This window comes from Modestobacter sp. VKM Ac-2978 (genome assembly GCF_026968025.1).
Classification (GTDB): Bacteria; Actinomycetota; Actinomycetes; order Mycobacteriales; family Geodermatophilaceae; genus Modestobacter.
This window is the reverse complement of record NZ_JAPVBP010000001.1, coordinates 1-114001: the sequence shown is the minus strand read 5'-3', so window position 1 is coordinate 114001 and position 114001 is coordinate 1. Positions and strand designations below refer to the sequence as shown.

107 protein-coding genes, 1 rRNA gene and 1 riboswitch (1 of these 109 cut by a window edge) are annotated in these 114001 nt (G+C 74.2%); of the genes, 51 read left to right on the top strand and 57 right to left on the bottom strand.

From position 1 onward, the window contains the following. The 6 genes from O2W53_RS00540 to serS form a co-directional block, all read right to left on the bottom strand. Positions 1-1331, bottom strand: the 5' portion of a protein-coding gene (locus tag O2W53_RS00540; RefSeq protein WP_269161092.1) for a methyl-accepting chemotaxis protein. It extends 760 nt beyond the left edge of the window; the window shows 1331 of its 2091 coding nt (coding positions 1-1331); it begins with the start codon at positions 1329-1331; the stop codon falls past the left edge of the window. Positions 1332-1500: 169 nt separating this feature from the next. Further along, positions 1501-3141, bottom strand: a complete 1641-nt coding sequence (locus O2W53_RS00535) for a methyl-accepting chemotaxis protein (protein ID WP_269161091.1) — start codon at positions 3139-3141, stop codon at positions 1501-1503. A gap of 183 nt (positions 3142-3324) precedes the next feature. Continuing rightward, positions 3325-4965, bottom strand: coding sequence for a methyl-accepting chemotaxis protein (locus O2W53_RS00530; RefSeq protein ID WP_269161090.1), 1641 nt, complete (start codon positions 4963-4965; stop codon positions 3325-3327). Between the two features lie 118 nt (positions 4966-5083). Next, a complete protein-coding gene (locus O2W53_RS00525; RefSeq protein WP_269161089.1) occupies positions 5084-5893 on the bottom strand; it encodes an HAD family hydrolase in 810 nt (269 codons plus the stop codon). After that, positions 5886-6839, bottom strand: a complete 954-nt coding sequence (locus O2W53_RS00520; protein ID WP_269161088.1) for an HAD family hydrolase — start codon at positions 6837-6839, stop codon at positions 5886-5888. Before O2W53_RS00520 ends, O2W53_RS00525 begins: the two co-directional genes overlap by 8 nt. Continuing rightward, complete coding sequence (gene serS, locus O2W53_RS00515; RefSeq protein WP_269161087.1) at positions 6836-8140, bottom strand: serine--tRNA ligase; 1305 nt, start codon at positions 8138-8140, stop codon at positions 6836-6838. The genes O2W53_RS00520 and serS overlap by 4 nt, the downstream gene beginning before the upstream one ends. A gap of 58 nt (positions 8141-8198) precedes the next feature. Between serS and O2W53_RS00510 the strand changes: the two genes are divergently transcribed. The 4 genes from O2W53_RS00510 to O2W53_RS00495 all read left to right on the top strand — a co-directional run bounded on the left by O2W53_RS00510 (position 8199) and on the right by O2W53_RS00495 (position 12357). Further along, positions 8199-9632 carry a GuaB1 family IMP dehydrogenase-related protein gene (locus tag O2W53_RS00510; protein ID WP_269161086.1) on the top strand — a complete coding sequence of 478 codons (1434 nt, stop codon included), beginning with the start codon at positions 8199-8201 and terminating at the stop codon, positions 9630-9632. A 10-nt stretch (positions 9633-9642) separates the two neighbouring features. Beyond that, positions 9643-9990, top strand: a complete 348-nt coding sequence (locus O2W53_RS00505) for a metallopeptidase family protein (RefSeq protein ID WP_269161085.1) — start codon at positions 9643-9645, stop codon at positions 9988-9990. A gap of 85 nt (positions 9991-10075) precedes the next feature. Further along, positions 10076-11278, top strand: coding sequence for an AAA family ATPase (locus O2W53_RS00500; protein ID WP_269161084.1), 1203 nt, complete (start codon positions 10076-10078; stop codon positions 11276-11278). Positions 11279-12021: 743 nt separating this feature from the next. Then, entirely contained in the window at positions 12022-12357 is a 336-nt protein-coding gene (locus tag O2W53_RS00495) for a GroES family chaperonin (RefSeq protein WP_269161083.1), read from the top strand. Here O2W53_RS00495 and O2W53_RS00490 read toward each other — a convergent pair. The 4 genes from O2W53_RS00490 to pheA form a co-directional block, all read right to left on the bottom strand. Further along, positions 12348-12878, bottom strand: a complete 531-nt coding sequence (locus O2W53_RS00490) for a MerR family transcriptional regulator (protein WP_269161082.1) — start codon at positions 12876-12878, stop codon at positions 12348-12350. The two genes, O2W53_RS00495 and O2W53_RS00490, sit on opposite strands and share 10 nt — an antisense overlap. A gap of 26 nt (positions 12879-12904) precedes the next feature. Then, entirely contained in the window at positions 12905-13723 is an 819-nt protein-coding gene (locus O2W53_RS00485) for an SDR family NAD(P)-dependent oxidoreductase (protein WP_269161081.1), read from the bottom strand. Next, entirely contained in the window at positions 13720-14748 is a 1029-nt protein-coding gene (locus tag O2W53_RS00480) for an NAD(P)-dependent alcohol dehydrogenase (protein ID WP_269161080.1), read from the bottom strand. The genes O2W53_RS00485 and O2W53_RS00480 overlap by 4 nt, the downstream gene beginning before the upstream one ends. 137 nt (positions 14749-14885) lie before the next feature. Further along, entirely contained in the window at positions 14886-15839 is a 954-nt protein-coding gene (pheA, locus tag O2W53_RS00475) for a prephenate dehydratase (protein ID WP_269161079.1), read from the bottom strand. Between the two features lie 125 nt (positions 15840-15964). Between pheA and O2W53_RS00470 the strand changes: the two genes are divergently transcribed. From O2W53_RS00470 to O2W53_RS00455, 4 genes are all read left to right on the top strand, one after another. Continuing rightward, positions 15965-17734: a GGDEF domain-containing protein gene (locus O2W53_RS00470; RefSeq protein WP_269161078.1), complete on the top strand. Its 1770-nt coding sequence runs from the start codon at positions 15965-15967 to the stop codon at positions 17732-17734. A gap of 101 nt (positions 17735-17835) precedes the next feature. Next, a complete protein-coding gene (locus O2W53_RS00465; protein ID WP_269161077.1) occupies positions 17836-20667 on the top strand; it encodes a diguanylate cyclase domain-containing protein in 2832 nt (943 codons plus the stop codon). A 93-nt stretch (positions 20668-20760) separates the two neighbouring features. Then, complete coding sequence (gene larC / locus O2W53_RS00460) at positions 20761-21963, top strand: nickel pincer cofactor biosynthesis protein LarC (RefSeq protein ID WP_269161076.1); 1203 nt, start codon at positions 20761-20763, stop codon at positions 21961-21963. Between the two features lie 166 nt (positions 21964-22129). Continuing rightward, positions 22130-22729 (top strand): TMEM165/GDT1 family protein, encoded by a 600-nt coding sequence (locus O2W53_RS00455; protein ID WP_269161075.1) that lies wholly within the window; start codon positions 22130-22132, stop codon positions 22727-22729. Positions 22730-22738: 9 nt separating this feature from the next. Here O2W53_RS00455 and O2W53_RS00450 read toward each other — a convergent pair whose 3' ends face one another. Continuing rightward, a complete protein-coding gene (locus tag O2W53_RS00450) occupies positions 22739-22960 on the bottom strand; it encodes a hypothetical protein (protein WP_269161074.1) in 222 nt (73 codons plus the stop codon). Positions 22961-23115: 155 nt separating this feature from the next. On the opposite strand from O2W53_RS00450, the gene O2W53_RS00445 reads away from it, so the two are divergent. Further along, on the top strand, positions 23116-23703 hold the full coding sequence (locus O2W53_RS00445; protein WP_269161073.1) for a GGDEF domain-containing protein: 588 nt from the start codon (positions 23116-23118) through the stop codon (positions 23701-23703). Between the two features lie 12 nt (positions 23704-23715). Here O2W53_RS00445 and O2W53_RS00440 read toward each other — a convergent pair whose 3' ends face one another. Next, on the bottom strand, positions 23716-24615 hold the full coding sequence (locus tag O2W53_RS00440; protein WP_269161072.1) for a haloalkane dehalogenase: 900 nt from the start codon (positions 24613-24615) through the stop codon (positions 23716-23718). Between the two features lie 132 nt (positions 24616-24747). On the opposite strand from O2W53_RS00440, the gene O2W53_RS00435 reads away from it, so the two are divergent. The 4 genes from O2W53_RS00435 (at position 24748) to O2W53_RS00420 (ending at position 28061) form a co-directional block, all read left to right on the top strand. After that, positions 24748-25506, top strand: a complete 759-nt coding sequence (locus tag O2W53_RS00435) for a MerR family transcriptional regulator (protein ID WP_269161071.1) — start codon at positions 24748-24750, stop codon at positions 25504-25506. 118 nt (positions 25507-25624) lie between these two features. Beyond that, positions 25625-26716 (top strand): FUSC family protein, encoded by a 1092-nt coding sequence (locus O2W53_RS00430; RefSeq protein WP_269161070.1) that lies wholly within the window; start codon positions 25625-25627, stop codon positions 26714-26716. A gap of 98 nt (positions 26717-26814) precedes the next feature. After that, on the top strand, positions 26815-27033 hold the full coding sequence (locus O2W53_RS00425) for a hypothetical protein (RefSeq protein WP_269161069.1): 219 nt from the start codon (positions 26815-26817) through the stop codon (positions 27031-27033). Then, entirely contained in the window at positions 26991-28061 is a 1071-nt protein-coding gene (locus O2W53_RS00420) for an MFS transporter (protein ID WP_269161068.1), read from the top strand. Before O2W53_RS00425 ends, O2W53_RS00420 begins: the two co-directional genes overlap by 43 nt. Positions 28062-28074: 13 nt before the next feature. Here the strand turns inward: O2W53_RS00420 and O2W53_RS00415 are convergent, their stop codons facing one another. Both O2W53_RS00415 and O2W53_RS00410 read right to left on the bottom strand, forming a co-directional pair. Next, on the bottom strand, positions 28075-28869 hold the full coding sequence (locus O2W53_RS00415; RefSeq protein WP_269161067.1) for a methyltransferase domain-containing protein: 795 nt from the start codon (positions 28867-28869) through the stop codon (positions 28075-28077). Between the two features lie 60 nt (positions 28870-28929). Further along, positions 28930-30465 (bottom strand): glycerol-3-phosphate dehydrogenase/oxidase, encoded by a 1536-nt coding sequence (locus O2W53_RS00410; RefSeq protein ID WP_269161066.1) that lies wholly within the window; start codon positions 30463-30465, stop codon positions 28930-28932. 108 nt (positions 30466-30573) lie between these two features. On the opposite strand from O2W53_RS00410, the gene O2W53_RS00405 reads away from it, so the two are divergent. Continuing rightward, the gene (locus tag O2W53_RS00405; protein WP_269161065.1) at positions 30574-30942 is read left to right on the top strand and encodes an STAS domain-containing protein; all 369 of its coding nucleotides are present in this window, start codon (positions 30574-30576) and stop codon (positions 30940-30942) included. Between the two features lie 73 nt (positions 30943-31015). Beyond that, the gene (locus tag O2W53_RS00400) at positions 31016-31444 is read left to right on the top strand and encodes a hypothetical protein (RefSeq protein ID WP_269161064.1); all 429 of its coding nucleotides are present in this window, start codon (positions 31016-31018) and stop codon (positions 31442-31444) included. Positions 31445-31475: 31 nt separating this feature from the next. Here O2W53_RS00400 and O2W53_RS00395 read toward each other — a convergent pair whose 3' ends face one another. Next, positions 31476-31766, bottom strand: a complete 291-nt coding sequence (locus O2W53_RS00395) for a DUF1540 domain-containing protein (RefSeq protein ID WP_269161063.1) — start codon at positions 31764-31766, stop codon at positions 31476-31478. Between the two features lie 128 nt (positions 31767-31894). On the opposite strand from O2W53_RS00395, the gene O2W53_RS00390 reads away from it, so the two are divergent. Next, positions 31895-33121, top strand: a complete 1227-nt coding sequence (locus O2W53_RS00390) for an arginine deiminase (RefSeq protein WP_269161062.1) — start codon at positions 31895-31897, stop codon at positions 33119-33121. Positions 33122-33125: 4 nt separating this feature from the next. Here O2W53_RS00390 and O2W53_RS00385 read toward each other — a convergent pair whose 3' ends face one another. Together O2W53_RS00385 and O2W53_RS00380 are read right to left on the bottom strand one after the other, a co-directional pair. Beyond that, the gene (locus tag O2W53_RS00385) at positions 33126-35063 is read right to left on the bottom strand and encodes an alpha/beta hydrolase (protein ID WP_269161061.1); all 1938 of its coding nucleotides are present in this window, start codon (positions 35061-35063) and stop codon (positions 33126-33128) included. A gap of 69 nt (positions 35064-35132) precedes the next feature. Beyond that, the gene (locus O2W53_RS00380) at positions 35133-35903 is read right to left on the bottom strand and encodes a zf-HC2 domain-containing protein (protein WP_269161060.1); all 771 of its coding nucleotides are present in this window, start codon (positions 35901-35903) and stop codon (positions 35133-35135) included. A gap of 47 nt (positions 35904-35950) precedes the next feature. On the opposite strand from O2W53_RS00380, the gene O2W53_RS00375 reads away from it, so the two are divergent. Further along, positions 35951-36505, top strand: coding sequence for a sigma-70 family RNA polymerase sigma factor (locus tag O2W53_RS00375; RefSeq protein WP_269161059.1), 555 nt, complete (start codon positions 35951-35953; stop codon positions 36503-36505). 30 nt (positions 36506-36535) lie between these two features. Here O2W53_RS00375 and O2W53_RS00370 read toward each other — a convergent pair whose 3' ends face one another. The 3 genes from O2W53_RS00370 to O2W53_RS00360 form a co-directional block, all read right to left on the bottom strand. Beyond that, positions 36536-37327: a DUF4184 family protein gene (locus O2W53_RS00370; RefSeq protein ID WP_269161058.1), complete on the bottom strand. Its 792-nt coding sequence runs from the start codon at positions 37325-37327 to the stop codon at positions 36536-36538. A 68-nt stretch (positions 37328-37395) separates the two neighbouring features. After that, positions 37396-38382 (bottom strand): cytochrome c oxidase assembly protein, encoded by a 987-nt coding sequence (locus tag O2W53_RS00365; protein WP_269161057.1) that lies wholly within the window; start codon positions 38380-38382, stop codon positions 37396-37398. A gap of 129 nt (positions 38383-38511) precedes the next feature. Continuing rightward, positions 38512-39450 carry a DUF5926 family protein gene (locus O2W53_RS00360; protein ID WP_269161056.1) on the bottom strand — a complete coding sequence of 313 codons (939 nt, stop codon included), beginning with the start codon at positions 39448-39450 and terminating at the stop codon, positions 38512-38514. A gap of 75 nt (positions 39451-39525) precedes the next feature. Here O2W53_RS00360 and O2W53_RS00355 point away from each other — a divergent pair, with 75 nt between their 5' ends. Continuing rightward, on the top strand, positions 39526-40737 hold the full coding sequence (locus tag O2W53_RS00355; RefSeq protein WP_269161055.1) for a cytochrome P450: 1212 nt from the start codon (positions 39526-39528) through the stop codon (positions 40735-40737). Between the two features lie 227 nt (positions 40738-40964). Then, positions 40965-41063: riboswitch (cyclic di-AMP (ydaO/yuaA leader) on the top strand. 24 nt (positions 41064-41087) lie between these two features. Then, the gene (locus tag O2W53_RS00350; protein ID WP_269161054.1) at positions 41088-41954 is read left to right on the top strand and encodes a LysM peptidoglycan-binding domain-containing protein; all 867 of its coding nucleotides are present in this window, start codon (positions 41088-41090) and stop codon (positions 41952-41954) included. Positions 41955-42087: 133 nt separating this feature from the next. On the opposite strand, the gene araA is transcribed toward O2W53_RS00350, so the two are convergent. The 7 genes from araA to chvE form a co-directional block, all read right to left on the bottom strand. Continuing rightward, complete coding sequence (araA, locus tag O2W53_RS00345) at positions 42088-43611, bottom strand: L-arabinose isomerase (protein WP_269161053.1); 1524 nt, start codon at positions 43609-43611, stop codon at positions 42088-42090. Then, positions 43608-44291 (bottom strand): L-ribulose-5-phosphate 4-epimerase, encoded by a 684-nt coding sequence (locus O2W53_RS00340; RefSeq protein ID WP_269161052.1) that lies wholly within the window; start codon positions 44289-44291, stop codon positions 43608-43610. Before O2W53_RS00340 ends, araA begins: the two co-directional genes overlap by 4 nt. Further along, positions 44288-45952: a xylulokinase gene (locus tag O2W53_RS00335; RefSeq protein WP_269161051.1), complete on the bottom strand. Its 1665-nt coding sequence runs from the start codon at positions 45950-45952 to the stop codon at positions 44288-44290. Before O2W53_RS00335 ends, O2W53_RS00340 begins: the two co-directional genes overlap by 4 nt. A 103-nt stretch (positions 45953-46055) precedes the next feature. Further along, entirely contained in the window at positions 46056-47063 is a 1008-nt protein-coding gene (locus tag O2W53_RS00330; RefSeq protein WP_269161050.1) for a LacI family DNA-binding transcriptional regulator, read from the bottom strand. A 121-nt stretch (positions 47064-47184) separates the two neighbouring features. Continuing rightward, the gene (gene mmsB / locus O2W53_RS00325) at positions 47185-48438 is read right to left on the bottom strand and encodes a multiple monosaccharide ABC transporter permease (protein WP_269161049.1); all 1254 of its coding nucleotides are present in this window, start codon (positions 48436-48438) and stop codon (positions 47185-47187) included. Then, a complete protein-coding gene (gene mmsA / locus O2W53_RS00320; RefSeq protein ID WP_269161048.1) occupies positions 48435-49973 on the bottom strand; it encodes a multiple monosaccharide ABC transporter ATP-binding protein in 1539 nt (512 codons plus the stop codon). Before mmsA ends, mmsB begins: the two co-directional genes overlap by 4 nt. Positions 49974-50143: 170 nt before the next feature. Further along, positions 50144-51295, bottom strand: a complete 1152-nt coding sequence (chvE, locus tag O2W53_RS00315) for a multiple monosaccharide ABC transporter substrate-binding protein (RefSeq protein ID WP_269161047.1) — start codon at positions 51293-51295, stop codon at positions 50144-50146. Between the two features lie 265 nt (positions 51296-51560). On the opposite strand from chvE, the gene O2W53_RS00310 reads away from it, so the two are divergent. Then, positions 51561-53177, top strand: a complete 1617-nt coding sequence (locus tag O2W53_RS00310) for a long-chain fatty acid--CoA ligase (protein ID WP_269161046.1) — start codon at positions 51561-51563, stop codon at positions 53175-53177. A gap of 49 nt (positions 53178-53226) precedes the next feature. On the opposite strand, the gene O2W53_RS00305 is transcribed toward O2W53_RS00310, so the two are convergent. Both O2W53_RS00305 and O2W53_RS00300 read right to left on the bottom strand, forming a co-directional pair. Beyond that, on the bottom strand, positions 53227-54393 hold the full coding sequence (locus tag O2W53_RS00305) for a Na/Pi symporter (RefSeq protein ID WP_269161045.1): 1167 nt from the start codon (positions 54391-54393) through the stop codon (positions 53227-53229). A 123-nt stretch (positions 54394-54516) separates the two neighbouring features. Beyond that, a complete protein-coding gene (locus O2W53_RS00300; protein WP_166756047.1) occupies positions 54517-54849 on the bottom strand; it encodes a rhodanese-like domain-containing protein in 333 nt (110 codons plus the stop codon). Between the two features lie 83 nt (positions 54850-54932). Between O2W53_RS00300 and O2W53_RS00295 the strand changes: the two genes are divergently transcribed. Genes O2W53_RS00295 through O2W53_RS00285 form a run of 3 tightly spaced genes read left to right on the top strand, consistent with a single transcriptional unit; the run spans position 54933 to position 57600 of the window. Then, positions 54933-55448, top strand: coding sequence for a PH domain-containing protein (locus O2W53_RS00295; RefSeq protein WP_269161044.1), 516 nt, complete (start codon positions 54933-54935; stop codon positions 55446-55448). Then, positions 55445-56920 (top strand): PH domain-containing protein, encoded by a 1476-nt coding sequence (locus tag O2W53_RS00290; RefSeq protein WP_269161043.1) that lies wholly within the window; start codon positions 55445-55447, stop codon positions 56918-56920. Before O2W53_RS00295 ends, O2W53_RS00290 begins: the two co-directional genes overlap by 4 nt. 38 nt (positions 56921-56958) lie before the next feature. Then, a complete protein-coding gene (locus O2W53_RS00285) occupies positions 56959-57600 on the top strand; it encodes a pentapeptide repeat-containing protein (RefSeq protein WP_269161042.1) in 642 nt (213 codons plus the stop codon). A gap of 12 nt (positions 57601-57612) precedes the next feature. Here O2W53_RS00285 and O2W53_RS00280 read toward each other — a convergent pair whose 3' ends face one another. The 3 genes from O2W53_RS00280 to O2W53_RS00270 form a co-directional block, all read right to left on the bottom strand. Then, positions 57613-58857, bottom strand: a complete 1245-nt coding sequence (locus O2W53_RS00280) for a glutamate mutase L (protein ID WP_269161041.1) — start codon at positions 58855-58857, stop codon at positions 57613-57615. After that, on the bottom strand, positions 58854-59960 hold the full coding sequence (locus O2W53_RS00275; protein ID WP_269161040.1) for a saccharopine dehydrogenase family protein: 1107 nt from the start codon (positions 59958-59960) through the stop codon (positions 58854-58856). The genes O2W53_RS00280 and O2W53_RS00275 overlap by 4 nt, the downstream gene beginning before the upstream one ends. A gap of 132 nt (positions 59961-60092) precedes the next feature. After that, positions 60093-60725, bottom strand: a complete 633-nt coding sequence (locus O2W53_RS00270; protein WP_269161039.1) for a response regulator — start codon at positions 60723-60725, stop codon at positions 60093-60095. 106 nt (positions 60726-60831) lie between these two features. On the opposite strand from O2W53_RS00270, the gene O2W53_RS00265 reads away from it, so the two are divergent. Then, positions 60832-61545, top strand: a complete 714-nt coding sequence (locus O2W53_RS00265) for a sensor histidine kinase (RefSeq protein ID WP_269161038.1) — start codon at positions 60832-60834, stop codon at positions 61543-61545. 67 nt (positions 61546-61612) lie between these two features. Here O2W53_RS00265 and soxR read toward each other — a convergent pair whose 3' ends face one another. Next, positions 61613-62071, bottom strand: a complete 459-nt coding sequence (gene soxR / locus O2W53_RS00260; protein WP_269161037.1) for a redox-sensitive transcriptional activator SoxR — start codon at positions 62069-62071, stop codon at positions 61613-61615. Positions 62072-62241: 170 nt separating this feature from the next. On the opposite strand from soxR, the gene O2W53_RS00255 reads away from it, so the two are divergent. From O2W53_RS00255 to O2W53_RS00245, 3 genes are all read left to right on the top strand, one after another. Next, the gene (locus O2W53_RS00255; RefSeq protein WP_269161036.1) at positions 62242-62907 is read left to right on the top strand and encodes an MBL fold metallo-hydrolase; all 666 of its coding nucleotides are present in this window, start codon (positions 62242-62244) and stop codon (positions 62905-62907) included. Positions 62908-63151: 244 nt separating this feature from the next. Beyond that, positions 63152-64015, top strand: a complete 864-nt coding sequence (locus O2W53_RS00250) for a manganese catalase family protein (protein WP_269161035.1) — start codon at positions 63152-63154, stop codon at positions 64013-64015. A gap of 133 nt (positions 64016-64148) precedes the next feature. Continuing rightward, a complete protein-coding gene (locus O2W53_RS00245) occupies positions 64149-64463 on the top strand; it encodes a hypothetical protein (RefSeq protein WP_269161034.1) in 315 nt (104 codons plus the stop codon). Positions 64464-64593: 130 nt separating this feature from the next. Here the strand turns inward: O2W53_RS00245 and O2W53_RS00240 are convergent, their stop codons facing one another. Both O2W53_RS00240 and O2W53_RS00235 read right to left on the bottom strand, forming a co-directional pair. Beyond that, complete coding sequence (locus O2W53_RS00240) at positions 64594-66207, bottom strand: solute symporter family protein (RefSeq protein ID WP_269161033.1); 1614 nt, start codon at positions 66205-66207, stop codon at positions 64594-64596. Then, on the bottom strand, positions 66200-66574 hold the full coding sequence (locus O2W53_RS00235) for a DUF485 domain-containing protein (protein WP_269161032.1): 375 nt from the start codon (positions 66572-66574) through the stop codon (positions 66200-66202). The genes O2W53_RS00240 and O2W53_RS00235 overlap by 8 nt, the downstream gene beginning before the upstream one ends. Positions 66575-66742: 168 nt before the next feature. Between O2W53_RS00235 and O2W53_RS00230 the strand changes: the two genes are divergently transcribed. Further along, the gene (locus tag O2W53_RS00230) at positions 66743-68056 is read left to right on the top strand and encodes a Rieske 2Fe-2S domain-containing protein (RefSeq protein ID WP_269161031.1); all 1314 of its coding nucleotides are present in this window, start codon (positions 66743-66745) and stop codon (positions 68054-68056) included. A gap of 33 nt (positions 68057-68089) precedes the next feature. Beyond that, positions 68090-68542, top strand: a complete 453-nt coding sequence (locus O2W53_RS00225) for a universal stress protein (protein WP_269161030.1) — start codon at positions 68090-68092, stop codon at positions 68540-68542. A gap of 14 nt (positions 68543-68556) precedes the next feature. On the opposite strand, the gene O2W53_RS00220 is transcribed toward O2W53_RS00225, so the two are convergent. Then, positions 68557-69798: an MFS transporter gene (locus tag O2W53_RS00220; protein WP_269161029.1), complete on the bottom strand. Its 1242-nt coding sequence runs from the start codon at positions 69796-69798 to the stop codon at positions 68557-68559. A gap of 106 nt (positions 69799-69904) precedes the next feature. Here O2W53_RS00220 and O2W53_RS00215 point away from each other — a divergent pair, with 106 nt between their 5' ends. The 4 genes from O2W53_RS00215 to O2W53_RS00200 all read left to right on the top strand — a co-directional run bounded on the left by O2W53_RS00215 (position 69905) and on the right by O2W53_RS00200 (position 75825). Beyond that, positions 69905-71620 (top strand): sensor histidine kinase, encoded by a 1716-nt coding sequence (locus O2W53_RS00215; protein WP_442929264.1) that lies wholly within the window; start codon positions 69905-69907, stop codon positions 71618-71620. After that, on the top strand, positions 71617-72327 hold the full coding sequence (locus O2W53_RS00210; protein WP_269161027.1) for a response regulator transcription factor: 711 nt from the start codon (positions 71617-71619) through the stop codon (positions 72325-72327). The genes O2W53_RS00215 and O2W53_RS00210 overlap by 4 nt, the downstream gene beginning before the upstream one ends. Before the next feature lie 280 nt (positions 72328-72607). Further along, entirely contained in the window at positions 72608-73378 is a 771-nt protein-coding gene (locus O2W53_RS00205) for an ABC transporter ATP-binding protein (protein WP_269161026.1), read from the top strand. 5 nt (positions 73379-73383) lie between these two features. Beyond that, a complete protein-coding gene (locus O2W53_RS00200) occupies positions 73384-75825 on the top strand; it encodes an ABC transporter permease (RefSeq protein WP_269161025.1) in 2442 nt (813 codons plus the stop codon). Positions 75826-75937: 112 nt separating this feature from the next. Here O2W53_RS00200 and O2W53_RS00195 read toward each other — a convergent pair whose 3' ends face one another. The 3 genes from O2W53_RS00195 to O2W53_RS00185 are packed head-to-tail and all read right to left on the bottom strand — an operon-like array spanning position 75938 to position 79001. Next, complete coding sequence (locus tag O2W53_RS00195) at positions 75938-76243, bottom strand: AtuA-related protein (protein WP_269161024.1); 306 nt, start codon at positions 76241-76243, stop codon at positions 75938-75940. Further along, positions 76240-77592, bottom strand: a complete 1353-nt coding sequence (locus tag O2W53_RS00190) for an acyclic terpene utilization AtuA family protein (RefSeq protein WP_269161023.1) — start codon at positions 77590-77592, stop codon at positions 76240-76242. The genes O2W53_RS00195 and O2W53_RS00190 overlap by 4 nt, the downstream gene beginning before the upstream one ends. Further along, the gene (locus tag O2W53_RS00185) at positions 77589-79001 is read right to left on the bottom strand and encodes a CitMHS family transporter (protein ID WP_269161022.1); all 1413 of its coding nucleotides are present in this window, start codon (positions 78999-79001) and stop codon (positions 77589-77591) included. The genes O2W53_RS00190 and O2W53_RS00185 overlap by 4 nt, the downstream gene beginning before the upstream one ends. A gap of 82 nt (positions 79002-79083) precedes the next feature. Here O2W53_RS00185 and O2W53_RS00180 point away from each other — a divergent pair, with 82 nt between their 5' ends. Further along, positions 79084-79977, top strand: coding sequence for a LysR family transcriptional regulator (locus O2W53_RS00180; protein ID WP_269161021.1), 894 nt, complete (start codon positions 79084-79086; stop codon positions 79975-79977). Positions 79978-80027: 50 nt separating this feature from the next. Further along, positions 80028-81230, top strand: coding sequence for an MBL fold metallo-hydrolase (locus tag O2W53_RS00175; RefSeq protein ID WP_269161020.1), 1203 nt, complete (start codon positions 80028-80030; stop codon positions 81228-81230). Between the two features lie 9 nt (positions 81231-81239). Here O2W53_RS00175 and O2W53_RS00170 read toward each other — a convergent pair whose 3' ends face one another. The 8 genes from O2W53_RS00170 to O2W53_RS00135 all read right to left on the bottom strand — a co-directional run bounded on the left by O2W53_RS00170 (position 81240) and on the right by O2W53_RS00135 (position 88136). Beyond that, positions 81240-81746: a hypothetical protein gene (locus O2W53_RS00170; protein WP_269161019.1), complete on the bottom strand. Its 507-nt coding sequence runs from the start codon at positions 81744-81746 to the stop codon at positions 81240-81242. Positions 81747-81891: 145 nt separating this feature from the next. Further along, the gene (locus O2W53_RS00165) at positions 81892-82554 is read right to left on the bottom strand and encodes an HAD family hydrolase (RefSeq protein ID WP_269161018.1); all 663 of its coding nucleotides are present in this window, start codon (positions 82552-82554) and stop codon (positions 81892-81894) included. Positions 82555-82577: 23 nt separating this feature from the next. Further along, positions 82578-83447, bottom strand: coding sequence for an Fpg/Nei family DNA glycosylase (locus tag O2W53_RS00160; protein WP_269161017.1), 870 nt, complete (start codon positions 83445-83447; stop codon positions 82578-82580). A 78-nt stretch (positions 83448-83525) separates the two neighbouring features. Beyond that, a complete protein-coding gene (locus O2W53_RS00155; RefSeq protein WP_269161016.1) occupies positions 83526-84677 on the bottom strand; it encodes a MalY/PatB family protein in 1152 nt (383 codons plus the stop codon). A 4-nt stretch (positions 84678-84681) separates the two neighbouring features. Continuing rightward, on the bottom strand, positions 84682-86151 hold the full coding sequence (locus O2W53_RS00150; RefSeq protein ID WP_269161015.1) for an NAD-dependent malic enzyme: 1470 nt from the start codon (positions 86149-86151) through the stop codon (positions 84682-84684). 95 nt (positions 86152-86246) lie between these two features. Then, complete coding sequence (locus tag O2W53_RS00145) at positions 86247-86687, bottom strand: SRPBCC domain-containing protein (protein ID WP_269161014.1); 441 nt, start codon at positions 86685-86687, stop codon at positions 86247-86249. Continuing rightward, positions 86684-87196 (bottom strand): DUF309 domain-containing protein, encoded by a 513-nt coding sequence (locus tag O2W53_RS00140; protein WP_269161013.1) that lies wholly within the window; start codon positions 87194-87196, stop codon positions 86684-86686. The genes O2W53_RS00145 and O2W53_RS00140 overlap by 4 nt, the downstream gene beginning before the upstream one ends. A 1-nt stretch (position 87197) precedes the next feature. Beyond that, a complete protein-coding gene (locus tag O2W53_RS00135; protein ID WP_269161012.1) occupies positions 87198-88136 on the bottom strand; it encodes an anti-sigma factor RsbA family regulatory protein in 939 nt (312 codons plus the stop codon). A 283-nt stretch (positions 88137-88419) separates the two neighbouring features. On the opposite strand from O2W53_RS00135, the gene egtA reads away from it, so the two are divergent. The 9 genes from egtA (at position 88420) to O2W53_RS00090 (ending at position 96871) form a co-directional block, all read left to right on the top strand. Beyond that, complete coding sequence (gene egtA / locus O2W53_RS00130) at positions 88420-89694, top strand: ergothioneine biosynthesis glutamate--cysteine ligase EgtA (protein WP_269161011.1); 1275 nt, start codon at positions 88420-88422, stop codon at positions 89692-89694. After that, positions 89691-90968 carry an ergothioneine biosynthesis protein EgtB gene (gene egtB / locus O2W53_RS00125; protein WP_269161010.1) on the top strand — a complete coding sequence of 426 codons (1278 nt, stop codon included), beginning with the start codon at positions 89691-89693 and terminating at the stop codon, positions 90966-90968. Before egtA ends, egtB begins: the two co-directional genes overlap by 4 nt. A 13-nt stretch (positions 90969-90981) precedes the next feature. Continuing rightward, positions 90982-91686, top strand: coding sequence for an ergothioneine biosynthesis protein EgtC (gene egtC, locus O2W53_RS00120; RefSeq protein WP_269161009.1), 705 nt, complete (start codon positions 90982-90984; stop codon positions 91684-91686). Then, positions 91683-92669: an L-histidine N(alpha)-methyltransferase gene (gene egtD, locus O2W53_RS00115; protein ID WP_269161008.1), complete on the top strand. Its 987-nt coding sequence runs from the start codon at positions 91683-91685 to the stop codon at positions 92667-92669. Before egtC ends, egtD begins: the two co-directional genes overlap by 4 nt. Continuing rightward, entirely contained in the window at positions 92666-93808 is a 1143-nt protein-coding gene (egtE, locus tag O2W53_RS00110; protein WP_269161007.1) for an ergothioneine biosynthesis PLP-dependent enzyme EgtE, read from the top strand. The genes egtD and egtE overlap by 4 nt, the downstream gene beginning before the upstream one ends. A 92-nt stretch (positions 93809-93900) precedes the next feature. Further along, positions 93901-94719, top strand: a complete 819-nt coding sequence (locus O2W53_RS00105) for a DUF4397 domain-containing protein (protein ID WP_269161006.1) — start codon at positions 93901-93903, stop codon at positions 94717-94719. A gap of 25 nt (positions 94720-94744) precedes the next feature. After that, positions 94745-95443 carry a class F sortase gene (locus O2W53_RS00100; RefSeq protein ID WP_269161005.1) on the top strand — a complete coding sequence of 233 codons (699 nt, stop codon included), beginning with the start codon at positions 94745-94747 and terminating at the stop codon, positions 95441-95443. Positions 95444-95487: 44 nt separating this feature from the next. Further along, positions 95488-96087: an RNA polymerase sigma factor gene (locus O2W53_RS00095; RefSeq protein ID WP_269161004.1), complete on the top strand. Its 600-nt coding sequence runs from the start codon at positions 95488-95490 to the stop codon at positions 96085-96087. Continuing rightward, positions 96068-96871, top strand: coding sequence for an anti-sigma factor (locus tag O2W53_RS00090; RefSeq protein WP_269161003.1), 804 nt, complete (start codon positions 96068-96070; stop codon positions 96869-96871). Before O2W53_RS00095 ends, O2W53_RS00090 begins: the two co-directional genes overlap by 20 nt. Positions 96872-96884: 13 nt before the next feature. On the opposite strand, the gene O2W53_RS00085 is transcribed toward O2W53_RS00090, so the two are convergent. Further along, complete coding sequence (locus O2W53_RS00085) at positions 96885-98258, bottom strand: 8-oxoguanine deaminase (RefSeq protein WP_269161001.1); 1374 nt, start codon at positions 98256-98258, stop codon at positions 96885-96887. Between the two features lie 170 nt (positions 98259-98428). On the opposite strand from O2W53_RS00085, the gene helR reads away from it, so the two are divergent. The 4 genes from helR to pucD all read left to right on the top strand — a co-directional run bounded on the left by helR (position 98429) and on the right by pucD (position 104389). Further along, positions 98429-100576, top strand: a complete 2148-nt coding sequence (gene helR / locus O2W53_RS00080; RefSeq protein ID WP_269161000.1) for an RNA polymerase recycling motor ATPase HelR — start codon at positions 98429-98431, stop codon at positions 100574-100576. A gap of 78 nt (positions 100577-100654) precedes the next feature. Beyond that, on the top strand, positions 100655-101533 hold the full coding sequence (locus O2W53_RS00075) for an FAD binding domain-containing protein (protein WP_269160999.1): 879 nt from the start codon (positions 100655-100657) through the stop codon (positions 101531-101533). Between the two features lies 1 nt (position 101534). Next, entirely contained in the window at positions 101535-102023 is a 489-nt protein-coding gene (locus tag O2W53_RS00070) for a (2Fe-2S)-binding protein (protein ID WP_269160998.1), read from the top strand. Then, entirely contained in the window at positions 102020-104389 is a 2370-nt protein-coding gene (pucD, locus tag O2W53_RS00065) for a xanthine dehydrogenase subunit D (protein ID WP_269160997.1), read from the top strand. The genes O2W53_RS00070 and pucD overlap by 4 nt, the downstream gene beginning before the upstream one ends. Positions 104390-104398: 9 nt before the next feature. Here pucD and alc read toward each other — a convergent pair whose 3' ends face one another. Genes alc through O2W53_RS00025 form a run of 8 tightly spaced genes read right to left on the bottom strand, consistent with a single transcriptional unit; the run spans position 104399 to position 111288 of the window. Beyond that, positions 104399-105529, bottom strand: a complete 1131-nt coding sequence (gene alc, locus O2W53_RS00060) for an allantoicase (protein ID WP_269160996.1) — start codon at positions 105527-105529, stop codon at positions 104399-104401. A gap of 55 nt (positions 105530-105584) precedes the next feature. Further along, positions 105585-106910 (bottom strand): allantoinase AllB, encoded by a 1326-nt coding sequence (gene allB / locus O2W53_RS00055; RefSeq protein WP_269160995.1) that lies wholly within the window; start codon positions 106908-106910, stop codon positions 105585-105587. Next, positions 106907-107629: an urease accessory protein UreD gene (locus O2W53_RS00050; protein ID WP_269160994.1), complete on the bottom strand. Its 723-nt coding sequence runs from the start codon at positions 107627-107629 to the stop codon at positions 106907-106909. The genes allB and O2W53_RS00050 overlap by 4 nt, the downstream gene beginning before the upstream one ends. After that, on the bottom strand, positions 107626-108306 hold the full coding sequence (ureG, locus tag O2W53_RS00045) for an urease accessory protein UreG (protein WP_269160993.1): 681 nt from the start codon (positions 108304-108306) through the stop codon (positions 107626-107628). The genes O2W53_RS00050 and ureG overlap by 4 nt, the downstream gene beginning before the upstream one ends. A gap of 12 nt (positions 108307-108318) precedes the next feature. After that, positions 108319-108966 (bottom strand): urease accessory protein UreF, encoded by a 648-nt coding sequence (locus O2W53_RS00040; protein ID WP_269160992.1) that lies wholly within the window; start codon positions 108964-108966, stop codon positions 108319-108321. Next, complete coding sequence (locus O2W53_RS00035; RefSeq protein WP_269160991.1) at positions 108966-110687, bottom strand: urease subunit alpha; 1722 nt, start codon at positions 110685-110687, stop codon at positions 108966-108968. The genes O2W53_RS00040 and O2W53_RS00035 overlap by 1 nt, the downstream gene beginning before the upstream one ends. Beyond that, positions 110687-110989, bottom strand: a complete 303-nt coding sequence (locus tag O2W53_RS00030) for an urease subunit beta (protein WP_269160990.1) — start codon at positions 110987-110989, stop codon at positions 110687-110689. Before O2W53_RS00030 ends, O2W53_RS00035 begins: the two co-directional genes overlap by 1 nt. Then, positions 110986-111288 carry an urease subunit gamma gene (locus O2W53_RS00025; protein WP_269159297.1) on the bottom strand — a complete coding sequence of 101 codons (303 nt, stop codon included), beginning with the start codon at positions 111286-111288 and terminating at the stop codon, positions 110986-110988. The genes O2W53_RS00030 and O2W53_RS00025 overlap by 4 nt, the downstream gene beginning before the upstream one ends. Positions 111289-111445: 157 nt before the next feature. Between O2W53_RS00025 and O2W53_RS00020 the strand changes: the two genes are divergently transcribed. Genes O2W53_RS00020 through O2W53_RS00010 form a run of 3 tightly spaced genes read left to right on the top strand, consistent with a single transcriptional unit; the run spans position 111446 to position 113423 of the window. Then, a complete protein-coding gene (locus O2W53_RS00020) occupies positions 111446-111808 on the top strand; it encodes a GntR family transcriptional regulator (protein ID WP_036339582.1) in 363 nt (120 codons plus the stop codon). Beyond that, positions 111805-112728, top strand: a complete 924-nt coding sequence (locus O2W53_RS00015) for an ABC transporter ATP-binding protein (protein WP_269160989.1) — start codon at positions 111805-111807, stop codon at positions 112726-112728. Before O2W53_RS00020 ends, O2W53_RS00015 begins: the two co-directional genes overlap by 4 nt. Beyond that, positions 112725-113423, top strand: coding sequence for a hypothetical protein (locus O2W53_RS00010; RefSeq protein WP_269160988.1), 699 nt, complete (start codon positions 112725-112727; stop codon positions 113421-113423). Before O2W53_RS00015 ends, O2W53_RS00010 begins: the two co-directional genes overlap by 4 nt. Before the next feature lie 339 nt (positions 113424-113762). On the opposite strand, the gene rrf is transcribed toward O2W53_RS00010, so the two are convergent. Beyond that, a 5S ribosomal RNA gene (gene rrf / locus O2W53_RS00005) occupies positions 113763-113879 on the bottom strand. Positions 113880-114001 lie beyond the last annotated feature (122 nt).

The following is a 114001-nucleotide window of genomic DNA, read 5'->3' as shown; positions in this document are numbered from 1 at the left end:
TACTCGGGGGAGACGCGGTACTCCTCGTCGCAGAAGAGGCTGTGGTGCTGACCGGTGACCTCGCGGAGCGAGTAGCCCATGGTGCGCAGGAAGTTGTCGTTGGCGGCGAGCACGTTGCCGTCGAGGTCGAACTCGATGACCGCCTGCGCGCGGTCGACGGCGTTGACCCGCGCCTCGATGTCGGCGTTGCGCAGCTTGGCGTCGGTGACGTCGCTGGCGAACTTCACGATCTTGAAGGGGCGGCCGTCGTCGTCCAGGATCGGGTTGTAGGTGGCCTGGATCCAGACCTCACCGCCGTCCTTGCCGACCCGGCGGTACTCGCCGCCGGCGTACTGGCCCCGGCCCAGCAGCTCCCAGAACTGCCGGTACTCGTCGGTGGCGGTGTACTCGGGGTCGCAGAACATGCGGTGGTGCTGGCCGACGACCTCCTCGAGCCGGTACCCCATGACCTCGAGGAAGTTGGGGTTGGCGCCCAGCACCACGCCGTCCAGGCCGAACTCGATCACCGCCTGGGAACGCTCGATGGCGGCGACCTTCCCCCGCGACTCGGCGTTGTGGGCGCGCTGTTCGGTGAGGTCGCTGGCGAACTTGACGACCTTCACCGGACGACCGGCCAGGTCGAGGATCGGGTTGTAGGTGGCCTGCAGCCACACCTCACGGCCGCCCTTGGCCACCCGCTTGTAGAGACCGGAGGTGTAGCGGCCGGTGCCCAGGTCGGCCCAGAACCTCCGGTACTCCTCGGTGGCGGCGTGCTCGGGCTGGCAGAACATGCGGTGGTGCTCGCCGACGACCTCGTCCAGCGCGTAGCCCATCGCGTCCAGGAACAGCTGGTTGGCGGAGAGCACGTGCCCGGCCAGGTCGAACTCGACGACCGCCTGCGAGCGCTCGATGGCCGCGACCTTGCCCGCGGAGTCGGCGGCGGCGAGCTTGACGGCGGTGACGTCGCTGGCGAACTTGACCACCTTCACCGGCGTCCCGGCACTGTCCAGGATGGGGTTGTAGGTGGCCTGCAGCCACACCTCGCGGCCGCCCTTGGCGAGCCGGCGGTACTCCCCGCTGCTGAACGCCCCGGTCGCCAGGGCCGCCCAGAACTGCCGGTACTCCTGGGTGTCGGCGTGGGCGGGGTCGCAGAACATGCGGTGGTGCTCACCGACGACCTCGTCGAGCTCGTACCCCATGACGTCGAGGAAGTTCTGGTTCGCGGTGACCACGTGACCGGTCAGGTCGAACTCGATCACCGCCTGCGCCCGGTCCAGCGCCGCCACCAGGCTCGCGTACTCGTGCAGCTGGGCGGGGATCGGGGTGGATCCCTTGGTGGTGGCTGCGGGCATGGGGGCCTCCGGTTGCTACGTGGCGTCGTCGCCTGCGGCCGGGTGTTGGACCGGTGACGCGGACCTCATCGGCAGGCCGCAGATGCGGCGTGACCGGGTGGGCACCATCCGGTGCCGGACAACGCGAACGGCCCCGACGCACCGCGCCGGGGCCGTTCGTGCCGATCGGTCAGACGGTGAACCGCCGGACGGCGTCCTGCAGCTCGTCGCTCATCCGGGCCAGGTCCGCGGCCGAGCGCTGCGCCTCCGCGACGCCCTCGTTGGTCTGCTGGGTGCCCGCGGCGAGACCGGAGATCGCGGTCGCGATGCTGCGCGAGCTGCCCGCCGCCTCGGCCACGTTCCGGTTCATCTCGTTGGTGGTGGCGGTCTGCTCCTCCACCGCCGCGGCGATCGTGGCCTGGTAGTCGTTGATCTCGCCGATCACCGAGCTGATCTCCCCGATCGCCGAGACCGCCCCGGCGGTGTCGGCCTGGATCGCCTCCACGCGCTGGGAGATGTCCTCGGTCGCCCGGGCGGTCTCCTGCGCCAGCTCCTTCACCTCACTGGCCACCACCGCGAAGCCCTTGCCCGCCTCACCCGCACGGGCGGCCTCGATCGTGGCGTTCAGCGCCAGCAGGTTCGTCTGCTCGGCGATCCCGTTGATCAGCTTCACCACCGTGGCGATCTCCTGCGAGGAGTCACCCAGCTTCCCGACCGTCCGCGTGGTGTTCTCCGCGACCGCGACGGCCTGACCGGCCACCCGGGACGCCTCGCTGGCGTTCCGGCTGATCTCCCGGATCGCGGCCTCCATCTGCTGGGAGCCGGTGGCGACGGTGTCGACGCTGGCGGCGACCTCCCCGGCGGAGCTGACGACGACGTCGGCCTGGCCGGTCGCCGCCCGGGCGCTCTGGGCCATGCCCGCGGCGCCGGCGTTCAGCGCCTGCGACGCCACCGCCAGCCGGCCGGCGGAGTCGTTGACCAACCGGAGCACGCCGCTGAGCGAGTCCAGGGTCGAGTCCAGGGAGCGGGCGACCTCGCCCATCTCGGCACCACCGGTGGCGCCGGCCCGGACGCTCAGGTCACCGTCGGCCACCTGGTCCAGCACCTCACGCACCCGCTGCACGGGGCCCATCACCGACCGGACGACGAGCAGCGCCAGGACGACGGAGACCAGCAGCCCGACCACGATGATCCCCAGCGTGAGGGCACGGGCACTGCTGTAGGCGTCCTCCGCCCCTGCCGCCGTGGCGACCGCGTCGGCGGCTGCCGCGTCGGTGGCAGCCACGATCGCCGCGGAGATGGTCGTCTCGGTCTCGTTCATCTGGGCGATGAGGGCGAGGGTCTCCTGCGGGGCGCGGGTGCCCTGGCCGGCCGACAGCTGCTGGAGCAGGCCGAGGTACTGCTGCGACGCGGCGACGAACTGGTCGTAGCCGGCCCGCGCCTCGGCCGACAGCGGCAGCTCACCGGTGGCTGCGGTCTCCTCCGTCAGTGCCTGGAGGTTCTCCGTCGACGCCTGGGCGAAGGCGGCCCGGGTCTCGGCCGGCAGGGACGCGATGCTGGCCCGGGCGTTGCTGGCGGAGAACTGCCACCACCCGGCCTGCAGCCGGCGGAGCCCGTCCAGCGGGACGGCGCCCTCGGAGTACACCTGCTCGGCCTTGTCGCTGAGCATCGACATCCGCTGGATGCCGACCAGCCCGACGGTCAACGTGGTCAGCGCCACCAGCAGGATCGCCAGGAGGAGGCGGCCACGCAGCCCCACCCGGGCGGACAGCGACGAGCTCCCGGCCCTGCTCGACTCGGGGGTTGCCGGTCCCTGCGCCATGACGTCCATCTGTCCCTCTTCTGCCCACGGCGCGCCCGTGCGGCCCACCGCCTCTGTGATCGGCAGCGGCCGCCCGCTCCTCGACCCGGTGTGTCGCACGCGACCCCGGCGGCGGCCCCCGGCCGGCCCGGGACGACGACGGCGCCGGCCACCGCGAGCTGCGGTGACCGGCGCCGTCGGATCGGCCCTGTGTCAGACGGTGAACCGGCTGACCGCGTCCTGCAGCTCGTCGCTCATCCGGGCCAGCTCGACCGCGGACCGCTGGGCGTCCTCGACCCGCTGGTTGGTCTCCGCCGTACCGGCAGCCAGCCCGGTGATCGCGGTGGCGATGCTGCGCGAGCTGCCCGCCGCCTCGGCCACGTTCCGGTTCATCTCGTTGGTGGTGGCGGTCTGCTCCTCCACCGCCGCGGCGATCGTGGCCTGGAAGTCGTTGATCTGACCGATGACGTTGCTGATCTCCCCGATCGCGTCCACCGCACCGGCGGTGTCGGCCTGGATCGCCTCCACCCGGCGGGAGATGTCCTCCGTGGCCCGGGCGGTCTCCTGCGCCAGCTCCTTCACCTCACTGGCCACCACCGCGAAGCCCTTGCCCGCCTCACCGGCACGCGCGGCCTCGATCGTGGCGTTCAGCGCCAGCAGGTTCGTCTGCTCGGCGATCCCGTTGATCAGCTTCACCACCGTGGCGATCTCCTGCGAGGAGTCACCCAGCTTCCCGACCGTCCGCGTGGTGTTCTCCGCGACGTTCACCGCCTGCCCGGCCACCCGCGACGCCTCGCTGGCGTTCTGCGAGATCTCCCGGATCGCGGCCTCCATCTGCTGCGACCCGGTCGACACCGTGTCCACGCTGGAGGCGACCTCACCGGCCGAGGCCACCACGACGTCGGCCTGACCGGCCGCCGTCCGGGCGTTCTGCGCCATCGACTCGGCACCGGCGTTCAGCTGCAGCGACGCCGTGGCCAGCCGCCCGGCCGAGTCGTTGACCAGGCTCAGCACACCACTGAGCGCGTCCAGCGTCTCGTCCAGCGACTCCGCGACCTGGCCGAGCTCGGCACCGCCGGTGGCGCCGGCGCGCACCCGCAGGTCACCGGCGGTCACCTGGGCGAGCACCTCCCGGATCCGGTCCACCGGCCGGGTCACGCTGCGTGCGACCAGCACGGCGAGGGCGACGGAGATCGCGAAGCCGATCGCCACGCCGAGGAGCGTCAGGGTGCGGGCGGCGGCGTACGCGTCGCGGGCCTCCTGCACGGTGGCCTCGGTGGCGGCGATCTGCGCGTCGCTGGCCGCCGCGAGTGCATCGATGGCGTTGGTCTCGGCCTCGATCAGCGTGGGCAGCACGGACATCGGGTCGCCCCCGGACGCGGCGATCTCGCCCATCTGGGCGCTGGCGTCGTCGTAGAGCGCGATCGCGGTCTGGAAGTCCTGGAACGCGGCCTCGGTGGCGGGCCGGAGGGCCACCTCGTCCAGGCCGGCGCGCAGCCCGTCCAGCGTCTCCCGGATGGCCACCGTCTGCTCCTCCAGGGACTGCACGATCTCCGGCGAGAGGCCCGCACCCGTGGAGCGGGAGACGGTCGCCTGGTACTGCCAGTAGGTGGAACGGAGCAGCAGGATGTCGCGGAGCGGGACGGCGCCCTCCTCGTAGACCACCTCCGCCTGGTGGCTGAGCGCGGACATCCGCGAGATGCCGAGGCCGCCGACGACGAGCGTCATCAGCGCGACGGTCAGGAAGGCCGCGAGCAACCTGCCGCGCAGCCCGATCCGGGCCAGCGGGTTGCCTGCACGCTCGTCCGTCGGGTCGGGGACGTGCGTCGCGGAGTCGTGGGTCGTCGGGTCCATGGCGTGCCTCTCGTCGCGCGGGCGCACGAGCGCGCCCCTCGCCCATGGGATCGGCACCATGGGCGACCGACTCGACCGGAGATCCGATAACGAAACGAATCGGTCGCCCGGTGGACGGTCAGGCGCGCAGGGAGGCCAGCAGCGTCGCGACGCCCTCGGCGTCGTTCGAATCGGTCACGTCGGTGGCCGCCGCGAGCACGTCCGGGTGGGCGTGCGCCATCGCCACGGCGCGGCCGCCACCCTCGCGCACCCAGTCGAAGGCGGCCAGGTCGTTGGGCATGTCGCCGAAGTAGACGACGTCGGCCGGCGTCAGCCCCCGTTCGGCGGCGAGCCGGGCCAGACCGGTGGCCTTCGTGATCCCGACGGCGGAGATCTCGGCCATCGCGTCGGACGAGGAGTACGTGACCGTGGCGGTGTCCCCCACGACCTCGGCGACCAGGGCGACGAACTCCTCGCGGCCCATCCGCTCGTGCCGGGCCAGCAGCTTGGCCACCGGCTGGGCGACCATCTCGGCCAGCGTGGCCACCGCGACGCCGGGGGCGTCCCGGTCCCAGCGCGGCCGGTAGATCGGCTCGTGCCGGAACTGGTCGCCGTACTCCACCGCGAACCAGGTGTCCGGCTGGTGCTCGCGCAGCTTCCCGGTGACCTGCTGGAGCACCTCCGGCTGGACCGGGTGCTCCTCCAGCACCCGGAACTCCCCCAGGTCCAGCAGCACCGCGCCGTTGCAGCAGATCGCGGTGCCGCCGCCCAGGCGGTCCCGCACCCCGAGCATCCAGCGGGGCGGGCGGCCGGTGGCCAGCACCAGCGGGACGCCCTCATCGGCCCAGCGGTGCAGCTCGGCCAGGGTGGCGTCGCTGATCGTCTCGTCGCTGCGCAGCAGCGTGCCGTCCAGGTCGCTGACGATGAGCTTCGGCCGCCAGTCAGACATCGGTGCCCTCCAGGGCGAGCAGGGCCTCGAGGTAGCGGGCGACGCCGTCGGCGTCGTGGCCGCTGGTCCGGTCACCGGCGGCGGCCCGGACGGTCAGGTGGGCGTTGGCCATCGCGACCGCCCGGCCCCCGGCGGCGGTGACCGCCTGGAACATCGGGAGGTCGTTGGGCATGTCGCCGAACACCAGCACGTCACCGAAGCCGATGCCCAGCTCGGCCAGGGCGACGGCCAGCCCGGTGGCCTTGGTGACCCCCGGCGGCAGCACCTCGATGAAGCCCAGCCCGGCGTGGGTCAGCTCGGCGTCGGCCGGGTCGACCACCGAGCGGGCCAGCGCGACCAACTGGTCCTCAGCCAGCCGCGGGGAGCGGAGGAACACCTTGAGCACCGCCCCGACCGGCAGCACCTCGTGCCGGGGCAGCAGGTGGGCCGGCTCCGGGTAGGGCCAGTCGAAGCCGTGCTGCACCCGCAGCGGGCGCAGCGCCTCGGCCTGCTCGGCGGCGTCCTCCACGGCCACGATCAGCTCACCGGCGACGTCCTCGATCGCGGCGATGACCTCGGTGGCGACCTCGCGGGTCATCCCGACGGTGCGCAGCACCTCGTCGGCGGCGCCGTCGGAGCCGAACCGGACGACGTAGCCGCCCTGAGCCAGGACGGCGATCCCCTGGCCGCCCAGCGCGGCGCGGACGCTCTCCAGCAGGCGGGGGCCGCGGCCCGTGGCCCCGACGACCGGGATGCCCGCGGCGCGGCAGGCGGCGACCGCGGCGGCGGTGCGCCCGCTGACCTCGCCGTCCGAGTCGAGCAGGGTGCCGTCCATGTCGCTGACCACCAGCCGCGGCCGCCAGCTGCCCAGCCGTGCCCCGAGGTCGCCGAGGTCGACCAGCTCCTGTGCGCGGCCGGCCGCGGCCGGCGCGGTGAGGCCACCACCGCCGGGCTGGTCCCCGGTCATGCGGGGAGGCCCGGTGCGGCGACCGCGGCCAGCGACATGCCGGGGGTGAGGACGGCGTGCCCGCCCAGCCAGGGGCGAAGTGCGGCGGGCACGTGCACCGAACCGTCGGCCTGCTGGTGCACCTCGAGCAGGCAGGCGATGGTGCGGGCGATCGCGCACAGGGTGCCGTTGAGCGTGGCGGCCGGCTGCGGCTTCCCGTCGGCGTCCCGGTGCCGGATCTGCAGCCGGCGGGACTGGAAGGTGGTGCAGTCCGAGGTGCTGGTCAGCTCGCGGTAGGCGCCCTGGCTGGGGAACCATGCCTCGATGTCGAACTTGCGGGCGGCGCTGGTGCCCAGGTCACCGGCGGCGATGTCGACCACCCGGTAGGGCAGCTCGAGGAGCTGGAGGAACTCCTCCTCCCACTGCAGCAGGCGGCGGTGCTCGGCCTCGGCCTCCTCCGGCGCGCAGAAGCTGAACATCTCGACCTTGTCGAACCAGTGCACGCGGATGATGCCGCGGGTGTCCTTGCCGTAGGAGCCGGCCTCGCGGCGGAAGCAGGACGACCAGCCGGCGTAGCGGCGGGGCCCGGCGGAGAGGTCGAGCACCTCCCTGGCGTGCATCCCGGCGAGCGCCACCTCCGAGGTGCCGACCAGGTAGAGGTCGTCGCGCTCGACCCGGTAGATCTCCTCGTCGTGCTCGCCGGTGAAGCCGGTGCCCTCCATCGCCTCGGGCTTGACCAGGGCCGGGGCGATGACGGGGACGAAGCCCGCGGCGACGGCGCGGGTGATCGCCAGCTGGGCGAGGGCGAACTCCAGCAGCGCGCCCGGGCCGGTCAGGAAGTAGAAGCGGGCGCCGGAGACCTTGGCGCCGCGCTCCATGTCGATGGCGCCGAGGGCCTCACCGATCTGCAGGTGGTCGCGCACCTCGAAGTCGTAGGTGGGCACCTCCCCCACGGTCCGGATCTCGACCGCGTCGTCCTCACCGCCCGGGGGCACGTCGGGGTGGACGACGTTGGGGATCCGCAGGTGCAACGCGTGCAGCGTCGCGTCGGCGGTGCGCTCGGCCTCCTCGGCCTCCTTCACCTGGGCGGCCAGCGCCTTCGCCTTCTCCAGGACGGCGGGACGCTCCTCCGGGCTGGCCTTCTTGACCGCCTGGGACGCCGCCTTCTGCTCCCCGCGCAGGTCGTCGGCGGCCTTGACAGCGGCCCGGCGCTCGGCGTCCGCGGCCAGCAGGGCGTCGACCCGGGACTCGTCGGCACCCCGGGCACGCTGACTGGCGCGGACGAGGTCGGGGTTCTCGCGGACGAGGCGCAGGTCGATCACGCCCTGATCGTAGGTGCCGGGGCCCGCGGCGACGGACCACCCGAGGGACACTGGGGGCATGCGGTTCCTCGGTGACACCCGCCCGGCCCACGACCTGACCTACGCCGACGTCTTCATGGTGCCGGCGCACTCGACGGTCGGTTCCCGGCTGGAGGTCGACCTGACCACCCCGGACCGGGTGGGGACGACGATCCCGATCGTCGTCGCCAACATGACCGCGATCTCCGGACGGCGGATGGCCGAGACCGTGGCCCGGCGCGGTGGCCTCGCCGTCCTGCCGCAGGACATCCCGGTCGACGTCGTCGGCGAGGTCGTGTCCTGGGTGAAGCACCGGCACCCGGTCTACGACACCCCGATCACGCTCTCCCCCACCTCCACCGTGGGCGAGGCGCTGTCGCTGCTGACCAAGCGGGCGCACGGCATCGTCGTCGTCGTCGAGGCCGGTGCCCCGGTCGGGATCGTCACCGACGGCCAGTGCCAGGGCGTCGACCGGTTCACCCAGCTGGCCGAGGTGATGACCCGTGACCCGCTGACCATCCCGGCCGGCACCGACCTGCCCAAGGTCTTCGACGTCCTGTCCGGGGAGCGGGTGAGCGCGGCCCCGGTGGTCGAGGGTGACCGGCTGGTCGGCGTCATCACCCGCAAGGGCGCGCTGCGCTCGGCGATCTACACCCCGGCCACCGGGCCCGACGGCCAGCTGCTCACCTCCGCGGCGGTCGGCATCAACGGCGACGTCGCCGGCAAGGCGAGCGCCCTGCTCGCGGCCGGGGCCGACGTCCTCGTGGTCGACACCGCGCACGGGCACCAGGAGAAGGCCATCGAGGCGGTGGCCGCGGTGCGCTCGGTGGCCGGGTCCGTCCCGGTCGTCGCCGGCAACGTGGTGACCGCGCAGGGCACCCGCGACCTGATCGAGGCCGGGGCGGACGTCGTCAAGGTCGGCGTCGGCCCGGGCGCCATGTGCACCACCCGGATGATGACCGGCGTCGGCCGCCCCCAGTTCTCCGCGGTCGAGGAGTGTGCCGCCGCCGCCCGCGAGCTCGGCAAGCACGTCTGGGCCGACGGCGGCGTGCGGCACCCCCGCGACATCGCCCTCGCGCTGGCCGCCGGCGCGGCGAACGTGATGGTCGGCTCCTGGTTCGCCGGCACCTACGAGAGCGCCGGCGACCTGTACGAGGACGGCACCGGCCGCCGGTACAAGGAGAGCTTCGGGATGGCCTCGGCCCGCGCGGTGAAGGCCCGGACGTCGACGCAGAGCGGCTTCGACCGGGCCCGCGCCGGGCTGTTCGAGGAGGGGATCAGCTCCTCGCGGATGTACCTGGACCCGGCCCGGCCCGGCGTCGAGGACCTCATCGACCAGGTCGTGGCCGGCGTCCGCTCGTCGTGCACCTACGCCGGTGCACGCACGGTCGACGAGCTGCACGAGCGTGCGGTGCTGGGCGTGCAGAGCGCAGCGGGCTACGAGGAGGGCCGCCCGCTGCCGACCAGCTGGTGATCCGGCGCTGATGGACGCGATCCCGCTCCCCCGCTTCGAGGAGCTCGTCGCCGACGCCCTGGACGAGGTGCCCGAGGAGCTGATGGCGCTGCTGGACAACGTCGTCGTGCTGGTCGAGGACCGGAACCCCGAGGAGCCGAGCCTGCTGGGCGTCTACGAGGGGTACGCGCTGACCGAGCGCGGCTGGGACCACTCGGGCGCCCTGCCGGACCGGATCATGATCTACCGCGCGGCGATCTGCGACATCTGCGAGGACGAGGAACAGGTGGCCGAGGAGGTCACGATCACCGTCGTCCACGAGATCGCCCACCACTTCGGCATCGACGAGGAGAAGCTGCACGCGCTCGGCTGGGGCTGAGGACGGGCCGTGGCTTGGGGGCGACTGCAAGAAGCGGGTGGTCTGACCTAGTCTTCACAGTGTTTGCGAGACCTGAGGAGAGCGCGTGCACCCATCGGACTACGACCACGCCCGCGTAACGAAACTTTGGGCGTACAACTATCGCAGCCTGGACGAGGATGTCGAAGTTGAGTTCGGCCCGGTGACTGCGCTGGTCGGACCGAATGGCTCCGGCAAGAGCAATCTGCTGGACGCCTTGCGCTTCGTGCGAGATGCACTGATCGGCGGACTCGAGATTGCGGTCGCTCAAAGGTTAGGCATTGATCGCCTGCGGCGCGCCGCAGCAACACGTCCGCGCGGTATGTCCGTCGCCGTTCTCGTCGAGCATCGAGACTGGAAAGCGATATACGATTTCTCACTGGGCGCAGCTGCGGGCGGGCACTACCGAGTGAACTACGAGCGGGTTACATGGTGGGATTCGAGTGATTCCACCGAGGATCTACTGCTCGTCCGCAATGGAAAGTTGATCAATATACCCGACGGGTTGGCACCGACCGTTGTGGACGACGAACTCACCCTTCCGAGCGTGGCAGCGCATCCCCGCTTTCGCCCACTCGTCGAAGCACTCCGGTCGATGCGCATCTACAGCATTTACCCGCGAGAGCTTTCCGCGCCACAGCCAGTAGGTAAGACCCCACCTCTCGACGATCAAGGCTCAAATTGGGCAGCGGTATTGAGGTCCCTCAGTGCCCAGAAGACGAGTGAACTGGTTGCAGCGGTTGGAAAGGTCCTGCCCGACGTCGTTGGACTAGGCGTGACCACCGCCGGCGGCTACCACACCGTCTACTTCTCTCACCGCTTGCCGACCGGACAGGTGCGCCACTTTGATGCGAGTCAAGAGAGTGACGGCACTCTGCGCATCGCCGCCTTGCTGACCGCCTTGCTTCAAGACGAGCCACCTGCACTTATAGGTATCGAAGAACCCGAGTTGACTGTTAACCCTGGCCTCTTGCCGCTCCTACTGGACTTCATCAGGGAGGCATCCGAGCGCAGTCCAGTGGTGATCACAAGCCATAGTCCCGATCTGCTGGATCTCGTGACCGCAGAAGAAGTGAGAGTCGTTGAGCGGACCGGCGGGATCACGACCGCTGGGCCAATAGAGGTAAAGCAGCGCGAAGTAGTAAAAGCATCCTTAATGGGCCCCGGTGGCCTCATGCGAACTGGTGGCTTGACGCGGGAGGGTGGGATGCGCAACTTGATCGACGAGGTTGAGGACAGCGTCACAGCGATTGGGCGACCAAGAAAGTGAGCACCGACCTCCTCATTACCGGCGAGGGTCACGGAGAAGTTGAGTCATGCGGCAGACTTGTAGCTCGAACCTTAAAAGCGCAGGGTTACATCGGTTCCGTGTTCCATCACGTCGCCCCACCCCGACGATTCAAGATCGATGCACCAGGACAACTTGAGAATGCATGCGAATTTGCTCGCATTCAGCGCCCCGGTGCCCTCCTCCTGACGAGCGATTGGGAGGACGGTTGCCCTGCCACGGACGCTCCGAAACTTGCTGCTCGGGTGCGTCAGTTGGGGTTGCCATTCCCGACAGCAGTCGTACTCTTCTACCGAGAGTATGAAACGCTTGCACTCTCAATAGCCGATAAACTTGCCGGGAAGACGCTTCAGATGGGCAACGGAAACAGCATCCTGCTAGCCGACTCGCCGAAAGTACCGGACGACCCAGAAAAGCCCAGGGGCGCAAAGGCGTGGATTGAGGCCAACTTGTTCGGGGGTCTCTCGTATAAGCCGACGACACATCAATTGCCGCTTACAAGTTTAATGGAGCCAGCTGATCTACGAGCAGCTGACCTGTCATCATTCCGTAGGCTCGAACACGGACTCGATCACCTCGCGCAGTGCGTCCTAAACGGCACTACGGACGTGTACCCCCCTCCGCCATCGTCAACTACGGGGCAGCGATGAGCCCAACAATGAGTCCTAGCTGTCGCCGACGAGGCCATGTCCAGCGAGCGGACTGCGCGCGTAGCGTTTCTCGCCGTGCCTGACGCCGAAGCCACCACGAGTGGGTTGCCGATCAAGATGCTGCACGACCGGCTGCTGGTCTCCCTCCGCAAGGAGGACGGCGACCGCCGGTCCAGCGGCGGCATCCTCATCCCGGCCACGGCCCAGGTCGCCAAGCGGCTGGTCTGGGGCGAGGCGAAGGGCATCGGCCCGAACGTGCGGCAGATCAAGGTCGGCGACCGGGTGCTGTTCTCCCCCGAGGACCAGCACGAGGTCGAGGTGCACGGCGAGGACCTGGTCATCCTGCGCGAGCGCGACGTGCACGCCGTCGCCGCCGAGCGGATCGAGGAGTCGACCGGCCTCTACCTCTGAGGGAGGACGGCCTCGCTCCGCACCCCTCGCTCGCTCGGGGCGGGTCCCTGCGACGGGGCCTCGGGCAGCGTCCCAGCCAGCAGCTCGTCGCTCCGCAGCTGGTCGACCAGGTCCTCGGACAGCTCGTCCTCGCAGTCCAGGCCGCGGGCGATCAGGGCGCGGTAGGTCTCGATCTTGGCCTGGACGACCGCCAGGTCGTCCCGCAGCTCGGCCAGCCGCTCCTCGATCGCCGCGCACTGCCGCTCCAGCAGCGCCATCCGCTCCGGGTGGTGGGCCAGCTCGCCGCCGCCGAGCTCGATGAACCGCCGCACCTCGGCCACCGGCATCCCGGTGCGCCGCAGCGCCTGGACGAGCCGGATGAACCGCAGGGCGCCCGGCGGATAGCGCCGTCGTCCGTCGGCGGTGCGCTCCACGAGCGGGAGCAGCCCCTCGCGCTCGTACCAGCGCAGCGTGTCGATGCTCAGCCCGGTCTCCTCGGAGACCTGCCGGATGCCCAGCGCCGGAGCTGTTCCCACGTCCATGACGTCGAGGTTAGGAGCCAGCACCCTCACCTGTCCGCCGTCTGGACGGCGCCCCGCTGGACGACGCCGGCCATGGCGAGCACCGTCCGCCGCCGGGACAGCAGCCGGATCCCGGTGGCCGCCAACGAGTTGAGCCGGCCGACCGCCACGCTGGGCGGCGGGTTGCGCCGGTCGAGCGCCCGCAGAGCGGTGTCGACCACCTGGCCCGGGGCCTGCCGTCCCCGCCCACCGTCGGCCGCGTCGTCGCCCACGACGTCGAAGAACTCCGTGTCGGTGGCGCCGGGCGACAGCGCCAGCACGCGCAGCCCGCTGGCCAGCGACTCCTGCCACAGCGCCTCGGTGAAGCTGAGCACGAACGCCTTGCTCGCCGCGTAGACCGCCATCTCCGGGCTCGGGGCGTAGGCGGCCATGCTCGCCACGTTGACCAGCACGCCGCTGCCCGCCGCCCGGAGGCGGTCGATGAACGCGCGGCTCACGTCCACCAGCGCGGTCACGTCGACGGCGATCATCTCGGCCAGCCGGTCGGCGTCCTCCTGGACGAAGGGGCCGTACGTGCCGAAGCCTGCGCAGTTGACCACGCTGGTGACCGGCAGCCCGCGGCGGTCGACCTCCGCCGCGAGCGCCCGCCCGGCCGCCGGCCGGGCCAGGTCGAGCGGGACGGCGCTCACCGTCACCCCGTGGGCCGCGGTCAGCTCGGCGGCCAGGCTCTCCAGCCGGTCGGCGCGACGAGCCATCAGCACCAGGTCCGAGCCCCGCGCCGCGAGCCCGCGGGCGAACTCGGCGCCGATGCCCGCGCTGGCGCCGGTGATCAGCGTCGTCTGCCCGCGCCAGTCCACCCCGCTCATGAGGCCACCGCCAGCACGAAGCGGTACCGGACGTCGCCCCGGGCCAGCCGCGTGAACGCCGTGTTCACCTCGTCGAACGGCAGCACCTCGACGTCGGCGGTGAGCCCGTGCTCGCCGCAGAAGTCGAGCATCGCCTGGGTCTCGGCGGTGCCGCCGGAGCCGGAGACGGAGAGGCTGCGGCCGAGCAGGCTCATCGGCGAGACCGTGTAGCTCTCCGGCAGGCCGAGGACGCACAGCGTGCCGTCGAGGCGGAGGGCGCCGAGGTAGGGGCCGAGGTCGTGGGCGCCGGCGGCGGTGTCCAGCACGAAGTCCAGCCGCCCGGCGACCGCGGCCATCGCCGCGGCGTCGGTGGACAGGACGACGTCGTGCGCGCCGAGGGCCCGGGCGTCGTCCGCCTTGGCCGCCGAGGTGGTGAACACGGTGACCCGGGCGCCGAGCGCGACGGCGAACTTGACCGCCAGGTGGCCCAGCCCGCCGAGGCCGACGACGCCGACCTGCGTGCCCGGCCCGACGCCGGCGCGGCTGAGCGGCGACCAGGTGGTGACCCCGGCGCACATCAGCGGCGCGACCGCGGCCGGGTCGAGCCCGGCGGGAAGCGCGTAGACGAAGGCGTCGCGGACGACGTACTCGGTGGAGTACGCGCCCTGGGTGGGAGTGCCGTCACGCAGGTCCCGGCCGCCGTAGGTGGTGGCGGGGAACTGCCGGCAGTAGGGCTCCCGGTGGGCCAGGCAGTTGTCGCACTTCCCACAGGAGTCGACGATGTTGCCCACGGCGACCGCGTCGCCGACCCGGAAGCGGGTGACCTCCGCCCCGACCGCGGTCACCTCGCCGGTGAACTCGTGGCCGGGCACCAGCGGCGGGTCGCCGGCCGACAGCGCCTCGACCGCGTGCAGGTCGCTGTGGCAGACGCCGACGTGGGTGACCCGGACGGCGACGTCGTCGGGCCGCAGGTCGCGGCGGGTGAACTCGATCGGCCGCAGCGGCTCGTGCGGGCCGGAGGCGGCGAACCCGGTGACTGCTCTCATGCCGGGGACGCTAGGAGCTGGAGTGCACTCCAGCGCAAGGCCAGCCCCACCGGTGTGACGGAACGGTTCGGCACCATGGTGGGCATCTGGTACCGGGAGGAGCACACTGTGTGATCATGCGCAGTGCTGCGGGACGGTCAGACCGCCGTCCCGGCGCGCACCCGGGCCACCCACTCCTCCGCTGCGGCGAAGGCCTGGTCGCCCACCCGTTCCTCCACCGGCTTGCCCGGCTGCTCGTCGGCCCGGGCGTAGGAGCCGAGGAAGCGCACCTCCGCACAGCGCCGGTGCAGCGCGGCCAGCGCGTCGCTCACCCGGCGGTCGGACACGTGCCCCTCGACGTCGATGGAGAACGAGTACACGCCGAGCCGCTCGCGGGTGGGCCGGGACTCGATGCGGGCGAGGCTGATGCCCCGCACCGCGAACTCGGCCAGCAGGTCCAGCAGCGCACCGGTGCGGTCGTGCACCACGGCGGTGATCGTCGTCTTGTCCGCCCCGGTCGGGGCCGGCAGACCGCCGGGCGGCTCCACCAGCACGAAGCGGGTCACCGCGCCCGGGTGGTCGGCCAGGTCGGTGACGAGGGCGTCGAGGCCGTAGCGGTCGGCGGCGATCGCCGCGCAGACCGCGGCGTCGAACTCCCCCTCGGCGACCCGGCGGGCGGCGTCGGCCGTGGAGGCGGCCGGGACGACGTCGGCCCCCGGCAGGAACTCGACGATCCGGCCGCGGCACTGGGCCAGCGCGTGCGGGTGGCTGGCCACGGTGCGCACGTCGGCGGCGTCGCTCCCCGGCCGGACGGCGAGCACGAAGGCCACCTCGAGGAAGACCTCGCGGGTGATGACCAGCGGGTCGCCGGTGACCAGCCCGTCCATCGTGGCCGGCACGGAGCCCTCGACGGAGTTCTCCAGCGGCACCAGGGCGGCGGTGCACTCCCCGTTCCGCACGGCCGTCAGTGCGGCCGCCACGCTGGCCTCCGGTCGGGTGCCGACCACTCCCAGCGCCCCGGTGACCGTGCCGAGCGCGGCCTCGGCGAAGGTACCCTCGGGTCCCAGATAGGCGAACTCCGTCGGGGCTGTGCTGCGTGGTGCAGTCGGCATCCGGCGAGGGTAGTGCGGCCGTACCGGACCCCGACTCCCGTCGGGTCCCCGGTACGGGGGGAGCTGCTTCGTCACCGGCCGGACACGCGCATCTCGCGTGCCCCGACAGCTGAGTGGAGGGACGCGTGAACCCAGGGCTCCCCGCCGACGAGCGGCTGCAGACCGCCCGCTGGCGGCTGCTGACCGCCAGCGCCGCCGAGGACGCCCGGGTGTTCGCCGACGAGTTCGCCCGGGCCGCGGACGACCTGGCCACCACCGGCGACCCCTGCTGGGACGCGTGGTCGGCCGCCTTCACCGCCCGCGCAGCGCTCTTCGACGCCGACCTGGACGGCGCGGCGGACGCCGTCGGCGCGGCCCGGGCCGCGCTCGCGGAGTGCCTCCCGTCCGCCGAGCACGCCCTGACGCTGGCCTACCTGGCACACCTGGAGGTGGCCGCCGACCGGTTCGACGCGGCGATGCACCTGGCCGTGGACGCCAGCCTGCTCGCCGACCAGCTGGCCGGGGAAGAGCCCAGCCGGCCCCTGCACCAGGCCCACCACTGGCTGTCCCTGGCGCTGACCCGGCTGGACCTCGAGGAGCTCGCCGTGGCCCAGTCGCTGCGGGGCGCCCGGGTCGCCGCGGCCCTCCCCGACCTCGGTGACCAGTGGCAGCTGCTCCGGCTGTGCGCCCAGCAGCACGCCGAGCTGGCCCAGACGGTCCACCGGCGCGGCCAGCTCGACCGCTCCCAGCAGCTGGCCCAGGCCGCGCTGGAGTGCGCGACCACCGCCCGCGCGCTGCCCTGGGACCCGAGCGACACCGACGCCGACCTGCTCGACGTCGTCCAGGCCTGGGCCCTGACCCTGGCCGGCCGGCTCGACGACGCGCTCCCACCGCTGCGCCGGGTGCGCCGGCACCTGTCGGCCGGGGAGGGCGGGCTGTGGCTGGCCGGGTACACCGACCTCGTGCTGGGCAGGCTGCTGACCCGGCTGTGCGCCCTGGAGCCCGGCGCGCACGGCGAGGAGGCCATCGACCTGCTGGTCACCGCCTCCGGGGCCTTCGCCGCGGTGAACGACCGCCGGCGGTACCGCCAGTGCCTGCTGGAACTGGGGCAGGCCACCGCGGCGCTGGGCTCCACCGCCGAGGCGCTGCACTGGCTGGAGGCCTACCGGGCAGAGACCAGCCGGGCGCACCGGCGCGGGCGCGAGCTCTGGGCGGAGATGTTCGTGCGCCGCAGCCGGTTGCGCGAGGCCGAGCGGCAGAACGCCGTACTGCGCCGGCACGCCCTCGAGGACGCCCTGACCGGCCTGGGCAACCGGCGCAGCGCCGAGCGGCGGCTGACCGCCCTGCGGCTGGACGGCGAGCCGGTGTCGCTGGCCGTCGTGGACGTCGACGGCTTCAAGTCCGTCAACGACCAGAACTCGCACCTGCACGGCGACGCGGTGCTGCGCCGGGTCGCCGAGCTGCTCCGCCAGCACAGCCGCACCGGCGACGAGGTCTTCCGCTGGGCCGGCGACGAGTTCGTGGTCGTGCTGCCGAACACCACCGAGGCGCAGGCCGTGGTCGCGACGGAACGGCTGCGCAGCGCCGTCGCCTGCGCCGAGTGGGCCCACCTGCAGATGCCCGCCCCGGTGACCGTCAGCATCGGCGTCGCCACCACGGGGCCGGCCGGCGCGCCGGGGCCGAGGTCCTGGCGGGAGCTGTTCGACCGGGCCGACCTGAACCTGTTCGGCGCCAAGCGCGGCGGCCGCAACCGGGTGCGGGCCTCCGGCGGGGGGCAGCACGCGCCCGCGCCCGCCGCACGGCCCGGCGGGCTGCCGGCCGACGCCTCGGTCGACGACCTGGTGGCCGAGGTCCTCGGCACGACCCCCCGGCGACCGGGCTGGGCCTTCGACGACGGCACCGAGGTCGCCTCGTGAGGCTGCGCCGCATCCGTGGTCCAGAGGGGCCGATGGGGCAGGAGGGGCCGGCCGACGCGCCGGTGCGTGACACGCCGCCGACGCCGGGGCACAGTGCCCTGGTGCCACCCGGTCTCCTGCACCAGCAGGTGAGCTCAGCTCTGGCGAACTGGCAGCTCGACACGGCCGAGACGCTGCTGGGCGAGATCGACGGCGAGCTGCCCCCCGCCCCGGCCGACGACCGCCCGGCGCCGCCGCTCGCCTCGCTGGCCCGCGCCTGGGCCGACACGCTCCGGGCCGAGCTCCTGGTCCGACGCCTGCGCCGGGCCGGCTACTCCCTGCTGGGCGACCCCCTGGTCGAGGGCGGCCCCGAGCAGGAGGGCCCGCTGGACCTGCACGGCCCGGTCGGCGCCCCGGGCGAGGCCGTGGACCGCGACAGCCGGTCGGAGTCGGCCATGCACGCGGCCCTGGCCATCTCCCTGGTCCGCTCGGCACGCGCGGCCTTCGACGCCCAGGACGACGACCTGCAGCGCGCCGCCGGCCTGGCCCGGCACGCCCGGATCGAGCTGCTGTCCCGCCGGGTCGACGCGGCGATGGACGAGGCGGTCGAGGCAGCCAGCCTGCTGGACCCGGCCCTGCCGCCGAGCCCGCTGCTGGTGCACACGCTGAGCTCCCTGGCCGCCGTGCTGGCCGACCTGGAGCTGATGCCGCTGGCCCTGGACTACCAGCGCCGGGCCGCCGACGTCACCGCCGAGGCGATCGGCGCGGCCGGCACCGACTCCGAGGCGGGCCCCGTCGACGCGCTCGCCGGGGAGGCCGCGACCCGGCTGGCCGCGCTGTGCGCCGAGGTCGGTGAGGGCCTGCTCGACGACGGCGGCGCCGACGCCGCGGCACCGCACTTCGCCGAGGCCCGCGACCTCGCCGTCCGGGCGCTGGGCCAGCTGCCCCCCGGCCTCCCCGGGATGCTGGACGCGCAGGTGGTGCACGGCTGGGCGTTGGTCGGCCTGGGCGAGCACGCCGCCGCCCGGTCCCTGCTGACCAGCGTCGTCAGTGCGGCGGCGAGCGTGGAGGACCGCGCTCTCCTGGCCTCTGCCGAGCTGGGCCTGGGCCGCGCGCTGCGCCGCTCGGGCGACCCCCGGGCCGCCGACGACCACCTGGCCACCGCACTGGCCAACGCGACCGAGCACGGGCTGCCGCGGTTGCGCCGGGCCGCGCTGCGCGAGCTGTGCACGCTGCACGCCGAGCTGGACGACGCCGCCCGGGCCCTGCCCTACCTGCAGGCCTACCTCGCCGACGAGCTGGACCGGGTCGACGAGCGGCGCACCCGCTGGGTCGAGCTGTTCGGCCGGCGCAAGAGCCTGCTGGAGACCGAGCGGGCCGCCGGTCAGCTGCGCCGCCAGGCCTACGAGGACCCGCTCACCCACCTGCCCAACCGCCGGTACGCGGAGGCCCGGCTCGACGGGCTGCTGTCGACCGGGGCGGTGCCCGCACTGGCCGTGGTCGACATCGACCGGTTCAAGGCGATCAACGACGCCGCCGGGCACCCGACCGGCGACGCCGTGCTGCGCGCGGTCGGCCAGCTGCTGGTCGACGGCTGCCGGGACACCGACGAGGTGTGCCGCTGGGCCGGCGACGAGTTCGTCATCCTGCTGCCGGACACGACGTCCGAGCAGGCCGAGCGGGCCATGGAGCGCATCCGCCGGTCGATCGCCGCGCACGACTGGTCGGCCCTCGGGGTGGAGGTGCCGGTGCGGATCAGCGTCGGCATCGCGCAGGCGGCCCGCGGCGACGACCGGCGCACGCTGTTCGCCGCGGCCGACGGGGTGCTCTACGACGCCAAGCGGGCCGGGCGGGACCGGGTCGTCCGGCTGTCCGGGGTCACCCAGACCCGGGCTGCCGACGCGGCCCCGACGACCATCGACGGTCAGGTCGCCGAGGCACCGCCGGCGATCGACCCGTCCCCGGCAGCGGACGACGCGGGCCCGGTCGAGGCCACCGAGCACGTCCCGGCGTCGCCTCCCGTCCGCGACGTCACCGCCTCCCCGCTGCCCGAGGAGCAGGACGAGCAGCCGGAGGACGCCACCGGCGGCTTCGCCCCCCTGCTGATCGAGCCGGCCGCGGAGGAGCTCGCCGTCCACGAGCCCGCCGTCGAGGGGGCCGACGTCGAGCCGTCGGCCGCCGAGCCGCCGGCCCGGACGGGCAGCCCGCTGGACGAGCTCGTCGGGGGTCCGTCGGCCGGGCGACGGCTGGAGTCCGCCGAGCCCACGGCACCGGTGGTCGGCCCGTCGCCGTCCTCCGCTCCGATGATCGACGTGCCGGCCCTGACGACGGGCCCGGACGTCATCTGGGGCACCGGACGGAGCACCGAGCAGGTGCTCGCCCTGGTGCGCGAGGCCCGCCGCGATCACCCCCAGCACCCGGCGGTGGTGGTGCGGGCCAGCGCCGACACCCTGGTCGCGCTGGCCACCGAGCACGACGCGTACACGACGATGGACGCCGCGGCGATGTCCGCCGCCGTCGGCCCGGTGCCCGAGCCGGTCGGCCGGGTGGGCGTGCTCTGCGCCAGCAGCGGCGACACCCCGATCGCCGCCGAAGCGGCCTTCGTGGCCCGGGTCACCGGCACCGAGGTGGTCCGGGTCGACGACGTCGGCGGCAACCGGATCCGCCCGCTGCTCACCGACCGGTCGCTGCTCACCGACGTCGACTGCCTCGTCGTCGTCGCCGGTCTGGACGCCGCGCTGGCCAGCGTGGTCAGCGGGCTGACCGAGGTGCCGGTGGTCGCCGTCCCGACGTCGGCCGGCCAGGGCGCCAGCTCCTTCGGCGGGTTCAGCGCGCTGCTCACCATGCTCAACTCCGCCGCGCCCGGCGTCGTGGTCAGCAACATCGACAACGGCTGGTCCGCCGGCGTCTTCGCCGCCCGCATCGCCCGCCGGACCGCGTCCCTGCCGAGTTGACCATCGGCGGTCCGGTCCGGTCCGGTCCGGTCCGGCCCGGCGTGTCGGGCGGTCGCCTGCCGATGACCGTCCCGGTCAGGACATGATCGCCCCGTGACCATCGGGTGGTTGGACCTCTCGGCGGGGGCGTCCGGGGACATGCTGCTCGGCGCGCTGGTCGACGCCGGGGTGCCGCTGGACGTGCTGGCCGGTGCGGTCGCCGCGCTGCCGGTCGAGCCGGTCACCCTCACCGCCGAGCCGACCACCCGACACGGGCTGGGCGCCACCCGGGTGCACGTCCAAGCCCCGGCCAGCGACGTCCACCGCACCTGGGTCGACGTCCGGACGATCCTGGCCGACGCCGCGCTCGCCCCGGCCGTGCGGGACGGCGCCCTGGCCGTCTTCGAGCGGCTCGCGGTGGCCGAGGGCCGGGTGCACCGGGTGCCCGCCGACGAGGTGCACTTCCACGAGGTCGGGGCCCTGGACGCGCTGGCCGACGTCGTCGGGGTGGTCGCCGGGTTCGCCCACCTGGCGCTGGAGCGGCTCACCGCCTCCCCCGTCGCGCTGGGCAGCGGCTCGGCCCGCGGGGCGCACGGCGTCGTCCCGGTGCCCGGCCCCGCCGTCCTGGAGCTGCTGCGCGGTGTGCCCGTGGTCGCCGGCCCGGTGCCGGCGGAGACGTGCACCCCGACCGGTGCCGCGCTGCTCGCCGCGCACGTGCGGGAGTGGACGACGCTGCCGCCGATGCGGGTGGATCGGGTCGGGTCCGGTGCCGGTGGCCGCGACCCGGAGCAGCTGCCCAACCTCGTGCGCCTGGTGCTCGGCGAGCCGGTGGACGAGCCGGCCACCGGGCTGCTGCTGGAGACCAACGTCGACGACCTGGACCCCCGGCTGTGGCCCGGGGTGCTCACCGACCTGCTGGCCGCCGGGGCGTCGGACGCCTGGCTCACCCCGATCCTGATGAAGAAGGGCCGTCCGGCGCACACGCTGTCGGTGCTCTGCCGGCCGGCGGTGCGCGCGGCGGTGCAGGACGTCGTCGTGGCCGCGACCTCGACCATCGGGTTGCGCGTGCAGCCGGTGCAGAAGGTCGCGCTGCAGCGGGTCGAGGGCAGCGTGGCCGTGTTCGGCAGCCCGGTGGGCGTCAAGGTCGCGGACGTCGACGGCCGGGTGGTGAACGTCAGCGTCGAGTTCGAGGACGTGGCGGCGCTGGCCCGCTCGCTCGGGCTGCCGGCCAAGGAGGTGCTGCGGGCGGCGACCGCGGCGGCGCACCAGGCGTACCCGGGGGCGTCGGCTACGCTCCTGGACCCAGAAGGGGAGTAGCCCCCCGACTGCTGGTCGACATGCTGGCGCGTTCGCGCGCCCGGTCAGCAGGCCCGCGTCGTCGCGGGTGGGCGAGACCTTCCGCCCGCAGTCCACCCATCGGTGCGCTGCCGGACGGAGGCGCCCCGCATGCCCCGGCCGGTCGGCGCGAGCAGAGAGAGAACTCGTGGTCCTGTCCGTCGTCCTGGCCGCCTTCGTGCTGATCCTCCCCGTCGAACTGCCCGACAAGACGCTGTTCGCCACCCTGGTGCTGGCCACCCGGTTCCCGCCGCTGCCGGTGTTCGTCGGCGTGGGCCTGGCCTTCGGCCTGCAGGTGGCGATCGCGGTGACCGCTGGCAGCCTGCTCTCGCTGCTGCCCGAGGCGGTGGTCAGCGCCGTGGTCGCGGTGTTGTTCCTGACCGGCGCCGCGCTGCTGTGGCGGGAGTCCCGCAAGGGCGGCGACGAGGACGAGGCGACCGTCCAGGCCCGGGAGCAGACGTCGTTCGTGCGGGCGGCAGCGATCTCCTTCGGCGTGCTGTTCGCCGCCGAGTGGGGTGACCTCTCCCAGCTGGCCACCGCCGGGCTCGCCGCCCGCTACGAGGAGCCGCTCTCGGTGTTCGTCGGGGCCTGGGCAGCGCTGCTGGTGATCTCCGGGCTGGCCGCGTTCCTGGGCCGCAAGCTCGCCGACCGCCTCCCGGTGACGCTGCTGCACCGGGTCGCGGCCGGGCTCTTCCTGGTCTTCGCCGTCATCGCGGTGGTGGAGACCGTCCGCACCCTGACCGGCTGAGCGCCCCGGTCAGCCGCCGCCGCCACCCCCACCGCCGCCGAGCATCCAGCTGCTCTTGTTGACGGCACCGCGGGCGTCCGGGCCGGCGGGGTCGCCGGGACGCGCCGGGTCGTTGCCGTGCAGGCCGGCCGCGTCCCCGCGGCCAGAGGTGCGCCCCGCGCGGACCCCCAGCCCGACGAGCACGAGCAGCGCGAGCCCGATGACCACCAGCAGCAGCACCTCTCCTCCCATGGCGCCAGCGTAGGGCGGCCGGGCGGACCTGCCCGCCTGCCGGCGACCGCACCCGGAGGGGGCAGGCCGGCGACCGGGGCGCTCAAGCGCCGGCGACGTCCTGCCGACTCCCCCTCCACGGCCGGCATGCGGCCGGACGGGAGCAGGGAGAGGTCATGCAGACGATCAAGCTCGAGGAGTCGCAGGACGTGCTGGTGCAGACGGCGGCGGTCGTCGCCGCCCAGCGCCAGTTCGCGCAGCGGCTGCGGCAGCGGACCGTGGCCGACCCGCTCACCGGGCTGCCGGTGCGCAGCCTGCTCATCGACCGGCTGGAGCTCGCCCTGGCCGCCGCGGGCCCGGCCACCGGCCGGCTCGCCGTCCTCTCCTGCAACCTCGACGGCATCACCGTCCTGGAGGACACCCGCGGCTCCGCCGTCGCCGACGCCGCCCGCGCCGAGGCGGCCGGCCGGCTGGTCGGCGCCGTGCGGCAGGGGGACGTCGTCGCCCGGATCAGCGCCCAGACCTTCGTGCTGCTCTGCCCCGGCATCCAGGTCGCCGAGGACGCGCAGGGCATCGCCCTGCGGATCGCGGCCGCGTTCGACGAGCCGCTGCGGCCGCTGCCGGGCGTGGAGCACCGGGTGCGGCTCAGCGTCGGCGTCGCGCTCTCCGGCCGGGCCTCGACGCCGGAGTCGCTGGTGGCGTCGGCCAACGAGGCGATGACCTCCATCCGGCACGACCGCCAGGGCAGCGGCCGGCACGGCTGACCCGCCGGCCCCTCAGCGCAGCGTCGGGATCCACTCCGCCAGCGCGCGGCCGATCTCGTCGGGCGAGTCCTCGGGCACGAAGTGCCCACCCGGCACCGTGACCTCGGTCAACGCCGGCCACCGCCGGACCCTGTCGCGCTGTCGGCCGACCAGGATCGACCCCGGCTCGACGTTGACGAACAGCTTGGGCACCTCGCTGTGCGCCAGCCACTGGCCGTACCGGGCGACGACGTCGTGCACGCCCGGCGGCACGTGCTCGATCGGGAGCTGCCGCGGCCACTCCAGGGTGGGCCAGCGGTCGGCGCGCTCACCGAACGGCGCCCGGTACCGGTCGTGCGCCTCCGCCGAGAGCCCGCGCCGCACCTCGGCGGGGAGGATCTTCTCGACGAACACGTTCTGGTCGAGCACCTTGCGCTCGCCGTCGGCCCCGCGCATCGCCTGGAAGACCGGTTTGGCCGCGCGCGGCCAGTCCGCCCAGATCATCGGGGTGACGATCGCCTCCATGAAGGCGATGCCGCGCACGGCGTCGGGGTGCTGCGCGGCCCAGTCGAAGCCCAGCCCCGAGCCCCAGTCGTGCAGCACCAGGGTGACCCGCTCCGTGACGCCGACCGTGCTCAAGAACTCGGCGAGGAACTGCGCGTGCCGGTCGAAGGAGTAGCTGCCCGGACCGGGGTCGGCCAGCTTGCTCGACTCGCCCATGCCCACGAGGTCGGGGGCGAGGCAGCGGCCCAGGTGCCGCACGTGCGGGATGACGTTGCGCCACAGGTAGGACGACGTCGGGTTGCCATGCAGGAAGACGATCGGGTCGCCCTCCCCCACGTCGACGAAGGCCATCTCCTGGTCACCGACCTGCACCCGCGAGCGCGGGAACGGGTCGTCGGCGGGCACGGGCGTGCGGACGTCGTCGGCCATGCCCCCGGTGCTCCCCGGTCGGCCGCCGTCCCAACCACCCCCGACAGAAATGGCCATTTCTGTCGGGGGCTTGACCCTGACCCTGCGTCAGGCTGTTGCGTGGGCTCCGTCAACGAGAGGAGAGGAGGGGCGATGAGCTGGACGGTGGGTGAGCTGGCCCGGCTGGCCGGCGTCACGGTGCGCACGCTGCACCACTACGACCGGATCGGGCTGGTGCGGCCCAGCGAGCGCACGTCGGCGGGCTACCGCAGCTACGACGCGCACGACCTGGACCGGCTGCAGCAGGTGCTGCTCTACCGCGAGCTCGGGTTCCCCCTCGACGAGGTCGCGACCCTGCTGGACGACCCCGAGGCCGACCCCGCGGCGCACCTGCGCCGGCAGCACCGGCTGCTGCGGGAACGGCTCGAGCGCACTCAGGCGATGGTCGCGGCCGTGGAGAAGGAGATGGAGGCACGGCAGATGGGGATCTCCCTGACCCCGGAGGAACGGTTCGAGGTGTTCGGCGACTGGCTCCCGGAGGAGTACGCCGCCGAGGCCGAGGAGAGGTGGGGCGACTCGGACGCCTGGGCGCAGTCGCAGCGGCGCACCGCGGCGATGACCAAGGAGGACTGGCTGCGGGTCAAGGCCGAGGGCGACGACGTCGAGCGCCGCTTCGCCGCCGCGATGGCCGGCGGGGTGCCCGCCGACTCGACCGCGGCGCAGGACCTGGCCGAGGAACACCGGCAGCAGATCAGCCGCAACTTCTACGACTGCTCGCCGGAGGTGCACGCCGGGCTGGGCCGGATGTACGTCGAGGACGAGCGGTTCACCGCGTACTACGAGCGGATCGCCCCCGGCCTGGCGCAGTACGTGAGCACCGCCGTCCAGGCCAACGCCGCCCGCCAGAGCTGACCCGCCCGAGGGGCCAAAGTCGCGACTTTGGCCCCTCGGGCGAGGGACGGCCCCTCGGGCGAGCGACGTCACGTCCCCCCTGTGCCGTCGTCGGGGCGGCGGGCCGCATCCTGGTCGGGTGGGTTGGGTGATCGGGCGACTACAGCAGCCCTGGGTGCAGCGGATGGTCCGGGCGGCGCTGGCGGCCGGGCTGTCCTGGCAGGTGGCGTTGCTGCTGCCGCCGATGCTGTCGGACTACGCCTACTACGCGCCGCTGGGTGCGGTCATCGCGGTCAGCCCGACGATCGCCGACTCCGCCTCGGCGGCATGGCGCAGCATCGCCGCCATCCTGGTGGGGTTCGCCCTGGCCGTCGTCGTCTACGAGGTCACCCGGGCGGTGCCGAACGCGCTGACCATCGCGCTGATCGTCGCCCTGGCGATCGTGGTCGAGCAGTGGCGGTCGCTGTTCCGCGAGCAGGCCAGCTGGGTCAGCTTCGCCGCCGTCCTCATGCTGACGGTCGGGACGTCGGACCCGGCCGAGTACGCCGTCCGCTACGCCGGGCTCACCCTGCTGGGCGCCGCGATCGGCGTGCTGGTGACGACGGCGCTGTTCCCACCGCTGCAGCTGACCACCGCCGTCGAACGGATCGCCCGCACCCGGGAGACCCTGGCCGCCCACCTGGAGTCGATGGCCGCCGCGCTGCGCAGTGGGCAGCTCCCGGCGCCGCACGAGTGGGAGGACCGGGGCGAGGCGCTGGACGTCGCCCTCGAGCAGATGCGCCGGGCGGAGACGCAGGTCGAGCGGGCCCGGCGGGCCAACCCGCGCGCCCACCGCTGGCAGGGCACGGCCGGCAGCATCCGGGACCAGTCGCGCGCCCTCGACCGCGTGGCCGTGCTGGTCGACGACCTCACCACGCTGGTCGTGGAGTTCCAGCCGCACCGGCGTGGGCTGGACCGGGTGGACGACGGCACCGGCTGGGTCCTCGCCGATGCGCTGGACGGCCTGGCCGGCGTGGTGCGGCTGCCCTTCCACGACGCCGCGGACCAGCCCGACGACCGGGACGCCGCGATCGCCACCGCGGTGGCCGCGTCGAACCGGCTGACCACGCTGCTGCGCACCTCCGAGATCGCCGACGACGAGGGCTTCTTCGCCCTCGGGGCGGTCACCGTCGGGATGCACCGGTCGCTGCAGACGCTGGAGGCGCACGTCCGCTTCCCCGCCCCCGCCTGACGCCGGCCCGACCGGGCGGTGCTGGTTGCACGTGGAACGTCCGCCGTCAGCGGAATGAGGACGACGCCGTCCCTGAGCACGGCTAAGGTCTCCTCCTCGTGAGCCGCATCGGTGAGGTCCTGGTCCCGGCGCGGCTCGGCACCGGGTTCCGCTGGCTGCTGGCCTCGTCCTGGACGACGAACCTCGGGGACGGGATCGCGCTGGCCGCCGGGCCGCTGCTGGTCGCCTCGCTCACCCGGGACGCGTTCCTGGTCGCCCTCGCCGCGACGGTGCAGTGCTGCCGCCGCTGCTGTTCGGCCTGGTCGCCGGGGCGCTGACCGACCGGCTCGACCGGCGGTTGATCGTGCTGACCGTCGACCTCGCCCGCGCCGCCGTCCTCATCGTGCTCACCCTGGCGGTGGCCATCGACCGGGTGTCCATCGTCGCGGTGCTCGGTGCGCTGTTCCTGCTGGCCACCGCGGAGGTGTTCGCCGACAACAGCTCCCAGACGCTGGTGCCGGTGCTGGTCGCCCGCGATGACCTGGCGGTGGCCAACGGGCGGCTGCAGACCGGGTTCATCACGGTGAACCAGCTCGCCGGGCCGCCGCTGGGTGCGGCGCTGTTCACCGTCGGCGCGGCGTGGGCGCTGGGCGTCCAGGCGGTGCTCGTGGCTCTGGGGGCGGTGCTGATCACCCGGGTGGTCCTGCCCGCCCGGGCGCGCGTCGAGGGCCAGCGGACCGCGATGCGGCACGACATCGCCGAGGGGCTGCGCTGGGTGCGGCACCACGCCGCCGTCCGCACGCTGGTGCTGACCATCACGATCTTCAACGTCACCTTCGGCGCCGCCTGGTCGGTGCTGGTGCTCTACGCCACCGAGCGGATCGGGCTGGGCGAGATCGGGTTCGGGCTGGTGACCACCGTCGGCGCCGTCGGGGGCATCGTCGGCGGCCTGACCTACGGCTGGATCACCCGCCGGGTGAGCCTGGGCGACCTGATGCGGATCGGTCTGGTCGTCGAGACGCTGACGCACCTGGCGCTGGCCCTCACCTCCAGCCCGTGGGTGGCCCTGCCGGTCTTCTTCGTGTTCGGGGCACACGCCTTCATCTGGGGGACGACGTCGGTCGCCGTCCGGCAGCGGGCGGTGCCGGCGGCGCTGCAGGGCCGGGTGGGCAGCGTCAACGTGGTGGGCGTCTACGGCGGCCTGGTGGTCGGCTCGGGCATCGGCGGGGTGCTCGCCCAGCACTGGGGCGTGACCGCGCCGTTCTGGTTCGCCTTCGCCGGGTCGGCCGTCTTCGTGGTGCTCATCTGGCGCTCGCTGCGGCACATCGCCCACGCCGACGAACAACTGGCGCCGGCCCCCGCCTGACGACCCGGGCGTTTCAGACGCGGATGAGCAGCTCGCCGTGCAGCATGCCCAGCCAGCCGTCGTCGGCCTCGGCCCACTCCAGCCACGCGTCGGCGATCGCCTGCAGCTCCTGCTGGGTGGCCAGCCCGTACGTCCGGGCCTGCTCGGCGAACGCCGACGCGGTCGCCCGCCCGGCCCAGGAGCGCCCCCACCAGGAACGCTCGTCGGGGGTCGCGAAGCACCAGGCGGACGTCGTGGCCACCGTGTCCCGCAGCCCGGCGGCGTGCGCCCACGACCGCAGCCGCCGGCCGGCGTCCGGTTCGGCCCCGTTGGCCCGGGCCACCCGCTGGTAGAGGTCCAGCCAGCGGTCCAGCCCGGCCGACGCCGGGAACCAGGTGGTGGCGGCGTAGTCGACGTCGCGGACGGCGATCAGCCCGCCGGGCCGGCAGACCCGGGCCATCTCGCGCAGCGCGGCGACCGGGTCGGTCAGGTGCTGCAGCACCTGGTGGGCGTGCACGACGTCGAAGGAGTCGTCGGCGGCGGCCAGCGCGTAGCCGTCCCCCACCCCGAACTCCACCGCCACCCCGGCCTGCTCGGCCAGCGCACGGGCCTCCGCGAGTGGCGCGGGCGACACGTCGAGCCCGACCACCCGCCCCGGCGCCACCCGGGCGGCGAGGTCGACCGTGATCGTGCCCGGCCCACAGCCCACGTCGAGCAGCTCCAGCCCCGGGCGCAGGTGCGGCACCAGGTGGGCGGCGGAGTTCTCCGCGGTGCGCCAGCGGTGGGACTGCAGGACCGGTTCGGCGTGCCCGTGCGTGTAGGTGTCCACGGCGTCAGCCTGCACCGTCAGCCCACTCAGTGGAACAGTCGTCTCGCACACTGAGACGGGTCAGCTCTCGGCGGCCAGCACCGCCGCGGCCAGTGGCGCGGCCCGTTCCCGGTCGGTGGGCACCAGGCCGATCCGGGTGCGCCGGTCCAGCAGGTCGTCGACCGTCCGCGCCCCCTCGGCCCGGACGGCGAACCGCAGCTCCCCCACCGTCTCCGGGCGGCCGTCGACCACCGGCTCCTCCCCCAGCCCGGCGACCACCGCGGCCTCGGTGCCGTACCGGCGCACCAGCCGGGCGGCGGCGTCCACCCGGGCCAGCGCCCGCCCGGGCGCGGCACCGACCAGCGGCAGCCGGGCCGTCGGTGACCGGACGGCGCCGCGGCCGAGCCGGGTCACGACGGCGTCGACCGCCTGGGCGGCCGTCGACCGGTAGGTGGTCAGCTTCCCGCCGACCACGGTGAGCACCGGACCGTCCCAGGCCAGCAGGGGCCGGCGGGACAGGTCGGCCGGGGCGCCCCCCGGCCCGTCCCCGGCGGAGACCGGCTGCGCCAGCGGACGCAGCCCGGCGTAGGCACCCACCACGTCGGAACGGTCCAGCGGTCGGGCCAGCACCCGGTTCACGGTGTCCAGCAGCTGCGCCACCTCGGCGTCGCTGGGCACCGGGTCGTCCTCGGGCACCGGCCCGGCCACCGGCTCGTCGGTGATCCCCAGGTGCACCAGCCCGCCGGGCTGGGGCAGGGCGACGACGAACCGGGTCCGCGACCCCGGCAGCGGCACGGTCAGCGCGGCCGTCGGCGAGCCGAGCCGGGCCGCCGGGACGACGAGGTGCGATCCGCGGGAGAGCACCAGCCGGACGCCGGGCGCCAGCCGCTGCGCCCACGCCCCGGTGGCGTTGACCACCACCCCGGCCCGCACCGTCGTCGACCCGCCGTCGACGGTCAGCGCGACCGCCCCGCCGTCCACGCCGGTGACCGTCACCCCGGTGAGCACGCCGGCCCCGAAGGCGGCGGCGGTGCGGGCCAGCGAGACGACCAGCCGCGCGTCGTCGACCAGCTGCCCGTCCCAGAAGACGACGCCGCCGCGCCCCGGGCGGACACCGGGCACCAGCCGGGAGACGCCCTCCGGCCCGATCCGGCCGGTGCCGGGCAGGGAGCGGCGCCCGCCGGGCACGGAGAGCCGGACCGCATCGCCCAGCCGCCCGCCGAGCCCGGCCAGCGCGCTGACGTCCCGGCCGGCCACGTCGGGCACCAGGAACGGCAGCCGCCCGACCAGGTGGGGTGCGGTCACGCCCATCAACACGGCCCGCTCCCGGGCGCTGTGCCGGGCCAGTCCGATCTCCCGCTGCGCCAGGTACCGCAGCCCGCCGTGCACCAGCTTGGACGACCAACGACTGGTGCCCGCGGCCAGGTCCACGCGCTCGCACAGCGCGACGCTCAGCCCGCGGGCGGCGGCGTCCAGCGCGACCCCGGCGCCGGTCACCCCACCGCCCACGACCAGGACGTCGACCCCCTCGGTGACGAGCCGGTCGAGGTCGCGGGCCCGGCGGCGCGCGTCGAGCGCTGCGGGCCGGGCGACGTCCCTCAGGTCCGGCTCGGGCACCGGCAGACTGTAGCGGTGCCCGACCGCCCGGGACGGTCGATCCCGGGTGAGGCGCATCGCGCCGCGGGTGATCGCGTTTCGGCAGCTCCGCGCGGGTACCGGTGCTCTGTGTCCAGCGGCCCCGATCCTGTCGCCGGCGAGGTGGTCCGGGCCGAGGACGGGGCCGGTCCGCTGCTCCGGTTCTCCGGCCGCATCGACCGGGAGGCCGTGCGCCGCTTCCGGGTGCTGGTGACGCCGGCGGACTGGCCGGACCGGGCAGACCTCTCCGCGGTCACCGCGATCGACGCCGCGGGCCTGCAGCTGCTGGTGCACCTCAGCCGCAAGCCGCTGCGCCGCGGGCACCACCTGAGGCTGCTGGCCGTGCCCGCCGCGCTGCAGCCGGCGCTGGTGCGGGCCGGGCTGTCCCGGTTGCTCACCGGGGACGGTGCCGCGCCGTCCGGAGCCGCAGCGGACCCGGATCGCACCGCGCCCGGCTGACCCTCCCGGGGGCGACTGGCGCACGGCGCGTCGATCAGGTTAGCCTCGCCTCACTCGACGCGAGGTGGGTGGGATGGGTCTGCGACTGCCGGTCGGCGGTGTCACGGTGCTGCTGGGTCCTGCGGGCGCCCGGGCGGACACCATGGCCGCCCTGGACCCGGGCAGCGCCCGGTGCGCCGGAGGGCACGCCTCCCTCTCCGTGCTGCGGCTGACCGCGGCACCCGGCGACGACGTGCAGCAGCGGCTCGCCGCCGTCGCGCAGGCGGGCACCGGGACGGCGTCCGTCGTCCTGGTCGACCGCCTGACCGACGGCCTGGCCGCGCACGACCGACGCGCGGTGCTCGCCGCGCTGCGGCCGGTCGCGACCGCGGGCCGTGCTGTCCTCGTCGACGACGGCGACCCGATCGCGGCACTGTCGGTGGCCGACACCGTGCTGCGCACCCCGGCGCTGGCCCTGGAGCAGGTGGCCGACGCCGACGAGCTGGAGCAGCTGGTCGGCTGAGCCGGCAGCCCCACCGGGCCGCCGACGGGGTTCAGCGGGCGGTGTAGGTGAGGCAGTCCGCCGCGTCGGCGGCCGAGCCGACCTGCACGGCGGACGCGCGGCACTCCAGCGCCTCGTTGTGCACGCAGTCCGAGCGGTGGCAGGCGCCGACGACGCCGGTGCGCTCGAGCCCGGCGCGGAACGAGATCTCCACGAAGGTCCCGCAGTGGGCGTGGTCGCCGCTGACGGTGATGGCGCCGGCGTGGCAGGCATGGTCGGCGTTGTACGAACAGCTGTCGACCGAGCAGTCCTGCACCTGGGGCATGTCCAGCATCTGGGTCATGACCCGAGGCTGACAGCTCCGCGGGGCGCTCGCCAGCCAGGAGAGGCTGCCCTGGCCAGTGCGGGGGACGGCGCGAACTCACCCCTTCCGGGCTGGCCGACCCGAGCAAGATCCAGCAGGCTCAGGGGATGCGTGCCGCGAACTCCACGACCCCCGGCGTGACCAGTGAGGTCGGCCGGCTCCGCACCGTCCTCCTGCACCGCCCCGGCGCCGAGCTGCGCCGGCTCACCCCGCGCAACAACGACGAGCTGCTCTTCGACGGCGTCCCCTGGGTGGCCCGCGCGCAGGAGGAGCACGACGCGTTCGCCGCCGCCCTCACCGACCGCGGGGTCGAGGTGCTGCACCTGGACCGGTTGCTGGCCGAGGTGATGGCGGTGCCGGCCGCCCGCGCGGAGGTGATCGCCGCCGCGGTCGACGACCCCCGGCTCGGCGCCACCCTGCAGCACGCCACCACCGCCCACCTCGACGGTCTCGCGCCCGAGGACCTGGCCACCGCCCTGATCACCGGGGTGGCGCACGACGAGCTGCGCGGCGGCCGCGGGCTGGCCTACGAGCTGATGGGGCGCGGGGACTTCGTCGTCCCGCCGCTGCCCAACCTGATGTTCACCCGCGACTCCTCGGTGTGGGTCGGCGGGCAGGTCGCCGTCACCTCGCTGGCCATGCCGGCCCGGGACCGGGAGAGCGCGCTGACCGCGGCGCTGTACACCCATCACCCCCGGTTCGCCGGTGTCGAACAGCTCTACGGCCCGCACCTGGAACACCTCGAGGGCGGCGACGTGCTGCTGCTCTCCCCGGGCGTCGTCGCCGTCGGGGTGGGCGAGCGGACCACGCCCGGAGGCGCGGAGCGACTGGCCCGGCGGGTGCTCGACCGGGGGCTGGCGCACACGGTGCTCGTCGTCCCCATCGCCCAGCAGCGGGCGACCATGCACCTGGACACCGTCGCCACCATGGTCGACGTCGACGCGATGGTCATGTACCCGGCGATCGCCGACCACCTGCAGGCCTGGACCGTGACGGCCGGGGACGCCTCCCCCGACACTGACGAGCTGTCGGTCCGCGGCCCGCAGCCGTTCCTGATCGCCGCCGCGCAGGCGATGGGGATCGACCGGCTGCGGGTGATCGACACCGGGCTGGACCCGGTGACCGCCGAGCGCGAGCAGTGGGACGACGGCAACAACACCCTCGCGCTGGCCCCGCGGCTCACGGTCGCCTACGAGCGGAACACCGTCACCAACGCCGCGCTGGAGGCCGCCGGGATCGAGGTCGTCGCGATCGCCGGCTCGGAGCTGGGCAGCGGCCGCGGTGGCCCACGCTGCATGAGCTGCCCGGTGCTGCGCGACGCCGTCCCCGCGTAGTCGGTCAGGGGGCGGGGTCGAACGCCTCCACGGCCGGGTCGAAGACCTGCTCCCGGTGGACGTCCATCCGCTCCGGGCTCGAGGTCAGCTGCACCACGGCCAGGCCCGCCGGGGTGTCGGCCAGGGCCAGGTCGACCCGCTGGCCGAGGTCGTCGAGCCGGTACAGGTCCCAGGTGGCCGACCCCGTCTCGCGCTGACCCACCGGCTCGAGGGGCTCGCCGGTGCCCAGCTGCGCGGCCAGCTGCGGGAGCAGCTGGTCGGCCGTCGCACCGGGCACCACCTGCTGCACCAGCGAGACCAGCGGCGACTCCTGGAACGCACCGGGGACCACCTCCGACCAGCCCTCCGGTCGGACCCCCGCGACGCCCAGCTCCTCGCTCTCCCAGGCCGTCATCTCCACCTGCACCCCCTCCACGGTGAACGCCGGGATCTCGACGTCGTCGACGCAGGAGGCGTCCGGCTCGCTGTCCGGGTCGGCGAGGAAGTCGCGGGTCAGCTGCACCGCGCACTCGTGCGTCGCCACCGAGCCGTGCCCGGTGGCGGGGAACTCGACGAAGACGCTGTTCCCCAGCTGCTCGGCCAGCTGCGCACCCCACCGGGGCGGGGTGATCGGGTCGAGCTCACCGGCCAGCACCAGGGTGGGCAGGTCGCTGCTCAGCGCGTCGTCCTCCCCCGCACCGGGCTCACCGGCGTCCCAGTCGGCGCAGACGTCGAAGACGCCCGGCCCCATCGTGGGGGTGCTGTCGAAGAAGCTCTCGACCAGCGGGTGCTCGGCGGTCGCGTCCGCCACGGCCTCCGGGTCGCTGAAGCTGATCTCCTCCTCGCACTGCACGGCCAGCTGCTGGCCGACGCTGACCAGGTCCAGCTGCTGGGAGAAGGCACTGAGCAGCAGGCCGATCGAGCCGAAGTCGTCGTTCGCCGCGGCCTCGACGATCTCCGGGAGGAACGGGATCAGCTCGGTCGAGTACATGCTCTGGAAGAGGAACCCGACGAGGCCGGCGCCGTCCAGCGGGCTCTCCACCCGCTCGCCGGTCGTCGGGTCGCGGACCGTGACCGAGGCGGGCGCGGCGTCCAGCTCCGCGACCAGGTCGGTGACCGTCTGCTCCAGGTCGGGGTACCGCTCGGCGCACCGGGCGTCGGCGGCGCAGGTGGCGAACAGCGCCTCCAGCGCCCGGGCGGCGTTGCCCGGTGTCTCCTCGTAGAGGTCGGCGTCGATCGGGTACGCGGCGTCGAGCACCACCGACCGGATGCCCTCGGGGTGGTCGCGCATGGCGGTCTGCGCCAGCCGCGTGCCGTAGGAGATCCCGTAGAGGTTCCACTCCTCGTGGCCCAGCGCCCGGCGCAGGTCCTCGAGGTCGGCCGCCGAGGCCGCGCTGTCGTAGTCGGCGAAGTCGACGCCCTCGTCGACCAGCCGCTGCCGGCACTCCTCCAGCGAGGCCGCGGCCTGGGCCGCCAGCTCCTCGACCGGCTCCTCCGACCCCAGCGACTCCCGCACCCAGGAGCTGTACTCCTCGCACGCAAGCGACGGCTCGGTCAGCCCGGTGCCGCGCTGGTCGAGGAGGACCAGGTCCCGGTCCTGGGCGAGCGGCTCGTACAGCTCCCCGAACGCGAGTGGCACGAACTCCAGCGCACCCTGGCCCGGACCGCCGGAGAGGTAGACGAGCGGGTCCTCGGCCGGGTCCTCGGCCGCCGCGGCGACGACGCCGAAGGCCAGGCTGACCGTGCCGGCACCCGGGTCGTCGCGGTCGGCCGGCACCTCCAGCGTGCCGCACTCGATGTCGACCCCGGCCGGGACGTCGAAGTCGCAGGCGCCCCACTCGACCTCACGGGCCGCCGCGGTCGACGCCGTCCCCGCCGCGTCCGCGCCGTCGTCCTCGCCGTCCCCGGTACAGCCGGCCAGGAGCAGGACGGCGAGCGGCACCAGAGCCAGGCGACGGTCCATCGGGTTCCTCCGTGTTCGCTGCCGGTCACACCGGCTGGTCAGCGCGGGCAGTCAACCAGGGGCACGCGGTCAGGCGGCCGCGCGCTCGCCACCGCCTTCGGCCCGGACCGCGGCACGCGCGGCCGGGCCGGCGGCCCGCCAGCCGGGCGCCGCAGGACGCTCGGCCCACCGCCCGGGCTCCGCTCCCCGGGCGACGGCCCACCTCGTCACCGGCCGGGCGACCCGCTCCCCGGTCGGACCGGTGCGGGCACCCCGGTTCCGCAGCGCGAGCCAGCTGACCAGCACGGCCCCGCCGAGCAGCAGCAGGTGCCCGACCGCCCGGCCGGGGTGCACGTGGCCGGTCCCCAGGTCGCCGACGGTGACCCAGGCGAGCACGGCGGTGAAGGGCAGCAGGAAGGGCAGGGCACCGGCCGCCAGCCGCGGCAGCACGGCGACGCCGAGGAAGCAGGCAGCCAGCCCCAGGTTCCAGGCCCCCGTCTCGTGCGCCAGGTGCACCGGGGCGGCCGCCGCACCGCCGGCCCCCAGCAGCGCCGGCAGGCTGACCGCCAGCTGACCGGCGCCGACGGCCAGCAGGGCCAGCCGCAGGGCGCCGTCCAGCCACGCCCGGGAGCGGGCCGCCGGCTGTACCGCCGGCAGCCGGCCCAGGACCGCGGCGGTCACGTCGGGCACCGCCGCGACCGGGGTCAGCCGGGCCCGGCGGGTCACCTCCGCCGCGGCCTCGGCCCACCCGCGGCAGGCCGGGCACCTGCCCAGGTGCTCGTCGACCCAGGTCTGCGGCGCGCCCGGGGACTCGCCGTCCAGGTCGGCGGAGACCGCCTCACGACAGGCTGCACAGCTCACGGTGGCATAGTCGCCGCCGACGACCGCAGAGTTCCCGGAGGGTCCACGTGGGGCAGCTGGAACGTCTCGCTGCCCGCGCAGCCGAGGGCGACAGCCTGGCTCAGGCCGCGCTGATCCGGGAGACGCAGACCGACGTGTGGCGGCTGTGTGCGCACCTGGCCGACCGCCAGGCCGCCGAGGACCTCACCCAGGAGACCTACCTGCGGGCCCTGCCGGCGTTGCGGGGCTTCGAGGGCCGGTCGTCGCTGCGCACCTGGCTGCTGTCCATCGCCCGCCGGGTCTGCGCCGACCACCTGCGGGCCCGGAAGCGCCGCGGCCTGGTGCTGGTCTCCGACGACACCGACCTGGCCGACCTGGTCCGCGACGTGCCGGACGACGAGGTGGGCGGGTCGGTCGCCGCGCAGGACGTGCTGGACCGGCTGGAGCCCGAGCGCCGGGAGGCCTTCGTGCTCACCCAGCTGATCGGGCTGCCCTACGCCGAGGCCGCCGAGGTGGTGGGCTGCCCGATCGGCACGATCCGCTCCCGCGTGGCCCGGGCCCGCGCCGACCTGGTCGAGGCGCTGGTCGCCGCCGACCACCCCCGCACCCGCCGCCCCTCCTAGGGCCAAGAGCGCGATCTCGGCCCCTGACGGTCAGGGCGAGGTGAGCTGCTCCGCGCGGCGGCGGGTGAACGCACGGTGCACGTGCCAGCCGACGGCGTAGACCACCAGTGCCACGATGAACGCGGTACCGCCCTCGACCAGGAACGTCCGCAGCTCCGCCTCGGCCACACCGACCCGGTCGACGACCCCGTCCACCCGGTAGGCCTCGCGGATCTCCGTCAGCCGCCGCACCGCGGCGACCGCTCCCGTCCCCACCGCCACCGCGGCGAGCAGCGCGGCGATGCCGGTACGCAGGCGACGGGGCAACAGGACGCCGGCCGCCACCGGCTGCGGGGGCGTGGCCCGCCACCAGCGCACCAGCCACCCCAGCAGAGCGACCGCTCCCAGCACGCTGAAGGCGACCTCCAGCCGCACCGCCCACGGGGGGCCCGGGGAGCGGGTCAGCTCGTCCCACGCCAGATGGGTCGCCGCGCCGACGACCAGCGAGACGGCGATGAGAGCCAGCGCCGCCGAGCTGCGCCAGCGGAAGCCCAGGGCCGCGGGCGCCGCGCGCCCAGCGGCCGACGGCGGCAACAGCGCGAGCAGCGGGCCCTTGAGCAGGAGCTGGAACGTGGCCAGCAGCACCGACCCGATGATCGGGTCCAGCCAGAGCACGGACGACCACTCGTGCGTCAGCGTGAGGTTGTAGTCACCGCCGATCCACTGCAGCGACACGTAGTAGGGCAGGTCCGGGGCCATCGCGCCGGCCACCAACGCGGAGGGCACCAGGGGAGTCCGCAGCAGCGGCAGCACCACCGCTGGGTGGACGAGGGTGAACGGCACGCGGGGAGGGTAGGGCGCGCCGACCCGGCCGACGGGGACCCGACCGCGCGCGTCCGGTCAGCCCACGGTCAGGGGTGCTGGGCCGCCAGGCGGCGGAGTCGCTCGTTGTAGGCGGTCAGCTCGGGGTCCTCGCCGCTCTCGCCGCGGGCGATCGCCCGGTCGCGCGCCCGGTCGGCAGACCGGTTGGCCCGGTCCTCCGAGCGGGTCCACTGGAAGAACACCACCGCCAGCACCAGCACGGTGGGGAACTCCCCGAACGACCAGGCGATGCCGCCGGCCGCCCCCTGGTCGTACAGCGGGTCGATGCCCCAGGACTCCGGTGGGGTGGTGTAGCTGGTCAGCAGCAGGGTGTTGCTCATCATCACGATCACGCCGAAGAAGGCGTGGAACGGGGCGGGCAGCAGCAGTTCCAGCATCCGCGCGCCGTGCCCGGACCGCCGGGGCCACGGGTCGATGGCCATGATCGGGCCGAAGAACAGCAGCCCGGTGACCAAGAAGTGCAGCAGCATGAACGTGTGCCCGGGCACCGTCGACATGAGCTCGTCGAACAGCGGGGTGAAGTAGACGCCGTAGAGGCTGGCGATGAACAGCGGGATGGTGAACAGCGGGGAGGAGACCAGCTGGCCCAGCCGGCTGTGCAGGGCCCCGAGCAGCGCCCGCCGCGGCATCCCGGCGGGCCCCTGGGCCGCGGGGAGTGCGCGCAGCATCAGGGTGACCGGTGCGCCGAGCAGCAACAGCAGCGGCGTGATCATGCTCAGCACCATGTGCTGCACCATGTGCAGGCTGAACAGCGCCATCCCGTAGCTCTGCAGGCCACTGGCGGTGACGTGGAACAGGGTGGCGCAGCCGAGCAGCCACGCGACCGTCCGGGACGGCGCCCAGCGGACGCCCCGGCGGTGCAGCCGCCACAGCCCGACCAGGTAGCCGGCGGCCATCAGCACGGCGAGCCAGGCCACCGGCGACGCGGCGGCCAGGTCCAGCCCCAGCACCCGACCGAGGGTCGGCGGCAGCTCCGGGACGTGCATCGCACCCATGCCGCCGTGCTCGTGGCCCACGTTCGTCCTCTCTCAGCTCTGCTGTGCGGCCCCCACGGTAGTTGAAGGACTCCGTCCCTCTCCCGCCTCGCAGGCTCGGCGCGAGCCTCCGGACGGGGCCGACGCGCGGTCTGGGCAGAGGGTCCTCGCTCAGCGGAGCGTGACCTGCCGGGACAGCAGCCCCGCGCGGGCCCGTCGCTCGTCCGCGTCCAGCGGCTCGGTGACCGCCAGCGCAGCGTCCAGCCGGGAGTGCAGCTCGGCCGAGGGGCCGGCCCACTCGGCACCGGGCACGGCGCCGGGCACGTCCCACACCGGGACGACGAGCCCGAGGGCGCGGAAGGCGCCGGCGTAGCGGGTGCCCTCCCCCAGGCTCAGCTGCTCGGCCGCGCCGAGCCGGGCCAGGGCGTCCAGCAGCGCCTCCTCCGGCTCGGGGCGCACCCAGCGCACGTGGCCGCGCTCGGTGGTGGGCCGGCACCAGTAGGCGGCCTCCAGCCCGTCCAGCCGCACCGTGGGCATCACCATCTCGTTGGCCTGCTGCAGGCTCGCGCGGGCGGTCGCGTCGACGTCGGCGCCCTCCAGCCAGAACTCGAAGTCGTCGTGCACGGTGACCTCGAACGGAGCCGAGAGGTCCAGCAGCTCCTGCAGCCGCGGCCCGGCCGAGCCGGCGGCACCGATGGGGCCCGGGTCGACGGGGGCGCCGGCCGGCGCCTCGAGCGCGGCGGCGAGCGCGGTGCCGAGGTCGCGGCTGACGTCGTCGGAGGAGGTCTGCAGCTGGACGCCGAGCAGGATCTCGCCGTTGGCCCGCACCAGGGCAGGGGTGCCGCCGGGGAGCACGCTGGCCAGCGTGACCGACCGGCCCTCCGTGGTGGTCAGCTTGGCGGTGGCGGCCGGCACGAGCTCGCGCAGCGCCACCCAGTCGACCTCGCCGGGCAGGCCCTCGAACGGGCGGAGCACCGGCTGGCCGTAGCCGGAGCCGTGGCAGTGCTTGTAGCGGCGACCGGAGCCACAGGGGCAGGGCGCCTTCGGGTTGGTCTCACCGTCGGTCGCGGCAGGGGCGGCGGGGCGGCGGCGGGTCGTGGAGCGGGCCATGCCTGCGAGCGTAGGAGGCGCCGTCGGCGACCGGGGGACGGCGTCCCGTCCGGCTGCCGCCCGTAGGCTCTGCCGGTGACACCGGCTCCCGTCCCGTTCGACCTGACCGACCCCGCGCTGGTCGCCGATCCCTATCCCGCGTTCGCCGTGGCCCGCGCCGCAGCGCCGGTGCAGTGGGACGAGCGGCAAGGCCTGTGGCTGGCCTTCGGCCACGCCGAGGCCAACGCCGTCCTCCGGGATCGGCGGCTGGGCCGGATCTGGTCGGACCGGACCCCCACCGAGCGGTTCGAGAGCTTCAACCTGATCCACCGCAACGCCATCCTGGAGATGGAGCCGCCCACGCACACCCGGCTGCGGCGGCTGATCAGCGCGGCGTTCGCCCGCGGCCACGTCGAGCGGCTGCGACCGTGGGTCCAGGACCTGGCCGACTCGCTCGTCGACTCCCTCGTCGAGCGCTCCGCCGGCGCGACCGGCGTCGACGTGCTGTCCGGCATGGCCGAGGAGCTGCCGGTCGCAGTCATCGCCGAGCTGCTCGGGGTGCCGGCGGTCGACCGGCCGCTGCTGCGCCCGTGGTCGAACGCGATCGTGAAGATGTACGAGTACGGCCGGACGTCGGAGATCGAGGCCGACGCCGAGCGGGCCGCCGCCGAGTTCGTCGCCTACCTGCGCGAGCTGGCCGCCGAGCGGCGGACCGCACCGGGCGAGGACCTGCTCACCCACCTGGTCACGGTGCGCGACGCCGAGGGCGACCGGCTCACCGAGGACGAGCTGGTGACCACCTGCATCCTGCTGCTCAACGCCGGCCACGAGGCGACGGTCAACGTCAGCGGCAACGGCCTGCTGGCGCTGCTGGAGCACCCCGACCAGCTCGCCCGGCTGCGCGCGGACCCGGCCCTGCTGCCGACGGCGATCGAGGAGCTGATGCGCTACGACTCACCGCTGCAGCTGTTCGAGCGCACCGCCACCGAGGACGTCGAGATCGGCGGGGTCACCGTCGCTCGGGGACAGAAGATCGCCGCCCTGCTGGGCAGCGCCAACCGCGACCCGGCCGTCTTCGTCGACCCGGACACCCTCGACGTCGGACGCGCGGACAACCCGCACATCTCCTTCGGGGCCGGGGTGCACTTCTGCATCGGTGCCCCGCTGGCCCGGGTGGAGCTGCAGGCCTCCTTCGGTGCACTGCTGAGCCGGACGTCCCGGCTGGAGCTGGCCCGCCCGGCCCGGCGCCGCCCGGAGTTCGTCATCCGCGGGCTGCAGGACCTGCCGGTCGTGCTCACCGGCCGCTGAGCCGTTGCGCCGGGAGACGACCTCGGGGCACCGGCGCACGCCGCGTCCATGATCCGTCACAGCTCGTGCTGACCGCGTCGGGGAGCCCGGGAAAGCTCGTCGCCGACCGGCTCCCGCGGCCGACGGCCTGCCTACCGTTGTCCCCGTCCGCCGCACGGCGGGCTCCGGACGACGGCACCGCCGAACCTGCCCACCGTCGCCCGGACGTCACGAGACCACGGGCAGGCGCGGGGGACCCACCTCGCAGGACCAGGCCTCCGGGCCTTGGGGTGAAGCCGCAGCACGCGGCCGGGCAGCTCTCGCCCGAACCCGACAGCTAACTCCGCAGGCGGCGAGAGGCACACACACCCATGCTCAATCGCTTCACGGCACGGCGCGACCGCTCCACCGAGCGCTCCGCCTTCGCTTCGGCGGCACGCCCCGCCATGGTCGTCGCGGCAGCCGCGGCGATGTCCTTCGGGGTCATCGCACCGGCCGCGGCCCACACCGGCAGCCACACCGTCAGCCCCGGTGACACGCTCAACGAGCTGGCCGCCAGCCACGGCGCCACCTGGCAGGACATCCACGCCGCCAACCGCGACACCATCGGCAGCAACCCGAACGTGCTGCGCGTCGGCCAGGTGCTGACCATCGGCGGAGGGGCGGCCCCGGCGGCTGCACCGGCAGCCGCACCCGCGGCGGCGACCGGCACCTACGTGGTGCGCTCCGGCGACACCCTCGGCAAGATCGCCGCCCAGCACGGCACCACCTGGCAGGCCCTCTACGCCGCCAACCGCGGCACCATCGGCGGCGACCCGAACGTGCTCCGCGTCGGCCAGACCCTCACCCTCGGCGGCGGGGCGGCCGCACCTGCGGCCCCGGCACCCAGCCGCCCGGTCGAGCAGCCCGCCAGCCGCAGCGCCGACCGGACCGCCAGCGGTGACCCCCGGTCCATCGCCCGGACCATGGTCGCCGAGCGCGGCTGGGGCCCCGGCGAGTTCGACTGCCTGGACGCCCTGTGGGAGAAGGAGAGCAACTGGGAGACCACGGCCGACAACCCGAACTCCAGCGCCTACGGCATCCCGCAGGCGCTGCCCGGTTCGAAGATGGCCTCGGCCGGCCCGGACTGGCGCACCAACCCGGCGACCCAGATCACCTGGGGCCTGGGCTACATCAGCGACCGCTACGGCACCCCGTGTGGCGCGTGGGCGCACTTCCGGGCCAACAACTGGTACTGATCGACCAGCGCGACGGGTCGGTCGGCGCGGTCAGGCGCTGACCGACCCGCACTGGTGGTCCGGGCGACCGGACCACCGGACCACCGGCACGACGACGCCCCGGCCGGGCAACCGGCCGGGGCGTCGTCCGTCCTCAGAGGCGCTGGTTGAGCCGGTGGTAGGCCGCGCTCCAGCGCAGCTCCTTGGCCAGGCTGCGCCGGGTGGTGTCGGCGTCGATGAGCACCAGCTCGGTGTCGAACACCTCCGCCAGGTCGGTCAGCTCATCGGCCCCCAGCTGGGTGGACAGCACCGTGTGGTGCGGCCCGCCGGCGGTCAGCCAGCCCTCGGTCGCCGTCTCGAAGTCCGGCCGGGGCTCCCAGACCGCCCGGGCGACCGGGAGGTTCGGCAGCGGCTCGGACGGCTCGACGACGTCGATCTCGTTGGCCACCCAGCGGAACCGGTCGCCCAGGTCGCACCAACCGACCGTGATGCCGTCGGCGGGGGCGGCGGTGAACACCAGCCGGGCCGGGTCCTCGCGGCCGCCGATGCCCAGCGGGTGCACCTCCAGCCGCGGCTTGTCCCCGGCGATCGTCGGGCACACCTCGAGCATGTGGGCACCGAGGATCTTCGGGGTCTCCGAGGCGAGGTCGTAGGTGTAGTCCTCCATGAAGGACGTGCCGCCGGGCAGCCCCTGGGCGGCGACCTTGAGCACCCGCAGCAGGGCGGAGGTCTTCCAGTCGCCCTCGCCGCCGAAGCCGTAGCCGTCGGCCATCAGCCGCTGCACGGCCAGGCCGGGGAGCTGGCGCAGGCCGCCGAGGTCCTCGAAGTTGGTGGTGAACGCACCGAAGCCGCCCTCGGTGAGGAACTGGCGCAGGGCCACCTCGATCCGGGCCTGGTAGCGGACGCTGTCATGCCGCTCCCCGCCCGGGCGCAGGTCGGCGTCCATCTCGTAGAGGTCGCCGTACTCCGCGACGACCGCGTCCACGGCGGAGTCGGCGACCGCGTCGACCACCTCGACCAGGTCGTTGACGCCCCAGGTGTTCACCGACATGCCGAAGCGGATCTCCGCCTCGACCTTGTCGCCCTCGGTGACCGCGACGTTCCGCATGTTGTCACCGAACCGGGCCAGCTTGAGGCCGCGGGCGGCGGCCGCACCGGCGGCGGCGCGGGCCCAGGAACCCACCCGGGCCTGCACCCGCGGGCTGCCCGCGTGGCCGGAGACGGTGGTGCGCGGCGTGCGCAGCCGGGTGAGCATGAACCCGTACTCCCGGTCGCCGTGGGCGGCCTGGTTCAGGTTCATGAAGTCCATGTCGATCGTCGCCCACGGGAGGGCGGCGTCGGCCTGGGTGTGCAGGTGCAGCAGCGGCTTGCGCAGCGCGTCCAGCCCGGAGATCCACATCTTCGCCGGCGAGAAGGTGTGCATCCAGGTGATGACGCCGAGGCAGTTCGGGTCCTCGTTCGCCGCGCCCATCATCTTCCGGATCGCACCGGCGTCGGTGAGCACCGGCTTCCAGACCACCCGGACCGGGACGGCGTCAGCGCCGTCCAGCGTCGCGGCGACCCGCTGCGACTGCTCGGCGACCTGCTGGAGGGTCTCCTCGCCGTACAGCCCCTGACTGCCGGTGAGGAACCAGATCTCCGAACCCTCGAATGCCACCTGCTGCTCCTTCGTGCTCATCGTTGTCCGTAGACGTTCTGGTAGCGCGCGTACAGCGAGTCGATGTCCGCCTGCGCGATCGGCTTGGGCTCACCCAGCTGGCGGGAGAGGTGCACGGTGCGGGCGACGTCCTCGGTCATGACGGCGGCCTTGACCGCGGCCTTCGCCGAGGGCCCGATGGTGAAGACGCCGTGGTTCTTCATCAGCACCGCCGACGAGCGGTGCCCCTGCAGCGTCTCCACGATGCCCTGGCCGATGGAGTCGTCACCGATCAGCGCGAACGGCCCCACGGGGATGGGCCCGCCGAACTCGTCGGCCATCGCCGTGAGCACGCAGGGGATCTCCTCGTGCCGGGCCGCCCAGGCCGCGGCGTAGGTGCTGTGCGTGTGCACCTGGCCGTTCACCTCGGGCATGTTCCGGTAGACGTAGGCGTGCGCCGCCGTGTCGCTGGAGGGGGCCCGGACGCCGTCGACGGCGTTGCCGTCGAGGTCGCAGACGGTGATGCCCTCCCAGGTCAGCTGGTCGTACTCGACGCCGCTGCCCTTGATGACGAACAGGTCCTCGCCGGGCACCCGCTCGGACACGTTGCCCGAGGTCCAGGTGACCAGCTCGTAGCGGGTCAGGTAGGTGTGCAGGTGGGCGACGTGCTCGCGCTGGGCGCGCAGCGTCCCCTGCTCGGTGCGGGTCGGGGTGGATGTCATGCCGGCTGCTCCTCGGTGGTGGCGGTCGGGGTCTCGTCGGTGTGCGGCTCGGCCGGCCGGTCGCCGATGGCGACGTGCTCCACGGCGGCCCGCTCGACCGGCAGCCCGGCGACGTACCGCTGCATGAAGGCGTCGAAGCCCGCGACGTCGGCGGGGTCGGGCTCCGCGGTGGTCAGGCTCGCGTCACCGAACACCGCGGTGTCCAGGTACTCGGCGAGGCTCTGCCCCGCGGGGCGGCCGGCGGCGAAGGCAGCCAGGACGGCGATCCCCCAGGCGCCGCCTTCGGCGGCGACGTCGCCGACGGCGACCGGGGTGTCGATCGCGGCCGCCAGGAACCGCTGCGCCACGCCCTCGGTCTTGAACAGGCCGCCGTGCGCGAACATCCGGTCCAGGCGCACCCCCTCGGTCTTCTGCAGCACGTCCATGCCGATCCGCAGCGTGGCCAGGGCGGAGAACAGGTGCGTCCGGACGAAGGTGCCCAGGTCCAGCGGGCTGTCCGGGGAGCGCAGGAAGAGCGGCCGCCCCTCCTCGAAGTCGGTGATCGGCTCACCGGAGAGGTAGTTGTACGCGAGCATCCCGCCGCCGTCGCTCGTACCGCCCAGGGCCGCGGTGAAGAGGGTCTGGAAGACCTCCGACGTGCCGGCCGGCGACCCCAGCGCCCGGGCGAACTCGGTGAACAACCCGGCCCAGGCGTCCAGCTCACTGGCCCCGTTGTTGCAGTGCACCATCGCCACCGGGTCACCGGCCGGCGTGGTCACCAGGTCCAGCTCGCGGTGCGCCCGGGAGAGCGCGCCCTCGAGCACGACCATGGCGAAGATCGACGTCCCGGCGGAGACGTTCCCGGTGCGCGGAGCGACCGAGTTGGTCGCCACCATGCCCGTGCCCGCGTCGCCCTCCGGCGGGCACAGCGGGACGCCGGCGCGCAGCCGCCCGGACGGGTCGAGGAGCCTCGCACCCGCCTCGGTGAGCGTGCCGGCGGGCTCGCCGGCGCGGGCGACGGCGGGGAGCAGCCCGGCGAGGGTCAGCTCCACCCCGGCCTCGGCCGCCAGCTCGTCGAACCGGGCCAGCATCATGGCGTCGTACCCGCCACCGGCGTCGACCGGGAACATGCCGCTGGCGTCCCCGATGCCCAGGACCTTCTCGCCGGTCAGCTGCCAGTGCACGTAGCCGGCCAGGGTCGTCAGGTGGTCCAGCCGGGCCAGGTGCTCCTCCCCGTCCAGGATCGCCTGGTAGAGGTGCGCGACGCTCCAGCGGTGCGGGATGTTGACCCCGAACTCCGCGCTGAGCCGCTCGGTCGCCTGCCCCGTGTTGGTGTTCCGCCAGGTGCGGAACGGCGTGAGCAGCTCACCCTCGGCGTCGAACGCGAGGTAGCCGTGCATCATCGCGGAGACGCCGAGCGCGCCGACCCCGGAGAGCTCGACCCCGTGGCGCCGCCGTACGTCCTCGGCCAGGGCTGCGACGCTGCGCTGCACACCCGACCAGACGTCCTCCAGTGCGTACGTCCACCGCCGGTCGACCAGCTGGTTCTCCCAGTCGTGGCTGCCGACGGCGAGGGGGGCGTGGTCCGGCCCGATCAGCACCGCCTTGATCCGGGTCGATCCGAACTCGATCCCCAAGGCCGTGCGCCCCGAGGTGATCGCCGTGCCGGCGTCCATCGTCATGTCAGGAGCCCCTTCCGCCCACCGTGACGGGCCTGGTCCCAGCGAACCGGTTCGCCGCAGGCCGCGGCACCGGATGGATTGTTAGCGTTAACAACGAGCTCCGTCAAACCGTCTGCCGGGCTGGTCCGGTGGACCGCCGCACGACCAGCTGGGGCAGGACCGGCTGGGACTCCAGCGGCTCCCCCCGCAGTCGGGCGAGCACGAGCTCGACCCCGCGGCGGCCCAGCTCGGCGAAGTCCTGCCGCACCGTGGTGAGCGGCGGGGTGAAGTACGCGCACTCGGGGACGTCGTCGAAGCCGACGACGCTGACGTCGCCCGGTACCGACAGCCCCTCGTCGGCCAGGGCGCTGAGCAGGCCGAGCGCCATCTGGTCGTTGGCGACGAAGACGGCGGTGACGTCGTCCTGTCCGGCGCGCACGCGGGCGGCCAGCTCACGGCCGGCCGCGTGCCCCGAGCTGGGCCACCAGTCACCGTGCAGCGGCTCGGGGACCGGTGCGCCGGCGTCCTGCAGTGCGCGGCGCCAGCCGACCATCCGCCCGCGGGCCTCCAGCGAGTCCGGCGGCCCCGTGACGTGGTGCACGGTGCGGTGCCCGAGCTCGAGCAGGTGGCGGGTGGCCAGCTCCGCCCCGACCTCCTGGGCGACCCACACGGTGGGCCGGGACTCGTCCCGGCCCACCTGCACCGCGATCAGCGGCACCGGCGCCTCGAACCGCCGCAGCGCCTCGACCGCCTGGCCGTAGGTGGACAGCGCGACGACCGCGTCGACGGACTGGGCCACGAAGCGGTCGACCGCCTCGCGCATCGCCGCCTCGCTGTCGTCGTCGAGGATGGCGACCCCGAGGGAGTAGCCGGCCGCGCGGGCGGCCTTCTCCAGCCCGAGCAGCGTCTGCGCCGGCCCGTACTGGTTGATGTGCGAGGTCACCAGCCCGAACGAGCGGGTGGACCCGGTGACCAGGGCGCGGGCCGCCGCGTTCGGCCGGTAGCCGAGCTCGGTGATCGCCCGCTGCACGCGCTCCCTGGTCGCCGGCGCCACGTTCGGGTGCCCGTTGACGACCCGGGACACCGTCTGGTGCGAGACGCCGGCGTGCACGGCGACGTCGGAGAGTGCCAACGCGCGCGGCGCTCCATCGGGCAGCACGGTTCCCCCCTTCAGCAGAGGGCGGCGCCGATGCCGTCCTCGAGGTGAGGACGGCGCCGGTGCCGCCCTCGACTTGGTGGCTCCGCGACCTACGTCAGCGGGAGGCTCCGGCGCGCCGCTTGTTGTAGACGTCGAAGGCGACGGCCAGCAGCAGCACGAGGCCCTTGACCACCGACTGGATCGACTGGTCGACGCCCAGGAGCGACATGCCGTTGCTCATGACCGCCATGATCAGACCACCGACCATGGCCCCGACCACGGTGCCGACACCGCCGGTGACCGCCGCACCGCCGATGAAGGCGGCGGCGATGGCGTCCAGCTCGAACATCTCACCGGCGGCCGGCTGGGCCCCGTTGGACCGGGAGGAGTAGATGATCCCGGCCACCGCGGACAGGAAGCCCATGTTGACGAAGATCCAGAAGTTGACGGCCCGCACCTTGACCCCGGACAGCGTCGCCGCCGAGAGGTTGCCGCCGATCGCGTAGACCTGACGCCCGAACACGGTGTTCTTGGTGATCAGGCCGTAGGCGATCGCCAGCACACCCAGGATGATCAGCACGATGGGCAGGCCGCGGGCGTTGGCCAGCTGCCAGGCGAAGGCCATGACGACCACGCCGACGGCGACGACCTTGGCGATGAACAGCGCCAACGACTCGACCGGCTGCCCGTAGCGGGCCCGGGCGGCGCGGGAGCGCCAGCCACTGACCGCGTAGCCCGCCACCGCGACCGCGCCGATCAGCAGGGTGAAGGTGTCGTAGCCGTAGCCACCGAGCAGGCCGTTGAGGAACCCGCTGGCCACGTCGCGGTACTCCGCCGGGAACGGGGACAGCGAGACGTTGTCCAGCACCTGGAGCGTCAGCCCGCGGAACAGCAGCATGCCGGCGAGGGTGACGATGAACGCCGGGATGCCGACGTAGGCGACCCAGAACCCGTGCCAGGCACCGACGGCCAGGCCGACGGCGATCGCGGCCAGGGCACCGCCCCACCACGGCCATCCCTGCTGGATGACCAGCACGGCGGAGACCGCGCCGGTGAGCGCGACCACCGACCCCACGGAGAGGTCGATGTGCCCGGCGATGATCACGATGACCATGCCGATGGCCAGCACCAGGATGTAGGAGTACTGCAGGACCAGGTTGGTGATGTTGCCGGCGCTGAGCAGGGTGCCGTCGGTCAGGAACGCGAAGAGGGCGACGATCGCCACGAAGGCGACGTAGATGCCACTGGTCCGCAGGTTGCTGCGGAGGAGGTCGCGCATGTTGCCCGAACCGCTCTGCCCGCCCGGGGTGGGCTTGAAGTCGGCGTTCGGTGGGGTCTGGCCCGCCTCTGGGGGAACGGTCCTGGTCATGCTGCGAGCTCCCTCTCCTTGGTCATGAGCGCCATCAGGCTCTCCTGGGTGGCCTCACGCACCGGCACCTCACCGGTGATCTGGCCGGCGGACAGCGTGTACACGCGGTCGCAGGTGCCGAGCAGCTCGGGCAGCTCGGACGAGATGACCACGACGGCCTTCCCGGCCGCCACGAGGTCGTTGATGATCGTGTAGATCTCGTACTTGGCGCCCACGTCGATGCCGCGGGTGGGCTCGTCGAGGATGAGCACGTCCGGGTCCGTGTAGAGCCACTTGGACAGGACGACCTTCTGCTGGTTGCCGCCGGAGAGCTTGCCCACGATCGACGAGACGCTGGGCGCCTTGATGTTCATGCTCTTCCGGCTGGCCTCGGCGACCTTGGTCTCCTCGTTGCTGTTCACCCAGCCACGGCGGGAGAGCTTCCCGAGCCCGGCAGCGGAGATGTTGCGCCGGATGTCCTCGATCAGGTTGAGGCCGTACTTCTTGCGGTCCTCGGTCGCGTAGGCGATGCCGTTGTCGATCGCCTCGGTGACCGAGCGCGTCTTCACCTCCTTGCCGTGCATGAAGACCGTGCCGGAGACCAGCCGGCCGTAGGAGCGGCCGAAGATGCTCATCGCGAGCTCGGTGCGCCCGGCGCCCATCAGCCCGGCGATCCCGACGACCTCACCGGCGCGCACCGAGAAGTTGGCGTGGTCGACCACCAGACGCTCCTGGGTCGGGTGCTTGACCGTCCAGTCCTCGACACGGAGGACCTCCTCGCCCGGGTGCGACTCGCGCTCGGGGTAGTAGGACTCCAGGTCGCGGCCGACCATGCCGCGGATGATCCGGTCCTGAGTGACCTCGCCGGCGTGCAGGCTCAGCGTCTCGACGGTCTTCCCGTCCCGGATGATCGTCACGTTGTCGGCGATCGCGGTGATCTCGTTCAGCTTGTGCGAGATGATGATCGAGGTGATCCCGCGCTCCTGGAGCTTGCGGATCAGACCGAGCAGGTGCGCGGAGTCGGTGTCGTTGAGCGCTGCGGTGGGCTCGTCCAGGATCAGCAGCTTCACGTCCTTGGACAGCGCCTTGGCGATCTCGACGAGCTGCTGCTTGCCGACGCCGAGCTGCCCGACGGGGGTGATCGCGTTCTCGTGCAGGCCCACGGACTCGAGCAGCTCGCTTGCCTCGGCGTTGACCTTGTGCCAGTTGATCAGGCCACCGCGGCCGCGGCGCTCGTTGCCCAGGAAGATGTTCTCGGCGATCGAGAGGTAGGGCACCAGCGCGAGCTCCTGGTGGATGATCGCGATCCCCACGTGCTCGCTGTCGCGGATGCCGGAGAACTTGCAGACGTCACCGTCGAAGACGATCTCGCCGTCGTAGCTGCCGGCCGGGTAGACGCCGGAGAGCACCTTCATCAGCGTGGACTTGCCGGCGCCGTTCTCACCGCAGATCGCGTGGACCTCGCCGCGTCGCACGGTCAGCGACACGTCCTCCAGCGCCTTGACGCCGGGGAAGGTCTTGGTGATGGAGCGCATCTCCAGGATGTTGTCGTCCATGGACTCCGTCGTCCTCGTCGTTCACAAGGGATGGGTGGGCCGAGTGTCGACCACTCGGGGTGTGTGCGCCTGCGGACACCCCATCCGGCCGGCGTCCGGCCGGAGGTGGGGTGGAGCCGGCCGGGTCCGGCAGCATGCTGCCGAACCCGGCCGGGACTGGGGGACGGAGGTCAGTCCGTCTGACCGGCGGCGACCTCTTCGGCCGTGTAGTAGCCGGAGTCGATCAGGACGGACTGGATGTCGTCCTGGTAGACCGTCTCGATCGGGAGCAGGTAGGACGGGACGACCTTGACACCGTTGTCGTAGGTCTCGGTGTCGTTGGCCTCCGGCTCCTCGCCCTCGAGGTAGGCCGTGGCGGCGGCGACGGCCTGCTCGGCCAGCAGCCGGGTGTCCTTGAAGACCGTGGAGTCCTGGACGTTGTCGGCGATCAGCTTGACCGAGGCGATCTCGGCGTCCTGACCGGTGATCACCGGCATCGGCTTGGGCTGCGCGTCCTGCGTCGGGCCGTACCCGGCGTTCTGCAGCGCGGTGATGATGCCGCGGGAGATGCCGTCGTAGGGCGACAGGACGCCGTTGACGACCGAGCCGTCGTTGTAGCTGGAGGTGAGCAGGTCCTCCATGCGCCGCTGGGCGGTCTCCTGCGACCAGCGCAGCGTGGCGGCCTGCTCGATGCTGGTCTGGCCGGACTTGACGACGAGCGTGCCGTTGTCGATGTAGGGCTGCAGGACCGACATGGCGCCGTCGAAGAAGAAGCCGGCGTTGTTGTCGTCCAGCGAGCCGGCGAACAGCTCGATGTTGAACGGCCCGGTGGCCCCGGTCGGGTTGCCCTCTTCGTCGGTGATGCCCAGGCCGGTCAGCAGGGCGGTGCCCTGCGCGACGCCGACCTTGAAGTTGTCGAAGCTGACGTAGAAGTCGACGTTCTCGGTCTCCCGGATCAGCCGGTCGTAGCTGATCACCGGGATGTCCTGGTCGGCCGCGTTCTGCAGCTGCGCGCTGAGCGCGGTGCCGTCGATCGCCGCGACGATCAGTGCGTCGACGCCCTGGGCGATCATCTGGTCGATCTGCTGCGACTGGGTCGGGATGTCGTCACCGGCGTACAGGAGCTCGACGTCGTACCCAGCCGACTCGAGCTGGTCCTCGACGTTGGCGCCGTCGGCGATCCAGCGCTCGGAGGTCTCGGTCGGCATCGAGACGCCGATGGTGAGGTCCGACGGGTCGGCGTCCGCGGTGTTGTTGTTGCTGCCGGCACCCTCGCCGCCACATGCGCTGAGGGTGAGCGCCAGCGAGGCGCCCAGGGCGGTCAGTCCAAGCTTCTTGTTCACTGCCACATCTCTCCTTCGAGACATCTGCCCCCTGATGGCGCAGGCCCGCCGCTGCGGGCTGAGACAGTGTGAGCGCTAACAACCCCGGTCCGTCAAGCCCGTCACCCGAACTGGATCGTCACGGTCGCGTAACGGGCCGTTCACCCCGCATCCGCCCCGAGCCGAGGCGATGGCCCACTCCCCCGTCCGGGGGGTGGACCGGGGTGTCGTCGGCGGGCGGCGTCCACGGGTAGAACGTGAGCTCGGTCACTGGCACCATGCGGCCATGCGTGGGCTGATGCAGGACGTCCCCCTGACCATCGACACGATCTTCCGGCACGCCGAGCAGCACCACGGCGACGTCCCGATCGTCACGAACAACCCCAGCGGCAAGGTGCGCACCACCTACGCCGAGTGGGCCGACCGCACCCGGCGGCTGGGCGGGGTCCTGGACACCCTGGGCATCAGCGCCGACGGCCGGGTCGGCACGTTCGCCTGGAACTCGGCCCGCCACCTGGAGCTGTACTTCGCCGCCCCCTGCACCGGGCGGGTGCTGCACACGCTCAACGTGCGCCTGTTCCCCGAGCAGCTGACCTACATCGCCAACCACGCCGAGGACGAGGTCGTCTTCGTCGACCGCACCGTGCTGCCCCTGCTGTGGCCGCTGATCGACACGATGACCACCGTCCGGCACGTGGTGGTGATGGACGACGGCGGCGACAACGAGGTGCCCGACGACCCGCGGGTGCTCGACTACGAGACGCTCCTGGCCGACGCGCAGCCGGTCGAGTTCACCACCACGGACGAGAACGCGGCCGCCTCCATGTGCTACACCAGCGGCACGACGGGCAACCCGAAGGGCGTCGTCTACAGCCACCGGTCGACGGTGCTGCACACGATGGCCGTGGTCTCCCCCAACGGCTTCGGCATCGGCGTCGAGGACGTCGCCATGCCGATCGTGCCGATGTTCCACGCCAACGCCTGGGGCATCGCGCACGCCGCCCCCGCGTCCGGTGCGGCGATGGTCTTCCCCGGCGCGATGATGCAGCCGCAGGCACTGGCCGACCTGATCATCGACGAGGGCGTCACCTTCACCGCAGGGGTGCCGACGATCTTCCAGGGCGCGCTGCCGCACCTGGCCGGCCGCACCCACCGGCTGCGGAAGATCGGCTGCGGCGGCTCGGCCGTGCCGAAGGCGCTGTCGGAGGCCTACCGCGAGCAGGTCGGCCTCCCGCTGTACCAGGCGTGGGGCATGACCGAGACGCACCCGGTCGCCTCCGGCGGCACGCTGTCGGCTCGCTGGGCCGACGCCGACGAGGGCGCCAAGGCGGAGCGGCGGGCCCGGGCCGGCCTGCCGCTGTTCGGCGTGCAGGCCCGGATCGTCGACGCGGACACCCTGGCGGAGCAGCCCTGGGACGACAAGGCCACCGGCGAGCTCCAGGTCCGCGGCCCGTGGTGCGCGAAGGACTACTACCGGCCCGACGCCGGGGTGGAGCTGGCCACCCCGGACGGCTGGATGAAGACCGGCGACGTCGCGGCGATGGACGAGAACGGCAACATCCGGATCGCCGACCGCACGAAGGACCTGATCAAGTCCGGGGGCGAGTGGATCTCCTCGGTCGACCTGGAGAACGCGATCATGAGCCACCCGGCGGTGAAGGAGGCCGCCGTCGTCGGCATCCCGCACCCGAAGTGGGACGAGCGGCCGCTCGCCTGCGTCGTCCTCAGGGAGGGCGAGACCGTGACCGGCCAGGAGATCATCGACCACATCACCCCGCTGGTGGCCAAGTGGTGGCTGCCCGAGGCGGTCGAGTTCATCGACGAGGTGCCCAAGACCAGCGTCGGCAAGTTCTCCAAGAAGGACCTGCGCTCCCGCTTCGCCGACTACCCGACCAGCAGCTGACCCCCGAGCGACGCGGGCGGCCGGCAGGCCGCCCGCGTCGCGCCGGGTGTCAGCCCAGGGCGACGGCGGCCACCGGCAACCCGACGAACACACCACCGGCATAGACCGGCATGGCCCACGGCTGCTTGGCCACGAAGGCACCGAGCGCCTCCGCCATCCGGACCGGGATGTACCGGATCTTCGGCACCGGGTAGATGAGGACGACGGCGAAGACGTTGAACAGCACGTGGACCAGCGCGATGACCAGCCCCTCCGGCTGGCCGGTGGCCAGCGCCGCGAGCAGTGCGGTGGCCGTGGTGCCCAGGTTGGCCCCGATGGTGATCGGATAGGCGTTGCGCACGGTCAGCACCCCGGCGGCCACGAGCGGCAGCAGGGTGACGGTGACGATCGAGGAGCTCACCACCAGGATCGCCGCGACCGTGCCGACGCCGATGCCCACCAGCCCACCGGCCTTGCTCACCGAGCGGTTCGCCTTCTCCTGCAGCGGGCCGGTGACCACCGCCCGCATGTTCTTGCTGATGTAGCGGATCGTCACGTACAGCGCCGCGATCCCGACCACGAGCATGACCGTGCCCAGGAAGGCCCCGGCCGGGACCACCGCACCCAGCACCGACGCCACCGCCGCGTTGGCCGGGTCGGTCGCCAGCGCCAACGGGCTCTGCAACTCCGCTCCGCCGACGCCGGCACCGGCGACGAGGCCGGCGAGCCAGCGGGCCGCCGAGGACAGGAAGCCGGTGAGCAGCTCGAGGGGCAGCAGGATCGCGACCGCGAAGAAGTTGAACAGGTCGTGCATGGTGGCCGCCGCGACGACCTGCTGGAACTCGTCCCGGCGCCGCATGCTCACCATCGTCACCAGCGTGTTGGTCACCGTGGTGCCGATGTTGGCGCCCATGACCATCGGCACGGCGAGCTCCACCGGGATGACGCCGGCCGCCACCATGCCCACGATCGCGGACGTGGACACCGAGGAGGACTGCACCAGGATGGTCGCCAGCACACCGGCGAAGAGCCCGGTCAGCGGGTTGCTCACCCCGGCGAGCACCGCGTCGTTGAACCCCTCGCCCATCTGGGCGATGCCGTCCTCCACCACCCCGACACCCACGAGGAAGAGGTAGAGCAGCGCGAGCGCCAGGACGGCCCGTCCGGCCACCTGCCCTCGGCTCATGCCCTCGGCCGAGTCCGCCTCCGTCGCCGAGTCGTTCGCCTGGTCCGTCATGAGGTCCCCCGCCCACGTGGCTGTCCGTGGGCCCCAGGGTCACCACCCGAGGAGAACACCGGGTGGCCCGCGGCGGAACGGTGACGGGCGGAAGTGGGCGTGCGCCCGGGGAGACCCTCCCGGCTACACGACGTAGGGCGGGCGGCCGGTCTCGCTCACCATGGGCCGGCCGGCCGCGTCCCACTCGCCCATCCCGCCGCCGACGTTCACCGCGTCGTAGCCGTTCTGGTTGAGCCAGGCGGTCACCCGCGCCGAGCGCCCGCCGCTGCGGCAGGTGACGTACAGCGGGTCGCCCTCGGGCACCTCGCCGAGCCGGGCCGGGACGTCGCCCATCGGGATGTGCGTCGCGCCCTGGACGTGCCCGGCGGACCACTCGTCGTCCTCGCGCACGTCCAGCACGACGGCGTCGTCGGGCACCTCGGCGGCAGGGACGGTCGGCACCTGCTGGGGCATCATCACGCGATCCATCGTGGCACGCAGTGCGCCACCCCACCGGCGGTGCACCCCTCGACCGGCCGGGCACTGCGAGGATGGTCCCGATGTCCGCTCCCCCGCCGGCGCCCGTCCGGGAACCCGCCTGGTCGCTGTCCCGCTCCGCGATCGGCCTCTGGGTGACGCAGGCGGTCCTCGGCACGGTCGTGTACGCGGTGATCGTGGCGACCGCGATCGTCCTCGTGCCCGTGGACGCCGGCTGGTGGGTGCCGCTGCTGCGCTGGGGCGGCCCCGCGTTCGTGGTGCTCTACGGCATCGTGACGATCGGGGTGCGCCCGCGGCTGCGCTACCGGGTGCACCGGTGGGAGGTCACCGCCGAGGCGGTCTACACGCTCACCGGCTGGCTGACCCGCACCTGGACCCTGGTCCCGATCTCCCGGATCCAGACCGTCGACGTCAACCGCGGGGTCTTCCAGCAGCTGTTCGGCCTGGCCACCGTCGCGGTGCTGACGGCGTCCTCCCAGGGCACGGTCCGGGTGCCGCACCTGGAGGTGGACGTCGCCCGGCGGGTCGCCGACGACCTGGCGCGGCGGGCGGACCTGGTCCGCGACGAGGCAACGTGACCGGCCCGGAGGTCCTCGGGCGGCGGACGTCGCCGTGGGTGCTGGTGCTGCACACCGTGACCTTCCGGCAGGCACGGGCCCTGGTGCCGGCGGTGCTGGCCCTCGGGGTCACCCGCGGCCTGGGCGACGGCCCGGGCACGATCATCGCGCTGGTCGCCGGGATCACCCTGCTGTCGCTGCTGGGCGCGGCGATCACCTGGTGGCGGTTCAGCTACATCGACGGGGACGCCGCCGTCGTGGTCACCCGCGGGCTGCTCACCCGCTCGGCGCGCACCGTGCCCAACGACCGGATCCGCGGGGTCGAGGTCGAGGCGCCGGCGCTGCACCGGGTGCTGGGCCTCGTCCGGGTGCGGATCGACGCGGCGGCCGGCTCGGTGACCAGCGAGGAGGAGCTGGTGATCGACGGCGTCACCCGCGCCGAGGGCGACCGACTGCGCAACCGGCTGCTCACCCATGCCGCGTCCGCGCAGGACCTGATCGCGGGCCGGCACGCCGCGGCCGAACCGGAGGAGGAACTGCTCCGCTTCGACTACCGGTGGCTGGTCTACGCCCCGCTGGTCGGCAGCTACCTGGCGGTCCCACTGGCCGCCGGGGGCGCGTTGCTCCGGGCCGCCGAGGAGCTGCCCGAGCAGTTCCTGCCGGAGTTCTGGTCGGAGTTCTGGTCGCCGGACGTCTCGGACACCCGGATCGTCGTGCGGCTCGTGGTGAGCGCGCTGCTGCTGCTGATCCTCGGCTCGATCATCGGCAGCGCCCTGGTGAACTGGCGGTTCCGGCTGCTCCGGCGCGGTGGGGCGCTCGTCGCCGTCCGTGGCCTGGTCACCCGCCGGCACACCGAGCTGGACATCGACCGGATCCGGGGCTGCACGATCAGCGAGGGGCTGGGCATGCGGCTGGTCGGCGCGGCCCGGGTCAGCGCCCTGGTCACCGGCCTCGGTGACGCCACGCGACGGGGGCAGGTGCTGCCGCTCGGGCCGGTGGAGCTCGCCCGCGCGCTCTCCACCGAGCTCGTCGACCACCCGGGTCCGCTGCGGCGGCACCCCCCGGCCGCCCGTCGGCGCAGCATCGCGCGGGGCACCACGCCCGGGCTGCTGGTGGCGGCCGCCGGTGGGGCGGTGCTCGCGCTGACGGGCTGGTGGCCGCTGCTGGCCGCCGGGGCCGCCCTCGTGCTGCTCGGCGTGCCCCTCGGCCTGGCCCGCTACAACGCGCTGGGGCACGTCGCCGGCCCCCGGTCGTTCGCGCTGCGCTCGGGGTGGCTGGTGCGCAGCCACACCGTGCTGCAGGACCGCGCCGTCGTGGGGTGGGAGGTGCGGCAGTCGGTGGTCCAGCGCCGGGCCGGGCTGGCGACCGTGCTGGCCTGCGTCGGCGCCGGCAGCGGCGGCTACACCGCGCGGGACATGGCCGCCGACGAGGTGGCCGAGTTCACCCGGGCCGCCTCCGGGGGGTGGGCGGCCACCCTCACGCCGTACGACTGACCCTCCCCCGCACCCTGCCGCGCCGCCAGGATGGTGCCGTGCCGATCGACGCGACCGACCTCGAGGCCCTGCTCCCACCGCTGGCGGACGCACCCGGACCAGAGCTGGCCGGTGCGGGCACGGCCGACGGCCTGAGGTTCGCCGGCCTGGAGCTGACCGGCGACGCGACCGACGCCTCGTTCCTCGAGTGCGTGCTGACCGGGTGCGACCTCGCCGGCGTGCCCTTCGACCGCGCCCGGCTGTCCAGCTGCCTGCTCACCGACCTGCGCGCGGCCGGCTGGTCGCTGGTCGACGCGACGCTGCTGGACGTCGTGGCCGCCGGCGGGCGGTTCGGCGCGGTCACCGCGCACGGCGCCGGGCTCACCCGGGTGGCCCTGCAGGAGGTGAAGGTCGACTTCCTCGACCTGCGGGGCGCCACCCTGGTCGACGTCACGCTCACCGGGTGCACCGTGGGCGAGCTGGACCTCGGCGGCGCCGACCTGCGCGACCTGCGGCTGGTCGACTGCACCGTGGAGTCGCTGGTGCTCAGCGGTGCCCGCAGCCGCTCCGTCGACCTGCGCGGTGCGGAGGTGACCCGGCTCGACGGCGTGGCCGACCTGCGCGGCTGCACGATCAGCACCGCCCAGCTGGCCGGCTGGGCCGCTGGGATGGCGGCCGAGCTCGGCATCCGGGTCGGCTGAGGCGACTCCCGGTCAGTCCGCCAGCAGGCCGGTGAGCAGCCCGGCCGCGGCGGCGGGTGCGTCCCCGGCGAGCAGCCCGGCCGCGGCCAGCACGTACCGGTGGTCGACGACCACCCGCGCGCCGGCCAGCACACGCCCCGCCCCGCCCCGGTCGGCCGCCACCCGCTGCACCACCGCGGCCGTCGCCGCCGGCGCCGCGTGCCGGAAGACCCCACCGGAGAGCACCACCAGCCCCGCGCCGCGCGCGCTCGCCCCGCCCGGACCGTAGGCGGCCTCGGCCCGCAGGTGCCGGCGCAGCGCCACCACCGCCGCGGCCTCGCCGAGGTCCAGCGGGTCGTTCCCGGGGGTGCGGAGCCCCTCGCCCGCGGCCGCCTCCCGCAGCGCGTCGGCGCTGGCGTGCACCCCGAGGTCGCCCTCCACGGTGCGCCGGCGGGCCGGCACCCCGACCGCCGCCCGGTGCAGCGACGCCTGCTCGGCGTCGACGGCGGGCACGCAGTACACGTCGGTCGTGGCCCCGCCGACGTCCAGCACCAGCACGCCCGGGGCGTCGGTGCCGGCCCGCAGCTCGGCCAGCACCGCCACGCCGTCCAGCACCGCGTCCGGCGTCACCGCCCGCACCCACCGGCGCAGCCGCGGGTCCGCCGACAGCCGGGCGCCGCCGATGACGTGGGTCAGGAAGACGTCCCGGATCGCGGCGCGCGCGGACTCCGGGGCCAGCTGCCCGATGTCGGGGAGCACGTTGTCGGCGGCGGTGACCGGGGTGCCGGCCGCGGCGAGGACGGCGCAGACCTCCGCCCGGACGTCGACGTTCCCGGCCACCACGACCGGGACGGACCGATCCGTACCAGCGAGCGCGGCGGCGTTGTGCCGCAGCACGGTGGCGTCCCCGCCGTCCGTCCCGCCCACCAGCAGGACGACGTCCGGGGCGGAGTCGGCCAGCTGCCCGAGCGCGGCGGCGTCCAGCCGGCCCGCGGCCACGTGCACCACCCGGGCGCCCGCCGACAGGGCCGCCCGGTGCCCGGCCTCGGCACTGATCAGCTCCTCGTAGCCGACGACCGCCAGCCGGAGCCCGCCACCGGCGCTGGAGCACGCGCGCACCGGCGCACCCCAGCCCTCCGTCGCGGCCAGCACCCCGGCCACCACGTCCGCCGGGGTCGTCGGCGCCTGCCGCGTCTCGACCAGCCGCCCGGTGTCCAGCTCGACCAGCGCCGCCTTCGTCCAGGTCGAGCCGACGTCGACGCAGGCGAGCAGGGTCACGCCGGCCGCAGTCCGGCGGTGGCCGCCCCCGCGGTGAGCTCGTCGAGCCCGAAGGCCTGCACCGGCCCCAGCGCTCCGGCGCCGGTGACCCCGCCCTCCGCGGCCCGGACCGCTCCCCAGGCCAGCAGGTCCGCGGTCAGCTCGTAGGGGTCCGGGCCGAGCAGCCGGACCCGGGCGACCCGCGCCCCGGACCGGTCGCGCACCTCGGCCACGACGTGCGTGCGGGCCTCCCCCTGGGTCGTCGGCGCCTCGGCGAACCGGCGTCCGACCAGGTCGGCGAGCTGCTCCACCCGCGCCGTGGCCCCGGGCAGCCGGCCGATCCACGGGGCGAGCGGGGCGAGCCGGTGCGCGACCGGCGTCGCCGGGCCGAACCAGTCCAGGTACACGCCGACCTCGCGCAGGGACGGCGACAGCCCGGGCAGCGTCAGGTGCTCCGAGCCGCCCACCGAGAGCCCGCGGCGGGTGCGGCCGGCGACGTCGAACCGCCAGTCCCGCGCCCCGGCCGGCTCCTCGACCAGGCGGCCGTCGCGCCAGGCGTGCCCCTGCTCCAGCAGCACCCCGAAGAGGGAGACCAACGTGCCGCGGGAGAAGCCCTGTCCCCGGACGCCGTCCAGGCTGTAGCCGACGTCGAGCCGGTGTGCCCGGTCGTCCGCCTCGGCCAGCGCCAGCGCGCCGGCCAGGACGCCGGGCACGTAGTCGTGGCCGAAGGCGGTCAGCAGCCGCGCGCCCGACTGCTGCGCCTGCGGCCCGAACTCCTCGAACACCCGGCGGAGGAACGGGGGCTCGCCCGTCGAGTCCAGGTAGACCGCTCCGGCATCGGTGGCCGCGGCGACGGCGGCCTCCCCCAGCCGCTGGAACGGCCCGACCGTGGTGACCAGGACGTCACCGGCGCCGAGCAGGGCGCGCACCGAGCCCGGATCGGTGACGTCGGCGGCCGCGGTCTCCAGTGGTCCGGCGGGCCCGCCGAGCCGGTCGGCCAGGGGGACGAGCCGGGCCGGGTCGCGCCCGGCGAGCACCGGCCGGGCGCCGCGGGCGGTCAGGGCGGCCGCCGTCCGGCCGCCGGTGTGGCCGGTGGCACCGAGCAGGACGATCCGTGCAGGCATGGTCGGACCCTAGCCACGACGCGCCGGAGCAAACCGGAACTGCTTGGTCCGCGGGTGCGCCGCTCCGCGTCGGGTAGCCGGGGCGTGATGCCCGCCCTGTTGTCCCACTCAGTGCGCTGCGACCGCCCGGGTCTACTCCAGCCCGACCCGGCCGGCGAGGGCGGCCGCCTCCACCCTGGTGGAGACCCGCAGCTGGCGGAGCAGGTTGGCCACGAGCCGCTTCACGGTGCGCTCGGAGACGTGCAGCGTCGTGGCGATGTCGACGGTGCTGGTGCCCGCGGCCACCAGCCGCCAGAGCCGCCGGTCGTCGGCGGACAGCTGAGCCGCGATGCCCTGGTCCGCGGTGGGCGCCGCGTCGTGCAGCAGCTGGCGCAGCAGCGACTCGGGGATCACCGACCAGCCGTCGAGGACGGCGAGCAGCGGGCGCACCAGCGCCTCCGGGCTGGTGGTCTTGGGCAGGAAGGCGCTCGCCCCGGCCCGCAGCGCCTCCAGGGCCGCGTCGGCCTCGGCCAGCCCGGACAGCGCCACGATCCGGGTCATCGGCTCGGTGCGCCGGATGGCCGCGATGGCGCGGGTGCCGCCGGGCGGCGGCATGTGCAGGTCGACCACCGCCACGTCGGCGTTGTGCCTGCGCACCAGCGCGGCCCCCGCCGAGGCGTCATCCGTCGTTCCCACGACACGCACCCGCCCGTTGCTCTCCGGGGGCAGCAACAGCTCCAGGCCCCGGCTGAACAACGGGTGGTCGTCGATCACCACCACGTCCACGGGGGGACGGTGCTCAGCAGCGGCACCGACGTCGAGTCCCTCCACGTCACTCCCACAGATCGGCTGCGCCCGGCGTGGCTGACCGACCGCTTCCCCGGAGGTGCCCGTGACCCTCGCTGCCGACACACACCCTGCGACGCTGCCCGGACTGTTCACCGATCTGCTGCGTGTGGTGCGCAGTCACCTCCCCCGTCCCGCCGCTGACCCGGTGAGCACCGGCGACGCACTGGTGCGGGCGCTGTGCCACGACATGCGCAGCCCGCTGGCCGCGTTGGAGTCGGTGCTGGCCCGGCTCGAGGACGACGACAGCCGACCGGAACTGCTCGACCTCGCCCGCGCCCAGGCGCAGCACCTGGCCTCGATGCTGCGCACCGCGAACGCCACCGGTGGGGCTGCGGAGCGGGCGGGCACCCGCGAGCTCGCCGACGTCGTCCGCGCCTCCGTCGCCGCCTCCGGCCTGCCCGACCACCAGCTCCGGGTCGAGTTCGGCGACGAGGCGGCCGACGTGACCGTCGCCGACGCCCGCGTCCAGCGGATCCTGACCAATCTGCTGGAGAACGCCCACCGGCACGGCCGGGGCCGGCCGGTCCGGCTGCGGGTGGAGCGACGGGAGGGGTGGGTCGACCTCGCCGTGACCCAGCCGGGTGTGCCGGCCGATCGGGTCCTGGGGCACCTCAGCCGGCCGACCCCGCCGGTGGACCTCAGCGGCCTGGGCCTGTGGTCGGTGCAGCGCCAGACCCGGGAGCTCGGCGGCCGGCTGGCCTGGTCCGAGGGCCCCGACGGCGCCTTCACGCTGTGGGTGCGCCTCCCGGACCGCTGACCCGCCCGATCCCGACGTCAGGCTGCCCTGACGTCGGGAAGAGCCGGTCCGCTGGATGCCGCCGTCCTCAGGCCTCGGGGGCGAGGCGTCGCGCTCCCGGACCGACGGCACCCAGCGCGTCGTCCGGGTTCATCAGGGCGCACGAGCGCATCGACAGGCACCCGCAGCCGATGCAACCGGTCAGCTCTCGCTCCAGCCGTTCGATGGCGCGGCGGCGTTCCGCCAGAGTCGCCTTCCACACCTGCGCCGCCCGCTGCCAGTCGGCCTGCGACGGAGTCCGGTCCAACGGCACCGTCGCAAGCGCCTCCTGCACGTCCGCGAGCGGCACCCCCAGCCGCTTCGCCACGGTGACCAGCGACACGCGGCGGAGCATGTGCCGCGGATAGCGCCGCTGGTTCCCGCTCGTACGTTCCGCGGCGATCAGCCCCAGCGTCTCGTAGTACCGCAGGGCCGACACCGCCACGCCGCTGCGCCGACCGAGCTCCCCGATCGTCAGCCGATCACTCAGCGAGTGCCACTGCGCCATGCCGACCTCCCTGGCTCTTGACCTCGACGTTACTTGAGGTTCTAGCTTCGTGGTGAGTCACGGCGCGGCCGACCGACCTCGAGGGGACGACGGCAGCACCACTGGAGCTCGACCCCCCGGGGCGGCGACGACGACGCACGCCGGCCCGGACCACTCATCGGAGGACGACCATGCCAACAGCAGGAGACCACCCCCTGGACACGCCGATCGAAGGACTGCTCGCCACCCCGACGTCACGGCTCCCCTACCAGCACAACGTGCTGCTGCGCTCGTACGTGCTCGAGCGCCCGCAGGGCAACGTGGTCGTCTACAACTCCCCCGGCGTGAGCGAGTCGGCGGCGGCGATCCTCGCGCTCGGCGCACCGGCCCGCCTGCTGGTCAACCACGGCCACGAGTCGATGTACGGGCAGCCCGACCTCGACGTGCCCATCTGGGTCCACCGGGACGACCGCTCGGAGCTCGCGACGTCGCTCGCCGTGGCGGGCACCTTCGATGGGCCGGGGATGATCGACAACGACCTCGAGGTGATCCCCACCCCCGGCCACACCGCGGGGACGACCTCCTACCTCTGGGACAACGGCACCCACCGCTTCCTCTTCACCGGCGACTTCATCTGGATCGAGGACGGCGAGTGGAAGGCCGTCGTGCTGAGCTCTGGACTCCGCCGCGACTACCTGGACAGCCTCGCGCTCGTCCGCGAGCTGGACTTCGACGTGCTCGTCCCCTGGGGCACCACCGAGGGAGACCCGCCCTACGGACTCGTGCCGGACCCGGCACAGCGACACGACCGCATCGACGCGATCATCGACCGGGTCGAGGCCGGCGGTGACCGCTGACCTCAGCGGTCATCCGCCCGCTCCTCCCCGTCCCACGGTTCCCGTCCGCTCCCCGTCGACACCGCACGCCCCTGCGGTCGGCCCGGTCGTGCACGGAGAGCAGGTGCGGAGCTCCCGGCGCCGGGCCGGCGGAAAGGTCGGCCCCTGGGGGCCAGCGGACGGCACGGGGGTGACACCGGGAGGGGGCATCTGTCTGTTGTCACCGCGAGGGCGGCGACAGCGACGACGCAGAGGGAGAACGCCCGTGTTCACGCACACCCACGCACTCCAGTTCGAGGCCAAGCCCGACGGCCCCGACGCCGACTTCGCCCGCAAGATGCAGGAGGTGCTGGGCGGTCAGTGGGGCGAGATGACCGTCGCCACCCAGTACCTGCTGCAGGGCTGGAACTGCCGCCTGCCCGGCAAGTACAAGGACATGCTCCTGGCCATCGGGACCGAGGAGCTGGCCCACGTCGAGATGATCGTCACGATGATCGACCGGCTGCTGGACCACATGCCCCTCAAGCCGGACGCCGCGGACCGCACCAAGGAGGCCGCCGCCGGCTACGGCCAGCTCAACCCGCAGCACGCCATCGCCAACGGCGGCGGCGCGTCCTACATGGACAGCATGGGCAACCCCTGGACCGGCGCCTACGTCACCGCAAGCGGCAACCTCTACGCGGACTTCTCCTACAACGCCACCGCCGAGATGCAGGGCCGGCTCCAGGTCGCCCGGCTGTGGAACATGACCGACGACCCGGGCGTCAAGGACCTGCTCCGCTTCCTGATCACCCGGGACCACATGCACCAGCAGCAGTGGCTGGCGGCCATGGAGGAGCTCAAGGCCGACGGCCTGGACGGCATCCCGGTGCCGGAGGCGTTCCCGCTGGACGAGGAGCTGCCGGAGTTCGCCTACGCGTTCCTCGACGCCTCCGACGGGCCGGACGCCGCCAACGGCCGCTGGGCCAACGGGCCGGCGCTGGACGGCACCGACAACCAGCTGACCGCCCGGCCGATCGCGGCGAACGCCGACGCCCCGATCCTGCCCCCGGGCGACCCGCGGCTGTACGGCACGCCGCCGGTGCCGATGCAGGGCCTGCTCCAGAAGGCCAAGGACGCCCTGAAGTGAGGCGCCGCCTCCTGTGATCTGCCACGGGAGGCACGCCCGATGCGCCGTCGCCGTGCCGGCGCCCCGGCTCCGCTCCCCAGCGGACCTGGGACGCCGGCCCGGCGGGCGCCCGAGCTCTCGCTGGAGGTACGCCGTGCACCTGCCCGTCCCCACCCCCCACCTCGCCCTCCCCCACCTGCCGGCCCTGCACCTGACCGGCCGGCTCCCCGCCGCCACGGTGCTGCTGTCGGTGGTCTACGTCGCGGCGATCGCCGTCGCCCTCACCGCCCCCGGGCAGCACGTGCTCGCCGGTCTCGTGGTGCTGGCCGGGCTGGTCAGCCGCTCCGTCGTCCGCCGGCGCCGCACCGCCGCCGGCGCGGTCAGCGTCGCGACCGTCGCCGTCGACGCCGTCCTGCCGGAGCCCGGCACGGCCCGGGACGAACCGGCCACCGCGCCGGCTGCCGCCTGAGGCACCCGGAGACGACGCGAGGCGCGCCCCCACCGGGGACGCGCCTCGCGCTAACGCAACGTGCTGGAACGGCCCTCCTGCAGGGGCCCGCCGCGAGCGTGCGAGCGGTGGGGGGCAGGAGGGTCCTTGCTCAGTGCGCGACCGCCTTCTCCGCGCCGATGCCGGTCAGCGACCGGACCTCGAGCTCGGCGTACTTGTCGATGTCCGGCTTCTCCTTGGAGACCTTCGTGCCCAGCCAGCCGAGGAAGAACGACAGCGGGATGGAGACCAGGCCCGGGTTGCGCAGCGGGAACCACGCGATGTCGAAGTTGGAGAACATCGCCGTCTCCGACCCCGAGACCACCGGCGAGAAGATGATCAGACCGATGCAGACGATCAGCCCGCCGTAGATCGACCACAGCGCGCCCTGGGTGGTGAAGTTCTTCCAGAAGAGCGTGTAGAGGATCGTCGGCAGGTTGGCCGAGGCCGCCACCGCGAAGGCCAGGGCCACCAGGAAGGCGATGTTGATCCCGGCCTGGAGAGCCAGGATGCCCAGGCCGATGGAGACCGCGCCGATGACGACGGCGGTGATCCGGGCGACCCGGACCTCCGCGTTCGGGTCCACCTGCCCCTTCTTGAGCACCGACGCGTAGACGTCGTGGGCGAAGGACGCCGAGGCGGTGATGGTCAGGCCGGCCACGACCGCGAGGATCGTGGCGAAGGCGACGCCGGCGATGATGCCCAGCAGCACGGTGCCACCGAGCTCGAACGCCAGCAGCGGGGCCGCCGCGTTGACCCCGCCGGGTGCGGCGAGGATCGTCTCCGAGCCCACCAGGGCACCGGCGCCGTAGCCGATGACCAGGCTGAACAGGTAGAAGGCGCCGATCAGCCAGATGGCCCAGACGACGGACTTCCGCGCGTCCTTGGCGGTCGGCACGGTGTAGAAGCGCATCAGCACGTGCGGCAGGCCGGCGGTGCCGAGCACCAGGGCCAGCGCGAGGCTGATGAAGTCGAGCCGGGTGGCGTTCGACACCCCGTACTGGGCGCCGGGCTCCAGGACCTGCCCGCCCTCCGACGCGACCGCGCCGCCGAGCAGCGCCGAGAGGCTGAAGCCGTACTCGGCGAGCACCCAGACGGTCATGACCAGTGCACCGGCGATCAGCAGCGTCGCCTTGATCATCTGCACGTAGGTCGTGCCGCGCATGCCGCCGACCAACACGTAGAAGATCATCAGTGCGCCGACGACGACCACGACGATGGCCTCGGCCGCGGCGCCGCTGACGCCCAGCAGCAGGGCGACCAGGCCGCCGGCACCGGCCATCTGGGCGAGCAGGTAGAACAGCGAGACGAACAGCGTGGAGATGGCCGCCGCGGTGCGCACCGGCCCCTGCCGCATCCGGAAGGCCAGCACGTCGGCCATGGTGAACCGGGCCGTGTTGCGCATCAGCTCCGCGACCAGCAGCAGCGCGACCAGCCAGGCCACGAGGAAGCCGATGGAGTACAGGAAGCCGTCGTAGCCGTAGATGGCGATCGCGCCGGCGATGCCGAGGAACGAGGCCGCCGACAGGTAGTCGCCGGCGATCGCCAGGCCGTTCTGCGTCCCGGTGATGTTGCGGCCGGCGGCGTAGTAGTCCGCGGCGCTCTTGTTGTTCCGGCTGGCGCGGAAGGTGATGATCAGCGTCACCACCACGAAGGCGCCGAAGATCGAGATGTTGATCGCCGGCTCGCCGATGGTCGCGCTCTCGGCGGCGAACACGTCAGCCACGGGGGGTCTCCTCGTTCCGGGGGGAGGCGAACTCGTGGGCCTCGAGGCGGGTGCGCATCTCGTCCGAGATGGGGTCGGTGTTCTTGCTCGCGTGCCGCACGTAGAGCTGGGTGATCAGGAACGTGCTCACGAACTGACCCAGCCCCAGCAGGATCCCGAGGTTGACGTTGCCGAAGACCTCGGTGGACATGAAGTCACCGGCGTACGTGGAGAGCAGGACGAACAGCGCGTACCAGACCAGGAAGGCGACGGTCATCGGCACGGCGAAGCTGCGGAACCGGCGACGCAGCTCGGTGAACTCCGGGGAGTCCTGCGCTTGGCGGTACTCCTCCGGGGTCAGCAGCTTGCGTTCATTCGGGGGTGTCACATGGCACCTCACTGTGTGTCGCCTGTCGGGTGATCGCGGTCACCCTAGGGTGTCCGCACTCACAATGGCAGCCAGGGTGTCCCGATAGTTATCGAAACGGTCTCGGAGGACGCCTGGAGTCCACGCAGGGGCAACGCCGGGGAAACGGCCGGCTGGTGCCATGGGTGCATGGCCTCCTCCTGGACCACGAGCTCCCGGACCGGTACACCGCGGACCGGCGGGCGGCCCGCGACCCCCACCGGCTGGTACCCCGTCGCCCGCTCCGACGAGGTGGGGACGACGCCGCGGCAGGTGGGCGCGGGCGGGCAGGCCTACGTCGTCCTCCGCACCCGGCCCGGGGCCGAGGTGACCGCCCTGTCAGCGCGCTGCCCGCACCGGTTGGTGCCGCTGACCACGGCGACCGTCGTCGATGGCCGGGTGCGCTGCCCGTACCACGGCTGGGAGTTCAACGCGGAGGGCCGCTGCGTGGAGATCCCGTCACTCGGGCCGGTCGGCACCCCACCCCCGCGGGCCGACCTGTCCGCACCCTGGGCGGTCGAGGAACGGGACGGCTGGGTGTGGCTGGCCCCCGACCCCACGCCGACCGCCCGGCCACCGCGCACCGGCGGGACGACGCCGTCGCCGGAACCGGTGCCCGATCTGCCACCGCCGGACGGCCCGGTGCTGGACAACCTGCACGCTGCCCTCGAGCACGCCTGGCACCCGGTCGCCCTGTCCACCGACCTCCGCGCGGGCGGCTACCTGCAGACCCGGCTGCTGGGGCGCACCTGGACCGTGCACCGCCGGGCCGACGGCGTGCTGGACGCCGATCCCCCTGCGTGGGGCGTCGTCGAGCACCTGGGTGCCGTCTGGATCGCCCCGGCCGAGCCGTGGGCCGAACTGCTCGCCGTCCCGGAGACCACCGACCCGCTGGCCGCGTCCGGCTGGCTCCCCCCGGCCCGCAGTCCCGCCTCGGCCGGTGCGCTGGCCGACGCCTTCCTCGACACCTCGCGTCGCCCCCGGCACCCGACGCCGGAGCTGACCGTCCCGGAGCTGACGGTCGAGTGCGGCGGCTTCTCCGGCGTGCAGGAGGAGCAGCAGGGCGGTCGGCGGATCACCGCCGTCCACCGGGCCCCGTTCCAGCTGGTGCGACGGGAAGAGGACCTGCGGACGGGCGTGGTCACCACGGTCGTGCGGCTGCTGCAGCCCGAGGACGCCGACTCGACCCGGGTGCACACCCGCGTGCTGGTGCAGCGGACCAGCGGGGCGGTCTCCCCCGGCGCCCTGGCGGCGGCGATGGCGTCCGCGGCCGCCGTGCTCGACCAGGACCTCGCGTTGCTGGCGCGCTGGGGCAGCGCCGGGCTGCCGCTGCTCCCCCGGGACGAGCTGCACCTGCGGGCCGACCGGCTGGGGGTGGCGCTCCGCCGGACGCTGGCCGACTTCGTCGCCGACCGTACGGCCGCCGGGCAGACCGAGGAGCTGCAGCGGCGCGCCACCGCCTGATCCCGCGGCGCTCCGGTCGCGCAGGATGGGCCGATGACCGCGGCGGGGCAGTTCGAGCGGGGCACCGACGGCCCGCGGGTGATCCTGGTCGGGGTGGACGGATCCCCGACGTCGCTGCGTGCGGCGGCCTACGCGGCCGGGCTGGCCCGTCGCCAGCGCTCCCGGCTGGTCGCGGTCTACGTCGGGGAGCCGCCGTCGATGATCGGCTGGGTGCCCGAGGCCCAGGCGATCGCCCAGGACGCCGCCGCCCAGGTGGGCGAGGAGCTGCGCCGTGAGCTGCAGTCGGCGGCCGAGCACCTGGGCATCGCGGTGGAGCTGCGCACCGCTCAGGGCGATCCGGTGACCGAGCTGTCCCGGATCGCCGACGAGCTGCCGGCGGACGCGGTGCTGGTGGGCGCGTCCGAGCAGGCCGGCCACCGGGTGATCGGGTCGGTGGCGGTCCGGCTGGTGCGGGTCGGCCGCTGGCCGGTGACCGTCGTCCCCTGACCGTCCCGGCCCACTCAGGGCGCAGCCGGCTCCTCGTCCGCGGCGAAGGCGTTGGCGACCAGGTCCCGGTGGGCGGCGAGCAGCCACCAGAGTGCCCCGGCGAGCAGCAGCTGGGTGGCGCCGGACACCGCGAACACGGTGGGCACGCTCGTCGCGTCGGCCAGCAGCCCACCGGCCAGCGCGCCCAGCGGGATCCCGCCCCAGACCAGCGTCCGGTAGCCGCCCTGGACCCGGCCGAACAGTGCCTCGGGGATGAGCGCCTGGCGCAGCGACATGGTGAGCACGTTCCAGAACAGCACCCCCGCCGTCCCCATCCCGTACAGCGCCCCGGCCACGACACCGTTCTCGGTGAACGCCATGGCGCCCAGGGTCAGCGCGGCCAGCACCGACCCGGCCACCAGCGTGGCGGTGCGGCCGATCCGGGCGGCCAGCGGCGCGGCGGTCAGCCCGCCGGCCACCGCGCCCACCCCGGCGGCGGTGAGCAGCAGCCCGTACCCGGCCGCGCCGATCTCCAGCGTGTCCAGGGCGTACAGCACGAAGACGCCGGTGGTCATCGACGAGGTGAGCGCGGTGCTCGCCGAGACGAGGGTGAGGCCGCGGAGGAAGCGGTGCCGCCACAGCCAGCCCACGCCCTCGGCGACGTCCCGGCGGATCGTCGTGGGCGGGCCCCCGCCGCGGACCGGCCGGTGCGTGCCGGCGATGCCGACCACCAGGACGGCGGCGAGCAGGAAACCCCCGGCGGTGGTGAGCAGCGGCGCGGCGGCCGCGAGGACGAACAGCACCGAGCCCAGCGGCGCGCCGATGAACCCCTGGCTGGCCTCCTCGGCGGTGGTGAGCAGCCCGTTCCCGCGGTCGAGCTGGTCGCGACGGACCACCTGCGGCAGCATCGCCCGGGCCGCGCTGTCGTACACGGTCTCGGCGACCCCCACCGCGAACGCCACGGTGTAGAGCACGACGAGCGACGTCGTCCCGGTGAGCACCGTGGCCGCCAGCGCCGCCAGCGCACCTGCCCGGACGACGTTGGCGGCGGCCATCGCGCGCTTGCGGTCGGTCCGGTCGACGAAGGCACCGGCCGGCAGGGCGAACAGCAGCCAGGGCAGAAAGGCCAGCGACGTCAGGGCGGCGACCGCGACCGGGTCGCGGGTGAGCGTCGCGGCCAGCAGCGGCAGCGCGACCCGGTTCACCCCGTCGGCGAGGTTGGACGCGGCGCTGGCCGAGTAGAGCCGCCAGAACGCCGGACCGAGGGGCGAGGACACGACCGGCACCCTGCCAGTGCCGTCCGACAGCTCATCCCGCAGGCGGACACGCGGTTCACCCCGCGGGACGACGACGGACGGCGCGACCCTGCCTAGGGTCGTCAGCATGGTCCGGTCGCTGCTCGAACGTGCGGCGACACGTCTCCGACGGCACCCCTTCGGCGTGGACGTCGCCCTCGCCTGCCTGGTCGCACTGGTCACGGTCCCGGTGCCCGGGCTGTCCGGCTACAGCCAGTCGAGCCCGCAGGTCTCCGTCCTGCTGGGCCTGGCGCTCTGCGCGCCGCTGGCCTGGCGGCGCCGCAACCCGGTCCCCGCGGCCACTGTCGTGGTGCTGGTCTGTCTGGTCCAGCTCGTCGTGCTCTCCGACGAGCTGCTGCTCGCCGACGTCGCCGCCCCGATGATGGTCTACGCGCTGGCGGCCCACGGTCCCGCCTGGGCCGGCCGGGCCGGGCTGGGCGCCGGGCTGCTCGGCGCGGTGCTCGCCGCCGTCTCGTTCAACCGGGGTCAGTCGATCAGCCTCGTCGTCAGCACGGCGACCCTGATCGGTGCGCTGGTCGTGGGCGCCTGGGCGTTGGGCGCGCTGCGCCGCACCCGCGGGCAGGACGCGCGGCCGGGCCGGGTCCCCGCCGCTTCGGACCAGCCGCTGCTGGAGCGCGCCGCCGGGTGGCTGCGGGACCACCCGTTCGGCGTCGACGCCGTCCTCGCCGGCGTCGCGGTGCTCGTCCTGGTCACCGCCTCCACGGACATCGCCTACCCCGGGTCCGGCCTCGCCGCGATCCCGCTGTCGCTGGCGCTGCTGGTCCCGCTGGCCTGGCGCCGCCGCCGACCGGTCCGTGCCGCGGCGGTCGTCACCGTCGCCAGCCTGCTCGAGCTGGTGTTCGTGCCGGGCTACTTCCTCCCGGCCAACATCGCCGCGCCGGTGATGGTCTACGCGCTGGCCGCCTACGCCCCCCGCTGGGCCAGCCGGGCCGGCCTGGTCGTCGGGCTGGTCGGTGCCGTGCTCGCCTCGGCCGTCTACTTCGGCGCGGGCACGTGGTTCGGCTTCGTCTTCGCCGCCAGCGTCATCGGCGTGCTGGTGGTGGCGTGCTGGGCGCTGGGCGACCTGCGCCGCGCCCGGCTGCAGCAGGTGGCCGGCCTGGAGGAGCGCGCCCGGCTGCTGGAGCTGGAACGGGAGCAGGAGATGCGGCTGGCGGCGTCCACCGAACGTGCCCGGATCGCCCGGGAGATGCACGACGTCGTCGCCCACTCGCTGTCGGTCGTCATCGCCCAGGCCGACGGTGGCCGCTACGCCGGGCAGACCGACCCGGCGGCCGCGACCGGGGCCCTGGACGCGATCTCGGCCACCGGCCGGCAGGCGCTGACCGACATGCGCAAGCTGCTCGGGGTGCTGCGGGAGGGCGACGGCGAGGAGTACGCCCCGCAGCCCGACGTCGCCGCGATCGACCAGCTGGTGGCCGACGTCCGGGCCAGCGGCCTGGCCGTCGACCTGATCGTCGAGGGCGACCCGCGGCCGCTGCCGGCCGGCGCGCAGCTGGCCGCCTACCGGATCGTGCAGGAGTCGCTGACCAACGTGCTCAAGCACGCCGGCCCGGCCGGCCGGGCGTGGGTGCGGCTGCACTGGCGGCCCGATGCGCTGGAGCTGGCCGTGCTGGACGACGGCCGGGGCGCATCGGCGGCGATCGTGGAGTCCGACGGGCAGGGACAGGGCCTGCTGGGCATGCGCGAGCGGGCGGCGCTGCACGGCGGACGGCTGACCGCCGGGCCGCGGACCGGCGGCGGGTTCGGCGTGCACGCGTCCCTGCCCTACGGTCCACCACGATGAACAACAGCCAGATCCGCGTCGTCCTCGTCGATGACCAGCAGCTGGTCCGGGCCGGGTTCCGGATGGTGATCGACTCCCAGCCCGACCTCACCGTGGTCGGGGAGGCCGGGGACGGCGCCGCGGCGGTCGAGCTGCTGCGCCGGACGCCGGCCGACGTCGTCCTGATGGACGTCCGGATGCCCGGCACCGACGGCATCGCCGCGACCGAACTGGTGACGGCGCTCCCCGAGCCGCCCCGGGTCGTCGTGCTCACCACCTTCGACCTCGACGAGTACGTGGTCGCGGCGATCGGCGCCGGGGCCAGCGGCTTCCTGCTCAAGGACGCCCCGCCGGAGGAGATGCTCGCCGCGGTGCGCACCGTGCACGCCGGCGACTCGGTCATCGCGGCCAGCTCCACCCGCCGGCTGCTGCAGCACGTCGCGCCGATCCTGCGCGGGGCCGGCAACGGAGGCGGGACCGGCCAGGTCGACCCGGATGCGCTGGCCGAGCTCACCCCGCGGGAGCGGGAGGTGCTGGTGCAGATGGCCTACGGCGCCTCGAACACCGAGATCGCCGCGCAGCTGTTCGTCAGCGAGGCGACGGTGAAGACCCACGTCGGCCGGGTGCTGTTCAAGACCGGCTCCCGGGACCGGGTGCAGGCCGTCGTCCTCGCCTACCGCACCGGCCTCGTCGCCCCCGCCGACCTGCTCCGCGACGCCCCCGCCTGACGAAGGACCCCCTCCTCCCCACCCCTCGCAGGCTCGCGGCGGGCCCCTGGAGGGGGCCGGTCCGGCGAGTGGGGGGCTGTCGACGCCTGCCGGCCCGGCGAGGCGTCGACGAGGCAGCGCTTGACGCCGACCGGGGTGGGGCATGCACCTGGGGGATGACCCCGGGTCAGCCCACAGGTGCAGCACAGCCTCCGTGGAGACCAGCCCCTGCGGCGACGCGGCCGGGGGTCGCTCCGGGAGAACGTGATCTCAGTCGAAGACCACGTTCCTGGAGGCCGAAGTGTCCGTCCCCGTCATGACCGTCCCGGGTGAGCCCGCGGCGACCCAGTCCGCCGCCGTCCACGCCACCGACCTGCGCAAGACCTACGGCTCGGGTGAGACCGCGGTGCACGCACTCGCCGGCGTCGACGTCGCGTTCGACCGGGGGGCGTTCACCGCGATCATGGGCCCCTCGGGCTCGGGCAAGTCGACCCTGATGCACTGCCTGGCCGGCCTGGACGCCGCGACCAGCGGCAAGGTGTGGCTCGGCGAGACCGAGCTGACCAGCCTGCGCGACGACCAGCTGACCAGGCTGCGCCGTGAGCGGATCGGCTTCGTCTTCCAGTCGTTCAACCTGCTGCCGGTGCTCAACGCCCAGGACAACATGCTGCTGCCGATGCAGCTGGCCGGGCAGCGCCCGGACCGGGCGTGGATGGACTCCGTCATCGGCCGGCTCGGCCTGCGCGACCGGCTCCAGCACCGCCCGCACGAGCTCTCCGGCGGCCAGCAGCAGCGGGTCGCCGTGGCCCGGGCGCTGCTCCCCCGCCCCGACGTCGTCTTCGCCGACGAGCCCACCGGCAACCTGGACAGCCACGCCGGCGCCGAGGTGCTGGACCTGCTGCGCTCCAGCGTCCGGGAGACCGGCCAGACCGTCGTGATGGTCACCCACGACCCGGTGGCCGCCGCCTACGCCGACCGGGTCGTGCTGCTGGCCGACGGCCAGCTGGCCGGCGAGGTCCACCAGCCCACCACCGACTCGATCATCAACGCGCTGCGCGGACTGGGGGGCTGACCGTCATGCGAGCAGTCACGCTGGCGAGCATCCGGGCGCACCTGCCCCGGCTGATCGCCTCCACCCTGGCGATCGTCATCGCCGTGGGCTACGTGGTCGCCACCCTCGTGCTCAACGCGACCACCAAGGCCACCGTCCTGGAGGCGGTCGGCGCCCAGTACGTCGACGCCGACGCGGTGGTCACCTCCGACACCGGCGAGGGGCTGGTCGAGCACGTCGACACCCTCACCGCGCTGGACGGCGTGCAGGCCGTCGACCCGACCTGGCAGACCTACGGGCAGACCGGCGCCCAGTACCTGGAGATCGAGTCGGTCGCCGGGGACCCGCAGCTGCGCTGGCAGCAGCTGACCTCCGGGGCGCTGCCGGTGCGCCCGGGCGAGATCGCGGTCAGCGAGCGCGTCGACGCCGCCGTCGGCGATGTCGTCGCGATCACCGTCTACGACGACGAGGGCACCGAGACCACCACCGACGCGACCGTGACCGGCGTGGTCGACCTGGGCGGCGACCCGACCGCAGCGACCACCGGCCGGGCCTACGCCACCGCCGACCAGACCCGCGCCTGGGGCGCGCAGGAGCCGGTCGACCTGCGCATCGCCGGCACCACCGGCACCGATCCCGACGCACTGGTCGGCGCGGTGAGCGCCGCGCTGTCCGGTGCGGACGTCACCGTCCGCACCGGCACCGAGCAGGCCGAGGCGTCCGTCGCGACGATCACCGGTGACGCCGGCCTCCTCACCGCCTTCCTGCTGGTGTTCGCCACCATCGCCGTGCTCGTCGCCGGGCTGGTCATCGCCAACACCTTCGCCGTGCTGCTCGCCCAGCGGACCCGTGACCTGGCGCTGCTGCGCTGCGTCGGTGCGACCGCCCGCCAGGTGCGGCGCAGCGTGCTCGGCGAGGCCGTGCTCACCGGGCTGGCCGCCTCGGTGCTCGGCGTCCTGGCCGGCATCGGGCTCGCCGCGGCCATCTCGGCAGTGGTCTCCGGCATGGACTCGCCCATCCCGCTGTCCGGGCTCTCGGTGCCGCCGTCCACCGTGCTCATCGGTCTCGCCGTCGGCACGGTCACCACGCTGATCGCCGCGCTGGCCCCGGCCCGGGCCGCCACCCGGGTCGCCCCGCTGGCCGCGCTGCGTCCGACCGACCCGGCCCCGCTCCGCTCACGCGGCGGCGTGGCCCGGCTGGTGACCGGTCTGCTGCTCGCCGTCGCCGGCATCGCGCTCATGGTCCTGGGTGTCACGGAGGCGCAGGTGCTGGTCGCGCTGGGCGGGATCGTGCTCAGCTCGCTGGGGCTGCTGCTGCTCGCCCAGCGGGCCGTGCCGCCGATCGTCGCCGCGGCGGGCCGGTTGCTCGGCCGGCTCGGCGGCCTCCCGGCCCGGCTGGCCACCGGGAACGCCACCCGCAACCCCCGCCGGACGGCGGCCACGGCGACGGCCCTGCTCATCGGCGTCACCCTGACCACCGCGATGGTGGTCGGCGCCAGCTCCACCCGGGCCACTGCCCAGGAGGGCCTGGCCGCGCAGTACCCGACCGACGTGACCATCAACACCTGGGGCGATGCGGTGCCCAGCTCGCTGCAGCAGCAGCTGGCGTCCGTGGACGGTGTGGTGGCCACCACCTCGCTGGCCACCGGTGTCGTCACCGACCCGGAGGGCTACGACCTGCGGATCACCGGGGTGGACCCGGCGGCGGCGCGGCCGGTGCTGCGTTCCACCTCCACCACCCTGCCCGAGGTGGGCCAGATCGTCGTGCCCGAGTACTACCCCGAGAACTCACCCGAGGTGTGGGGTGGCCCCGTGACGCTGACCAGCGAGGACCGCTCGCTGACGCTGACGCCGGTGGTCGGCGGGACCAACGACTGGCTGGTCAACGACGCCGATCTCCAGGCCCTGGTGCCCGAGGCCGCGGTGGACACGATGTGGCTGCGGCTGGCCGACGACGCCGACCAGACCGCGGTGATCGACGAGATCGCCGAGGTGACCGGGAACGGGCTGCCCTCCGCGTTCGTCACCGGGCTGGCCAGCGAGCGGGCCATACTCGACCAGATCGTGGACGCCCTGCTGCTCATCGTGACCGGGCTGCTCGGTGTGGCAGTGCTCATCGCGCTGATCGGGGTCGGCAACACCCTGGCCCTCTCGGTGGTCGAGCGGCGCCAGGAGAGCGGCCTGCTGCGCGCGCTGGGGCTGACCCGCGGCCAGTTGCGCGCGCTGCTGGCCTGGGAGGCCGTGCTCGTCGCCGGGGTCGCCGCGGTGCTCGGCGTCCTGGTCGGGAGTGCGTACGGGCTGGTCGGGACCGCCGCGATGTTGAGCGGGTTCGGTGAGGTGGTGATCGCCGTCCCGTGGCTGCAGGTCGGCGCGATCGTGCTGGTCGCCACGGTGGCCGGGCTGCTGGCCTCGGTGCTGCCGGCCCGGCGTGCGGCGAAGACCCCGCCGGTGGCCGCCATCGCCGGCTGAGGAAGGCCCCCTTCCCGACCCGCGCAGTAGGGGACCCACGCACAGTTGAGCTCTGCTCCAGATCTGGAGCAGAGCTCAACTGCGTCAGGGACCTCGGTGACCGATCCGGCGCTCAGATCTCCATGCTGAGCAGGTGGTAGCTCAGCGCCTTGCCGTGGCCGTCGAGCACCGGCGACCCGGTCACGCCGCCACCGAGAGCACCCGGCAGGGTGAAGACGAGGCCCGGCAGGTGCGGCTGAACGACCCGGTCGACCTCGCCCTGCACGAGCGGGGCGTAGTGCGCCGCCACCCGCTCGGCGGTCAGCTCCCGTTCCAGCAGTGCGGCGGCCTCGGCACTCCGCGGTAGCACCGCCAGGATCAGCGTGTCGCCCTTGTCACCGGTCCGGACGTCGGCCAGCTCGTCGATCGTCCGGCTCATCGGGCCACCTCCTGCAGGTGCACCTCGGGGTGCACTGCCGTCCGCGGCAGCGAGCAGGACCGGATGGCGATCACCTCGGTCTCCGACCGTCGCGCGCCCCCGCCCCCGGCCGGACCGTTCGTGTACAGCGCCTCCACCTCCCAGCCCACCACGGCGGCCAGCTCGCGGTCCGGCACCCGGGCGGCCACCCGCAGTCGCACCTCGAACGGGTCCCCGGGGTCGGTGAGCCCGCGGAACGCCGCCCCGGCCCCGATCAGCTCCACCAGGACGGCGTCCTCCGGGATCCCGTGCAGGTCCCGCAGACGGGTGCGCACCACGTCGGCCGCCAGCTGCGCCCGCGCCAGCGCGCGCGGACCGGCGTAGCTGAGCTGCCCCTCCCCGAGCCAGCCGCCGCGGAAGCCGAGGGTCACCTTGAGCTCGTCCGGGCGGGTGGTGCCGGTCGCGCCCTGCACCGCGACCCGATCGGGTCCCAGCTGGGTGAACCGGACGGCGCCGAAGTCGGCCACCACGTCCGGGGTGACGTACGCGCCCGGGTCACCCACCTCGTAGAGCAGCTGCTCGGCACAGGTCCGGGTGTCCAGCACGCCGCCGGTGCCGGGCAGCTTGCCGAACACGGCGCGGCCGTCCGCGGTGACGTCGGCGTACGGGAAGCCGAGCCAGGCCAGGTCCGGCACCGGCTTGGTGACCGGGTCGGCGAAGTAGCCGCCGGTCAGCTGGCCGGCGCACTCGAGCAGGTGCCCGACGACGGTGCCCGCCCCGAGCAGCTCGGGGTCGTCCCAGGACCAGCCGAAGGCGTGCACCAGCGGCGCGACGTACAGCGACGGGTCGGCCAGCCGGCCGGTGACCACGACGTCGGCGTCCTGCTGCAGAGCCGGCACGACGGCATCGGCACCCAGGTACGCGTTGGCCGAGACCAGCTCCTCCGGATGGCGCGACAGCGGCTGCCCGGTCTCCCAGACCGTCGGGTCGGCGGCACGGACGGCTGCCAGCACGTCGTCCCCGGTGACCGCCGCGACCCGGAGCCCGGCCAGGCCCAGCTCGGCGCCGACCCGGGCGACCACGTCGGCCGCGGCCAGCGGGTTGGCCGCCCCGGAGTTGGTCACGATCTTGGTGCCCGCAGCCGCGGTGGCGCCCAGCACGGCGCGCATCCGGGCGGCGAGGAGCGGGTCGTAGCCGGAGGTGGGGTCGGCCAGCCGGCGCGACTGACCGGTGGCCACGGTGCGCTCCCCCAGGCACTCGAAGACCAGGTAGTCCAGCGCCCCGCGGCGGGCGAGGTCCGCCGCGGGGTCGATGCGGTCACCGGCGAAGCCGGCCCCGGCGCCGAGCCGCAGCGTGGCCGGCGCGGTCATGAGGCCCACAGGGGGATCGCACCGGTGATCACCGCGACGACCAGCATGCCGACGCTCACCGCCGTCGCCCAGCCGATGAGGTTCCGGATGTGCGCCCCGATGTTGACCCCGCCCAGCCCGACGAGGAGGTAGAACGCGCCGGTGAGCGGGCTGATCGGGAAGCCCAGCGTCTCCTCGCCCAGCACCGAGGCGCGGGCCAGGTCCATCCCGCTGACCCCGAACTGCTCACCGATCTCGATCAGCACGGGGAGCACACCGAAGTAGTAGGCGTCCGGACCGAACAGCAGGCTCAGCGGGACGCCCAGCACCCCGACGATCAGCGGCAGCGCGGGGACGACGCCCGCGGGCACCACCTCGGCTGCCGACTCCGCCATCGCCGTGATCATCCCCGTGCCGTTGAGCACGCCGAGGAAGGCGCCGGCCGCCAGCAGCGTGCTGGCCATCAGCATCGCGCCGGTGGCGTGCGCCTGGATCCGGCTGGTCTGCGCGGCCATGCCCGGGTAGTTGAGCAACAGCGCGATGATCGCGCCGACGATGAAGATCATCTCCGGTGAGGCGACCTGGGCGACGAGCAGGCCGATCACCGCCACGGTGAGCACCGCGTTGACCCACAGCAGCCGGGGACGGCGCAGGTCGGCCGCCGCCGGGTCCCCGGCTGCGCCGCTCTCCTCGGCGTCGGTCCCGGTGCCGGCGGGCGCGCTCGGGGCGGGCCGGTCGGCCGACGAGCTCCCCGATCCACCGGTGGCGACCGCGGTGCGGGAGCCGGCGGTGGCCGGGGTGCCTGCGCCGCTGGCGGCCAGCCGTCGCGCCTCCCGCTTGCCGAGGAACCAGGCGACCCCCAGGGCCATGAGCCCGCCGGCGATCTGGGCGGGGATGAGCGGCACCCAGATCTCGTTGGCGTCCACCCCGAGCGTCGTCGCCGCCCGGGCGGTCGGACCGCCCCACGGCACGACGTTCATCACACCGGCGCCCAGGCCCACGCAGGCCGTCAGGGTCAGCCGGCTCATGCCCAGCCGGTCGTAGAGCGGGAGCATCGCCGGGACGGCGATCAGGAAGGTGACCGCGCCGGCGCCGTCGAGGTGGGCGACCAGCGCCAGGGCGGTGGTCGCGACGGCGACGGTGGGCGGCGCGTCCCCGGCCCAGCGGACGATCCGGCGGATCACCGGATCGAACAGGCCGGCATCGCGCATGAGCCCGAAGAACAGGATCGCGAAGACGAACATGGCCGTGATGCCGACGATCCCGGACAGCCCCTCGGCGATGAACCCGCCGACCTCGGTGGGGGTGAAGCCGGCGAGCAGGCCGGTGATGATCGGGACGCCGGCGAGCGCGACGACCGCGCTGATCCGCTGACTGAGCAGCAGGGCCAGGATCGCGGCGATGGTCAGGTACCCGAGCAGGGCTGTCACGTCGACCTCCTTTGGTCGACGGCGAGTGTGGTAGACGCCACTTCACTCAGTCCAACATCAATTAGCGATAGATTGATGCGCTGTGGTCATCGACATCCCGCCGTCCCACCTCCGTGCGCTGGTCGCCGTCGCCGATGCCGGCGGCTTCACCGCGGCCGCCGCGCAGCTGGGCACCGCGCAGTCCTCGCTGAGCCGGGCGGTCGCCGACGTCGAACGCCGGCTGCGGGTCCGCGTCTTCGAGCGGACCACCCGCAGCCTCCGGCTGACCAGCCAGGGACGGGAGATCATCGCCCTCAGCCGCCAGGTCCTCGCCGACCTCGACGCCGGGATGCGGCACCTGGAGGGGTACCTCGCCGGCCAGCGCGGCCGGGTCACCATCGCGTGCCTGCCCTCGGTGGCCGCCACCCTGCTCCCGCCGGTCGTCGTCGCCTTCCGCGCCCGGTTCCCCGATGTCCAGGTGCAGGTGCGCGACGGCCTGGCCGCCGACGTGCTCGACGCCGTCCACAGTGGCTCGGTCGACCTGGCCGTCACCGCCGCCCCCGCCCCGCTGGCCAGGCTGACCGTCGAACAGCTGCGGCTGGACCCCTTCTCCTGTGCCTTCGCCCCGGGACACCGTTTCGCCGGGCGCGCCGAGGTCGACTGGGCGGAGCTGACCGACGAGCCGTTCATCACCTTCGGCGCCGACAGCAGCATCCGAGGCCCCGTCGACCTGGCCCTGAGGGCCGCCGGTGCGACGCCCGGCCCGGTTCTCGAAGCCCGCAACGTCGGGGCCGTGGCCGGCCTCACGGCAGCCGCCCTCGGGGTCACCGCCGTCCCGCAGCTCGTCCTCCCCATGATGGCCTTCGCCGGCGTGCAACACGCCCCGCTGCGGCCGGCGGTGGAGCGCCGGATCAGCCTGGTGCGCGCCCCGGAACGGCCACTGACGCCCAGCGCCGAGGCATTCGCCCGCGAGCTGCACAGCATGAGCGAGAGCTGAGGTCAGCGCCCGCCCGGCGCGGACACCGCGCGACGGGGGATGCTGGGGACGTGCCGCTCCTCCGTCGTGTCGCCACCGCCACCGCTGCCACCGCCCTGTTGGGCGGCGTGAGCTGGGTCGCCCGCGCCGCCTGGGGCCTGCCCGTCGCCCTCGGCGCCAGCCAGCGCCGGCTCCGCCCGACCGTCACCGCCTCCTCCCAGTTCTCCGAGGGGAAGTTCCACAACAACCTGCCCACCCCCGCACTCGCCCCCGCGAACGCGCGCGACGGGCTGCTGCGGCAGTGGCACGAGGACCGGCACAAGGGGCTCCCCGGCGGCCCCATCCCGCTGACCACCCCGGACGTGCCCGAGCGGGCCGCCGAGCTGGCGGTCACCTGGTTCGGGCACTCCAGCGCCCTGCTCGAGATCGACGGCCGGCGGGTGCTGGTCGACCCGGTGTGGAGCGAGCGGGTGTCGCCGTCCCCGCTGCTGGGCCCCACCCGCCTGCACGAGCCCCCGGCACCGGTGGAGAGCCTGCCCCCGGTCGACGCGGTGCTGATCAGCCACGACCACTACGACCACCTCGACCTGCCCACCGTGCGGGCGCTGCTGCGCGAGCAGTCGGCGCCGTTCGTCGTCCCGCTGGGCATCGGCGCGCACCTGCGCCGGTGGGGCGTGCCCGACGAGCGGATCGTGGAGCTGGACTGGGACGGCGCCACGACCGTCGCCGGGCTGACGCTGACCTGCACCGAGGCCCGGCACTTCTCCGGCCGGTTCTTCGCCCGGGACACCACGCTGTGGTCGTCCTGGGTCGTCGCCGGCCCCCGGCACCGGGTGTTCTTCGGCGGTGACACCGGCTACACCCCGGCCTTCGCCGGGATCGGCGCCCGCCTCGGGCCCTTCGACCTGACGCTGCAGCCGATCGGCGCCTACAACGACGCCTGGCACGCCATCCACATGGACCCGGAGGAGGCCGTGCGCGCGCACGGCGACCTGGGTGGCCGGGTGCTGGTGCCGATCCACTGGGCGACGTTCAACCTGGCCTTCCACCGGTGGGCCGAGCCGGTGCAGCGGCTCCTCGCCGCCGCCGAGGCCCGGGACGTGCAGGTCGTCGTCCCGCAGCCCGGTGAGCGGGTCGACGTGCTGGCCCCGCCGCCGCTGCGCGACTGGTGGACGGCGGTCGGTTCCGTCGACGACCTGCCCCCCAGCGGTGCGGCGGCCGCCAACGCCCGCGTCCGGCGGCTGACCGCCCGGCGGGCCGGCTCCCGGGGCTGACGGCGGCGCTCAGCCGACCAGCAGCGCGCTCCGGTCCGCCCGGGTCAGCGCCCGGCCGGCCAGCGCCACGAGGACGACGGCGGCCGCGCAGACCGCCGCCACGGCGACCTGCCGCGGGCCCTCCGCGGCAGCGATGCCCAGCAGTCCCCAGATGACGGCCACGGCGAACGGACCGGCGGCGACGTAGGAGCCGAGCAGCACCGCGGCCGCGATCCCGGCGACCGTGACCAGCGCGGCCACCGCCCAGGCCTGGGCGGCCAGGGTGTCCGGGGAGATGCCGAGCGCGACCCCGGTGCTGCCCACGTTCGCCACCGGCGCCACGGTGAGCCAACCCAGCAGGAGCCCGGCGGTGGCCCGCGGCAGCACCCGGGCCAGCCCGTCGGCCGGCACCGTCTGCAGCCGGACGTAGGCGACGGCGGCCGCGGCGGTGATGCCGAAGATCAGCACCTGAGCGACGTACTGCCACACGCCGCCCTGCGGGTAGACCGCCCAGGCCAGCGACCCGGCGAAGATCACCCCCCAGATGCTGAAGGCCCAGCCGACCGGGGTGCCCAGGGAGCGGTCGGCGTCGCTGACGTCGCCGACGACCCGGGGGGGTGTCCCGCATCGGTTCCTCCTCGTCCGCGCGCGGCCACCGGGTCGGCCACGTCCTCGGCGAGGGCTACCCGGCGAGGGAGGCGAGCACCCGGGGGAGCTCGAGGAGATCGGTGACCTCGTGCTGCGGCTGCGGCCCGTCCGGGTCGACCCGGTGCCCGGGCCGGTGCACCCGGACGACGGTGAGGCCGGCCTCGAGCGCTCCCCGGGTGTCCCGCGCCGACGCGGGGACGTGCACCGCGGCCCCGGCGTCGGCCGCCCGCCGGTAGATCTCCGGGTGCGGCTTGTAGGCGTGCAGCCGCTCGCTGGTCAGGACGGCGTCCGCGTGCACCAGGCCGGCCGCGCGGGTGCGCGCGAACAGGTCGTCGTCGACGTTGGACAGCACGCCGACCCGGTGGTGCTCGGCGACCAGCGGCAGCGCCCGGCCGACGTCGGGCCACAGCGGCCAGTCCGGCAGGGACGCCAGCAGCGCGAGGGTGTCCGCGGTGGCGTCGGCGTCCAGGCCCCGGGCCGCGTAGGTGTCGGTGAGCGCGCGCCGGCAGTGCTCGGCGAAGGGCACCCAGTCGGTGAGGTCCTTCTGCGAGGCCTTGTTCCGGGCGTCCCAGTCGTCGTAGAGCTCGGTGCCGGCGATCTCCCAGCCGTGCCCCTGGGCGAGGGAGTCGAACGTCGCCGAGCCACCCGTCCGGGAGTCGATCAGTGCGCTGAACAGGTCGAAGGTCACCAGGGCCATGGGCCCATCGTGGCCCGGTCGGCTCAACGCAGCAGCTTGGACATGCGCCGGTCGGCCAGCGGCTTGCCCCCGGTCTGGCAGGTCGGGCAGTACTGCAGCGAGGTGTCGGCGAAGGACACCTCGCGCACGGTGTCCCCGCAGACCGGGCAGGGCAGCCCGGTGCGGGCGTGGACCTGCAGACCGGCCCGCTTCTCCCCCTTGAGCGTCGCCGCCTTCTGCCCCAGCTGACGGTCCAGCGCGCCGGTCAGCGTCTCCCGCATCGCGGCGTGCAGCCGGAGCAGCTCGTCGTCGGTGACCTTGTCGGCCATCTTGAACGGGGAGAGCCGGGCGGCGTGCAGGATCTCGTCGGAGTAGGCATTCCCGATGCCGGAGAGCACGGTCTGGTCGGTGAGGGTGCCCTTGAGCTGGGTGTGCCGGCCGGCCAGCAGCGCCCCGAGGGTCTCGGCGTCCAGCTCCAGTGCGTCCGGGCCCAGCCGGGCGATGCCCGGCACCTCGGTCGGCGAGCGGACCACGTAGACGGCCAGCCCCTTCCGGGTGCCCTGCTCGGTCAGGTCGAAGCCCTCGGGCAGCTCACCCTCGCGCGGCTCCAGGTGCACCCGCAGCGCCAGCGGGCCCTTCCCCGGCTTCGGCGGGGCGGTGGGCAGGTTCTGCCGCCAGTGCAGCCACCCCGCCCGGGCCAGGTGGACGACCAGGTGCAGCCCGGAGACGTCCAGGTCGAGGAACTTGCCGTGCCGGGAGGCCCCGGTGAGCTCCAGCCCGGCCAGCGCGGACAGCGGCGGGTCGAAGGTCTTGATCGCCTGGACGCCCGCCAGGTCGACGCGCGTGATCACTCGGCCGACGGCGTTCTCCCGCAGGAACGCCACCAGCGCCTCCACCTCGGGCAACTCGGGCACCCGCACATGATCCACGCCGGACGCCGTCCCCGTCGTCCTCCGTCACCCCGCTGACCACCAAAATGGCCATTTTGGTGGTCAGCTGAGGGCGGCGGCCATGCGCTCGACGATGGTGCGGAGCACCGGGCGGGGGGTGGCCAGGTTCAGCCGCACGTGCCCGGCCCCGGGGGCGCCGCACTCCGGGCCGTCGACCAGGGCCACCCCGGCCTCGCGGAGGAAGAACTCCCCCAGCGGCTCCTCGATGCCCAGCTCCCGGCCGTCCAGCCAGGCCAGGTAGGTGCCCTCCGGCGGGGTGTACCGCACCCGCGGCAGGTGCTCGGCGAGCAGCTCGGCCAGCAGCCGGCGGTTGCGGTCCAGGTACGCCAGGACGTCGTCCAGCCACTCCTCCCCGTCGTCGTACGCGGCGGTGCTGGCCAGCACCCCGGGGGTCGAGGCGCCGTGGCCGGCCAGCTCGCCGACCTCGGCCCAGTGCGCGGCGTCGGCGGGGTTGGACAGCAGCAGCTGCGCGGCCTTGAGCCCGGGCACGTTGAACGCCTTGGACGCCGAGGTCGCGGTCACCGTGTGCTCGGCGGTGACCGGCGACAGCGAGGCGTAGGGCCGGTGCACCGCGCCCGGGTACACCAGCGGTGCGTGGATCTCGTCGGCGAACACCCGGGCCCCGTTCCGGGCGACCACCTCAGCCAGCGCGAGCTGCTCGGCGGCGGTGAACACCCGGCCCACCGGGTTGTGCGGGTTGACGTGCACCAGCAGGGCGCCGGGGGTCAGCGCCCGGTCCAGCGCCGCGAGGTCGTGGGTGAGCCGGCCGTCGTCGAGGACCATCGGCACCTCGACGAGCTCGCGGCCCATCAGCCGCGGCACCTTCAGGAACGGCATGTACGCCGGGGTGGGCAGCACCACCGGGGCACCGGGCGGGGTGAAGTGCTCGATCGCCGCCTGCAGCCCGGCGACGACGTCGGCCAGCGGGGTGATCCACTCCGCCGGCAGCTCCCAGCCGTACCGGCGGCGCTGCCAGCCGGCGCACGCCTGCGCCATCGCGGTGGCGATCGGGATGGGCAGGTAGCCCAGCGCCCCGGCGTCGACCGCGTCGTGCAGCGCGCGGGTCACCACCGGCGCCGTCCCGAAGTCCATCTCGGCGACGAAGGCGCCCAGCGCGTCGCCGTACCTCGTCCACTTGAGGCTGCCGGCCGACCGCAGCGCGTCCTCGGTCAGTGCGTCGAAGGAGGTGCCCACCCGGTCAGTCTGCGTCGCCGGGCACGTCGGCGGTGGCCCCGGGCTCGGCGCGGGCCGACTCCTCCACCGCGGCCGCGACCGCCTGCGCGACGGCCGGGTCGAAGACGCTGGGGATGATGTAGTTGGCGTTGAGCTGGTCGTCGCCCACCACCGCGGCCAGCGCGTCGGCAGCGGCCAGCAGCATGCCGGGGCGGATCTCCTTGGCCCGGGCGTCGAGCAGCCCGCGGAAGACCCCGGGGAACGCCAGCACGTTGTTGATCTGGTTGGGCAGGTCCGAACGGCCGGAGGCGACGACGGCGGCGTACTGCCGGGCCCGCACCGGGTCGACGTCCGGCGTGGGGTTGGCCATCGGGAAGACCACCGCCTGGTCGGCCATGCCGGCCAGCACCTCGGCCTGGATGACGTTGGCCGCGCTGACCCCGATGAACACGTCCGCGCCGACCAGGGCGTCGGCCAGCTCGCCCCGCCGGCACGCGGGGTTGGTGCGCCGGGCCAGGTCCAGCTTGGCCGGGGAGAGCCGCTCGTCGTCCGGCGAGAGGACGCCCTCCCGGTCCCAGACCAGCACGTTCGTGGCCCCGGCCTCCAGCAGCAGGGTGACGATCGCCGTCCCGGCCGCCCCGCCGCCGGCGACGACGACGGCGACGTCCTCGAGCTGCTTGTCCACGACCCGCAGCGCGTTGCGCAGCGCGGCGAGCACGCAGATCGCCGTGCCGTGCTGGTCGTCGTGGAAGACCGGGATGTCCAGCTTCTCCCGCAGCCGGGCCTCGATCTCGAAGCAGCGCGGCGCGGAGATGTCCTCCAGGTTGATCCCGCCGAAGCCGGGGGCGATGAGCTCGACGGTGCGCACGATCTCGTCGACGTCCTGGGTGTCCAGCGCGATCGGCCAGGCGTCGATGTCGCCGAACCGCTTGAACAGCGCGGCCTTGCCCTCCATCACCGGCATCGAGGCGCCCGGCCCGATGTCGCCCAGCCCGAGCACCGCCGAGCCGTCGGTCACCACGGCGACGGTGTTGCCCTTGATGGTGAGCCGGCGGACGTCCTCCGGGTGCTCGGCCAGCGCGAGGCAGACCCGGGCGACGCCGGGGGTGTAGGCCATCGACAGGTCGTCGCGGGTCTTCAACGGCACCTTGGAGGCGACCTCCAGCTTGCCGCCCAGGTGCAGCAGGAACGTGCGGTCGCTGACCTTGCGCACGTGCACCTGGTCGACGGCGTCGAGTGCGGCGACGACCTCCTCGGAGTGCTCGGCGTCGGCAGCCGAGCAGGTGACGTCGACGGTGAGGCCGTCGGGTCGGGACTCCACGACGTCGATCGCGGTGACCGCACCCCCGGCGTTGCCCACCGCGGTGGCGATCCGGCCGACGCTGGCCGGGTCGCCGTCGGCGGTGAGCCGCACGGTGATCGAGTAGGAGGCCGACGTCACCAGACCGCGGTGGACGACGGGTGCGGGCGCCGAGTCAGGAGTGAGGGACGTCACCTTCCCATCGTGGCACCCCAGACCCGACATTTCCACCTGCCGGGCCACTCTTCCCACCATGCGGAATCAGGTCGCGCAGGGAGGGCCATGCGGAGTCAGGCGGAGAACTCCGCCGCCCGCTGCTCGGCCCGGGCCTTGAGCCCCACCGCGAACTGACGGAAGGCCGGGTTCAGGTCGGGCACCGTGCGCATCATCAGCGGCGCCAGCGGGCCGCGGTACTGCTCGCGCACGGTGAACTCCGTGCTGCCGTCGCCCTGCGGGTCGAGCCGGAAGGTGCGCTCGGCGACGAACAGGTCCAGCGGCAGGCCGCTGTGCCAGCGCATCGACTCCGCCGGCCGGATCTCGGTGACCGTGACCCGCAACGGCCGGCGCCGGGTGCCGGTGGCCACCAGGAGGAGTGGCGCGCCCAGCCGGACGACCCCCTCCACCCGGTCGATCCCGGAGTGCCAGTCGCGCCAGCCGCCGACGTCGACGAGCACCGACCACACCTGTTCGGCCCCGGCGTCGATGCGGGTGGCCGCCTCGTAGCTCCTCATCGGGACCGAGTGTGCTCCCCGTCACTCGCCGGTGGAAGAGCCAGCCGCGGCGGGGCCGGGTCCGGCGGCACCCCGGCCTCGACATCCGCCCCGAGCCGGGTGCCCCAGGCGACCAGCCCGGCGAGGTCCACCCCGTGCCGGGCGGCGGCCGGGCCGGCGGTACCGAGTGACCGGGCGCCCCGGGTCAGCAGGGTGGCCGCACCCGGCAGGTTGCCGCGCAGGGCGTGGGTCAGGCCGACGGCGAGCTGGGCCAGGCCGCGCCACAGGTCCCGTTCGTCGTCCGGGCCGGTCTTCCACGCGTCCTCGAGCACCTCGTGGGCGTGGAACGGCCGGCCGGCGTCCAGCAGCTCCTGGGCCTCCACCAGCGTCTGGTCCGGCGTGCGGACCAGCCCCTCGGGCGCCCGCGGCTCCCCCGGCGAGCCGTACGGGAGTGGCCGGCCCAGCGCGTCGCGCGGCCGGGCACTGCGGGCCCGGCCGGCGTCGTCCCGGTCGCGGGGGGCGCCGGGCACGTCAGCGCAGGACGGTGGTGAGCCGGACCTGCACGCCCTCGCCGGCCACGGTGATGTCGACGTGGTCGCAGAGCTGGCGGGCCAGCCACAGCCCCATGCCGCCCAGCGACAGGTCGTCACCGTGTGCCGGCCCGTAGCCGATGAACGGGTCCTGCAGCCCGGCGCCGTGGTCGGTCACCGTGCAGACCAGCCGGTCGCCGCCGGCCCACAGCCGCAGGTCGACCGGCGGCCGGCCGTGACGCAGGGCGTTGGTGGTCATCTCGTCGACGGCGAGGAGGAAGTCCTCGAGCGCCGGCTGCGAGCCGGACGGCAACCGGGCCTCGGCGGCGCGCGCGGCGAGGTCACGGCGCAGTCCGCGCAGGTCACGCACCGAGTCGGCGTGCACCAGCGGCTCGGTCGACTCCAGCGGCTCGAGCGGGACCGGCAGCGAGGCCAGGTACTCCTCGGGGGCGACGTGGTCGGGGTTCACCTGTTCGTGCCCGTCGACCTGGAGCATCGGGTGGGTGGCCCGCACGGCGTCCACCAACGGGGTCGGCACCCGGCGGGTGTCGCACAGGCAGAGCACCAGCAGCCGGTCGTCCCCGGCGCGGTCCGCCTCGCCGAGCTGGTGGTCCAGGACGGCCTCGTAGCGCTGCCACTCCCGCCAGGTCTCCGGTTCGGACCCGGGCAGGGGCTCGAGGACGACGCGGACCACCGGGCTGGCCGCCACCCGGTGGCGCACCCCGAGACGGCGGACGGCGGTGATCGCCGCTGCCGGCCCGTTGCCGTACACGTCGGACCACGCGGTCCAGACCACCTGCGGACGGTCGGGGAGCGCCTGCTGCAGGAGCTGGGTGGTCTCGTCGCTGCAGACGACCACCACCGGCTCCCCGGCGTCCAGCCCGGCGCAGACGAACGCGACGGTGCCGTCGACCAACTCGCTGTCCGACGCGCCGATCAACGCCCGGTGTCTGCCGGACCCGGCTGCCCCGTCCATGCGTGCTGGTCCCCGTCCTGCCCTAATGCGGAGCCGCCGTCCTGGCAGCCGTGTCCACGGGCTCCCTACCCGCTCCCCGGCGACCTAGGCGTACGGCCGGCCGTGAGCTGACCGGACGACCGGGAGGTGGGGGTTGCCGGGTTGGCGCAAGCGTGGAAGATGGTCGGCGAGGACGGCCGCCACCCGGCACGCCGCCCCCGCACCGACCCGCGGTCGACACGACCGGTCCGGACCTGGAGGGGGCAGCATGACCACGTCCACAGCACTGGCCGACCATCCCGCCGACGACGTCCTGCCCGACCTCGACGCCGCCCGGGAGCACGTCGGCCTACGCGCGCTGCACCCGGCGGCGACCGGGCCGATCGGGCTGGAGCTCGAGGCCCACCTGGTCGACCTGGCCTCACCCGGCACCCGGGTGCCCTGGCACCGGGTCACCGCCGCCGTCGCGGCGCTGCCCCCGCTGGACGGCGGCAGCCGGGTCACCCTCGAGCCCGGCGGCCAGGTCGAGCTGTCCGGCCCACCGGCCCCCGACGTCACGGCCGCGGTCACCGGCCTGCGGTCCGACCTCGCGGCCGTCCGGCGCCGGCTGGGCACGGCGGGCCTGGGGCTGGCGCCGCTGGGCGCGGACCCGTGCCGCCCCGCGCAGCGGGTGAACCCGGGCTCCCGCTACGTGGCGATGGAGGAGCACTTCCAGGCACTGGGCCACCGGGCGGCCGGCGTCACGATGATGACCAGCACCGCGGCGCTGCAGGTCAACGTGGAGGCCGGGCCCCGGTCCGGATGGGCCGCACGGGTGCGGCTGGCCCAGGCGCTCGGCCCGGTGCTGGTGGCGGTCTCCGCCTGCTCCCCGCTGCTGGCCGGCAGCGAGACCGGCTGGCGCTCCGGCCGGCAGCGCATCTGGGCCGAGCTGGACGCCGCTCGCTGTGCGCCCCTGCCCGGTGGGCCCGACCCGGCCGACGAGTGGGCCGCGTTCGCCCTGGCGGCGCCGGTGATGCTGGTGCGCGAGCCGACGGGCGACGCCGTCCCGGTGCGCGGCCGGACGTCGTTCGCCGACTGGGTCCGCGGGGCCGGACCGACCGACCGGCGGCCGACCGTGGCCGACCTGGAGTACCACCTGACCACGCTCTTCCCGCCGGTCCGGCTGCGCGGCTACCTGGAGCTGCGGTACCTCGACGCCGCGCCCGAGCCGTGGTGGCCGGCGCTGTCGGCGGTGGCCGGCACCCTGCTCGACGACCCGGTGGCCGCCGACACCGCCGCCGCCGCGACCGAGCCGATCGCCGGCCGCTGGGAGTCGGCCACCCGGCTCGGACTCGCCGACCCGGAGCTGCACGCGGCCGCAGCCGCCTGCCTCGAGGTCGCCGTGCGCCGGGCACCGGCGGGCCTGCGGGCACAGGTCACCGCCCTGGCCGAGCTGGTCGAGCGCCGGGCCAGCCCCGGCGACGCACTGCTGCACACCGCCCGGATCCACGGTCCGGCAGCCGCCCTGCTGGCCGCGACCCACGACGCCGAGGAGGAGACGTGACCGACCTGAGAGAGACCCTCGCCCAGGAGCTCACCCGCGCCCGGGAGCGCACCCTGCTGCTCACCGAGCACGACGAGCCCGAGCTGCTGCGCCAGCACTCGCCGCTGATGAGCCCGCTGGTCTGGGACCTGGCCCACATCGGCCAGCAGGAGGACCTGTGGCTGCTGCGCAGCGGCGACGCCCGGTGCACCGGGGTGCTCCCGCCGGACGTCGAGTCGCTGTACGACGCCTTCACCCACCCCCGGGCCGCACGGGTCCGGCTGCCGCTGCTGCCGCCGGTGGAGGCCCGGGCGTTCTGCGCCGAGGTGCGCGGCCGGGTGCTGGACCGGCTCGACCGGTCCGGCCCGGACGACGACCCCTTCGACGTGGCGATGGTGGTCAGCCACGAGCAGCAGCACGACGAGACGATGCTGCAGACCCTGCAGCTGCGCGCCGGCCCACCACTGCTCGGCACCGGCTCCCCGCTCCCGGCCGGCCGGCCGGGTCTGGCCGGCACCACCGTGCTGGTCCCCGGCGGGCCCTTCCGCCTCGGGGTCGACGGCACCGAGGAGCCGTTCTCCCTGGACAACGAGCGGCCGGCGCACGTCGTCGACGTCCCGGCGTTCCGGATCGGGCGGGTGCCGGTCACCAACGCCGAGTACGCCGCCTTCGTCGCCGACGGCGGCTACACCGACCCGCGCTGGTGGTCCGCGCGCGGCTGGCAGCACCGCTGCGACGCCGGCCTCACCGCACCGGGGTCCTGGGGGCCCGAGGGCACCCGGACCCGGTTCGGCGTGGTCGAGGAGCTGCCGGCGGACGAACCGGTCCAGCACGTGACGTTCTTCGAGGCCGAGGCGTACGCCGCCTGGGCCGGTGGGCGGCTGCCGACCGAGGAGGAGTGGGAGAAGGCGGCCGTCTGGGACCCGGCCACCGGGGGCCGCCGGCGGTTCCCGTGGGGCTCGGCCGACCCGACCCCGGAGCTGGCCAACCTGGGCGGCTCGGCGCTGCGCCCCGCCCCGGTGGGCGCCTACCCCGCCGGCGCCTCGGCCTGCGGCGTGGAGCAGCTGATGGGCGATGTGTGGGAGTGGACCTCCTCGGACTTCCGCCCGTGGCCCGGCTTCACCCCGATGCTCTACGCCGACTACTCCGCGCCCTTCTTCGGCGGCGACTACAAGGTGCTGCGCGGGAGCTCCTGGGCGGTGGGCGCCTCGGTGTCGCGGCCGAGCTTCCGCAACTGGGACCACCCGGTGCGCCGGCAGGTCTTCAGCGGCATCCGGCTCGCGTTCGACGCATGACGGGAGACGCCTGATGTGCCGGCACCTGGCCTGGCTCGGGCAGCCGCGCACGCTGGCCGCGCTGGTGCTCGACCCGCCGTCGTCCCTGCTGGTGCAGGCGCACGCCCCCCGCCGGCAGCGGTACGGCACGGTGAACGCCGACGGCTGGGGCGTGGGCTTCTGGGCCGAGGGCCGCCCGGAGCCGGCCCGCTGGCGGTCGGCGCAGCCGTTGTGGGGGTCGGCGTCCTTCGCCTCGGTCGCCCCTGCCGTCTCGGCCCGCTGCGTGCTGGCCGCGGTGCGCTCGGCGACCGTGGGGATGCCGATCGAGGAGGCGGCGGCCGCCCCGTTCACCGACGGCCGCTGGCTGCTCTCGCACAACGGCCGGGTCGACCGGGCGGTGCTGCCCCCGGCCCGGGACGCCGAGTCGGTGGTGGACAGCGCGCTGCTGGCCGCGCTGGTCTTCTCCCGGGGCATGGCGGCGCTCGGCGAGACCGTCCGCGAGGTGGGGGCCGCCGACCCGGCCGCCCGGCTCAACCTGCTCGCCGCCGACGGCACCCGCCTGCTGGCCACCACCTGGGGCGACACCCTGTCGGTGCTGGCCACCGACGAGGGGACGGCGCTGGCCAGCGAACCGTGGGACGACGACCCGCGCTGGTCCGACGTCCCCGACCGGACGCTCGTCGAGGTCACCCCCGACGGCCTGACCCTGACCCCCCTCGATGCATCGGAGCCCGCATGACGTTCACGCTCACCGACCACCTCGGCCCGGTCGACGCCGGCGCTGCGCTCGCCGCCGACGTGCGCGCCGGCCTGACGGCGAGCCCGAAGACGCTGCCGCCCCGCTGGTTCTACGACGAGCGCGGCAGCGAGCTGTTCGACGAGATCACCCGGCTGCCGGAGTACTACCCGACCCGCGCGGAACGGGCCCTGTTGGCCGAGCGCGCCGCGGACGTCGCCGCGGCCACCGGCGCCGACACGCTGGTCGAGCTGGGCAGCGGCACCTCGGAGAAGACCCGGCTGCTGCTCACCGCGCTGGCCGAGGCCGGCACCCTGCGCCGCTTCGTGCCGGTCGACGTCGACCCCTCGGTGCTGCGGTCCGCCGGTGCGCAGATCACCGCGGCCTACCCGGGGACGGCGGTCGACGCGGTGGTCGCCGACTTCACCGTGCACCTGGGCGACCTGCCGCAGGAGGGCCGCCGGCTGGTCGCCTTCCTGGGCTCCACGATCGGCAACCTGGAGCCCGGGCCGCGGGCGGCCTTCCTGTCCTCCCTCGCGGCGACCCTGCGGCCGGGGGACTCCTTCCTGCTCGGCACCGACCTGGTGAAGGACCCCGACCGGCTGGTCCGCGCCTACGACGACGCCGCCGGGGTGACCGCGGCGTTCAACCGGAACGTGCTCGCGGTGCTGAACCGGGAGCTGTCGGGCGACGCCGACCCGGCCGCGTTCGAGCACGTCGCGGTGTGGGACGCCGAGCAGGAGCGGGTCGAGATGCGGCTGCGGTCGACCCGGGACCAGGTCGTGGACCTGGCCGCGATCGAGTTGACGGTGCCCTTCACTGCCGGGGAGGAGATGCGCACCGAGGTGTCGACCAAGTTCCGCCGGGCCCGGGTCGAGCAGGAGCTGGCCGCCGCCGGCCTGCGGATGACCCACTGGTGGACCGATCCGGCCGGGGACGTCGCGGTCTCCCTGTCGGTGCCCGGTCCGCTGGCCTCCGGGCGGTGAGCAGCCTCCCGCACGACGACCTCGGCGACGCCTGGCGCGCCGCCCGCGTGCGACCGGCCGGCGTGCACCTGGACCACGCCGCGTGCAGCCGGCAGAGCACCGAGGTGCTCGACGCCGTCGCCCGGCACGCCCGGCACGAGGCGGAGCTGGGCGGCTACGTCGCCGAGCAGGCCGCCGAGGGGCTGCTGCAGCAGGGCCGCTCGGTGCTGGCCGGGCTGGTCGGGATGGCCGCGGCCGACCTGGCCTTCACCGAGAGCGCGTCGGCGTCGGTGCGCACGCTGGTCTCCCGCTGGCGGCTGGCTCCCGGCGCCCGGGTGGCCGTGCTCCCCGGGGAGTACTGGCACAACGCCGCCACGTTCACCGACGCCGGGCTGACCCCGGTGGTGCTGCCCGCCGACGCCCTGGGCCGAGCCGACCTGGCCGGCGTCGAGCGGGCGCTGCGCGACGACCCGCCGGCGTTCGTGCACGTCACCCTGGTGGCCAGCCACCGCGGCGTCGTCCAGCCCGGCCGGGAGCTGGCCGCGCTGTGCCGGGCCGCTGACGTCCCCCTGGTGCTGGACGTGGCGCAGGCCCTCGGCCACGTCGACTGCGACCTGGGCGCCGACGCGGCTTACGGCACGTCCCGCAAGTGGCTCGCCGGGCCGCGCGGCGTCGGCTTCCTCGTCCTGCGCCCGGCGCTCAGCGGTCAGCTGACCCCGCTGGTCGGCCCGGAGCTCCACGACGACGACCGGACCGGCGTCGACCACGCCCGCTGGTTCGAGTCGCACGACGCGCACGTGGCCGGCCGGGTCGGACTGGTCGTGGCCGTCGGCGAGCACCTGGCCGCCGGCCCGCACCGGGTGCGCGAGCGGCTCGCGGCGCTGGGCCGCGCCACCCGCGAACGGCTCGACGGCCGGGGCGGGTGGCAGGTCGCCGAGCCGCTGGACGAGCCGACGGCGATCACCACGCTGCGCCCCCCGGACGGCGTCGACGTCCGGGAGGTCGTGGCCCGGCTGCGCACCGAGCACGGCCTGCTGACGACGGCGGCCAACCGGGAACGGGCACCCCGGGAGCTCGCCGGGCCGGTGCTCCGCGTCTCCCCGCACCTGGACTCCACCGTCGAGCAGCTGGACCTGCTGGCCACCGCCCTAGCGGCCTGAGTCCGGATCGTTGTACGGACGAGGTGCATCCAGGAACGGGGGCGGGCAGGAAGAACCGGGTGACAGTCCAATCCAACGAAAGGAACGTCATCGTGGTCAAGACCCGCCCGATCGCCCTCACCGCCGGCGCCACCGGCGCGTTCGCCCTGCTCTTCGCGGCCACCCCCGCGCTGGCCGACTCGCACACCGCGACCGTCTCGGTCCTGCACGCCATCCCGGAGACCCCGGTCGACGTCTACGCCAACGGCGAGGAGCTCATCGCCGACTTCGAGCCGGGCACCCTCGCCGGTCCCCTCACGCTGCCCGGCGGCGAGTACGACCTGACGGTGTACCCGGCCGGTGCCGACCCGGAGACCGCCGAGGTCGCGGTCAGCCTGGAGGACGTGGAGATCCCGGCCGGCGCCGACGCCACCGTGGTCGCCCACCTCACCGAGGCCGGCGCCCCGCAGCTCACCCCGTTCGTGAACGACACCTCCGCCGTCCCCGCGGGCGAGGGCCGACTCACCGTGCGCCACGTGGCCGCGGCGCCCGCCGTCGACGTCCGGGCCGGTGGCGAGGTCATCATCGACGGCCTGGTCAACCCGAACGAGGAGTCGCTGACCGTCCCGGCCGGCAACGTGAGCGCCGACGTGGTGCTCGCCGGCACCGACACCGTGGCGATCGGCCCGGCCGACCTGACCGTGGCCGAGGGCGCCAACACGGTCGTCTACGCGTGGGGTTCTGGTGACGCCGGCTACGAGCTCGCCACCCAGACGGTCCAGGCCGGGGCCTCCGCCCCGACCGGCGTCCCCGGTGGCTCCGCCGGCCTGGCCGCTGACGAGGGCATGCCGGCGCCGCTGGTCGGCCTGACCGTGGCCGGCCTCGCCGCTGCTGCCTTCGCCGGCCGCAAGTACGCCACCAGCCGGGTCTGACCCGACCGGGAACAGAGGCACCACCGTGCGCAGCTCCGTCGTCGTGCTGGTCCTGGGCCTCGTCCTGGCGATCGGGACACCGGTCACCTGGGCGCTGACCCGGCCCGACACGACGGCGGGCACCACGGTGGAGCAGGCGATCGACACGCCGTCGTCCTCGACGACGGCACCGTCACCGTCGGCGGCACCGCCCTCCGGGGCGGTGCCGCCGTCGGCGCCCGCACTCGACCTCCCGCCGGTGACCACCCGGGACGCGGCTCCCACCGTGGCCGCACCGGTCCCGGCTCCGGTCCGGCTGAGCCTGCCGGCCCGGGGCGTGGACGCCCCGCTGGACCCGGTGGGGGTCTCCCCGGACGGCCAGATGGAGCTGCCGGAGGACGTGGACCGGGTCGGCTGGTACCGCTTCGGTCCCGCGCCCGGGGACGACGGCTCGGCGGTGCTCGCCGGGCACGTCGACGACCGGGAGCAGGGGCTGGGCGCCCTGGCTCCGCTGCGCAGCGCCGAGGTCGGCGACGTCGTCGTGGTCACCGGCGCGAACGGCGAGGAGACCCGCTGGCAGGTGGTCTCCCGCGAGCTGATCACCAAGCAGGTCCTGCCACTGGACACGATCTTCGGCCGGGACGGTCCGCCCCGGCTGGTGCTGGTCACCTGTGGTGGTCCGTTCATTCCCGAGATCCGCAGCTATCGCGACAACGTGGTCGTCGTTGCCGAACCGCTCCCATGAGCCTCCTGGCCGTCCGTCGGCCACCACTGGGTACGGTCGCTGACGTGCCCACCACCGAGGGCTCGGTGCAGCAGAGCGCCGAGCCGGACGACGTCGAGGTCGCCCGGCGCTTCGTCGACGGCGACGAGCAGGCCCTCGCGTGGGCCTACGAGCGATGGGCGGCGCAGGTGCACGGCATGGCGGTGCGGGCCTTCGGGCCCGGCCCCGATGCCGAGGACGTCACCCAGCAGACCTTCATCTCGGCCTGGACCGGGCGCGCTCGGTACCGACCCGACCAAGGGGCACTGCCGGCCTGGCTGGTGGGGGTGTGCCGGCACAAGATCGCCGACACCTGGGCCAAGCGGGAACGGCAGCGTCGGTCGACCGAGGCGGCCGCGAGCGAGGCCCGCTCGGCCCCGACCGCCGGCCCCGGCAGCGAGCTGGCCACCGAGGTGGCCGACCGGGTGCTCCTGCTGGGCGAGTTGAACCGGATCGGCCAGCCGCAACGAAGCATCATCGAGCTCGCGTTCTTCGAAGACCTGACCCATGCACAGATCGCGGCACGCACCGGCATCCCGCTGGGCACCGTGAAGAGCCACATCAGACGCACCCTGGAGCGCCTGCGAGACCGGTTGGAGGTGGACGGTGCAGCACTGCGATCCTGACGAGCTGGCTCTGGCCGCCCTCGGCGAGCAGCCGTCGCCCGAGTGCGCCGCGCACCTGACCGACTGTGCCGAGTGCGAGCAGGAGGTCGCCTCGCTCCGGCGGAGCGTCGACGTCCTCGCCGTCCCTGCGCTGGCCGCGCCCAGCCAGGCGATGGCCCCACCCCCGCAGGTCTGGGCCGCCATCGCCGCCGCGACCGGGGTCACTGTCTCCCCCCGCCCGGCCGAGATCGAGGCCGGACTGTCGCGCGAGGTCCCCATGCCCGGGCCGACCGAGGTCGAAACGGACGTTCCCGGATCGACTGACTCCACTCCGGCAGGGGCGACCGTCATGCCCTTCCGGTCGCGGTCCGCTCGCCGGCCGGCGACCCGGTGGCTGCCGCTGGCCGCCGCCGTGCTCGTGGGTGGCCTGATCGGCGCCGGGGCGGTCGCGGTCACCCAGGACGGCCCCGGCGGCGCCGTGGTGGCCCAGGCCGGCCTCGATCCGCTGCCGGAGCAGATCGCGTCGGGGAACGCGGAGGTCCGGGAGCGCGGCGGGATCCGCGAGCTGCAGGTCGACCTCGACGTGCCCGCACTGCAGGACGCCTACTACGAGGTGTGGCTGCTGCAGGCCGACGCCCAGCGGATGGTGCCGGTCGGCATCGTCCGGCAGGGCGCGACCGTGCTGCGGCTGCCCGACGGCATCGACCTCGCCGCCTACCCGCTGGTCGACGTCTCGGTCGAGCCGCTCGACGGCGACCCGACGCACTCCGGCGTCTCGGTGGTCCGCGGCGAGCTCTCCACCTGACCCCGGCGCCCGCTCAGCCGAGCGGGGCCTGCATCCGCTGCGCCACCCGCCGGTGGACGGCGAGCTGCTCCTCGAGCCCGGGGTGCACGACGGCGCCGTCGGAGACCACGAAACGCCCCGCCACGACGGTGTGCCGTGCGGACACCGGACCGCAGCGCAGCCAGGCCTCCACCGGGTCCGACAGCGCACCGGCGAACCGCACGCCCTCCAGTGACCAGATCGCGAGGTCACCGCAGGCGCCGATGGACAGCTCGCCGATCTCGCCGGCCCGGCCCAGGCAGGCGGCGCCCCCGCGGGTGGCGATCTCCAGCGCGTCCCGGGCCGACATCGCCGCGGCGCCGTGCCGGAGCTTGCCCTGCAGCATCGCGGTGCGGGCCTCCAGCCACAGCGACGCGGAGTCCGCCGACGCCGAGCCGTCGACGCCCAGCCCGACCGGCGCGCCGGCCGCCCGCAGCTCGGCCACCGGGGCGAGACCGCTGCCCAGGATCATGTTCGACGAGGGGCAGTGCGCTGCCCCGACCCCGGCCGCGCCGAGCCGGGTGACCTCCTCGGCGTCCGGCCAGACCACGTGCGCGAGCCACGTCCGGTCGGTCATCCAGCCGACATCGGCCAGGTGGTCGACCGGTCGCCGGCCGAAGGTCGCCAGGCAGAAGGCGTCCTCGTCCTGGGTCTCGGCGAGGTGGGTGTGCAACCGGACGTCGAGGGACTCGGCCAGCTCCGCCGTCCGGCGCATCAGGTCGGGGGTGACGCTGAACGGGGAGCAGGGCGCCAGCGCGATCCGGGTCATCGCGGTGGGTGCGGGGTCGTGGTGGGCCTGCACCAGCCGCTGCGAGTCGGCCAGGATCTCGTCGTCGTCCTGCACCACCGAGTCCGGCGGCAAGCCGCCGTCCTTGACGGACAGCGACATCGACCCGCGGGTGGGTGAGAACCGGACGCCGAGCTCCCGTGCCGCGGCCACCTCCGCGGAGATCAGGTCGCCGGCGCCGCGCGGGTGGACGTAGAGGTGGTCGGTCGACGTGGTGCAGCCGGACAGCGCCAGCTCGGCCAGCCCGACGTACGCGCTGACGTACGCCGCCTCCTCGTCGAGCCGGGCCCACAGCGGGTACAGCGTGACCAGCCAGTCGAACAGCCCGCCGGTGAGCGCGGGGGCGTAGGCGCGGGTCAGGTTCTGGTACAGGTGGTGGTGGGTGTTCACCAGCCCGGGCGTGACCAGGCAGCCACGGGCGTCGACCCGCCGGACGGCGGCCGGCTGCGGGTCGCCCGGGCCACCGAGGCCGCTGACCACGCCGTCGGTGATCGCGACCCAGCCTCCGGGCAGCTCGCGGCGGGCGTCGTCGACGGTGGCGATCAGCTCGGCGTCGTGCACGAGCAGGTCAGCGGTCTGCACCTCGCGCATCCTGCCGCGTGGACGTGTCCGGCGTGTGTACGAGCTCCCCCGCCAACTCCAAGCTATAGCGCACCCGGGGGCTTGCGGCAAGACCCGGGGGGTGCCGGAGGATCGTCGACCGCGGCCCTGACCTGCAGGTATGCCGCAGCCGCCAGGACGGAGCCAACTGCATGCCCCCGCTCAGCACCCGTGCCTTCGACCTCCCCGACCACCTCACCGCCAAGGCCGACCCGGCGCTGATCGCCACCGACGAGCGGCACTTCGCCGCCATCGCCACCAGCCTCGAGGAGTCGATCGCCGACCTGGCCGACCGCCTCGCCGCCGAGCGGCGCGCGTCCGGCGGCACGGGTGAGGCGGCGCTGAACCGGGACCTGGAGGTGCACCGGCTCTCCGCCCGGCTGCGCACCCTGCGCCGCTTCGGCCTGGACCTCTGCCTGGGGCGCGTCGTCCGCGCCGCCGACCCCGAGCCGGTCTACGTCGGGCGGCTGGGCCTCACCGACGGGGCCGGTCGCCGGCTGCTCGTCGACTGGCGCTCGCCTGCGGCCGAGCCGTTCTTCGGCGCCACCCACGCCGACCCGATGGGGCTGGTCAGCCGCCGCCGGTACCGCTGGACCCGCGGCCGGGTCAGCGACTACTGGGACGAGGTGTTCACCGCCGAGGCGCTGGAGGGGCACGCGGCCCTCGACGACCAGTCCGCCTTCCTCGCCAGCCTGGGCAGCACGCGGTCGGCCCGGATGCGCGACGTGCTCGGCACCATCCAGGCCGACCAGGACGCGATCATCCGCGCGGGGTCCGCCGGCACGCTGGTCGTCGACGGCGGTCCGGGGACGGGCAAGACCGTCGTCGCCCTGCACCGGGCGGCCTACCTGCTCTGGTCCGACCCACACGTCGGCTCCCGCCGCGGCGGGGTGCTGGTGGTCGGCCCGCACCAGCCCTACCTGTCCTACGTCGCCGACGTCCTGCCCAGCCTGGGCGAGGAGGGGGTGCGCACCTGCACCCTCCGGGACCTCGTGCCCGAGGGGGCGACGGCGGCGGTGGAGACCGACCCGGAGGTCACCCGCCTGAAGTCCGCCGCGGACCTGGTGACGGCGGTCGAGGCCGCGGTCGGCTTCTACGAGGAGCCACCCCGACGCGGGCTCACGATCCAGACGCCCTGGGCGGAGGTCGAGCTCGGCCCCGACGACTGGGCCGAGGCGTTCGCCGCGCCCGAGCCCGGCGCGCCGCACAACGAGGCGCGCGGCGAGGTGTGGGCGGAGCTGCTCCGGGTCCTGGTGGACGCGCACGACGACGACGTGCCGGCCGACCTGCTCCGCAGGTCACTGGAGCAGGACCGGGAGCTGCGCAGGGCCTTCGACCGGGCGTGGCCGGCGCTCGACGCGGCCGACGTCGTCGGCGACCTGTGGTCGGTGCCCGCCTACCTGCGCCGGTGCGCCCCCTGGCTCGGCCCGGACGAGGTCCGGGCGCTGCAGCGCGCCGACGCCCGCGCCTGGACGACGGCCGACCTGCCGCTGCTGGACGCGGCCCGGCAGCGGCTGGGCGACCCGGAGGCGTTCGACCGGACGCGTCGGCACGTGGCCGCCGTCGCCGCGGAACGGGAGCGCATGGCGACCGTCATCGACGACCTGATCGCCGCCGACGACTCCGAGCTCCTGCTGATGACGACCCTGCAGCACCAGGACCTGCAGGACGCCCTGGTCGACGACGTCGCCCTGCCCACCGCCACGCCGGACGTGCTCGCCGGCCCGTTCGCGCACGTCGTGGTGGACGAGGCCCAGGAGCTCACCGACGCCGAGTGGCAGATGCTGCTGCTCCGCTGCCCGTCGCGGAGCTTCACCGTCGTCGGGGACCGCGCCCAGGCCAGGCACGGGTTCACCGAGTCGTGGCCGGAGCGGCTGGAGCGGGTCGGGCTCGGCCGGATCGGCGTCGCGTCCCTGACCCTCAACTACCGGACCCCGGAGGAGGTCATGGCCGCCGCCGAGCCGGTCATCCGGGCCGTCCTGCTGGACGCCAACGTGCCGACGTCGGTCCGCAGCACCGGCGTCCCGGTCCGGTACGGGTCCCTCGCCGAGCTGGGGACGATCGTCGACGACTGGCTCGCCGGACACGAGGAGGGGACGGCGTGCGTCATCGGGGCCCCGTCGTTCCGTGCCGGACCCCGCGTCCGGTCGCTGACCCCGGCGCTGGTGAAGGGCCTGGAGTTCGACCTGGTCGTCCTCGTCGACCAGGCGGCGTCCGGCGCGGGCATCGGCGGCGCGGTCGACCGCTACGTGGCGATGACCCGGGCGACGCAGCAGCTCGTCGTCCTCACGCCGTCCTGACCCGCCCTGGCGCCCGGCCGTCATCGCCCCGTGACACTGCGGGGCTACCGTGACCGTCCCCCACCGATGAGGAGCCCCATGGACTTCCTGCAACCGGTCACCTGGACGGAGGCGCTGGAGGCGAAGGCCGCCCATCCCGACGCCGTGCCGATCGCCGGGGGCACCGACGTGATGGTGGGCCTCAACTTCGGCCACCTCCGCCCGGCGCTGCTCCTCGACCTCACCCGGGTCGCCGACCTGCGCGACTGGGCGGTCACGGACGGCGCGGTCCGGCTGGGGGCCGGGGTCAGCTACGCCCGGGTGATCAGCGAGCTCGGCGACCGGCTGCCGGGCCTGGCCATGGCCTCCCGGACCATCGGCTCCCCGCAGATCCGCAACCGGGGCACGGTCGCCGGCAACCTCGCCACCGCGTCACCGGCCGGCGACGCCCACCCCGCGCTGCTTGCCGCGGGGGCCGAGGTCGAGGTGGCCTCCGTGCGCGGCACCCGCCGGATCCCGATCGACGACTTCTACACCGGGGTCAAGCGCAACGCGATGGACGGCGACGAGCTCATCACCGCCGTCCACGTCGTCCCGCCGAGCGGCCCGCAGCAGTACAGCAAGATCGGCACCCGCAACGCGATGGTCATCTCCGTCGCGGCGTTCGGCCTCGCCCTGCACCCGGACCGCCGCGCGGTCGGCACCGGCATCGGCTCGGCCGCGCCGACCCCGCGCCGCGCCCCCGCCGCCGAGGAGTTCCTGGCCGGCGAGCTCGACAGCAGCGGCCTGTGGGAGTCCCGTGCCGAGCTGCCGGAGGCGACCATCGCCCGCTTCGGGGAGCTGGTCGCCGCTGCGGCCGCCCCGATCGACGACGTCCGCGGCAGCGCCCGCTACCGCGTCCACGCGCTGTCCGTGATGGCCCGCCGCGCCCTGACCTGGGCCTGGGCCGACCACCGCTCCGCGAACCAGGAGGCCTGACGTGCGTCTGACCTGCACCGTGAACGGCACCGAGCAGCACGTGGACGACGTCTGGGAGGGCGAGAGCCTGCTCTACGTCCTGCGGGAGCGGATGGGCCTCCCCGGGTCGAAGAACGCCTGCGAGCAGGGCGAGTGCGGCTCCTGCACCGTCTACCTCGACGGCCTGCCGGTCTGCGCCTGCCTGGTCGCCGCCGGCCAGGCCGAGGGCCGGCAGGTCGGCACCGTCGAGGGGCTGGCCGACCCCGAGGCGCTGCACCCGGTGCAGCAGGCCTTCCTGGACGCCGGCGCCGTCCAGTGCGGCTTCTGCACGCCCGGGCTGCTGGTGGCCACGCACGACCTGATCGCCCGGCACGGCCGGCCCAGTGACGCCGAGACCCGCGAGGCGCTGGCCGGCAACCTCTGCCGGTGCACCGGCTACGAGAAGATCCTGGACGCCGTCCGGCTCGCCGCGGACCGGATGGCCGAGCCCACAGCAGGGGGAGACCGATGAGCACGCCGACCCGCACGCCGACCGGGGCACCGGAGCACCTGACCGGGCCGGGCAGCGGCGGGGTCGGCGACGACGCCCAGCGGCCCGACGGCGTCCTCAAGGTCCGCGGCGAGTTCGCCTACGGCAGCGACCTCTGGATGGAGGACATGCTCTGGGGGGTCACCCTCCGCAGCCCGCACCCCTACGCCCGGATCCGCTCGGTCGACACCAGCGCGGCGCTGGCCACCCCCGGCGTCTCCGCCGTGCTCACCTCCGACGACGTGCCCGGCGAGAAGGTCTACGGGCTCGAGCTGGCCGACCAGCCGGTGCTGGCCCTCGACGTCGTCCGCTACCAGGGCGAACCGGTGGCGCTGGTCGCCGCCGACCACCCGGAGACCGCCCGGCTGGCCGCCGCCCGCATCCACGTCGACTACGACGTGCTGGAGCCGGTCACCGACGCGCGCACCGCGCTGGGGCACCCGACCTGGAACCAGGTGCACGACACCACCGCCGAGGTCACCGAGCTCAGCCGGGAGAGCGCCCACCTGCACCCGGAGGGGAACCTGGTGCGGCACCTGAAGGTCCGCACCGGTGACCCGGCCCCGACCGCGGACGTCGTCGTGGTGGGCGAGTACGAGGTGGGGATGCAGGACCAGGCCTTCCTCGGCCCGGAGGCCGGCCTCGCCGTGCCGACCGAGGACGGCGGCGTGGAGCTGCACGTCGCCACCCAGTGGCTGCACGTGGACCAGAAGCAGATCTGCTCCGCCCTCGCCCTGCCGCCCGAGCAGGTGCGGCTGACGCTGGCCGGCGTGGGCGGCGCCTTCGGCGGCCGCGAGGACCTGTCGATGCACGTGCACGCCTGCCTGCTGGCCCTGCGCACCGGGCGCCCGGTGAAGATGTCCTACAACCGGGAGGAGTCCTTCTTCGGCCACGTGCACCGCCACCCGGCGACCATGCGCTACGAGCACGGCGCCACCCGGGACGGCGAGCTGGTCTACGTCAAGGCGGCGATCTACTTCGACGGTGGCGCCTACGCCTCCAGCACCCCGGCCGTGGTGGGCAACGGCGGGACGATGGGGATCGGCCCCTACGTCGTCCCCAACGTGCACGTCGACTGCTACGGCGCGTACACGAACAACCCGCCGTGCGGGGCGATGCGCGGCTTCGGGTCGGTGCAGACCGCCTTCGCCTACGAGTCGCAGATGGACGCCCTCGCCGCCGAGCTGGGCATGGACCCGGTGGAGCTGCGCTGCCGCAACGCGATGGAGGAGGGGTCGGCGACCCCCACCGGCCAGGTGATCGACAGCCCGGCCCCGGTCGCGGAGCTGCTGCGCCGACTGGAGGCCATGCCGCTGCCTGCCGCGTCCGGCGACGGCGAGGTCGACCTGCGCGACATGCCCGGCGGGGTCTCCAACACCACCCACGGGGAGGGCGTCCGGCGCGGGGTCGGCTACGCCGTGGCGTACAAGAACGTCGCCTTCTCCGAGGGCTACGACGACCACTCCACCGCCCGGGTGCGCCTGGAGGTGGTCGGCGGCGAACCGACCGCGACCGTGCACACGGCGGCGGCGGAGGTCGGCCAGGGGCTGGTCACCGTCGAACAGCAGATCGCCCGCACCGAGCTCGGGGTGGAGCGCGTCGTCGTGCACCCCAAGGACACCAACGTGGGATCGGCCGGATCGACCTCGGCCTCCCGGCAGACCTACGTCACCGGCGGGGCGGTCAAGGCCGCGTGTGAGAAGGTGCGCGAGCAGGTGGTCGCCCGGGCCGAGCGACTGGTGGGACGGACCGTTCCCGACCTGCGGCTGGCCGGTGGTGCCGTGGTGTCCGACAGCGAGGACATCACCGTCCCGCTGGCCGACCTGCTGGGTGACGACGTGCTGGAGGAGACCCTCGAGTGGCGGCACCGCCCCACCGAGGCTATCGACCCGGAGACCGGCCAGGGGTTCGCGCACGTGCAGTACGCCTTCTCCGCACACCGGGCCGTGGTCGACGTCGACACCGAGCTCGGGCTGGTCAAGGTGGTCGAGATGGCCTGCACCCAGGACGTCGGCAAGGCGATCAACCCGCAGGCGGTGGTCGGCCAGATCCAGGGCGGGACCGCGCAGGGGCTGGGGCTGGCGGTGATGGAGGAGATCCTGATCAAGGACGGCAAGGTGCGGAACCCGTCGTTCACCGACTACCTGATCCCGACCATCCTGGACATGCCGCCGATGCGCATCGAGGTCCTCGAGTACGCCGACCCGCACGCCCCCTACGGCCTGCGCGGGGTCGGCGAGGCACCCAACATCTCCTCCGGCCCCGCGGTGCTCGCCGCCATCCGCGCCGCGACCGGCCTCCCGCTGACCCGGGTGCCGGTGCGACCGGAGCACATCACGGGGACCTGACCAGCCCCGTCAGCCGGCCCGACCGTCGAGCAGGGAGCGGACGGCGGGCGGGAGTTCGCCGGTCAGCGGGCGGTGCCCGACCAGCCGGCCCGCTTCACTCGGGTCGACGCCGAGCGAGCCCAGCACCTCCAGGGCCGGGACGTCGGGCAGCGCGTCGAACCAGCGGCGTCCCAGTGCGGCGCGGCCGGCGGCGGTGGGCCGCCCCCACAACCGCAGCCGGGCCATCCCGCCGTCGGGGAAGACGTCCAGCCGCACGCTGCTCACTCCCGCCTCCCCGTCGGGCACAAACCGGTGCCGGGTGTCCGGCTGTAGCCGGGTGCGGGGCAGCAGCACGACCTCCGCGCCGTCGGCGGTGCGCCCGGTGAGCGACGCGGTGCCCGGGGCGTTGCCGAGGAAGTACGAGGTATCCAGCTCGGCGAGGGTGACCACGCCCTCGCAGGCCAGGTCGACGTCGACCCAGTCGTTGCCCCCGCCGCGGCGGCGGGCGTTCTCCCAGCCCTCGCCCATCGACCGGGCCGAGCCGCGGCCGATCAGCTGGTGCGGGCTGCCGTAGTGGGCGTTGCTCACGCCGGTGACCCGTCCGCCGTTCTCCAGGGCGGCCAGGTCGAACGGCCCGGCGTCCACCAGTCGCGGGTCCGGGACGACGGTGCCGTGCACCCGCAGCCGGGCCACCCCGCCGTCGGGGTGGATGGACAGCCGCACGTGCGTGTACCGGCGGTCGGACTCCACCGGGAAGGCGTTGGCGGTGTCGCCGGCCAGGTCGACGAGCGGCAGCAGCGGCTGCCAGTCCGCGCGTGCGAGTTCCTCGACCGACGGGTGCCCTTCGACCGCGGCGCCGTCCAGCGAGGCCTGCGGCGGGTAGTTGCCGGTGAAGAACGCGGTGTCGACGACGACGCCGGCCACGATCCCCGGCGCCCCGAGCCGCACGATCGCCCAGTCGTGCCCGGGGCTGCGCCGGCGGCGCGTCTCCCAGCCGTCGTACTCCTTGCCCTTGTGCCCGAACTCGGTGCGCGGCACGGCCGGGTGCGGCAGCACCAGGTTCTCCCGGGCGGCGAAGAACTCGTCGTTCGCAGCGACGACGGCGCCGCCGAGGTCACGACGGGCCAGGTCGGGGAGGGCGAGGAAGGCTGGGTCGGTCATCGGGCTCCAGACGGATCGGGACGGACGCGGGTCACTGTGGCACGGCGCGGGCCCGTCACCACTCCGATCGCTCGAGCAACCGGCCGAGGGGAGCCGCCCCGTCGACCAGCGGCTGCCCGCGCAGCCAGGTCCGGCGCACCACCCCGGTCAGCTCCCGCCCCGCGTAGGGCGTGACCGGGCTGCGGTGGTGCAGCTGCGCCACCCGCCACGGCTCGTCGGGGGCGAACGCCACCAGGTCGGCGTCCTTGCCCACGGCGATCGCGCCCTTGCCGGTCAGCCCGGTGAGCCGCGCCGGCGCGGCCGCCATCCACCGGACGACGTCGGCGAGGGAGAACCCCCGCGCCCGGGCCCCGCTCCACACCACCGGCAGGGTCACCTGCAGCCCGGCGATGCCACCCCAGGCGAGCGCGAAGTCGCCGACGTCCAGCCGCTTGAGCTCCGGCGTGCACGGCGAGTGGTCGCTGACCACCAGGTCGACGTCCCCGTCGGCCAGCGCGCGCCACAGCGCCTCCCGGTGCTCGGCCTCCCGGATCGGCGGGCAGCACTTGAACGACGTGTCGCCGTCGGGCACCTCCTCGGCGCTGAACGTCAGGTAGTGCGGGCAGGTCTCGACGGTGATCCGCACCCCCTCCGCCCGGGCGGCCCGCAGCATCGGCAGCGCACCGGCGTCGGCGAGGTGGACGACGTGCACCCGGGCGCCGGTGTCCCGGGCGGCGGCGATGAGCCGGCCGATCGCGGTCTCCTCCGCCGCACCCGGCCGCGAGGCGAGGAAGTCGGCGTAGCTCCGCCCACCCGGCTGCGCGGCGGCGGTGATCACGTCGTCGTCCTCGCAGTGCGCGATGAGCAGCCCGTCGACGGCGGCCAGCTCGGTGAGCGCGGCCCGGAGGCCGGCGTCGTCCAGCGGCGGGAACTCCGGTACGCCGGAGTCCAGCAGGAAGCACTTCACGCCCACCGCCCCGGCGGCGAGCAGTCGTGGGAGCTGGCCGGCGTTGCCGGGCACGGCGCCGCCCCAGAAGGCGACGTCCACGCTGACCTGCCCCTCGGCCACCGCGCGTTTCACGTGCAACGCCTCGACGTCGACCGTGGGCGGGACCGAGTTCAGCGGCATGTCGACGATCGTGGTGATGCCCCCGGCCGCCGCCGCGCGGGTCGCCGAGACGAAGCCCTCCCACTCGGTGCGCCCGGGCTCGTTGACGTGCACGTGGCTGTCGACCAGCCCGGGGAGCAGCACCTCGTCCTCGGGGAGGGTGACCACCTGGCCGTCGACCTCGCCGAAGCCGGTGACGGCGACGATGACGCCGTCCTGCACGTGCACCGCGGCCGACCGCTCCCCGTCGGGCAGCACCACCCGCCGGGCCCGGACGACGAACGACCCGCTCACCGCGCCACCTCCGCCAGCTCGTCGACCGGTCGCGACGACACCGACGCCAGCCGGGTCACCGCGTCGTGCAGCTCGTCGCCCCACGCCGTCCCCACCCAACCGCCGGGCAACGGCAGCCGCACGGCGTCGACCCCGGTCGCCACCTCGGGCCGCGCGTCGCCGATCGACACCGTGGAGACGTAGGCCCGGGGGGCGACCGGCGGCAGCCAGGCCGGCGCCCCGGGCCCCAGGCCGATTGCGGTGTGCACCAGCGGACGACCGTCCCGCTCGACCCGGGTCGTGCCGGTCCAGCGACCGGGCTCCTCACCCACCCGGCCGAGCAGCACCTGCTCGGTGGCGGTCAGCTCGCCGCCGTCGGCCAGCTGCGCGTGCAGCTCGGCCCGGTGGTCGGCGCGCGCGGTGACCACGGTCGGCTCCGGCGCCAGCTGCAGCACGCCGGAGACCTCGGCGCGCACCACCTGCCGCGACGGCGGGGACTCCCCCCGGGCGGGCAGCACGACGGCCGCGGCCACCGAGTGGACGCTGAGCCGGGCGCCTACCTCCACGACGAGCCGGATCTCCACGTCGTCCCCGCCCAGCGGGCCGAACGCCGTGGCGACCAGGTGCACGGAGGCGGCGCCGGTGCGCCGCACGGCCAGCTGCCCGCTGGCGCGCACGATCGGCAGGGTCGTGCGCCCCCGCGCGTCGCACCGGGCGACCACCTCCACCAGCGTCCTCACGGCGCCGTCTGCAACGCCCTCGCGCGCACCTGCTCCCGCACCCACTCGGCGACCTCGGTCGCCGCCGGGTCCTCCCGCAGCGAGATCAGCAGCGTCGGCTTGTCCCCGCGGACGGCGTCGGAGTCGCGGCGCATCACCCCGAGGTCGGCACCGACCAGCGGCGCGAGGTCGGTCTTGTTGACCACGAGCAGGTCCGAGGCGGTCACCCCGGGCCCGCCCTTGCGCGGCACCTTGTCCCCGCCGGCGACGTCGACCACGAACACCTGGACGTCCACCAGCCCGTAGCTGAACGAGGCGGTCAGGTTGTCCCCGCCGGACTCGACGAACACCAGCTCCAGCCCCGGGTGCCGGGACTCCAGCAGCTCCACGGCGTCGAGGTTGGCGGTGATGTCGTCGCGGATCGCGGTGTGCGGGCAGCAGCCGGTCTGCACCGCCTCGATCCGGTCGTCGGGCAGCACGGCGTTGCGGCGCAGGAAGTCGGCGTCCTCGGTCGTGTAGATGTCGTTGGTGACGACGGCGAGGTCGTACTCGGCGCCCAGCGTGCGGCACAGCGCGGCCGCCAGGGCGGTCTTGCCCGAGCCGACCGGTCCACCGAGACCGACCCGCAGGGGGCCGCCGTGCCGGTGCTCGGGGGTGTACGGGTCGACGTAGTCGTCGATCCGGTGGTCAGGCGGCATGGGCACTCCTGGTCATGAGGCGAAGAAGCGGTCGTTGCGTGCGGCGTGCAGTTCGGCGAGCAGGTCGAGGAGTGGGTCGGTGGCCGCCGGCAGGTCCTCGGCGGAGGCCTCGGCGACCTCGTCGACCTCGGGGGCCAGCCGGGCGGTCACCGCGGCCACGGTGATCGGGTCCATGGCCAGCAACCGCTGCGCGGCGGTGGCCGGGCCGCTGATCGCGAGATAGGCGGCGGCGTGCGCGGCGTCCCGCGGGGTGAGCCCGCCGGTCGCCGCGGCGACCCCGAGCGCCAGCGGGTGGTGCGGCTGAGCCCGCAGCGCGGCCCAGGCCGGGTGCGGCCAGGCGCGGCTGCCGACCCGGACCAGCCCCCGGCCCTGCTGCCGGGAGGCGGCCCGCAGCGCCGGGGAGGGCGTACGGGCATCCGCCTCCGCGTCCAGCGCGTCGAGCGCGGCCACCGGGTCGGCGTCGTCCACCGCCCGGCACGCGGCCGCGGCCAGCCCGGCGGCCACCGCTCCCGAGGTGGCCAACCGCCGGCGCAGGAAGACCGCCAGCGAGCCCGGGTCGGCGAGCACCCCGGCCGCGATCGCCTGTTCCACGCCGCCGGAGTGGGTGTGTCCCCCAGCGGGCAGTCGGGAGTCGGCGAGGGTGAGCAGCGCCGCCGTCATCAGAACAGGAAGTAGCGCTGGGCCATCGGCAGCTCGGCGACCGGCTCGGGCTCCCAGACCTCGCCGTCGACCGACACGGTGAACGTGTCCGGGTCGACCCGGATCTCCGGCAGCGCGGTGTTCTCCGGCATGTCCGCCTTCCCCAGCCGGGTGGTGTCGGTGACGGCGACCAGCCGCCGGTCCACCGCCAGCCGGTCGGCCAGCCCGCCCTCGATCGCGGCCGGGGCGACGAAGTGCACCGAGGTCTGCGCCGGCACCCGGCCGTACGCGCCGAACATCGGCCGCGGCAGCACCGGCTGCGGCGTCGGGATCGACGCGTTGGCGTCGCCCATCTGCCCCCAGGCGATCATCCCGCCCTTGAGCACCACGTGCGGCCGGACGCCGAAGGTCCCCGGGTCCCAGAGCACCAGGTCGGCGAGCTTCCCCGGCTTCACCGAGCCGACCTCGCCGTCGATCCCGTGCGCCACCGCCGGGCAGATCGTGTACTTGGCGACGTACCGGCGGGCCCGCAGGTTGTCCGCTGCCCCGTCGCCGGCCAGGGAGCCGCGGCGGCGCTTCATCACGTGCGCGGTCTGCCAGGTCCGCATCACGACCTCACCGACCCGGCCCATCGCCTGGGCATCGGAACCGATCATCGAGATCGCGCCCAGGTCGTGCAGCAGGTCCTCGGCGGCGATGGTCGTGGGCCGGATCCGGCTCTCGGCGAAGGCGAGGTCCTCGGGCACGGAGCTGTCCAGGTGGTGGCAGACCATGAGCATGTCGAGGTGCTCGTCGAGGGTGTTCACCGTGTGCGGCCGGGTCGGGTTCGTGCTGCTGGGCAGCACGTTCGGGTGCCCGGCGACGGTGATGATGTCCGGCGCGTGCCCGCCCCCGGCGCCCTCGGTGTGGTACGCGTGGATGCTCCGGCCGGCGATCGCGGCCAGGGTGTCCTCGACGAAGCCGGCCTCGTTCAGGGTGTCGGAGTGCAGGGCCACCGGGACGCCGTTGCGCCCGGCCACGGTGAGCGCGGCGTCGATCGCGGCCGGCGTGGAGCCCCAGTCCTCGTGCAGCTTGAACCCGCTGGCGCCGGCCCGGAGCTGCTCCTCCAGCGAGTCGACCGAGACGGTGTTGCCCTTGCCCAGCAGCGCGACGTTGACCGGCATCCCGTCCATCGCCTCGAGCATCCGGGCCAGGTACCAGTCGCCCGGGGTGATGGTGGTGGCCTTGGAGCCCTCGGCCGGCCCGGTGCCGCCGCCGATCATCGTGGTGATGCCCGAGCCGATCGCCGTCGGCACGATCTGCGGGCAGATGAAGTGCACGTGGCAGTCGATGCCCCCGGCGGTGAGGATCTTGCCGTTGCCGGCCAGCACCTCGGTGCCCGGGCCGATGACCAGGTCGGGGTGGACGCCGTCCATCGTGTCCGGGTTGCCGGCCTTGCCCAGCGCGACGATCCGCCCGTCCCGGATGCCGACGTCGGCCTTGACGACCCCCCAGTGGTCGAGCACGACCGCACCGGTGATCACCAGGTCGGGGGCGCCCTCGGCGCGGGTCGCCCGCCCCTGCCCCATCGACTCGCGGATCACCTTGCCGCCGCCGAACACCGCCTCCTCACCGGCCAGCCCGGGACCACCGCAGCGGTCCTCGGTGACCTCGATGAGCAGGTCGGTGTCGGCCAGGCGGATCCGGTCGCCGACCGTCGGTCCGTAGAGCTGGGCGTAGCGCTCCCGGGACAGCTGCACCATCAGGCCAGCCCACCTTCCGCAGTGAGCCCGGGGACGACGCGGGCGCCGGCCAGCGGGACGAGGGTGACGGTGCGCTGGATGCCGGGCTCGAACCGGACGGCCGTGCCGGCGGCGATGTCGAGCCGGTGACCGTGCGCCGCAGCCCGGTCGAACGCCAGTGCCCGGTTGGCCTGGGCGAAGTGGAAGTGGGAGCCGACCTGGACCGGCCGGTCGCCGGTGTTGTGCACCGCCAGCTCGACCCGCGGCACGCCGGGCAGCGTCTCGATGACGCCCTCGGCGGTGATGACCTCGCCGGGGATCACGAGATCGGGTGGTGGACCGTCACCAGCTTCGTCCCGTCCGGGAAGGTCGCCTCCACCTGCACCTCCTCCAGCAGCTCGGGGACGCCGTCCATGACGTCGTCCCGGGTCAGGACGGTGCGGCCGGACTGCATCAGGTCGGTGACCAGCTCGCCGTCCCGGGCGCCCTCGAGCACGTGGTCGGTGACGATCGCGGTCGCCTCGGGGAGGTTGAGCTTCAGGCCCCGGGCCTGACGGCGGCGGGCGAGCTCGGCGGCGTAACTGAGCATCAGCCGTTCCTGCTCGTGCGGGGACAGCAACACGGGCGTCGTCCTCCTGACGTCGGCGAGCCGGCGGAGTCAGGAACGTAGCTGGCCCGTGTGACGGTCCCGTTGCGGGGACTTGTGCACTGCGATTCCTCGGCTCTATGGTTCATTACATGAGTAACGAACCAGCGAGCCTGCTGGGTCGTGTGCCTCGGTGAACGAGGACGCCGGCCCGATCTTCCGGCAGGTCGCCACCCAGCTCGAGGACGCGATCGTCGACGGCTCCCTCGCCGAGGAGAGCCAGGCCCCCTCGTCCAACGAGCTGGCCGCCTTCCACCGCATCAACCCCGCCACCGCCGCCAAGGGCCTGAACCAGCTGGTGGCCGACGGGGTCCTCTACAAGAGACGAGGAGTAGGGATGTTCGTCGCCACCGGCGCACGGGAGCAGCTGCTCAAGCGGCGCCGCAGCGAGTTCGCCGAGCAGTACCTCACCCCCCTGCTGGCCGAGGCCGACAAGGTCGGCATCAGCATCGCCGAGATCGTCCAGCTGCTGCGCGAGCGGGGAGGCCGGTCGTGACCGCCGCCGCCACGCTCGAGGGCGTCACCATGCGCTTCCGGGGACACACCGCGCTGACCGACGTCTCCACCACGCTGCAGGCGGACACGATCACCGGCCTGCTCGGCCGGAACGGCGCCGGCAAGACCACGCTCATGCAACTGCTCACCGGCCACCGCGTGCCCACCGCAGGCCAGGTGACCGTGCTCGGTGCCGCGCCGTACGAGAACGACGGTGTGCTGAGCCGCATGTGCTTCATCAAGGAGGGCCAGCGGTACCCGGACCACTTCCGGGTATGTGACGCCATCTCCGCGGCCGCCCACCTCTACCCGCACTGGGACCAGCCACTGGCCGACCAGCTGCTCACCGACTTCGACCTGCCCGGCAAGCGGCCGATCAAGAAGCTGTCCCGGGGGATGAACTCGGCCGTCGGCATCGTCCTGGGCCTGGCCTCGCGGGCACCGGTCACGCTGTTCGACGAGCCGTACCTGGGCCTGGACGCCGTCGCGCGCCAGCTCTTCTACGACCGCCTGCTGGCCGACTACGCCGAGCACCCCCGCACGATCCTGCTCTCCACACACCTCATCGAGGAGATCAGCGACCTGCTCGAGCACGTCCTGCTCATCGACCGCGGCCGGGTGCTGCTGGATGCGGACGCGGAGACGTTGCGGTCCACGGCGCTGACCGTCACCGGCCCGGCGGCCCAGGTGGCCACCTTCGGCGCCGGCCACGCCGTCCTGCACGAGGAGTCGATGGCCGGCCAGACGCGAGCGATCGTCCGGACGGCGACGGCGACGGCCCGACAGGAGGCCAAGGCCCTCGGCCTGGCCGTCGAGCAGACGTCGATCCAGCGGCTGGTGGTCGCCATGAGCCTCGCCGCGGCGCAGCCCGCCACACCCTCGACTCTCGACCGCGCCACCCTGCAGGGAGCTCACCGATGAACCGTGTCCTCGGCGCCGCCCGCCTTCAGCTCATCAACCCACTCCTGTCCGTCGGGATCGGCTGGGCGATCGTCGCGCTCGCCTTCGTCGTGAACCTGGCGATCTGGGGCGTCGGTGACCTGGACACCAGCGCAAGCGACTCCAACACCGGCGGTCTGGCCGCGCTGTACATCACGGTGCTGGTGACCTACATCCAGGCGGTGACCATGGTGTTCCCCTTGGCGATGGGGCTCAGCCTCAGCCGTCGGGTCTTCTACCTGGGGACAGCGCTGGTCGCCGTCGTGCAGGCGGTCGTCTTCGGCATCACCCTGGCCGCGCTGACCGCGGTCGAGAACGCCACGAACGGCTGGGGCGTCGGACTGGAGTTCTGGGCCCCCGGAGCCGTGGACGTCGGGAACCCGGCCCTGCAGGTCGTCGTCTTCGCCGTCCCGATGATGGCCTTCGCCTTCATGGGGATCGGCCTGGGTGTGCTCTACAAGCGCTGGGGGGCGACGGGCATCTACGCGCTGACGGCCGCGCTGATCGTGGGCACCGGCGCCCTCGTCGTGCTGCTCACCTGGCGCCGGGCCTGGGACGACCTGGGAGCCTGGCTGACCGATCGTTCGGTGGAGTCCTTCGCCATCGGCTTGCCCGCAGTGGCCGCACTCGCGCTCGCCGCTCTGGCATACCTGGGGCTGCGACGCGCGGTCCCCTGACCACGCAGACACATCCGACGGCCGGCCCGCTCCTGGCGCGCCGGCCGTCGGCGTCCTGCGCGGCCGATAAGTGGCCTGACGAATCAGACCGACACCACCGGGCATCGCACCCTGCAGCGACGGCCTCGAGTTCGGCTACGTCTCCAAGGGCGAGGTCCCGGAGCTCGCTCGGGACGGCAGCCGGCGTTCGGCCGCGGTCGACACGTCGGTGCAGTGGAATCGTCGGGAGCCGACGTGTTCCCGCTACGGAGAGCACCGGCCAGGGTGCCCACGTCAGCCTCTGCCGGAAATGCAGGAACGGGGCCACAGCCGTAGCTGTGACCCCGTCCTGGGAGTTATGTCCGGCGGCGTCCTACTCTCCCACCCGGTCCCCCGGGCAGTACCATCGGCGCTGAAAGGCTTAGCTTCCGGGTTCGGAATGAGACCGGGCGTTTCCCTTTCGCCATGACCGCCGTAACACTGTGAAGATGTACCCCACCCCGACACACATCCCGGCTACCCGGGACGGTGTCTGAGGAGGAGCGGAACACAAGGGTTCCGTACCTTCAGAGCTGCACAGTGGACGCGACATTGTCTTG

What these genes read in the sequence shown, in the direction of transcription:
- O2W53_RS00535 (WP_269161091.1), bottom strand. Translation starts at nt 3,141, where the DNA reads ATGGACGTCATGGCGCAGGGACCGGCAACCCCCGAGTCGAGCAGGGCC.
- O2W53_RS00530 (WP_269161090.1), bottom strand. Translation starts at nt 4,965, where the DNA reads ATGGACCCGACGACCCACGACTCCGCGACGCACGTCCCCGACCCGACG.
- O2W53_RS00525 (WP_269161089.1), bottom strand. Translation starts at nt 5,893, where the DNA reads ATGTCTGACTGGCGGCCGAAGCTCATCGTCAGCGACCTGGACGGCACG.
- O2W53_RS00520 (WP_269161088.1), bottom strand. Translation starts at nt 6,839, where the DNA reads ATGACCGGGGACCAGCCCGGCGGTGGTGGCCTCACCGCGCCGGCCGCG.
- O2W53_RS00510 (WP_269161086.1), top strand. Translation starts at nt 8,199, where the DNA reads ATGCGGTTCCTCGGTGACACCCGCCCGGCCCACGACCTGACCTACGCC.
- O2W53_RS00505 (WP_269161085.1), top strand. Translation starts at nt 9,643, where the DNA reads ATGGACGCGATCCCGCTCCCCCGCTTCGAGGAGCTCGTCGCCGACGCC.
- O2W53_RS00490 (WP_269161082.1), bottom strand. Translation starts at nt 12,878, where the DNA reads ATGGACGTGGGAACAGCTCCGGCGCTGGGCATCCGGCAGGTCTCCGAG.
- O2W53_RS00485 (WP_269161081.1), bottom strand. Translation starts at nt 13,723, where the DNA reads ATGAGCGGGGTGGACTGGCGCGGGCAGACGACGCTGATCACCGGCGCC.
- O2W53_RS00480 (WP_269161080.1), bottom strand. Translation starts at nt 14,748, where the DNA reads ATGAGAGCAGTCACCGGGTTCGCCGCCTCCGGCCCGCACGAGCCGCTG.
- pheA (WP_269161079.1), bottom strand. Translation starts at nt 15,839, where the DNA reads ATGCCGACTGCACCACGCAGCACAGCCCCGACGGAGTTCGCCTATCTG.
- O2W53_RS00450 (WP_269161074.1), bottom strand. Translation starts at nt 22,960, where the DNA reads ATGGGAGGAGAGGTGCTGCTGCTGGTGGTCATCGGGCTCGCGCTGCTC.
- O2W53_RS00445 (WP_269161073.1), top strand. Translation starts at nt 23,116, where the DNA reads ATGCAGACGATCAAGCTCGAGGAGTCGCAGGACGTGCTGGTGCAGACG.
- O2W53_RS00440 (WP_269161072.1), bottom strand. Translation starts at nt 24,615, where the DNA reads ATGGCCGACGACGTCCGCACGCCCGTGCCCGCCGACGACCCGTTCCCG.
- O2W53_RS00435 (WP_269161071.1), top strand. Translation starts at nt 24,748, where the DNA reads ATGAGCTGGACGGTGGGTGAGCTGGCCCGGCTGGCCGGCGTCACGGTG.
- O2W53_RS00400 (WP_269161064.1), top strand. Translation starts at nt 31,016, where the DNA reads ATGGGTCTGCGACTGCCGGTCGGCGGTGTCACGGTGCTGCTGGGTCCT.
- O2W53_RS00395 (WP_269161063.1), bottom strand. Translation starts at nt 31,766, where the DNA reads ATGACCCAGATGCTGGACATGCCCCAGGTGCAGGACTGCTCGGTCGAC.
- O2W53_RS00390 (WP_269161062.1), top strand. Translation starts at nt 31,895, where the DNA reads ATGCGTGCCGCGAACTCCACGACCCCCGGCGTGACCAGTGAGGTCGGC.
- O2W53_RS00385 (WP_269161061.1), bottom strand. Translation starts at nt 35,063, where the DNA reads ATGGACCGTCGCCTGGCTCTGGTGCCGCTCGCCGTCCTGCTCCTGGCC.
- O2W53_RS00360 (WP_269161056.1), bottom strand. Translation starts at nt 39,450, where the DNA reads ATGGCCCGCTCCACGACCCGCCGCCGCCCCGCCGCCCCTGCCGCGACC.
- O2W53_RS00350 (WP_269161054.1), top strand. Translation starts at nt 41,088, where the DNA reads ATGCTCAATCGCTTCACGGCACGGCGCGACCGCTCCACCGAGCGCTCC.
- araA (WP_269161053.1), bottom strand. Translation starts at nt 43,611, where the DNA reads ATGAGCACGAAGGAGCAGCAGGTGGCATTCGAGGGTTCGGAGATCTGG.
- O2W53_RS00340 (WP_269161052.1), bottom strand. Translation starts at nt 44,291, where the DNA reads ATGACATCCACCCCGACCCGCACCGAGCAGGGGACGCTGCGCGCCCAG.
- O2W53_RS00335 (WP_269161051.1), bottom strand. Translation starts at nt 45,952, where the DNA reads ATGACGATGGACGCCGGCACGGCGATCACCTCGGGGCGCACGGCCTTG.
- mmsB (WP_269161049.1), bottom strand. Translation starts at nt 48,438, where the DNA reads ATGACCAGGACCGTTCCCCCAGAGGCGGGCCAGACCCCACCGAACGCC.
- mmsA (WP_269161048.1), bottom strand. Translation starts at nt 49,973, where the DNA reads ATGGACGACAACATCCTGGAGATGCGCTCCATCACCAAGACCTTCCCC.
- O2W53_RS00310 (WP_269161046.1), top strand. Translation starts at nt 51,561, where the DNA reads ATGCGTGGGCTGATGCAGGACGTCCCCCTGACCATCGACACGATCTTC.
- O2W53_RS00305 (WP_269161045.1), bottom strand. Translation starts at nt 54,393, where the DNA reads ATGACGGACCAGGCGAACGACTCGGCGACGGAGGCGGACTCGGCCGAG.
- O2W53_RS00300 (WP_166756047.1), bottom strand. Translation starts at nt 54,849, where the DNA reads ATGATGCCCCAGCAGGTGCCGACCGTCCCTGCCGCCGAGGTGCCCGAC.
- O2W53_RS00295 (WP_269161044.1), top strand. Translation starts at nt 54,933, where the DNA reads ATGTCCGCTCCCCCGCCGGCGCCCGTCCGGGAACCCGCCTGGTCGCTG.
- O2W53_RS00275 (WP_269161040.1), bottom strand. Translation starts at nt 59,960, where the DNA reads ATGCCTGCACGGATCGTCCTGCTCGGTGCCACCGGCCACACCGGCGGC.
- soxR (WP_269161037.1), bottom strand. Translation starts at nt 62,071, where the DNA reads ATGGCGCAGTGGCACTCGCTGAGTGATCGGCTGACGATCGGGGAGCTC.
- O2W53_RS00255 (WP_269161036.1), top strand. Translation starts at nt 62,242, where the DNA reads ATGCCAACAGCAGGAGACCACCCCCTGGACACGCCGATCGAAGGACTG.
- O2W53_RS00230 (WP_269161031.1), top strand. Translation starts at nt 66,743, where the DNA reads ATGGCCTCCTCCTGGACCACGAGCTCCCGGACCGGTACACCGCGGACC.
- O2W53_RS00225 (WP_269161030.1), top strand. Translation starts at nt 68,090, where the DNA reads ATGACCGCGGCGGGGCAGTTCGAGCGGGGCACCGACGGCCCGCGGGTG.
- O2W53_RS00215 (WP_442929264.1), top strand. Translation starts at nt 69,905, where the DNA reads ATGGTCCGGTCGCTGCTCGAACGTGCGGCGACACGTCTCCGACGGCAC.
- O2W53_RS00210 (WP_269161027.1), top strand. Translation starts at nt 71,617, where the DNA reads ATGAACAACAGCCAGATCCGCGTCGTCCTCGTCGATGACCAGCAGCTG.
- O2W53_RS00200 (WP_269161025.1), top strand. Translation starts at nt 73,384, where the DNA reads ATGCGAGCAGTCACGCTGGCGAGCATCCGGGCGCACCTGCCCCGGCTG.
- O2W53_RS00195 (WP_269161024.1), bottom strand. Translation starts at nt 76,243, where the DNA reads ATGAGCCGGACGATCGACGAGCTGGCCGACGTCCGGACCGGTGACAAG.
- O2W53_RS00190 (WP_269161023.1), bottom strand. Translation starts at nt 77,592, where the DNA reads ATGACCGCGCCGGCCACGCTGCGGCTCGGCGCCGGGGCCGGCTTCGCC.
- O2W53_RS00165 (WP_269161018.1), bottom strand. Translation starts at nt 82,554, where the DNA reads ATGGCCCTGGTGACCTTCGACCTGTTCAGCGCACTGATCGACTCCCGG.
- O2W53_RS00145 (WP_269161014.1), bottom strand. Translation starts at nt 86,687, where the DNA reads ATGAGGAGCTACGAGGCGGCCACCCGCATCGACGCCGGGGCCGAACAG.
- egtA (WP_269161011.1), top strand. Translation starts at nt 88,420, where the DNA reads ATGACCACGTCCACAGCACTGGCCGACCATCCCGCCGACGACGTCCTG.
- egtC (WP_269161009.1), top strand. Translation starts at nt 90,982, where the DNA reads ATGTGCCGGCACCTGGCCTGGCTCGGGCAGCCGCGCACGCTGGCCGCG.
- egtD (WP_269161008.1), top strand. Translation starts at nt 91,683, where the DNA reads ATGACGTTCACGCTCACCGACCACCTCGGCCCGGTCGACGCCGGCGCT.
- helR (WP_269161000.1), top strand. Translation starts at nt 98,429, where the DNA reads ATGCCCCCGCTCAGCACCCGTGCCTTCGACCTCCCCGACCACCTCACC.
- O2W53_RS00075 (WP_269160999.1), top strand. Translation starts at nt 100,655, where the DNA reads ATGGACTTCCTGCAACCGGTCACCTGGACGGAGGCGCTGGAGGCGAAG.
- pucD (WP_269160997.1), top strand. Translation starts at nt 102,020, where the DNA reads ATGAGCACGCCGACCCGCACGCCGACCGGGGCACCGGAGCACCTGACC.
- alc (WP_269160996.1), bottom strand. Translation starts at nt 105,529, where the DNA reads ATGACCGACCCAGCCTTCCTCGCCCTCCCCGACCTGGCCCGTCGTGAC.
- ureG (WP_269160993.1), bottom strand. Translation starts at nt 108,306, where the DNA reads ATGCCGCCTGACCACCGGATCGACGACTACGTCGACCCGTACACCCCC.
- O2W53_RS00040 (WP_269160992.1), bottom strand. Translation starts at nt 108,966, where the DNA reads ATGACGGCGGCGCTGCTCACCCTCGCCGACTCCCGACTGCCCGCTGGG.
- O2W53_RS00035 (WP_269160991.1), bottom strand. Translation starts at nt 110,687, where the DNA reads ATGGTGCAGCTGTCCCGGGAGCGCTACGCCCAGCTCTACGGACCGACG.
- O2W53_RS00010 (WP_269160988.1), top strand. Translation starts at nt 112,725, where the DNA reads ATGAACCGTGTCCTCGGCGCCGCCCGCCTTCAGCTCATCAACCCACTC.